Raw genomic sequence first — 115,343 nt, 5'->3', positions numbered from 1 at the left:
GTCGCTCGCCCGCGAGCTCGCCGAGGTGCGAGGGCGATTGCAGGTTCTCGAGGATCGCGAGGCGATCCACCGGCTCACGCGCGAGTACATGCAGGCGATGCACGACGCACGCTGGGACGATGCCGTCGCCTGCTTCGCCGAGGATGCCAGCTACGACCACGGCATCCTCGGGGAGCTGCGCTCGAAGGCGGACATCCGCCAGTTCTATCTCGAGTTCATGCCGGGCTTCGAAGAGGCCGGCGGCTGGGCCTTCGACATGCTCACGAACCCGACCGTCGAGCTCGACGGCGACCGTGCCTACGGTCGGTGGTTCCTGCTCACGCTGCTCATCGACCCGGACACGCAGAAGCCCGCCTGGAGCATCGCGACCCTCGACTACGAGTACGCACGCACGCCCGAAGGCTGGAAGTTCCGACGCAACCACTGCATCCATGAGCACCTGCTCTCGCCCTACGACAAGGGCTGGGGGGCCGAGGGCGGCTCGAAGGTCTCCGAACAGACCGACGCGGCGCCCCAGATCCATTTCGAGAAGATCCGGGCCCAGGGCGGCAAACAGCGGCCGGGGCGGCGCACGCGGTCGATCCGCGGCTGGACCGTTCCGACCCTCGATCCGGAGTGAACGCCGGCGTCCCGGGGCGCCGTACATCCGGCGTCCTGGGGCGCCGTACATGAGGAGGTGAGAAGAGAGATGGCAGGTCGAGTCGACGGAAAGCGGGCGATCGTGACTGGAGCCGCTTCGGGAATCGGTCGGGCGACGGCGGAGCTCCTCGCGAAGGAGGGCGCCGCCGTCCTGGTGGCCGATCTCGACGGCGAAGGCGCCGAACGGGTCGCGGAGGGCATTCGCGGGACGGGGGCCTCGGCCGTCGCGTGTCCGACGGACGTGTCCTCGGAGGACGACATGCGTCGGATGGTGGAGACGGCGGTCTCCGAGCTCGGCGGACTCGATGTGCTCCACAGCAATGCAGCGATGACCGCGCGCGCGGAGCACGCGAACGACGCCGACCTGCTCACGATGAGCGTCGACTACTGGGACCGGTCGTTCGCGGTGAATCTGCGCGGCGCGATGCTCGGGGCGAAGTACGCGATTCCGGTGATGATCGAAGGGGGCGGCGGAGCGATCGTGAATACGTCGAGCAACCAGTCCCTGGCCGGGGACCTCTCCCAGTTCGCCTACTCCGCTGCGAAGGCGGGCGTCAACGCGCTCACGCGATCGATCGCGACGACCTACGGCCGGCAGGGCATCCGCTGCAATACGGTCTCCCCGGGCTACATCGAGACGGCGTCCAGCCGTGCTTCGGTCACCCCCGAGATGGGCGCCGAGATCGTCTCCCACAACCTGGTACCGCGGGCCGGCCAGGCCGAGGACCTCGCCCACGCCGTTCTCTATCTGGTCTCGGAAGATGCCGCGTTCGTGACGGGGCAGCTGCTCTCGGTCGACGGCGGCCAGCTCGCGCACCTGCCGCACTACGCATACCTGAGCGCGAGCGGCGCCGTCACGACGGATCTGGCCTAGCCCGCTCGAGGTAGAGGAGAAATCCGACGATGCGCGCGATCTCGATCGAGGAGACGGGACCCCCGAACGTGATGGAGGTTCGGGAGGTCGAGGATCCGACGGCCGGCCCGGGCGAGGCGCTCGTACGCGTCGTCGCGGCCGGCGTGAACTTCGCCGACGTCGTGATGCGAAGCGGGCGGATCCCGAGTCCCGTTCCCTTCGTGCCGGGTGTGGAGGGGGCCGGCGTCGTGATGGCGGTCGGGGAGGGCGTGGACGACGTGCGCGTGGGTGATCGCGTTGCCTGGGCACCGGTCATGGGCGCCGGCGCCGTCGTGGGCTCGTACGCGGAGCTCGAGAGCGTGTCCGCCGACGGACTGGTGCCCGTTCCCGACGACGTGCCCCTCGAGACCGCGGCCGCCGTCATGCTCCAGGGACTCACCGCGCACTACCTCGTCCACGACAAGGTGAAGGTCGGTCCGGGGACGAACGTGCTCGTGCACGCGGCAGCGGGCGGGATGGGACTGCTCCTCTGCCGATGGCTGTCGCGTCTCGGCGCTCACGTGATGGGGACGACCTCGACCGAAGAGAAGGCCGAACACGCTCGTGCCGCCGGGGCCGACGATGTCATCCTCTACGAAGACGAGGACTTCGACGCACGGGTGCTGGAGCTGACCGATGGTGCGGGGGCCGACTACGTGATCGACGGGGTGGGCAAGACGACCTTCCGCAAGAACCTCGCGTGTCTCGCCGTGCAGGGACACGTCTGTCTCTACGGCATGGCGAGCGGCCCGCCGGATCCGATCTCACCGCTCGAGCTGCTGCCGAAGGCGATCTGTGTGAGCGGGGGCATGATGACCAACTTTCTCCGCACGCGAGAGGAAGTGCTCCGCAAGGGCGCGGAGGTCTTCGACGGCGTTTGCGAGGGGTGGCTGCTTCCGCCGCGGATCACCTCGCTTCCGCTCGAGCAGGCCGCCGAGGCGTATGCGCAGCTCGAGGATCGGGGCTCGGCGGGCAAGCTCGTGCTCCGCGTGGCGAGCGAGTAGAGGCGGTCGATCCCAGCGCTCGCGACGGAGTCATGCGCTGCCAGGCGCGCTCCAGGACCCGAGGCGTCTCCGTCGCGGCCGTTGTCTCGCCAAGGGCCCGCCATCGCTCGTCTTCCGGCACCCTCGTCCCGCGCGAGGGCTACTCGTGCCCCGGCTCGTTTCGGCCTGGATGGAGCGGGTAGACGACCTTGCTCAGGGTGTCGATCATCGGCGGTTCGCCGTCCGGGCGCTCCGCTGCAGCCGATCCGTGCCGCTCGAGGATCGCGTCGAGTCCGGGCTGGAGCCGGCGGGCCTCTTCGAAGTGGCGTCCTGCCGCCGCGGCGTCGCCTTCGAGGGAGGCGATTCGGGCGGCGGTGAGCTGGGCCGGATAGAAGCTCGGGTCACAGCGGATCGCCTGGTCGAGCGCCTCCGAGGCTTCCTTGCGACGCCCGAGCTCGAGCTGGCTGTTCGCCAGCACGGTCGCCCAGGGCGCGATGCCCTTGTAGGCAGGGCTGAGCGCGAGGGCCTCATCGAGGCAGGCCACGCTCTCCTCGAAGCGACCGAGTCCGTTCAGGGCCGCGCCGAGGGCGGCCTTGGCCTGGGCGTTGCTCGGATTGTGGGAGACGGCGCGATCCAGGAGCGGCATCCCCTTCTCGAACTGCCGAAGGTCGCAGTAGGCACACCCGACGAACCCGAGCACTTCCGAGGAACGATCGTCGAGCTCGATCGCCTTCTGGCAGATGGCGAAGACCTTCTGCTTGAAGACCTCCGTCCGCTCGAAGAAGCCGAAGACCGCACCGAGGGCGTAGAGCAGGGCCATCAATCCGTAGGCTTCGGCGAAGTCGGGAGTGCGCGTGGTCGCCTTGTCGAGCAGCTCGATCGCACGCTCGTAGGTCGCCTTGTGGTGTCCTTCCGAAAACAGGAGACCCTGGGCCTGGAGCATGAGGTCGCGAGACTGCCGGCTGCGCGGGCGTGTGCGCGCGCGGCCGACCTCGGTCCGCATGATCTCGATTCCCAGATGGGCCGCGACGCGTTCGGCCAGACGGACCGAGAGGTCCGGCTCGTCGGACGCCGAGACCGAAAAGACGTCCGACCAGGCGACCCGCTGGGTCTCCGTGTCGATGAGACTCGCGGTGACGCGGAAGCCCTCGCCGGTGGCGCGGACCTCTCCCTCGACGACGTAGTCCACGGCGAGCGCCTGGCCCGCTTCCGAACTCGTTCCGCCCTCGACCGCGAAGGCCTGGGCGGCGGCGCTCGAGATGACCTCGCATCCATCTCCCCGCGCGAGCAGCGTCGTCAGCTCGCGCTGCAGGAGCTCGGATTCGGTCTGCGTCTCGGGGGCGCCGTCGGCGCTCGCGAAGGGGAAGACGGCGATGCGCGGCGGACCGTCCGCTTCGCTCCCGGTCCGCCGGGGCGCGCTCGGTCGTTCTCCTTCTCGCGCGCGAAGGCGTCGCATCGGCGCGAGCACGGCGGGCACGATCGCGACGATCGCGATCAGCGCCGCGAGACCCGAGAGCAGCGCCTCGTTCTCGGTCACCCAGGTCGTGATGCGCTCGATCGCTTCCAAGGGGCCTCCCTGCTGAGCCCGGACCGCCAGAGGATACCGGCGCGCCGGCGCGCTCGCCGGGTGCAGCCGGAAGGGGTCGCGTGCGCGACTTTCTACACGCCGTCGTGCCGGACCTGGAGCTCGAACTGCTGGCCGCCCAGGAGGAGGCCGACCGAGAGCAGGTCGGTATGGACGAAGGCCTGGGTCACTCGGTCGTCGACGGAGCCCGGCCCACCCGGCTCGTAGACGTCGGACAGCGTCAGCCGGTCGCGGATCGCAGCGTTGCCCGCGAGTCGTTCCATCGCGGCCTTCACCGCGTCGGTCGACGGATAGGCGAGTCCTACGTGAGTCATCGCCTGCGGCATGCGCGCGTACGCCGCGTGGTAGTCGGCCTGGAGCGCGCGAAGCGCCTCGTCGCCGGCCAGCCGCTCGCGGATCGCCGACTCGAGGGCCCACTGCTCGGGCCGCACCTCGGAGGCGTAGGCGATGTTGTCGATCAGGTCGTCGTCGCCCTCGGCGAGATAGACGATCAGGTAGGGACCGGCGGCGGGCCCGAGCTCGGGCGGTGTCGGGTCCGTCTGCGGATCGAGTACGCGAAGGCCGAGGGCCTCGAGGAAGGAGCGGACGAGGGCCCGATCCCCGGGCGCGTACACGAACTCGACGTGATTGAGCAGATGCGCGCCAGCGTGTTCCAGCGGACGCGTCGTCATGCGTCCGATTCTTCGGGGAAGAGCGGCGCGGGCGGCCCCGGGTCGGCGGCGCCGGAGGGGAGGCTGCCGTCGACGTCGGTGAAGCCGTACTCGTCGGCGAGGGCGCGGCTCGTGTAGACGCGGCCGTTCTTGGTCATGCGCTCCGGGTCGGTCAGGATCGCGGCGATCCCGCGACCGGCGAAGCGAGGCGATTCGGCGCCGTCGAAGTCGAGGTTCCACTCGACCGGGTCGAGGGCGAGGAGCCGCTCGGTCGTCACGAAGGAAGGCCAGACCGCGACGGTCATCACGCCGTGGGGCCCCAGCTCGTGCCCGCAGTCGCGAGCGGTCCGGTCGAGGGCGCTCTTGGCCGCGCCGTAGGCCGGGTGGAGCGTGTAGTAGCGCGCGCCTTCGGAGCTCACGAACGCGATCACGCCGCGCTTCTGGCGGAGCATGATCCTCGAGGCGTACCAGGTTCCGACGTAGGCCGAGCGGACCCCGACCTCGTGCATGTCGTCCCAGCAGTCGAGTCCCGTCTCCCAGAAGGGCAGCTGCGGGTCCATGTCGTCGGGAATGAGGAAGGCGTTGTTCACGAGCAGGTCGAGTCCGCCGCGCTCCTCGTCGACGCGGGCGAAGACTTCGCCGACCTGCTCGTCGTTGCGGTGATCGCAGACCCGCCCCTCGATCGTCCCGCCGAGGGCGCGGGCCTCCTCGATCGTCGACTCGAGGCTGCCGGGCCAGCGGCTGTCGCCTTCGCGTTCGGTCCGACCGGTGATCGTCACGTGGGCGCCTTGCGCCGCCAGCTCGACCGCGACCCCGCGCCCGACGCCTCGGGTGGCGCCGGTCACGATCGCCGTCATTCCGTCCAGGGATCCCATGCGTTCATGCTAGCCGACGCGGACGGGCAAACACGGAGGGAATGGGGCACAGATGCGACGCGTGCTCCGCCGATCGGCCGGTGTCGCCGACGAAGCTCGCGACGGACGGACCGTCGACGTCGCACCCGGTCGCGCGGGTCAGAGGTCCGCGTACTCGAAGGTCCGGATCGGATCCCGGCCATCCCAATTCGCCGCAGCGGCGATCCCGTCCGCGAAGATCGTGTGGAGCGCCGGGTAGGACTCGAGGAACTCGATCCAGACGTCGGGCATCGCCTTCGATTGGCAATAGGCGTATCGGAAGCCGGCCTTGTCGCGCATCGTGCAGGTCCGCTCGAAGCCCTGCTTCCGCGCGCGGGCGAGGGTCGCGTCGAAGTCGTCGGCGAAGAAGGCCGTGTGGTGGACGCCGAATCGACCCGCCTGCAGCGCGTCCTGGTAGGGCGTCACGGTCTCGACGGGGTCGAGGGACTGGACGAGCTGGATCTGGAGCTCGCCCATGTAGGCGAGGGCTTCGTGGATGTGGAGCGTGAAGCGCCGGCCATCGAACTCGGTGTCGAGCTCGATGTTGCGAAACCAGGTCCAGGGACCGAGCCCCGCCTGCGCGAGCCAGGTCGACATCGCCGCCTCGATGTCGTCCACGAGGTAGGCCATCTGGACGATCCGGCCGAAGCCCTCTCCGAGTGTGGTCATGTCGAAGCTCCCCTCCTTGCGATCCGTGCAAGATCCCGAGCGGAACGGGCGGCGTCAAGCGCGGTCGAGCCGCCGAACCGCTAGCCTTGCCCGAGCGGCGACGGAGCGTCGTCCACGGACACGAACCCTCGAACCGAGGTCTCGACCGGGACCGGCAATGGCGAAACGAGCGACCGACGACGAAGGACGTGAGGCCTGGGCCGGGTTCGCGATCAGCATCGCGGGCACGACCCACGTCGGCCGTGTGCGCAAGACGAACCAGGACGCCTTCGATCGTTTCGACGACGAGGTCCGCGACGAGATCCTGCTCGTGGTGGCCGACGGGATGGGCGGCCACCGCGGCGGTGAGGTCGCGAGTCGGATGGCGGTCGGAACCCTCGGCAAGCTGGTGCGCGATCTCGACGGCGAGCCGGCGGAGCGACTGGGCGCCGCGCTCGAACGCGCCAACCGCGAGATCCACCAGCTCGGTCAGAAGGACTCGATGCTCCGCGGGATGGGGACGACCGCCGTGGCGCTCCTGCTCCGACCCGAAGGTGCCGTGGTTCTCGGGCACGTCGGCGACAGCCGCATCTACCGCCTGCGGGACGGCTGCTTCGAAGCCTTGACCGAGGACCACTCGATGGTGGCGCGTTGGCTGAAGGAAGGGCTGATCGACGAGGAGGCGGCGCGTGATCATCCCCAGCGCAACCAGATCGACCGCGCGCTGGGGGCGGCCGAGACGGTCCAGCCCGACCTGATCGAGCGCGATCTCCTCCCGGGCGACCTCTACCTGCTCTGCAGCGACGGTTTGACCGGCATGCTCGCCGACGAGGAGCTGCGGCGACTGGCCATGCGCTCGCGGGATCCGCACGCGATCGTCGCCTGGATGATCGACGCGGCGAACCAGTCCGGCGGGAAGGACAACGTGACCGCGCTCGTCGCGCGGTTGGATCGGCCCTAGGGAAGCGCGGTCCGGAGCGCGCTCGGGACGTGCGCGCCATCCGGCCGCTTCAGGGCCTCGTCGGCGTGCCAGGGTCGCCGACGCCACGGAATCTTCACCGTGGTCTCGCGCCCGCCGCGCGGAGTCGCCGGTTCGGCAAGCGCCGCCGCGGGAACGCCACGCGGACCTCGCGGAACTTCATTCGAGGCCGAGGGAACGTCTTTCGAACCCGAAGGAACGTTCTCCATTCGCCATCTCGACGCCCAATCGACTCGCTTTGATCTCCCGCGAGGAGATCCACGATGAGACTGCTTCGAGATACTTCGCTCGTTCTTCGGGTCGCGCTGCCGGCGATCTTCGTGCTCGCCGTGCTGGACGCCGTGGTCGTCGGCCTGCTGGCCCACGTCGGCTGGGCAGATCCTTCGCGCTTCACGCTGCTCCTGCTGCGGGACGTGGCCTGGAACACGGGCGTACTCCTGTCGGTCGCCCTCGCGTTGGCCGCGGGCGGCGCCGTGTCGCTGCTCCTGCTGGCCCGAATCGGACTGGATGCGCACCGCGTCGCCCTCCTGATCGCGGCCGGACTGAGCGCTCTGCTGGGGCTCGTTTCTCTTCATCACGCCCTCGAGGCATCCCTCGCCGCGTCTTCGGTTCGGCTGTCCGCGTTCGCGGGCTACGGGCTGTGGACGCTCTGCGTGCTCGGCGTCGGTCTCTTCTCGGTGCCTTCGGGCCGGAGCGCGGCGCGCCCGGTCTGGACCGTCGTGCTCGTCGCAGCCGCACCACTCTTCCTGGGCGTCTGGGTGGACGCAGTTCGGGTCGACGGAGAAGGAGAGGAGGAACGCACGTTGCACGGTACGCGGGAAGCCGAAGGCCTTCCCATCGCCGACACGATCGTGCTGGTCACCCTCGACACCACGCGATTCGACGCCATCGGGTACTCGAACTCGGGTCGCACCCGGACGCCCGTGCTCGATCGGCTGGCCCGGGAAGGGGCGGCGTACACGCAGGCGACGACGCCGACGCCGCTTACGCTCCCCGCGCACACCTCGATGATGACGGGGCGCTCGCCCTGGGATCACGGCGTCGTGGTGAACGGCGCGCGCGTCCCGACCGAGGTCCCCGTTCTGGCCGAAATGCTGAGTGCCGCCGGCTGGCGGACGGGCGCGTTCGTCACCGCCCCGGTCGTGGAAGCGGAGACGGGTCTGGGACGCGGCTTCGAGGTCTTCGATGGGGTGATGTCGGGCAGCCGACTGCCGGCGAAGGCGATGGCGACGACGCGGATCATGCGTCGACTCGGGTTCTACCGGTATCCGCACGTCCGCCCCGGCCGCGTCGCGACCGACGCCGCACTCGCCTGGCTCGAGCGGGAGGATCCTCGCCCCGAGTTCCTCTGGCTCCACTTGTTCGACAGCCACGCGCCCTACGAGGCGAGCGTGCCTCCGGATTGCCCCCATCAGGCGGAGCTCGCCGCGCTCCCTCCCGGAAAGGCGGCCGAGTACGACCGTTCCCATCGCGCTCCCGATTGGTACGCGGAGCACATGCACGAGCTCTACGACCGTGAAGTCGAAGGGATGGATCGACAGCTCGGACGCCTCGTCGACACCCTCGACCGGAGCGGGAGACTCGAAGACAGCTTGATCGTCGTGATCGCGGACCACGGCGAGAGCTTCGAGGCGCCCAGGCGCTTCGACCACGCGGCGACGCTCACGAACGAGACCCTTCGGATCCCGCTCGTCGTCCGCTTCCCCGGCGTCGTCGATCCGGGCGTGCGATCGCGTGAGCTCGTCAGCGTCGAGGACGTGTACGCGACCGTCCTCGAAGCGGCAGGCTTCCTGGATGCGAACGCGTCCTCGTCGTCCATGAGCCTGCTGGTGCCATTCTTGCGGCCGATGGACGCGACACCCCGCTCCTTCACCCGACACGAGACCTTCCCCCATCCGATGGCCAGTGCCGGCGAACGCCTGATCGCCACGCGGACGGGTCGATCGATGCTGGTCTTCGCGCCGGAGAGCGACGCGCAGGCGTTCTTCCATCTCGACGACGCCGAGGTGCGCGATCGCATCGGCGACACCGAGCGGGGTGCCGAGCTCGCGAGCCTGATCGAGAAGCTCGAAAATGGGGAGACGGCGTCGAGCACGAAGCGCGTGGCCGATCTCGACCTGATCGACGACCACGAGACGATGGAGATGCTGCAGAGCCTCGGGTACGTGAACTAGCGGCGCAGGCGACGTGGACGCGAACGTGAACTAGCGGCGCAGTCGACGTGGACGGGGGCGTGAACTAGCGGCGCCGTCGACGTGGACGGGTGCGTGCGGGCTTCCCGCAGGGCGAAGGCCGCCGATCGTTCCGGCTTGCTCCGGTCGGCGATCGATGAGAGGATGATTTCCGTCGCGACGAATGCATTCCGCACGGGTCTGCGACGGGGAGACTTCGATGTCGAGAGCAACGGGCTCGTGGCTGGTGGGGCTCGCCCTGGCGGGCGCGGTCGTGGGCGCGGCGAACGCGCAGACGACGATCGTCGTCGACGGCGCGAACGACTTCGAGGCCGGCCAGTGCGCGCCGGGCGGCGACGTCAGCACATGGTGCTTCACGTCGGATGCGTCGAACCTCTACGTGGGCCTCGAGCATCCCGATGTCGCCACGGGGGGCAACCAGCACATCGTGACCCTCTACCTGGACACGGACCCCCAGGCCGATCCGTTGTCCGGCGCCGGCACTGCGTCGGGCGTGCTCTACAACACGCAGCAGCCCGGTCTTCCGTTCAATGCCGACGTCCACCTCCAGTGGCGCGCCGACGATTCGTTCGAGGGCGTGGTCGCCTGGGACGGCTCGGCCTGGTCGCCGTCGGCGAACTCGGTCGTCATCCAGGAGAGCAACACCAACGCCTTCGTCGAGATCGCGATCCCCAGGGCCGACATCGGATCCCCGGATGCCGTCAACCTGGTGGGCAGCATCGTCTTCGAAGGCTCGCTCACCGAATCCACCTTCGCCTTCGTGCCGGCCACGAATCCGGCGGGCTACGATCCGGATGCCGTCGACTTCCTGAGCCTGGCGCTCTTCGCGGCGGCCCCGGTCCCGTCCGTCGGTGCGTCCGGTGCGCTGGGGCTGGCGACGGCGCTCTGCGGGTTCGGGTTGCGATCGCTGCGCCGACGACGGCGCATGGGCTGACCCTGGCTGCGGCACCGCCGCCGTCCGACCGCGCGGAGGCGATCGGAGTCGCTTCGTCGGCGTCCGGCGCATTCCGTCCCGATCTGCTCGCAGCCGGTCAGGCCCAAGCGACGGCGGCCTGCGCCGGGGTCGGTCAGCCGAAGAGATTGGCCGCCGCGAAGAAGCGAAGCTTCTGGTTCGTCCGACGGATGCGCTCGCCGAGCCCGGCGATCGCGTTCCGGGCGAGCCGGTAGCCGAGCTCGGGATCGCGCTCGGTCAGCTCGAGGAGGGCGGCGCGTGAGAGGGTCGCGAGCTCGCAGGCCGTGTGGGCGACCGCGTTGGCGCTTCGCGCCGCCGGCGCGTCGCTCAGGAGGTCGACCTCGCCGAAGGAATCCCCCGGCTCGCAGATCGCCAGGGCTTCCTCGCCCGCACCCGAGGTGGCGATCGAGATCCGGACGTGGCCTTCGCACACGACGAAGACCAGGTCCGAGGCGTCGCCTTCGGAAAAGATCGCCTCCCCTTCGCGGTACTCGGCGAGCTCGCAGAGGCCGTAGACCGCCGCGCGCTGTTCGAGAGACAGGCCCTGGAAGAGGGGGCAGTCTCCGAGGTAGGCGAACTCCGACATGGCGGCTCCGTGGTTGGGATCCCTCTTCGGATCGACGCCCGAGGCAGCTCGCTGAACGGTGGATCGTCGCGTCTTTCGACTCGGAGCCCTGGGGCCTGCGCGGGTGCCGACGCGCTGCGGGGGAGTTGCCGGGTTCGGCGACGACCCCGTCGGCTCCGTCCTCTCGTTCGCCCTCGCGCGCGGACCTGCCGTTTCTGCTACCGACCAGACGACCCGTTGGAGACCCGCCGTCCGTGTCGTCGCATCCGTCCCGTGCCCGCTCTCCCCGCCGCCTCGTCGAGGATGCGATCGCCGCCATCGGCCTCTGGAGCTGGCACCACCCCTTCGTCGCCGTCGGTCTGACGCTGGTCGGCGTCGGGGCGCTCGCGGCGTCGCTCCCGCAGCTCGTCTTCGAGAGCGACGTCGATCGCTACCTCCCGCCGGACGATCCGATCCGGGTGGACTACGACGCGCTCCGGGATCAGTTCGGGCGAGACGATCTGCTCTATCTCGCGATCACGCCGCCCGAGATCTTCGATCCCGGGTTCCTGGCGCGCCTGCGCGAGATCCACGAACGCCTCGAGGACGAGCTCCCCTTCGTCGAGGAGGTGCAGAGCCTCGTCAATGCCCGCCAGACGCGCGGGGAGGGGGACACGCTGCTCGTCGACGAGCTGCTCGAGGAGTGGCCCGGGTCTGCAGAGGAGATCGCGGCGATCGCCGCCCGCGCCCGCGCCAATCCCTTCTACCGGAATCTCTATCTCTCCGAAGACGGCCTCACGACCGGGATCGTGATCGAGCCGATGACCTTCCAGCCCGTGGAGGACGACGACCTCTCTGGCTTCGAAGACGACGCGCCGGAGACGGAGGCGACCGAAGAAGACGATCCGCTCTACCTGACGGGCTTCCAGACGGCGGAACTCGTGAACGCGTCGCACGCCTTCGTGGCCTCCCTCGACCTCGGGGACGACACCGAGGTCCACCTGATGGGCTCGCCCATCACGAATCAGGAGATCCAGGAGCAGACCGCCCGAGACATGGTCGTCTTCTCCGCGCTCTCGATCGCCGTGATCGCGTTGCTCCTGGGGGTCGTCTTCCGGCGGGTGCTCGCGATCCTGATGCCGCTCTCACTGGTCGTCCTGGCGGTGGTCGCGACGGTGGGGGCACTTGCCGTCGTCGGCCGGCCGCTCACCTTCGTCAGTCAGATCATCCCGTCGTTCATTCTCGCGGTCGGGGTCGGCTTCTCCGTCCATGTCCTCGCGATCTATTTCCAGGCGATCGATCACCGCCAGGCGCGGCTGGACGCGATCGAGTACGCGCTTCGCCACTCGGGGCCGGCGATCGTGATGAGCAGCCTGACGACCGCCGGCGGAATGGCCTCCTTCATGTCGTCGGGCCTCGCCCCGATCCGGGACATCGGGATCTTCGTTCCGCTCGGCGTCCTGATCGCCGCCTTCCTGTCGATCGGCCTCGTGCCGGCGTGCCTCGCGATCGCGCCGCTCCGGCTTCGCGCGCGACACGAGGAGGGCGAGCTTCCGCCGATCGAGCGGGCCCTGATCGCCTGCGGCCTCTTCGGCACGCGCCACCGAATCGCCGTCCCGGTCGTCGCCCTGGTCGCCCTCGTGGTCGCCGGCGCCGGAATCACGCGCATCAGTCAGAGCTACAACCCGCTCGAGTGGCTGCCCGAGGACAACCGCGCGCGGGTGGCGAGCGAGTACCTGAACATCCACCTGGGTGGTTCCGCCGGAATGGAGCTCGTCTACGACGGCGGCGAGGAGAACGCGCTCCATGACCCCGAGGTGCTGGCTCGGCTCGATGCGATGCAGCGCTACGTCGAGACCCATCCCGGCGAGAACTTCGCCTTCCGGAAGACGGTCTCCGTGGCGGACATCGCGAAGGAGATCCATCAGGCGCTCCACGGGGGCGAGGCCGACGAGTATCGGATCGCGGACGATCGCCTGCTCGTGGCGCAGGAGCTCCTCCTCTTCGAGAATTCGGGCAGTGACGATCTCGAGGACGTGGTCGATTCGTCTTTCCGGCTGGCCCGCATCTCGCTTCGCGGGGAACACACGGAGGCGACGAACTATCTCCGCTACCTGCGAGAGCACTCGCCGAATCTCCGCGAGATCGGAGGCGACGCCGACCTCACGATCACCGGCTTCTACGCGATCGCGTCCCACGTCGCCCAGCTGACCGTCGACACCTCGATCCGCTCCTACATCATCGCCTTCCTCACGATCACGCCCCTGATGATGCTCTTCATCGGCAGTCTACGGACCGGGATCGTGAGCATGGCGCCGAACCTCATGCCGATCGCCATGGTCATGGGCATCATGGGTTGGTCCGGCGCGCCGCTCGACATCTTCACCGTCCTGATCGGCGGCATCGCCCTGGGTCTCGTCGTCGACGACACGATCCACATCCTGCATGGCTTCCGCCGGAACTTCGAGGAGACGGGGAGCATCGAGCAGGCGACGGCGGAGACGATGCGCACGACCGGACGGGCGCTGCTGTTCACGACGGTCGTCCTGACCTGCGCCTTCTCGATCTACGGCTTCGCCTCGGCGGGGACGGTCGTGAACTTCGGCCTGCTGAGCGCGCTCGCCGTCTTCCTCGCCTTCGTCTTCGATATCTTCCTGTCCCCGGCGCTGCTCGCGCTGGTGTATCAGGGGCGAGAGCGAGACGAGGCGTAGCGGGGCGTCGGATCGTCCCCCGGAGTCGTTCCACGTCCTGTCGCGTCCGTGCGCCGCACGATAGACTGCGGTCGTGTCGGGACTCGTTCGACTCTTCGTCGTCCTCGCCACGGGGTCGCCCCGGCGCTCCGAGGAGGTCGACTGGTTCGCCGAGCTCGAGGCGATCGGACGAGAGGATCTCGCGGCGCTCGCGCGGGTTCGCCGTCTCGTCACGGTCCAGCTGATCCGCCTGGGGGCGTACGAACAGCACGACGCCTGGGACGACCTCGCTCAGGAGGTCGTGATCCGGTCCTGGCGCGCCCATCGCGACGGGAAGATCAAGGAGGCCGCCCGGTTTCCCGGTTTCGTTCGCAGCGCGACCCGGAACGCCTACGTCGACTGGCTCCGCAGCCGGCGCCGCGTGGCGGACGTGCCGGACGAGTCGATGGATCGGATCGGCGAGCCCGAGAGCGACGGCCGAGCGCTCGATCCCGGGACGCAGCTCGTCCTGCGCAACGCGCTCGAGCGGCTGCCGGAGCGTCTCCGCGTGGTCGTGGAGGCGATCTACGTCGAAGGCTTGAGCTACGACGAGGCCGCGGAGCGACTGGGGCGACCGCGTGGGACGATCAATCGTCAACAACGCGAGGCGATGTCCCACTTGCGCAAGTCGGTCCTCGCGGCGGGCGGAGGGAGCGCAGAATGAGCGCGATCCGTGGACGCCAAGCGATATCCGAAGGGGCGTTCGACCGTCTCTCGAAGCAGGGCGAGCGCGCCACCGGTCAGGGGTCACGTGGCGGACGGCCTGTGTCGGCTCGATCCGGGGGCGCCGGGGAAGCCGGGGAATCCGGGGAAATGGAGCGATGAGCGAATCCGATGCGCGCAGACTCGAGCGCCTCTGGCGGGCGCTGGAAGGCAGCGACCTCCCGTCGCCGGACCTCGTCGCGCGCTACGTCGACGATCCGAACGGTCTCTCTCCGGAGGAGCGCGACGCGATCGACCGCGCCCTCGCGCATTCGGCGGCGGTGATCGACGAGGCCGACACCCTCCGCGGCTTCGACTTCTCGGCCCTCGAGGCCGATCGTCGCGCGGCCGAGGTCGGCGCCGGCCGCGCCGGATGGGCGCTCCGCTGGCGCCCGTGGGCGTGGGCCGCCGCCGCGGCCGCCGTAGCGCTCTTCGTGAGCGTCGCCCTGCTCGACGACGTGGGGGAGACGGGACCGACTGCCCCCCCGACACCTCCGACGCTCGCGGACCGCGGATCGGCGCCCGCGCCTTCGCGCCCCGAGGCGTCGGAGGAGGACGAATCGGGCACGCCGCCGGTGCCGCGGCTGGCGGAGGCGGTCGCGCCCGATCTGATCGAGCCGGAGCCCGACCTCGCGCCCGTCGAGCCCGCGGTCGAGGCGCCCGAAGCCCTCGCGCTCGCGCCCGACCCCGCGCCACCCGCACCGACGTCCGTCGGCCCGTCGCCGGCGCCGAGTGCCCCTCCCGAAGAAGCGCCGGTCCGGCCGGCCGAGCGCCCACGCGAGATGCTGCTCGCGATGGCGACACCGGCCTACCAGCCCGCCTTCGGTCTCGACGTGCCCGGCGGCCCCGGCTGGACACTGCGGAGCGTTTCGGACGAGGACCTCTCGATCGCGGTCGTTTCCCCGGACCACGTGACACGCGTGAGTGTCGAGCGTCCCGTGTTGCATTGGGCGATCGATGGACTCCCCGCGGACGGCGGGTTCTACCTGAGCGTGCTCGACGGCGAGGGTGAGCCGGTGATCGAGGACCAGCACCTGCCGTCGCCGGTCGCCGTCGGCTTGCAGCGAACGCCGCTCGCCTCACTGCCCCTCGTCGACGGTCGGACGCTCCCGGAGGGCGAGACGCTTCGTTGGTCGATCGAGTGGCGGGAAGGTCTCGAGGCCCCGACCGGCGCCGTCGATTTCGGTTGGCTGCGTCTCTCGCCGCTCGAACTGGATGCAGTGGCTGCGCTCGCATCTACGGCAGACGCGAATCGTTCCGCCTTCTTCGCGGGGGAGGGCTGCTTCCACGAATCCCTGGAGGCGGCGCTCGCGCTCCGCGACGCCCATCCAGACGCGGCGTTCGTCGACGCATCGATCCGAACGCTGCTCGAGCGAACCCGGGACGCCGCGCGCGCGGTCCTCGCGATCGAGCGCGATCCCGGTCGCTGAGCCGCTGCGCCGCGCATTCCGCGATCCCGCTCGCTGAGCCGCTGCGCGGCGCATTCCGCGCCCTCGAACCGTGCGGCGCTTCACAGAGCGCCTGACCCCCGGTTGCACGGATCCCCGTCGGCCCAGCGATACGCGATGCGTGCGAACGCCGTCGAAGGGCATTCACGGAGTCGGACGCCCGATCGGAGCGGATCGCGTCCCTCGACTCGACGACGCCGGGTGCCCGCGGCCGGTGTGCGTCCAGGAGACTCGAGATGCAATGCAGCGACACGCTTCTCTTCCAGGCGGTCTTTCCCTCGCACGAGGAGAGACGGACGGCAGGCAGGCAGGGGAGGCGCAGCAGCCGCTCGCCGGCCCTCGCTTTCGCCTTCGCGATGATCGTCTGGCTGCTGCCGGAGCTCGCGTTCGCCCAGGCCTCGACCCACGCCTCGTTCGACATGACCCAGCGCGAACGCGTCGGTGGCGTCGAGGTCGCACCGATCGTCGATTCGAACCCGGGACAGGACGACGGCGCCTCGATCCTCGTGACGGGACAGACGGTCGGGGTCTGGGGCTCCCAGAACGTGACGGTCGAGGCGCGCGTCACGGCGACGGCGGACGGCCTGCCTCGACTGTCCGCCGAGGGTGAGCACGTCTTCGACCTGACCGGCGTCAGCCTGGCGAGCGATGTGTGGCTCGAGGGCGACAGCAACATGCTGGCGCGGGCCACGCTCTCCGACGAGCTGACCCTCTCGGGCGTGGCGGGGAACTCGGCGACCCTCGAGCTCTACTTCCAGATTCGGGGGATGTCCGACGCGTTGATCGACATCGATGAGTTCGGGGACCTCAGCTACACGATGGCGACCCAGATCGACCTCTCGGCGACGATGTCCTCGCCGCAGTCCGGGAGCGACCAGCACGACACCTCGCTCGTCTTTCAGGGCGGCTACCTGCCGCGTGATCTCGACGAGCAGCGATTCGTCGACGACTACGTCGTGCTGACCCTCGACGTCGACCCGAGCGAGGTCGTGCCGATCGAGCTGACCCTCGAGATCGATCCGAACACGAACCTCCGCAACTTCGTCGAGATCGGCACGCTGAACGCGACCGGGCTGCATCGGCCGTCTCTCTGGGACATGGGCGCCGAGCTTCTCGGCGTCGTGGTCCGCGACGACGTAGGCGCGATCGTGCCGACGGCGACGATCGTCTCCGACGAAGGCTATGAATTTCCCGTAGAGGACGAGCCGCCGGCGCCGATCCCGCCGACGAGCGTGATCGTCTCGCCGGTGGCCGTCGTGGACAGCAGCTTCACGGAGTACAACGCGACCGTGCCCTTCACGCAGATGCACGATCAGAGCGGTCTCTACGTGAACTTCACGAGCGGACAGACGGGATGGGACGTCTACTTCTCGGATCCCGACGCCGATCGCTCGAGCGGCAGCTATACCGGCAACTGGCAGAGCGAGCTCGTGACGACCCTGCCCGCGACGGGCTCGATCGACTTCGACCTGGGCTCGGAGATGACGATCGACACACTCGCGCTCTGGAACCTCACGATGGAGGACATCCGGGTCTCCGTCGCGACCGACGCGGCGGGTCCGTGGACGGAGGTCGGGCAGTACACGCTCCCCGATCGCTTCGGCTGGTTCAGCTACGACGCCGAGATCCTCGACCTCGGAGGGGCGCACGTCGCGCGCTATCTGCGGATCGACGTCGACTCGGCGCACCTCACCGGTTCGAGCTCGACCTACGTCGTCGTCGGCGAAGCGGCGGTCCGCGCGATCCCGGTGCCGGAGCCGGCGATGGTGGGCTCCCTCGTCGCGGGCGGGCTCGCGCTGGCCGCGCTCCGCATGCGGCACCGTCGCGTTCGCCTCGCGGGTGCCGCCCCGTCGGCCAGTGCCCGCGCGCGTTGAGGCGCGAGCGCGCGTCGAAGTGGCGGGCGCACGCGATCGCGACGCGGTCCGAGCCCGCGAGGAGCGCCCCCGTTGCTCAGGCAGCGGGGGCGCTCTCGTTGGCGGCGGTCGTCAGTCGCCCATGAGTCGCGGGTCGAGATCGATCACGATCCCCAGGTGAAGCCCGTCCCCCTGGAGGCCCCGGGGCTGGGGGACGTTCGTCAGGCGGGACGCCCAGGCGAGCTCCGCCCGGACGAAGGGCTTCGGCGCGAAGCGGACGGCGAGGCCGGCGCCGACCAGGGTCTTCTCGCGGTTCGTGAAGCGGCGTCGGTCGAGCGCGACGCCGACGTCGACGAAGGGCGCGAGCTGGAGGATCGGGCGACCGCCGATCCGTTCGCTGAAGACCGGGATGCGCAGCTCGGCGGAGGCGGAGCCGCCCTGGTCCCGGATCAGCTGGTTCTCCCGGTAGCCGCGGACCGTCGAGCGGCCGCCGGACGAATAGCGTTCGAGGCTCAGCAAGGGATCGCTCGCGAGCTGGAGCTCGGCGCGAACGAGGAGCTCGAGACGCAGGGGCGAGAAGCGCTCGAGCCACTGGGTCTGGAGCAGCCAGGCGACGAACTCGCCGTCCGGGATGCTCGCCTGGGAGGAACGCGTCGCGCCGAGGGCATCGAGGCCGAAGCTGACCGTCGAGCGACCGGCGACGATCCGGTCCCGTCCGCGATAGAGGAGGTCCTGGTAGAACCGGAGCGCGAAGACCCGCGTGCGTCCGCCGACCTCGTCGAAGGGCTCGCCGGCCAGCTCCGTATCGGATTGGCGCAGCGACCCGATCAGACCCGTGGCGAAATCGAAATCGGGGCGGGCGACGAGCGGCTGACGGAGATCGAGGTCGGTGCTCCAGAACTCGCCCTCGATCTCGAGCTCCTCGCCGAGGCGGTCGAGGAGGTCGCTTTTCGACCAGCGGCCGGAGAGGGCGACTTCCGTTCCGAAGCGGGAAACGGGAACGCGGTAGCTCGCTTCGATCTCGCCGCCGCCCTCGTAGACCCCGCCGAGCATGCGCAGCATGTCGCCGTAGCCGCTCACGTTGAGATGCTCCGCGCTCACGCGGCCGCGCACGTGTCCGAGGCTCGGTGCAAGATAGTTGTTCGCTTCGAGGGTGCTCCGGAAGGGCGTGCGCTCCGCGATCGCGAGGCGCAGGTGGGCCTCCCCCCGCGTGTTCGTCGGGAGGAGCTGGGCGTCCACGCGCGCGATCCGCGGGTCGCGCTGGAGTCGTCGGAGCCGGGCCTCGAGTCGCGGCACGTGGAGCGGCCCATCGAGAGCGAGCCCGAGCCGGCGCCGCAGGAACGTCTCGCGCAATCGCTCGCGTCCGCTCGTCTCGAAGCGCGTGATCCGGCTCTCGACGACCTCGATCAGGACCGTGCCGTCGTCGCTCTCCAGCTCGGGCAGGATCGCGCCGGAGGTGAGATAGCCGCGCTCGACGTAGACGAGCGTGACCGCGTCGCGTGCCGCGACGAGTCCCTCGCCGTCGAGGGGGCGGTTCGTGAAGGGCGCGAGCGCGCGGGCGAGGTCGGCGTCGCCCACGACGGAGTTGCCTCGGAAGACGAAGCGGCGGACGACGACGCGCGCGCCGGCGTCTCCCGCCGGCGGGGGCGGGCGCGACGAGTCGGGAAGAGGCGGCGGGATGTCCGGGAGCAGGCGCGGGCCGGGCTCGTCCGACGGGAAGTCGGGGAGTGGGAGAGGGACGGTGGAGGGGCGGCCCGGTTCGGCGGCGTGGGCCTGCTCGCCGACGACCGCGGCGACGGTGACGGCGATGAGGACGGCGAGCACCAGGCGGAACGCGCTTCGCGCGGCCGGGCACCTGCGGATCCTCGGACCGTGCCGGGCGTCCAGCACGCTCGATCGCTCCGACCCGTCTCGTCGAAGGGTCACGACGCCTCGGAAGTCGAGCGCACGGGGAGGCAGTCGTGGTCGCCGAGAATCGTCCGAGCGCCGCCCCACGAAGCGACCCCCTCGGCGGTGGTTCCCGAGGCGTCCGCTTCGATCGGGATCGGCGCCGCGACCGCGTCGACGGGGGAGGGCGGGAGGCCTTGCCGCTCCGTCACGACGAAGCTCGAGACGCGCTCGCCGGACTGGCGCGCGGCGCAGGGTGCGCGCAGCAACCGAACCGCATCCGGGATCACGGCCGGCAGGCTCTCGAGATCGGCGCGCAGGGCCTGGCCGGAGGACGTGAGCGTGATCGTTCCATCGAGCCCGACACCCGAGGATGCGTCGAAGACGCTGTCGGCGTCCACGATGAGCTCGTTCGCGACGATCACGATGTTTCCGCCGGCCCCCTCGCGCGCGGTCGCCGTGATCCGGCTGTCCTGCATGACGTAGAATCGAGGGTCGATCACGACGTCGCCGCCGGACCCTTCGCCGCCGTTCGCGTCGGTGACGATCCGGCTGTTCTGGAGCGCGATTCGCTCGCCGCTCGGGACCCCGGCGGGCTTCCGAACGGTCAGGTCGGGATCGAGCGGCCCCGCGTTCAGGTAGACGTCTCCGGCTTCGCCCAGGATCGCCGTCGAGCTGATCTCGCTGGCCGAGAGCTCGATCACGTCGGCACGCACGTCGATCAGGCCGCCGTCGCCGCGGCCGACCGCCGCCGTGGACAACCCAGCCCCGTCCGAGAGCGAGAGCTCCGGCGTCGTGATCAGGATCGTGCCGGCGGCGCCGGCCTCGTCGCCCCCCGCTTCGTCGAGCGAGAACGTCGTCACGCTCGAAAAGAAGAAGTCGTCCTGTCGCCCGGAGAGTCGGACCGCCTGCGTCGCATCGATCGTGATCTCGCCGCCGTCGCCGGCGCCGCGAGTCGTCGTGTCGATCCGGCCGCTGCCCTCGATCTCGAGGGTCTCGACCTCGATCGTGACGTCGCCGCCGCGGCCGTCGCCGTCGCGGACCTCGCCGAAGATCCCGGCGCGATCATTGATCGCGAGGAGGCGGGCGTTCACCGCGATCGCGCCGGAGTCGCCGCCAAGCAGGGCGTTGGCGAAGAGGCCACCCGGCTCGCCATCGGCGCGGCGGCCGTCGAGGCGGACGGTGTCGCGCGCGTCGACGTCGATCAGGCCGCCGTCGCCCCCGAAGAAGGCGGTGCTAGAGAGCTTCGCGCCGTCTTCGAGGGTGACGTTCTCGGCGACGATGCGGATTCCTCCACCCGTGCCCGTGCCTTCATGGGAGATACTGACGATCTCGCCGTCCGCGTCGAGTGCCGTCACGATCGTCGTTCTCGGCGAGAACACGGCATTGCGGATCCGGGCAGCGACGGGCGTCGACGGATCCTGCACCTGGAACACGAAGCCGCTGCCCGAGACGAGCCCAGCAGGCCGGGTCATGCCGACGGTCGAGGCGAAGAAGTCGCCGGTGAGGGCCACGTCAATGTCTCCGGCCGCGTCGCTGGTCGTAGTCACGCTGCGGATCCTCGCGTCCTCGAGCGTGAGGTTGCGGGCACGGATGCGCACGTCGCCCGAGCCACGCGCGATCGCGGTCGCCAGCGAAGTGCCGGGCGGAGGGCCGCCGGTGACGAGCTCCGTACCGCCGTCGAGTTGCACGTCGCCGAACGCGACGGGCGCGCCCCCGACCGGCTCGACTTCGAGGTCTTCGTCGCCGGCGGTCTCGATGATCCGGACCCGGCCCGGGCCGTCGAGGGCGACCACGTCGAGGCGGGCGCCGCCCGTGTAGACGAACGCGCGCTGTGCCGGGTCGCTGCCCGAGCCGATCGAGATGTCTCCGCCGAGGATCGACACGGAGGCGCCCCTGAACTCGCGGGAGCCGTCCACGGGATTCATTGGCCGCAACTCGCCCGAGAGCAGCTGCGCTCCGCGGATTTCGATCGCGGCGGGCTCGCTGCCGAGGAATCCCCAGGCGGCGATCGGCGCCATGCTGAGCGGCGTATCGAGCGCGGGATTGCTCGCGTGGAACTCGCCGCCGTCCGCGAACTCGAGCACGTCCGCCGTCGAGACGTGGAAGCCGCCCTGGATGTCGAGCTCGGCGTTCTCGCCGATCACGATGCCGGCGGGGTTCACGAGATAGAGACTCGCGCCGTCGATGTCGGAGCGCAGCAGCCCGTCGATCGACGAGATGTCGCCGCCGGTCACGCGGCTCACGATCCGTTCGACGGACGCAGGCCCCTCGAACGTCGCGGACTCCGCGGCCGTGAGGCCGAAGCGCTCGAAGCTGAAGAAGAGGTTCGCTCCGCTGAGCGCGCCCCGGGTCGGATCGATCCGATAGTCGGGTCCGGCGAGCTCCTCGCGCGCGACCCCGGGCAGGGTGTCGTCGACGATGATCGAGCTCTGGGCCCCGACCGGCACAGGCCATGTCCCCGCGAGGAGGAGCGCGAGGGCGCCTGCGGCGGGAAATCCCTTGCCCGGCAGTCCGGGCACGAATCGTCGTCCGGGTCCCGATATCATTCGACCGTTCCTGCCGTCTGGTTGCACTGTCTCGAATGCAAGAGGAGGCCCCGCTCGCCCTGGGGACTGCTAGGTCGCACCCTGCTGGTGTAGCGCAGCCCGCGCAGGCGGAGGGGGCACGTTTCTTGACCCCGGGTGGGGAAGCACGCGTAGAATGGGGAGACCCTGGAGGATCAGCGCTTGAAGTCCGAAGCGATCGGAACGAGAGGCGACACGGGCGAAGCACGCCGAGACGTTGCGGGACGCGGTCTACGCAAGCGCCCCGAACCGCTGCGCCGCGCGCTCGCTCTCGTCGCCGCACTCCTCGCGCTCCTCGCGACGACTGCCGCCCGCGCCGACGATCCCGAGCTCGCGATCGTCTGGACGGCGACGGACGGCGAGGGCCTCCCCGGCAGTCCGCACGTCGAGGCCGCGGCCGGCGACCGATTGACGGCGACCCTCTATCTGACGGCGCCGTCGACCGGGATCCAGCGCTACCACGTCTCGGTCGCCTTCGACGAAGCCCTGGACGACGAGCTCGACCTCGTGAGCGCGACCGGCTTCCTGCCCGTCGGCTTCGACACGCCCGGGTCGCCGAACCCGGCGGCGACGGTCGAGAGCTCGCTCGGCGTCGCCGGTCAGGTGATCGGCTTCGAGGCCGAGGCGAGTGGCTTCGTCGGTCCGACCGCCGCCCGCTTCGCGATCGGCGAGATCGTCTTCGACGTGAACACGCCGACGAAGGATGGGCTCGACGTGCGCCCGGACCTCTCCGTCTCCGGCAGTATCGTGCGTTCGAACGTCTGGCAGGACCACTCGGCGACGACCGGGCTTCGCGGCGCCGAGGTGAACGCCTTCCTCGACCCCATCCCGCTCCAGATCCCGACGATCGAGATCGGCGACCCGGGCAACGTCGCCGACAACAACGGCGTCGGCAGCGTCGCCTACGTCTATCGAATCGCCACGTTCGAGACGACCAATCGCCAGTACGTCGCGTTCCTCAATGCGGTCGACGCGAATGGCACGAACCCGAACAACATCTACGACGACGACATGTCGACGTCGCTCCGCGGCGGGGTTCTCTTCGACGAATTCGCGCCCACGGGCGAGAAATACGCGACGAAGCCGGGCTTCGCGGATCGTCCGGTCGTCTTCGTCTCCTACGTGAGCGCGGCCCGCTTCGTGAACTGGCTGGAGAACGGCGCGCCGGAAGACGGGAGCGGGACCGAGGACGGCGCCTTCACGATGGGCCCCGGCTTCTTCCCGAACATCGTCCCCGGCTCGCGCTACTCGCTGCCGACCGAGGACGAGTGGATGAAGGCGGCGTACTTCGATCCCGGCGCGACGGACTCGCTTCCCTACGACGCCTATCCGACGGGGGGGCAATACGATCCGGACGACGACCCGCCGAACCAGGTGACCGGGATCCCGACCCGCGCGATCTGCGACTCGGTCGCGCCCGCGCCGATCGGGGCCGTCACGAACGGCGAGACCGACCAGGAGGTCGTCAACTACTTCGACGACTGCGAGTGGGGCGGTGTGCCCGTCGGCGAGGGCAATCTGTCCCGGGTCGGTGACGCGAGCGCGCGGACCCGCTACGGCGTCGCCGACATGGGCGGCAACGTCAACGAGTGGACGAGCCTCGAGATCGGGAGCACCTACCGGATTCGTGGCGGCGCCTGGGACGACGGGACCCTGCCGCTCCGGCGTGTCCAGTCCAATCCCGAGGAGCTCTCCCCCGCGAGCGAGCGGGATGATCTCGGCTTCCGGATCGTGATTCGCGACCTCACCGATCGCGACGGCGACGGCATCCTCGACTTCGGCTCCGGCGCGATCGCGCGCGCCTGTCGCGACGGCGAGACGACGGGCTGCAACGACAACTGCCCCTTCGTCGCGAATCCCGGCCAGGAGAACTACGACGGCGACGACGAGGGCGACGCCTGCGACAACTGCCCCTACCACCAGAACACCGACGAAGAGAGCCCCTTCCGGCGGTTCACCGAGAACCCGAGCTACGCGGACTCGCGGCCGGTCCGGGACCAGAGCGACCTCGACGGCGACGGACGCGGGGACGCGTGTGATCTCGATCTCGACGGGGACGGGCTGGCGAACGACGTCGATCCCGACAGCGACGACGACGGAATCCCGAACGACGGCGCGGCGGGCGACGTGCCGTGCACGGCGAACTCGGGCATGAACTGCGACGACAACTGCCCCTACGTGGTCAACTGGAACCCGATCGTGCCCGAGGGCCAGCTCGACTGCGATCTCGACGGGATCGGTGATCTCTGCGACTGCAGCGCCGGGCTGGTCGACGCCTCGGACTTCGACGACGACGGCCTCGGCGATACCTGCGACAACTGCGTGTACCACGCGAACCCGGACCAGTCCGACCTCGACCAGGACGGGTTCGGCGACGCCTGCGACCTCTGTCCGCGGGTGAACGAGACCTTCTCCCTCGACTTCGACGGCGACGGGATCGGCGATCCCTGCGACGTATGCCCGCTCGACGCGGATCCGGACCAGGTCGACTCGGACGGGGACGGGGTCGGCGACGTCTGCGACCTCGGCCTGGATACGGACGGCGACGGGGTGAACGACGACATCGACAACTGCCCCGTCGCGGCGAACGCCGGTCAGGAAGACGCGAACGGCAACGGCTTCGGCGACGTGTGCGATCCGAAGGTGGCTTCGGTCGACTACACCTATGACTCGTCCGGCGATCCGGAGCCGCTTCCGATCCGGACCTGCGACGCGAGTCGGACCGGCGAGCCGGGCAAGACGACCGAGTTCGATACCCTCGACTTCCAGTGGATCGAGGACGGCGACGAGGTCAACCTCGGGCAGTGCTTCTGGGACGCCGTCGAGGGCGAGACGAGCACCGACAGCCAGACTCTCGACTGGAGCTACAACCCGCTGATCCCGGACGTCGCCGACTGCTGCGTCTACCGCGCCGCGATCGACGCGAACGACCCGGATCCGCTGATCGGGATGGTGATCATCGAGATCGGGGCCGCCACGATCGACCCGACCGACACCGATGGGGACTTCTTCCTCGATCAGTGCGACACCTGCCCGGACGACTTCAACCTGGACCAGCTCGACAGCGACGGGGACGAGGTCGGCGACGTCTGCGACAACTGTCCGGGGATCGCGAATCCGAGCCAGTCCGACGAAGACGGGGACGGAATCGGCGACGCCTGCGACAGCATCCCCGCTCCGGAGCCGGGTTTCGCCCCGGGCGTCGGGATCGCGTTCGGTGCGGCGCTGGGCGCGCTCGCGCGGCGTGGCCGACGGCTTCCGGTCAGAGCCAGTCGTTGATCAGCAGGAAGGGCGACCAGTAGAGCGGATGGCGAAGCTGCCGATCCGCGATCAGCGTTCGCTGGGCGTCGCGTAGGGCCTCGGCCCGGGTCGTCCCCGGCTCCTGGAGGCGGCCGTAGAAGCGCTCGAGCAGGACGCGGGTGGCGGCGTCGTTCACGGGCCAGAGCGATCCGAGGGCGCTGCGCGCGCCCGCCTTGACCGCGAGGCCCGAGAGGCCGAGCGCGGCCCGCTCGTCTCCGGCGGCGGTCTCGCAGGCGGAGAGCACGAGCAGGTCGAGGGGACGCTCGCGGAAGCGGAAGCGGCCGACGTAGCCGGCGAGATCGTCCATCGAGATCCGGCCGTCGTGGGTCAGGATGAAGGTGTCGCGGGAATCCGGATCGAAGGCGGCGTGGCTCGCGAGATGGACGATGTTGAAGGGGCGTTCGGCGAGCGCCGCCTCGATCGTGTCGCGTCGGAAGCCGGTGTCGAGCTGGACCTCGCTCTCGAAGTACGTGGCGATCGCGGCGAGCTCTTCCCCGACGTGCGGAAGCGCCGGAAAGCCCTGGACGCTCTCCGTCACGCCGCCCAGAAAGGCGCGCGCGCCCTCGCGCGTGATCGCCGTGGGCTGGGAGAGCTCGAGGCCCGGCGTGAGGGCGACCGCATAGCGCTCGATCAGGAAGCGCTCGCCGTCGTGGAGCGCCGCCATCGGGATCGTGCGCAGGGCCCCGTCCGGCACGAACACGAGGACCGAGGGCGCACGCTCGGCGAGGTCCGCCTCGATCGGCGCGATGAGCCATTCGTGGAGCGCCTTCGCCGGACGCCGGTAGCGGCGGGTCGTGCCCTGCTGGAGGAGCGCCCGGAAGCGTGCGACTTCCGCGTTCACCCGCTCCCGCGCGACGGGCGCGCTCCGGCGGAATCGCTCGCCGCCCTGCGAGACGAGGATCTCGATCCGATCGTCGAAGAGGATCGGATAGATGATGGCGGCATCGAGGGCGACCTCGCTCACGTCGACCTTCGCCTCCAGGGCGTCGTCGACGCACTCGTCCCGGAAGTAGTCGCGTAGCTCGGCGGCCTTCAGGCGTTCGATCGTCCGCTGCGCGCGGGCGAGGTCTTCCGGCGGGTCCCCGTTCGCCGCGGCGCGTGCGAGCAGCAGGTCGACGTACTCGAAGTAGACGCCGCTGGCCGAGGCGCGGAACGTCGTGCGGGCGCGACCGTACTGGTGGGGCAGGGCGAAGCGGACGGAGTCGAGCGCCTCGACCGCCTCCGCATAGTCCTCGAGGGCGGCCTCCGCGTCGCCCCGTGCGCGATGGAGCCGGGCGGAATCCGTCGCCCATCGCACGAGCAGATCGGGGGCCTCCACCCGTTCGGCGCGCATGCGGGCGCGAGCGAGGAGCTCCGCCGCTTCTTCCCGTCGCCCTCGCTCCGAATACGTTCGCGCCAGCTCGCCCCAGGCTTCCGAGACCAGGCGTTCGTCCTTCGCTGCGTGGGCCACCGTGGCCGCGCGGGTCAGCGCCCGCGCCCGCTCCGCGACGACGGTCGCGTCGCCGAACGGGGCGGTGGGCTCGGGCCAGCGTCCCAGCGTCTCGGCATAGTGGACCCCGAGCGCGGCGACGTCTCGTCCAGGCGGTAGACCGGCGAGTCGGTCGCGCACGCCCTCGAGCGCAGTCAGGACCTCGGGCGAGGGCCCGATCGTGAGCAGCGCGCGCGAAGCGCCCGCGGCGGCGCGGGCGCCGAGCAGCGGGGCGCCGACCTCGTCGGCGATCCGCTCGGCATCGCGGTATGCGGCGAGGGCCGACGCGGGATCGTCGCTCGCCATCAGCGCGTCGCCGAGATTGTGGGCGATCGCCGCCTCGGTTCGGAAGGCTCCCGCGGTCCGGGCGAGTGCGCGTGCGGCGCGAAGCTCCGCGAGGGCGGGCTCCGGCCCCGCCGCCGCGAGCAGATGTGTCCCCCGCGCGCCTCGCAGCGAGGCTTCGATCGCAGCGGGGAGCGGCGACGTCCTCTCCTCTGTCTCCGTTCGGAAGAGTTCGCGCTCGATGTGCTCGACGGCGGCGCCATAGTTGCCGCGTGCGGCACTCGCCTGCGCCGCCTCGATCGCCCGGCCGGCCCGTCTCGCGAGCTCCGGCGTTTCGACCGGAGCGCCGGAGTTCGAAGGCTCGGCATCGACCCGCGTCGGCGTCGCGGCGAGGAAGAGCGCGAGGAGGAAGAGGCGGGTTCGCGTCCCGCGCGAGGGATGGGCGCGTCCGGTCGCCCAGCGCCGAATGCGGCCCCGCTTGCGTCGTTGCCGAATGGGGGCCTCGCTCATGCGGGGAGTGTGAGCGGGAGGGCTCCGTGGCGCAAGCGGGCGCGGCCCGTGATCGATCAGGCGCTCGCGTGGACGACCACGTCGCGGGGGTGTCGGTCGCGTCGGGCGATCCGAGAGAGGATCGCGAACAGGAGGTCGGTCGGGCGGGGGCGCCGGAGTCGGTACTGGGCCATCGGAAGAAGGATCGAGCGGGTCATGGTGGCTTCTCCATCGTGTTCGCCGAGGGTGCGATCGGATCGCGGTGACTCGGTGGATGTCTGGGAGAAGGACGGCGGAGTCCGCGACCAGATATCGCGGGAATCCGGGCGGAGCGGATCTTCCGGGCGACCGGCGGTCCGTGTGTGAAGCAGTTCACTCGTGGCGCGGCGAGGGGCGGATCGTCGCGTGAAGCGCCTCACATAACATCACTTTTTCGCGAATCGACCGATCCGATCGAGCCGGTTCCTCCGTCTCTCCTTCGAATGCGACGCAGGGCCAGGCGCCCACCCGTCGCCCGAACGAAGAGGAACCGACGATGTACCACGAGATCGACGATGCGAACTACGACGAAGACCTGTTCGACCTGTTCGAAGACGAGGCCCTCGAGGCGGCTCGCGAGGCGCGCGTCGTGATGGAGGCGGTGCGATGTCTCTCTCCTCGGGCGCACGCGGCGCTCGTGACCGAGGGCGTCGGGGCGTAGCGGCGCGGACGCCGTCGTGTCGGGACGCCGGCCTCGACGACGGTCTCGTCGAAGGCGGCGTGCGCGCGATCGCGCCTGCGTGGGAGACGCGGCCCTGGCGGTTCCCGTCGGCCGGGGTGGGGTGTCTCGGCGTGCGAGGGCCTCGGCCTGGCCGTCGTTCGGCGATCGCACGAACGGAGCGTGCTAAACCACTGCTCGGCTCGGCTTCGGAAGAAGGACCGCCGATCGGGCCGCAGTACGGAACGCCTGGCGGAGGCGTTCGTGCCGGTCCCCACGCCTCTCGATCCGCCCGGAGTCTCCGATGATCCAGCCCGATGAGATTCGTGACGGCCTCGTGCTTCGGCTCGATCCGGACGAGCTCGAATCCCGTGGCGCGCGGTGTGCGAGCGATGCAGCCTATCGCGTGATGGGCCCGCACTTCTTCCTGTGCGTGGCGGCGGACCAGGCCGCTGGCAACTGGGTTCCGCTCTTCCCCGATCCGGGGCCGCGTCGCGACATCGTCTCGAGCGATCACAAGTCGGGCCCGCCCGGCTGGCGAGCGAGCGAGACCTTCTTCCACACGGAGCAGGTCTGGCAGGCGCCCCACGACGCGGTCGTGAAGGCGGCGATCGTGGGTGGGGACCTCAGCAAGGCGGGCGAGCGCAACTTCGTGACGGACGTGGGCATCGATCTCGTCTACGCGACGGTGTTCGGCGAGTAGACCCCGCGGCACCAGGACGCTCGGACCCAGGCCCTCCCTCCGGGCTCGGACGCGCGTCCATCCCGTCGGGGCCGATTCCAGCGCTTCCCGGCGGGGTGCCCCACCCGGATGAACCGGATTCGCGCCCGGTCTCCGCGATCGCTCCCGAAAAGCCCCATACTGAAGAGGAGAGGAAGAGCGCGTCCCATGCCTGGCTCGGATCCACAGACTGGCGAGATCACGCCCGCGCGCGTCCTGTTCGCTGCGGCCTTGATGGTCGCGCTCGGCACCGGCTGTCTCGAGTCCGGAGGAGGGGGCGGCGCCCCTGATCCGATCGTGGTCGACAGCACGGGAGACGGCTCGGCCGCCGCGGCCGTCGGAACGACCCTGCGCGAGGCCCTCGAGATGGCGGTTTCGAACCAGCCGATCGAGTTCGACTCGAGCCTCGATGGCGCGACGATCGCGCTCACGGAGCTCGGCGAGGCGCACACGATCCTCAAGGGCGAGGTCATGGGGATCGACGACACGCCGAGCGGTCCGGTGTCCTACCTGGTCGGCTACTTCGATCGCGACTACGGACGCTCGGCCCTCTACGCCCGGAAGAACGTCGTGATCGACGCGTCGGCCCTGCCGTCCGGACTGACGATCGCATGGACGGGAGGGCGGACGGATCCCGCGCGGGTGCTCGCGGTCCTGGGCGACCTCACCCTGCGCAACGTTCGGATCACCGGCGGTGTGAACCTCGCCGAGGACATCTCGACGCCGGATCCCGACGACCAGCCCTGGACCCTCGCCCGTGGCGGCGGGATCGCCGTCTGGGGGCTGGCGCGACTCGAGGACTGCGAGATCTTCGACAATCACGTCGAGGGCGACTTCGATCCGTCCCGCGACCGCGGCGCGTTCGGCGGGGGCGTCTACGCGAATCTCGTCTGGATGGAGCGCTGCGTCGTCGCGGGCAACTCCGTGCTGGGCGGCGGAGCGGCGGGGGGCGGCGTCTTCTCCGTCGGCGGTGCGATCGACACGCTCACGACCTCGACGATCGAGGACTCGTCGGTCTCCGGCAATCGGATCCAGGGACTCTTCACCTACGGCGGCGGCGTCTACAGCGACGGTGGCGGGATCGGAAACCGAAAACGTCTCGTCGTCCGCAACAGCACCGTCGCCACGAACCTCGTCGAGCCCGCGCCCGGACTGCCGCCCTTCGTGTTGGCGACGGGCTACTGGCGTGGCGGCGGCCTCTACCTCTCGAACGGCTACGTCCAGCTCGAGTCGGTGACGATCGTCGAGAACGAGGTCCACGGTGTGCCGCGGACCGACGATCTCGACAAGCCGAACCTCGCCGGCGGGGTCGCCGCGACGATCGGCAACGCCCACGCGGTCGAGGACATGGTGATCGGCCACTCGATCATCGCTGGAAACACCGTCCACGAGATCGGCGGTACGACCTACGACCACGACGTCTTCACCGGATCGAGCTTCTACTTCCGCAGCCTCGGCTACAACCGGCTCGGCGTCCTCGACTTCAGCCAGATCCTCGTGCCCATCGGGCAACCCACCTGGCGCTCCCTCTCCCGCCGGCACTTCCCGCAGACGGGCGACCTCGAGGCCCTGACCATCGACGAGGTCGTCGAGCGCACGAGCGGCATCACACGATCGAGCCACATCCAATCGATCGGGAGCGACGCCGGACAGCTCGCGGTCCTGCACTACGAGCCCTGGGACCGCGCGCTCGACCAGATCCCGGATGCCGTCTATCCCGTCCTCGAGCTGATGGGCGAGTACGCCGTGGGAGCAGGCGGGGTCGACGACTTCCTGGCGATCGTGCTCGATCGAATCGAGAGCCACTACGCCCTGCCGGCCTTCGCCGCGACCTTCACCGCGGACTTCGAGGCCTTCCTGGCGGGCGTCGATCTCGACGACACGACGCCGGGGAACCAGCCCTACACGGATCTGCTGGGTGCACCGATCCTCACGCTCGAGGACACGCTCTGGTTCGGTCCGGCGGTGACCTGGCCGCGTGAGCTGTCCAACCATCCCTACATCCATTTCTGGCACCGCCTCGACGCGGCGCTCCACGCAGAGGGGATCCCCGGCATGGGATCCGAGTCCCTCGGCGATGCCGCCTGGGCGGCGCTCTTTTCCTCCGGGCCGCTCGCGGAGAACCCGGACATCGTGACGAGCCTCTGGACCCGGCACGCCTACGACGTCGGACTCGCCGACACCGACCAGCTCGGTCGACCCCGCCCGGTCGCCGCGATGGGGGACGTCGGCGCGATCGAGCGACCCTGAGCCGCGGCGGGCTGGTCGGGGCCACTCGTCGGGGCGCGGTCGACCTGTCGCTAGCGCCGCAGCGGGCGCCGAGATCGTGTCGAGCCGGCGGCGAGGCCGAGCAGACCGAGTCCCATCAGGATCGCGGTCGACGGTTCGGGGATGACGGCGACGAACGCGTAGCCCTCCGAGGTTCGGCCCAGGACGCGGGTGCCATCGGCGGAGACGTCGATCGCGGATTGCAGTCTCGCGCCGCGCAGGTCCACGCCGAGTTCTTCGAGGATCTCGGCGAGACGGCGCGCGCCTTTGCCGCTTTCCCAGAGAATCGCTTCGGTCGGCGTGACGAACGAACCCTCCGCTCTCCCGAAGAGGGAGGCGTCGCCGACGGCGACGCGACCGTCCTGGCTCGAAGCCAGGAGCGAGCCGGTGAGCGCATCCGGGAGGAGGTTCCCGAGGTCGAGGAAGCCGTGCTTCGAATCGACGACGAACGCGCGGGGAAATTCCGGCGAGTCGAGGCGATAGGTGCCGAAGGCGACGCCGCCGTCTCCCGAGAGAGCCGTGGTCCGGCTGGTCGACGCCAGAAGCGCCGCGGGCACGAGCTCGATCGGTCCGGCTTCCTCGGTCCAGCGGATCGCGGTCGAACGCACGCGGTCACCGAGGACTTCCTGTCGGATTCCGGCGAGGGTCAGGCCGTCGTCCGAGATGTGCTCGAAGAACGACACGACGCCTTCGGGTTCCGAGGGGGCCTCGACGAGATCCCCACTCGCGTCCCAAAAAACGCCTTCCGTGGGGTCCCCGAAGCGCAAGCCGGGGCCGAACGAGCCGATCACGAGGTCGCCGTTGCCCGACGTGCCCAGGGTGGAGTAGGGGTTGAACCGGAGTGGGTCGGTCTCAGTGGTCTCGAGTTGTTCGAATCCGGACCCCTTCCGCCAGCGGAAGGGTCCCCCGATCTCGCCTCCCGGGGCCCTGGAACCCGCTGTACCGACGATCGTCGTGCCGTCGGTCGAGAGATCCGCCCAAGCCGTTCCGAAGCCGAACTCCCCCGCATCGATGCGTTCATAGGAGCGTTCGTCGAGATCCCAGAGTCCCGCAACCTGGTTGCGGAACAGGGACGGCGTCGCCGTCGGATCGGTGTAGACCCCCGCGAGCAGGACCTGGCGCCCGCTACCCGAGAGCGCGACCGGGGTCGCTTCGAAGAATTCGATCGAGGCGCCGGTCGCGCCGGCCACGGAGGCCGCCAGGGTCGAGAGAATCAGGCCAGCCCAGGAGGAAGCCGGGAACCGCATGCGAACCTCGTAGCACCGCCGGCGCGGGCTCATCCCGGCGCGTTCGCGGTCTCGAGTTGCGTGTCGGTTGCGTGCGGGTTGCGTTGAATAGAAGGAACACCCCATTCACGAGGGGCGGACGCAGAATTTTCCGATCGTCCGCGCCGGGCGCGGGATCCCGGTCGAGCGCGCCGAGGTGCGACGGGCGAGGAGCTAGAAGCAGGCGATCGGGTTGATCGGGGATCCCGTGCCGCCGTCGATCACGAGGGGCGCCGCGCTGAACAGGAACTCCCAGCGCTGGTGGCGCTCGCAGGCGTCCGCGAGGCGGCGGAAGTCCGCGTTGTCGAGGAGGGGCATGCCCATGTGGGGAATCGTGACGCAGTGGAGGTGGACGGGGGTGTCGATGTCGATCGGATTCGGCAGGCCCTGGTCCGCCGTCGGTGCGTCGAGCATGTCCCAACACAGAAGGGCGGCGTCGGTCTCGTACAGGAACTCGCACACGGAAGCGTGCACGCCGGCCGGAACGCTCCAGCCGTCCGCATCGGGGTGCGCTGCGGCCCATTCGTCGCGACCGGACCGGATGCACACGACGTCCCCGGCGCGAGGGGTGATGCCCTGGGCGCGCGCGGCGTCGTCGAGCTCCCAGGCCTGCACCGGTTCGTTCGCCTCCACGAAGCCGGTTCCGCGAAGGCGAGGGATGTCGTAGAGCACGCCGCGCGAAACGATTCCGTCGGCCATCCGCTGGATGCCGAGGGTCGCGCCCTGAGGCATCGCCATGCCGGGGAGCTGCACGCCGACCGGCGGGCCGTTGTAGAAGTGCCCCTCGGCGTCCGGAATATGGGAGAGCGCATCGATGTGCGTGTGCGCGAACCCGTGGAAGAAGAGGCCGATGTAGTCCGCGAGGCCGGTCGAGGTCCCGACGCTCGCGACGTGATGGGCGGGGAAGGGGTTGCCGGGGCCGGGCTGGGTGTCGATCGGGCGCGCGAGGGAGACGGTCTCGCCCGAGACCACCAGCGTCGCCGCGTGACGGCGCGCGTCGGCGTCGATGTGATTGAGCGTGCCGAGCTCGTCGTCGTCGCCCCATCGCCCGCGGTTCGAGAAACGCTCCGGATAGCGCGCGTACTCCTCGGGCGTCGGGGGGGTGCGGTCGTTGCGTCCCATACGTGCCTGCCCTCCTTCGCGTCGCCGCGGACGCCGACGAATATAGGGAGCGGCGCGGTCCGTCGGAAGCGCCCCCTCCCGCCGCCGGGCGATCCGCTCCCCGATCGGCTGTCGCCGCGGCGGCGGTTCTGCGAGTCTCCACAGTGAGGTCATCGAGGGAGTCGGCGATGGAGATCGGATTGATGTGCACGGGCGGGGCGCCCCAGCTCGTGGAGCGAACCGTGCAGACGGCGGAGGCGGCCGGGTTCGCTGCGCTCTGGGCGCCGGAGCACGTCGTCTTCTTCGAGGAGTACGCGCCGACCTATCCCTACGCGACGACCGGGCGGCCTCCGATGTCCACGGAGACCGGGATGATGGAGCCGCTCAATCTGCTCACCTTCGTCGCGGCGAAGACGACGAAGATCCGACTCGGCACCGGCGTCTTCCTTCTCCCCCAGCGGAATCCCGTCTACGCGGCGAAGGAGGCTTCGACCCTGGACGTGCTCTCGGGGGGGCGGCTCGACCTCGGGATCGGCGTCGGCTGGCTGCGTGAGGAGATGGAGGCGGTCGACGCCCGGTTCGAGGAGCGCGGCGCGCGCTGCGACGAGTACATCGAGATCCTGCGGCGGCTCTGGACGGATCGCGTCGCAACGTTCTCCGGCCGCTACTACGAACTCCCGCCCTGTGTTCAGGAACCGCACCCCGTACAGAAGCCCCATCCGCCGATTCTGGTCGGTGGCGTCTCGAAGCCGGCGATTCGACGGGCGGCCCGGTTGGGAGACGGTTGGGTGGCGATCAACCTCACGCCGGAAGAGGCGGCCGAGCATCTGCGGCAGCTGCGCGCCCTGCGCGCGGAGGCGGGGCTCGACATGGAGGGCTTCCGGTCGATCCTGATGGCCGTGAACTTCGCGCTCGATCCGGACGATCTCGCCCGTTACCGGGATGCCGGGATCGATCAGGTCGTCCTGCCGCCCATGAGGGACGGCGTCGTGCTGACGACCGAGGAGGATCTCTACGGCCTCGTCGCCGACCTCGGCGAGGAATTCGTGACCGCGGCGGAGTCGCTTTGAGGCCGATCGACGGGGCCCGGCTCTGGACTCCCGTCGAGCTCGGGTAGGGTGGTCGACCTTCCTCTCGCCCGCGGGTCTCATAACATCGGGCCGTTTCCCGACGACCGGGGGCTACGGAGCCAGCACGTGCAGGCAGGAATGTGGATCTTGAAGCGTCGGCGGATCGCGCTCGGGGATCGGCCGCAGGCGGGGACGGAGCTCGACGAGAGCCGGCCGGGCGTGTCGCGATCGTGAGCTACCGCGATCTCTACGGCCCCTGGGCGCTCGTCGTGGGTGCGACCGCAACGGTCGGCGAGCAGTTCGCTCGGCAGCTCGGCGAGAAGGGCATGAACGTCGCGTTGGTCGCTCGAGGGAAGGAGCGCCTCGACGCCCTCGCGGCCGAGATCAGCGAGACGTCCGGTGTCGAGACGCGGACGATCGCGGTCGATCTGGGGGAAGAGACGGGGATCGACCGGCTGCGCGACGCGACGGCCGACCTCGAGGTCGGGTTCCTGGTCCTCAACGCGAATCTCCATCGCGTCGGGCACTTCGACCTCATGTCGTTGCCGGACAAGAGCGCCATGGTCGACATGAACCTCGGGATGCCGGTGAAGCTCACGCACTTCTACGGGGCCCCGATGGTCGAGCGACGGCGTGGCGCGATCGTGATGCTGAACGAGGTGAACTGCTTCTCGCCGCTGGAGTTCGACGCGGTCTTCCAGGCGACCAAGGCGGGTCTGCGGATCTTCTGCGAGAGCCTGTGGCTCGAGTATCGCGAATCGGACGTTCGGGTCGCTTCCGTCCACGTGAGCGGGATCCAGGGCTCGGAGAGCTACGACGCCAAGATCACGGCGGCTCGCCGTCGGTTCATCAAGCTGCTCGGCGCGTCGATGGATCCGGCGGCGATCGTTTCGCAGGCCCTCCGGCAGCTCGACCGCGGGAAGCTCATCCTGGTGCCCGACACCTGGTTCTTCATCAACATCTATGCGCTGAAGTCCATGGATCTGATCCGGCTGGTCGGCGGCCGGCTCTCCGTGATCATGCCCTCGCGCTTCTTCGGCTGGTTCATGAACGGGGAGGGCGCGCGCGCGGGGCAGAAGAAGCGGCTGCGTTAGCGAGCCGTTCCACGGCGCATTCGGGCGCACGGTCACGCGTCCGCGGAGCCGGATCTCCCGTACCGACGCCGGCCGCGGCCGCGCGAGGAGGCTTGACTTCTCTGCGCTGAATTGGCATACAAGTGCCAGTTGGCGCCTCGCTGCCAGCGGTACTTTCGACTCGGCGATACGTGATGGGCGATCGGCGCTCGACCGCAGGCCCCATGGGGATTTCGGTCCTCGCGTCCGCCCGTTCCGGGCCGGAGCATCGAGATGGCCGAGCCGCTCGACGGTCGCGCCGATTCGCGGCCCGGGCCGTGGGGCGGGTCGACCGCAAGGCCCGAGTCTCGAGAATGCCGATCCCCGCCAGACGACCGGCCGGAGAGAGCCCAGCGCCGGAGCAAGGAGATCCTGATGGACCGCTACCTCGTCGTTTCGTCCGACGGCCACGCCGGACTGCACGCAGCCGACTATCGGCCCTACGTCGATCCCAAGTACCGCGAGGCCTTCGACGCAGCGCTGCCCGTCCAGATCGAGGCGACCCAGCGCATGAGCGACTACTTCCTGATCACCGAGATCAACGAGGACTGGCGTCGCGGCAACGAGGAAGAGCTCCAGGGCGCCTGGGATCCCGAGGCCCGCGACAAGATGCTCGACAACGACGGCATCGTCGCCGAGGTGCTCTTCCCGGACGGCGTCACGGAGATGAACGCGCCGCCCTTCGGTGCGGGCTTCACGATGCGCCCCGACGGATCGAACGGCGAACTCATGTGGGCCGGCTGCGATGCGCACAACCGGTTCCTGAGCGAGTTCTGCCAGACCGCGCCCGAGCGCCGGATCGGACTCGCCTGCATCCCCGTCTACTGGGACATCGATCTCGCCATCGCGAAGACCCGGGAGGCGAAGAAGAACGGCCTCCAGGGCGTATTGCTCCCGCCGATGGTCGATCCCTTTCCCGCCTACCACTTCCCGATCTACGACCCGTTCTGGGCGGTCTGCGAAGAGCTCGAGATGCCGGTGCATTTCCACTCGGGCCCGGCACCGATGGAACAGTTCTTCGGGCAGCTTCCGCCGGCCGAAGGGCAGCAGATTCCGGACGGGGCCGTCGGGGCCTACCTGATGGAGGTGCATTTCTGGATGACGCGGCCGCTCAGCTGGATGCTCTGGGGCGGCGTCTTCACGCGCTTCCCCCGGCTCAAGGTCGCGATCACCGAGGGCACGTCCGCATGGGTTCCCGACTACCTCGACCGCCTGGAATTCCACTACCGTGAATCGCGGGAGTCCCAGAAGCTGGGCGACTTTCGTGGTCACCTGGCCGAATCGCCCGTCGAGACGTTCAAGAAGAACATCATGATCGGGGCTTCGTGCATGTCCCGCCGCGAAGCGGAGATGCGCCACGCGATCGGCGTCCGCAACATGATGTGGGGGAGCGACTATCCGCATCCGGAAGGAAGCTGGCCGGTGACGCGCGAGCATCAGCTGGAGGCCCTTCACGGCATCCCCGAGGAGGAGCTCTCGGACATGCTCGGCATGAACGCCGTTCGGTTCTACGGTCTCGACGAAGAGAAGCTCGCGCCGCTCGCGGCGCGGATCGGACCCGACAAGAACATTTTCAAGGAGCCTGTGAAATGAAGGTCAGTGTCGACCAGTACTGCATCAACGTCAGCGATCTCGCCAAGAGCGTCGACTTCTACGAGAACGCGATCGGCCTGAAGGTCACCCATCGCGTCGAGGAGAAGGACTTCCGCGAGGTGATCCTCCAGGGCGAGAGCGGCAACCGCATCCAGCTGGCCTGGCAGCGAAACCAGCAGGGACCGATCGAGCACGGCAACGCCTTCTGGAAGCTCTATCTGCAGACCGACGACTGCAAGGGCCTCTACCAGCGCTGCATCGACTGGGGTGCCGAGTCGCACACGGAGCCGGTGCAGCTCGAGGAGTGGCCGGTGATCGCCGCCTTCGTGCTGGACCCCGACGGCTACCTGGTCGAGATCCTCGAGACCTTCGGCGAAGCCGCCGAGGTGAGCGGCTCGATGGCGCCCAAGGAGTGACCGGAGCGCGCCGGATTCCCCGGCGCGCCCGGCGCCCGGGGCGTCCCAAGAGGAGCTATTCGTCCTTCACGCGATCCAGCACCTGCTTGAAGAACGTCACGTGCCCGTCTGCGTGGGTCACCGTCGCGAGGCATACCTGCTTCTCGAAGCCCTTCATCACCTGGCAGAACTTGTTCTCGTAGGAGCCGTCCGGCGCCCACAGCCTCGCTTCGTAGGACCCGTTCGGTAGCCGGATCATCGCGCCACGAAGTCCCGCCGTGTCGCCCGAGCCCGGCAGGTCGCGGACGACACCGTCGGCGATGCTGCTCGATCCGAAGCTGTGTCGGCGACCGTCGGGGCCGGTGGCGGTGTACTCGAACTCGAGGACGTCGTCGGCGCGCAGCACTTCGACGACGTAGGGACGGAACGTCGCGCCCTGGGGCGGGATCGACTCCTCGAGATTGAGTCGCCACTTGCCGAGTCGCGGATGAGGGGCGGGGGGCTCGGGTTCTTCGGCGGGGCCCAGTCGCGCGCACGCGACGATCGCCAGAAAGGCGAAGGGGACGATGAGCGTCGGTGCGCCGCGGGTCGATCCTCGAAGAAAAGGCATGGCTTCTCCTTGTCCGTGGTGTGGGTCCGTGGTGTGGGTCCGTGGTCTGGGTGCGTGGCCTCGTCGACGAGCCTCGCGCTCACGCTCGGGAAATTCAAGCTGCCGGGTTCGACCCTGTCGGTCGGCGCGGGGCGCTCCGCACGTGAGCGGATTCTCTCCTGCCTCCACGGCCGAGGGATTCAGGCGATGGGGCGCCGGGGTGCACGCGTCTCCGAGCGGGGCGAAGCACGAGCGCGCTCAGTCGGTCGGGCTCGAGGCCAGTCGCGCCTGCTCGAGGATCCAGGCCTGGACGACGCGAACCTGGTCGGAGTCGAGCTGATCGGGGAAGGCCGGCATGCCGCCCCGTTGGAGGAGCCCACCGAGGACGATGTCCTCGAAGAGGGCGTGCTTGGATTCCGGGAGGTGGCGGAGGTCGGGGACCGATCCCCCGGCGACGGCCATCGGGCCATGGCAGACGGAGCAGTAGAAGTGGAAGAGCTCTTTGCCTTCCGCCCGTTCGGCCTCCGTCGATTCGACCCGGAAGGTGGGAGGCGGCACGGGGCCGAGCGGGGGCTTGCCCGTCGGAACGACGCCCGTGGCGCCCAGCTTGAAGGTCAGGACCCGGCCGCCGCCCCGCACCCCGGCGGCCAGTGCGAGCTGCCCGCCCGACCACGCGAATGAAGCGCCCCAGCCGGCGGTCACGGCGACGTACTGCTCGCCATCGACTTCGTAGGTCACGGGGCCCGCGATCACGCCCGTGCTCGCCGGGGATTCCCAGAGCTTCTCTCCGTCGGTCGCACGATACGCGACGAAGCGACCGTCCGAGCTGCCCTGGAAGACGAGCCCCCCCGCAGTGGCGAGGGTGCCACCGTTGAACCCGGTGACGTGGGGGACGCTCCAGACCTCCTTCTGCGCGACGGGATCCCACGCGATCAGCGAGGCGGTCATCGGGCCTCCATCGCTCTCGCTGAAGGAGTCGAGGGAAGCCGTGTCGAAGCCCATGTTCCAGGTCTTCGGCTTGTAGGCCCACTCGGTCACGCCCGCGAAGATCGAACCCATGTCGCGCTTGGGGAAGTAGACCAGCCCCGTCCCCGGGTGGTAGCTCCAGGGCTGCCAGCTGTGCCCACCGTAGGGGGAGGGTCGGATGAACTGCGGTCGCCCACGAAAGTCCTTCGCGGGGTTCTCGATCGGACGCCCCTTTTCGTCGTAGCCGAGCGCCCAGGTCACCGTGGTGAAGGGTGTGGCCGAGATGAAGCTGCCGTCGGTGCGGTCGAGCACGAAGAAGAAGCCGTTCTTCGGTGCGTGGAGCAGCGTCTTGCGGAGTCGGCCCTCGATCTCGAGGTCGACCAACATGATCGGCGCGGTCGCGGTGTAGTCCCAGCTCTCGGCGGGCGTCTCCTGGTAGTACCAGACCTGTTCGCCGGTGTCGGGATCGAGCGCGAGAATCGACGAGAGGTAGAGGTTGTCGCCGCCTTCCGGGCTCCTGAGCCAGCGGACGTAGGGGGAGCCGTTGCCGGTCCCCACGTAGAGCAGGCGGAGCTCCGGGTCGTAGGCCATTCCGTCCCAGGGCGTGCCCCCGCCGCCCGCGATCCACCACTCGCCCGTCCAGGTCGCCGCCGCGCGCGCCATCGCCTCCGACTCGAAGCCGTCCGCGGGGTTTCCCGGAACCGTGTAGGTTCGCCAGGCGAGCGCACCGGTCTCGGCCTCGTAGGCCGAGACGTAGCCTCGGACGCCGAAGTCGGCGCCGGAGTTGCCGATCACGACCTTGCCCTCGACGACGCGCGGGGCCCCCGTGATCGAATACGGCTTGCCGTCCTCGATCGTGTTCACGTCCCAGACCGATTCCCCCGTCTCCCGGTCGATGGCGATCAGGCGTCCGTCGAGCGTTCCGACGTAGACCTTGTCGCCGTAGAGGGCGACGCCGCGATTGACGAAGCCACAGCACACGTTCCGGACCCACTCCCTGTCCATCTCAGGGTCGAAGGTCCAGCGCTTCTCGCCCGTGACCGCGTCGAGGGCATGGACGAGGCTGAACGGGGCGCTCACGTACATCACCCCGTCGTCGACGAGCGGGGTCGCTTCGACGCCTCGATCGGTCTGGAGGTCGAAGGTCCACGCGAGACCGAGCGCTTCGACGTTCGTCGTGTCGATCTGGTCGAGCTGGCTGAAGCGCTGTTCGGCGTAGTCTCCGCCGTGGGTGATCCAGTTCTGCGGCTCGGCGTCGGCGCTCACGAGCCGCTCGAGGGTCACGGCACGCGCGGGTCGTGCTGCCTCCTCGCCGCCTCGCAGCGTGTCCTCGTCGCTCGAGCAGGCGAGGCCCGAGAGGGTGAACAGGGCGAGCGCGAAGGCGTGACGGATCGGCATGTCTTCGGAAATCTCCTCGAGGGCCGTCGGGGTTCAGCGAGGCCGATCGCCCGCGATCGTCACGCGATGCATGATTCGGCGGTCGGTGAAGTCCGGGACGCCGCAGTGTTGGGTACAGCGGTTGTCCCACATGAGGATCGTGTCCGATGTCCACCGCATGCGGCACTGGAAGGCCGGATCCCGGACATGGTCGAGCAGGAAGGGGACGAGCAGGTCGTTCTCCCGATCCGAGAGTCCGACGATCCGGCTGCCGGTCACCTTGTTGAGGAAGAGCGCCTTGCGTCCCGTCACGGGGTGGGTGCGCACGACCGGATGCTCCATCGGCGGCCATTTCCGCGTGAGCTCCTCGAATCCGTCCGGGCTGATGCCGCGATCGACGGAGATCCGGAGCTGCCCGCTCAGGTCGTGCACCGCGTTCCTCCCATCGAGCATCTCCCGCATCGGCTCGGAGAGCGCCTCGAAGGCTTCGTACATGTTCGCAAAGCAGGTGTCGCCCCCGCCGCCCGCCGGCAGCAGGACGGGACGCAGGACCGAAGCCATCGGGGGCTCGGGCATGAAGGTCGCGTCGTAGTGCCAGTTGTCAGCCCCCGCGCCCTTGGGCGTGGTCGTGTCGAGCAACATGATTTCGGGATGCTCGGGCGGAAACGCGGACATCGGCGGGCAATAGACCTCGCCGAAGTGACGGCCGAAGTCGAGGTGCTGATCGGGCGTGATGTCCTGTCCCTTGAACGCGAGGACCAGGTGGTCGACCAGGGCCTTCTCGACCTGGTCGAGGATCTTCTTCGAGAGATCGCCGCCCAGGTCGACGCCGTGGATCTCGGCACCGATCACGGGTCCCATCGGTCGGATTTCGATGTCGCTCATGTCTTCTCCTTCTCCGACGACGATCAGCCGTCGAGGCGGTAGTGGATCGGCATCGACTTGACCCCGCCCGTGCTGCTCGAGCGCAGCCGCTCGACCGGGCCGGCCGGCCGGAGCTCACGGAATCGGGACGCGAGCTGTCGGAGCATCACGCGGAGCTCGAGACGCGCGAGGTTCGCCCCCATGCAGTAGTGCTCACCCACGCCCAGCGCGAGGTGCGGATTGGGGTGACGGTCGATGTCGAAGCGATAGGGATCCTCGAAGACCGTCTCGTCGCGGTTTCCGGATCCGTAGAACATCGCGATCGTCTCGCCCGCGCGGATCTTCTGGCCGCCGATTTCGACGTCGCGAATCGGGGTTCGTGCCATCTGGACGACGGGGGTGGACCAACGAAGGATCTCTTCCGTTGCGCGTTGGGCCTTCGACGGGTCGTCGACCAGCTTCTGCCATTCGTCGGGATGCTCGAAGAAGCCGTGCATGCCGCCGCTCAGCGCGTTGCGCGTCGTCTCCGTTCCTCCGGCGATCAGGAAGAGGCAGTAGGAGACGAGCTGGTGGGGCGTGAGCGGCTGGCCGTCGATCTCCGAGCGGCTGAGGAGGCTCACCAGGTCGGTCCCGTTCCGCTTGGCGCGGTCCTCGATCAGCGCGTGGAAGTAGCCGTAGATGTCGGCGCTCGCGCGCATGCGCGTTTCGTGGGCCGTCTCGCCGGGCCTCTGGTAGTCGGGGTCGGTCGCGCCGACCACGGCGTTCGACCAGTGGTAGAGATCCATCCAGTCCGCGCGGGGCAGGTCGATCAGCCAGGCGATCGCCGCCAGCGGGAGCGGCGCTGCGATCTTCTCGACGAAGTCGCATTCGCCCTCGAGACCGGTTTCGGCGACGCCATCGACGATCTCCGCCGCGAGTTCGGACATCTGGTGCTCGATCTTCCGCATCTCGCGAGGCGTGAACCGGCGGGCCAACAGGTCGCGGAACTGCCGGTGCTGCGGCGGGTCCATGTGGACCATCGTCTCGGGTTCGCGCTCGTCGTCGCTTCCGTAGTCGGCGCCGATCATGATCTGGAAGCGGGGCTGGTTCGAGAAGATCTCGGGCTGGCGGGAGGTCTCGACGATGTCCTGGTGGCGGGTGAGCGCCCAGAACGGGTAGTCGGGTCCCTCGTAGCGGAGGACCGGCGCTTCGCGGCGCAGCCGGTCCCAGGTGTCGAAGGGGTAACCGTCGCGCGCGTAGCGATCGGGGTCGATCAGCTCCTCGCCCGCCAGAGGCGTTCCCGAATCGAAGCTCATCGCGACGCCTCCCGATCGTCCGGCGCATGTGCGGAGACCGCGCCGAAGAGGCAGCGCGATACGTCCGCGGCGAGCGCGTCCCCGATCGCCATGCCCGTGTGGAGCTGGCGATTGACGTAGACGAAGTTGATCTCGGTGAGGAGATCGGACATGTGCTCGACGTCGACGTCCGAGCGCACTTCGCCGCGGGCGACGCCGCGCCGGAGGATCTGCGTGATCAGGTCGCGCAAGGCATCGCAGGCCCGATCCCAGACGTCGCTCTGGGTCGACAGCAGGAGCTGCGAATCGCGCGCCAGCAGATGATTGAGGAGCGGGCGCGCCTGCGCGTATTCGAGGACGCCGATGAAGAGGGCGCGGAGCGCCTCCGACGTGCTCCCGGAGATGCGCGCCACACGCGCCGTCATCGCCTCGTGCCAGTCGTCGAACACCTGCTCGATCACTGCCTCGAAGACGTCCTGCTTGTTCTCGAACTGGCGATAGAAGAGGGGCTTCGAGACGTGGGCCGCCGCAGCGATCTCCTGCACCGTCGACTTGCTGAAGCCGTAGGTCCCGAAGACCTGGATCGCGGCGGCGAGGATACGGCGGCGCGCCGAGCCGTTCGCTGCGCTCGAGCGGGTCGCCCCCTTGGCATCGCGCCGGCGCGTGGGCTCGATCGATCGGGTGGGCACGGGTGGGTCTCCTCGATGGGTCGTTACGATTCTAACAGTAAACGTTCCATTGGTTCCAACTTCGATTCCCGGGAGCGCAGAGCGGGCGTACGGATAGCCCCGGGGGGGATTCAACGGCCGCCGCATCCGCAGCAAGGGAGGGCGCTTCTACGTCCGCGCTCTTCGGAAGGTCGCGAGCACGTGTCGCGTGCGCCGCAGGGCGTCGGAGTCGTCCGGCACACCGAAGGGGATCGCATTGAAGTCGGTCACCCCGAGCGCCGCGAGGTTCTCCAGGCGTCGGACGACGGCATCCTCGTCTCCGATCAGGGCGGCCTCGGCGGCGGCCCCGCGTCCTTCGCGTTCGAGCACGCGTCGATAGGCCGGCAACCGCGCGCTCGGACCGACGTAGCGCTCCGCGGCGTCGCGGGCGGAAGGGGAGGTCGAGACGCAGACCGGGAGGCCGACCACGATCCGCGGACGAGCGCGTCCGGCGGCGGCTGCGCCTGCGTCGATCCGTGCCAGGGCGAAGTCGCGCAGGAACCGCTCTCCGCCCAGCCAGAGGGCGACACCATCGGCTCGCTCACCGGCGAGCTCGAGCATTCGGGGGCCGAGCGCGGCGCAGAGGATCGGCGGTGCCTCGGCTTCCTGGATGTCCAGTCGCGCGCGGATCCGGAGCGCCTCGCCCTCGAAGCGCGCTTCCTCCCCCGACAGCAACGACGGCAGGACCGCGAGCACCTCGCGCATGTGCCGCGCCGGTCGCTGCGCATCGAGCCCGAAGCGCTTCTCGATCACCGCCGAATGACTGACGCCGATTCCCAGGGCGAGGCGGCCTTGGGCCGCCTGCTGGGTCGTGAGCGCCTGCTGGGCGAGGGCGAAGGGATGGCGCGGCGGCGTCGGGACGACCCAGCTGCCGAGCTCGATCCGTCGGGTCGAGCGACCGGCGAGCGAGAGGATCGTGAGCGCGTCCCAGTCGAAGGTGTGGCCGGCCCAGGCCGTGTCGAAACCTTCGTCCTCGGCGCGAACGAAGTGCTCGAGCAGTCGATCGAGCGACACCCCGCCTCGGCTCGCGATGAAGAGGCCGACGCGCATCGCGTTCAGTCGAGGACGCGATCGGCGAAGCGCCGAACGGCTTCCACGGCCTCGCGCGACCGGGACCAGGGGCGCACGTAGAGGCGGGTCACGCCCGCATCCTCCCAGCGCGCGAGGTCTTCCCGAGAGTCGATCGCACCCCCCACCGTGATCTCGAAGGGACGTTCCGCCGTGCCCGCCTCGCGACGGAAGCGCTTCAAGCGTTCGATCGGCTCCGAGACCGAGGAGGGGTCGTGGTGCAGCCCGAGCCAGCCGTCGCCGAGGACGGCCGCACGGCGCAGCGCGGCGTCGGATTCGCCGCCCACGTGGAGCGGCGGATGGGGGCGCTGGATCGGCTTCGGCTCGAACTTCACCGGATCGAAGTCGTAGAAGCGCCCGCGGTGTTCGATCGTCTCCTCCGTCCACAACCGGCGGCAGATCGTGATCGCCTCGTCCAGGCGCGCACCCCGCGTGCGCGGGTCGAGTCCGGTCGCTGTGAACTCGCTCCGAAGCCAGCCGGCCCCGACCCCGACTTCGGCGCGGCCTCCCGAGAGGTGGTCGAGGGTCTGGATCGCCCGCGCCGCGACGAAGGGATGTCGGAGCGCCAGGAGGAAGACGTTGGTCCCGAGTCGGATCGAGGACGTCTTCGCCGCGAGATAGCAGAGCATGCCGAAGGGATCGTAGAGCGGCGTCTCGGGCGGAATCGGCGGATGGTCGGCGCCCGGGTAGGGGGAGCCCGCCATCTCCATCGGGAAGACCAGATGCTCCGGGAACCAGAGCGATTCGAATCCCAGACGATCCGCCTCGACGGCGACGGGCTCGAAGGCCGCCGGATGGAGGAGGCCGAGGGTGATGCCGATCTTCATGCCGATCCCTTTTCGTCGTGCGGCCTCGTCACGCGACGCGGCGCGCCGTCCCTGATCACGAGGTCTGCACGCTCCATCCTCCGTCCACGACGAGGATCTGCCCCGTGACGAAGGCGCTCGCGTCGCTGGCGAGGTAGACGACGGCGCCCTTCGCGTCGTCGTCCTCGCCGACGCGCGCGAGGGGCATGCGTTCGAGGAAGTCCGCGTGACGCCCGGGGTCGCTCTTGATGTAGGCGAGCATGTCCGTGTCGAAGGCACCGGGCGCGAGCGCGTTCACGCGAATCCCGTGCGGCGCGAGCTTGATCGCCATGTCCCGGGTGAGCGTGTGGAGCGCTCCCTTGCTCGCCGTGTAGGCGATCGAGGGCTCGAGTTCGTCGGAGGCACCGCGAAGCGCAGCGATCGAGCTCACGTGGATGATGTTCCCGCCTCCCGCTTCGATCATGTGTCGGGCTACGCCCTGAGACAGGAAGAAGAGGCCGCGCAGATTCAGGTCGAACACGCGATCCCAGTCTTCCGGCCGGTGCTCGAGGAGCGGCGCACCCCAGGCGAAGGCGGCGTTGTTCACCAGGATGTCGACCCGACCGCTGCAGTCGATCGCCTCGGCCACGAGAGACTCGATCTCTTCGTGCTTCGAGAGGTCGCTCGGGATCGCCCATGCGCGGCGCCCCATCGCCGTGATCGTCTCGACGACGGACTCGCAGGCGGCGCGCTTTCGGGAGGCGACGATCACGTCTGCGCCGGCCTCGGCGAGACCGGTCGCGATCGCCTTCCCGATCCCCCGGCCGCCCCCGGTCACGAGGGCCGTTCGTCCGGTCAAGTCGAAGAGCTCTCTCGCGTTCACGGGCTACCTCGATTCCTGCGCGTCCCGGCCGCGACCGTAGACGTGCCCTGCGATCTCGACGCCCTCCCGCGAGAGCCGCGCCTGCGCGAGTTCGCGGAGGGCGTCGGAGCGGATCTTCGCGGTGCCGGTCGTCGGCGCGTCGGATTCCGAGACCACGAGCACGTGGCGCGGCACCTTGTAGGCGGAGAGCCGACTCCGCAGCGTCGCCCGGATCGCCTCGGCGTCGATCTCGCTCCCGCCGGTCGGGATCGCACAGAGCACGATCGCCTCGCCGAGCGTCGGGTGGGGGACACCGACGGCGATCGCTGCCCGCACGCCGGGCAGGTCGGCAGCGACCTTCTCGACTTCGAGGGGCGAGACGTTCGCGCCCCCCGTCTTGATGATGCCCGAGAGCCGGCCCGTCCAATGGAGTCGCCCCTGGTCGTCCAGCCGGCCGGCGTCCCCGGTGTGGAAGAACCCGTCGACGTCGAGCACGTGTTCGAGGGGCACCTTCCAGTACCCTTTCATGAGGGTCACGCCGCGAACCGCGATCTCGCCCGACTCGCCGACCGGAAGAGGGTGACCGCCCTCGACGTCGACGATCCGGATCTCCATACCGGGCAACGCCACGCCGGAGTTTCGGGCGCGCTCCTCGGCCGTCGACCAACTCGGGAGCATCGCGGAGAGCGTGAACGTCTCCGTCAGTCCATACGACGCGTGCAGGCCCCAGACGTCCTTCTCGAGACCGATGACCGGCGCGAGGGGTGAGTCGAACTCGATCCGGTGGAGCGCGCCGTAGTCGCGCCCGGCGGCGGTCGGATGTTCCGCCATCGCCTTCTCCTGGTGGACCCACGCGTGGAGGGTCGTCGCGCGCTCGCGCTCCAGGCAATCGAGGGCGGCCTCGGCGTCGAAGGTCTCCTGGAGCAGAAGCTTGGCGCCAGCCGCCAGCGTCGCGCCGAGCGACATCGAGATCCCGGCGCTCCAGAAGAAGGGCTGCGCGGTCAGGACGATGTCGTCCTCCGTCAGGCCCAGGTATTCGCCGAAGCGCCAGTTCTGGATCGTCGGCGACCGCTGGGCGTGCAGGACGCCCTTCGGCTTGTCCGTCGTGCCGGAGGTGTAGATGAGCACGCCGTCGTCGTCTGGATGCTGCGCGTCGATTCGAGACGCGACCTGCGCCCGCGCCGCGGGCGTTTCGCGCGCCAGGAAGGCGTCCCAGTCCTGGATCGCGGGCGGGTCGATTTCGCCGGCCGCCGCAGCGCCGACGCAGACGATCGTCCGCAGGGCGGGGAGTCCCTCGAGCTGGAGCGGGTCCGACGCCGCGCCGTCGAGTCGAGGATGCGCCTCGACGAGCTCGCGAACGAAGTCGCGTCCCGCGAGGTGCCGCTGCATCAGGAGCGTACGCGCGTCGCTGTGGCGCAGGATGTAGTCGCGCTCATCGGGCGTCGCGAACGTGTTGACCGGAACCGCGATCGAGCCCGCTTCGGCCGCGCCGAAGAGCGCGAAGACGAACTCGGGCCGGTTGGAGATCAGGATCGCGACCCGGTCGCCCACGCCGACGCCTGCATCGACGAGGGCCGCGGCGACCTGGCGCGAAGCGACGGCCACCTCGCGGTAGGTCCAGTCGCGGTCTTCGAAACGGAGCGCGATCCGATCGCCGTAGCGGCGCGTGACCTCCGCGAGGAAGCGGGGAAGGGTCAGGCCGGACGGGTCCGACGGCGCGAGGGTGAGCGCGAGGTCGACGGGTTCCCGCGCGGCCGGTTCGACGGAATCGCTCCCGACGTCCGCACGGTCGTCCGCTTGCTCCGCGCCGTCCGCCGGGTCGATCACGCGATCAGTCCGGCTTCGGCAGACGGATCTCGGCGTCGCCGCTCGCCATGATCTCTTCGCGCTGGTTCGTCATCGTGACGCTGACCACCGCGATCGGGTCGCCCGTGTCGGGATCGAAGCCCGTCGAGCGCACGTGCCCGTCGAGGTAGGTCAGGTCCCCGACGAGGGCGGGCGATCGATACGACATCCTGCTGTGGATGATCTCGCTCCACTCGCCGCCCCAGTTGCCCAGGTAGTCGAGGATCCAGGCGCCCATCGTCGCGCCGTAGCCGTAGCCGCGCGGCATGCCGATCAGCTGGGCGTATCGCTTCTGGACGTGACCGCGGGACGGACCGTGGTAGAGACCGTCGTTGATCGACGGGTCGATCTTCGCGGCCTCGGGATCCCGATCCATCTCCGGGATCCAGCCGGCGTTGTGGAGCGAAGTCGGCCCCTCGCGCTTGAGACTCCCCCAGATCGACTGGATGAAGCCGCGCCATTCGGTCGTGAAGCTCGCGATCGTGTGGGGACCGATCGGCTTCCTCGCGAGGGTGTCGCCTTCCTTGACGAAGAGCCGCTTCTCATGACCGAGGTCCATGATCGTCGCGAAGTACTCGAACTTCTCCTTCTCGATCTGCTCGAGCTCGGGGTCGGTCCACTCCTTCTCGGGGATGTCCATGAACTCGCCGCGCTTGACCGCCTCCTCGGCGACGTAGCGGATCGAGGTCGACCGCTGCTTGCAGATCATCTCGCCGTTCTGATTGCGGTAGTTCGTGTCGCCGCGCGAGAACATCGTCGGCCCGGCGAACTTCGTCTGGGTGACCTTGTAGTCGAAGAGCATCCGGTCCTGCTTGATGTGGTCGTGGGGTCGGATGCGCGGACCGTAGAACCACCACTCGTCGCCCCCGAAGAGCATGTGCTGGCCCGGGATATTGCCCTGGATCGCCGGTGCGGCGCCGTGGCTGTCGTCCGTGCAGACGGCGAACGACTGGGGCGCGACGAGCTCGCCGAATCGGCTCTCTGCGGCGTAGTCCGCGTCGAAGTGGAGCGGATTGGTGTTCTGGCAGCCCTGCACCCATCGCCGGATGTCGTTCGCCCCGACCGGATCGCGCATCGAGCCGCCGCCGAGCGGCACGCCGACCCAGCGATCGACGTCGGTCGTGTCGAGCGTCTCGAGGGGCGCTTCGGAGGTCTTCGGTGCTTCGCTCATCTCTGCGTCTCCGTTTCGTCGTGCGGGAGCGTGCGGTACCCGGCGCGTCTTCGGTCTACTCGACCTGCTCGGGTGCTGCCCCTTCCAGCATCCGGACGAGGGCCGCCTTGTCGATCTTTCCGCTGTCGGTGAAGGGGAGGTCCTCGTGGTCGTAGAAGTGGATCTCGCGTGGAACCTTGTAGGCCGATAGCTGTGGCTTGATCTCCGCTCGAAGCGAGTCCGCGCTCGCGTCCCCGTTCGCCTGGAGGACGACTGCCGCGGCGACGCGCTGGCCCCGCGCGTCGTCGGCGACGCCGACGACGTAGGCCTCGCGGACCGGTACGCAGGCTTCGAGGACCGCCTCGACCTCGCGCGGCGTGACGTTCGCTCCGGCGGTCTTGATGAGATCGCCGAGACGCGACTCGAAGAAGAGCACGCCGTCCGCATCGAAGCGGCCGCCGTCCCCCGTGTGGTAGTAGCCTTCCGCGTCGAAGGTCCCCTCACGCTCGACCTTGTAGAGCCCCTGCATCAGGCTGTAGCCGCGAACGCAGATCTCGCCGAATTCGTCGGCGCCCAGGGTCACCCCCGTCGCCGGGTCCACGACTTTGTGGTGTACGCCGGGAACGGAGTGTCCGAAGGAGCTGCGCAGCGACTCCGGCAGCTCGATGTCCATGCGGTCGAAGGTATGCGGTCCGCAGGTCTCGGTCATGCCGAGAGAGTTCGAGCGCAGCTCGGGGTCCTTCGGCCGGAGGTCGTCGGGCAGCACCTCGTAGAGGTTGCCGCCCCGCACCGAGGAGAGATCCCGGTCGGCGAAGCTCGGGTGCTCGAGCATCGCCTTCGCGTAGTGCGGCCAGCCCGCGACCTGCGTCGCGCGTTCCTTCTCGAGGAAGTCGAGCGTCGCGCCGGGTTCGAAGAAGTCTTCCGTCAGGAGACAGGCACCGACGTGGAACGCCGAGAGCAGGGTGAAGGAGAGCCCGCCGACCCAGAAGAAGGGCATCGGCGAGTAGAGTCGGTCGTCCGGCAGGAGATCGCGAAACTGATTCAGGTTGTGTCCGTGGCGAACGAGAGCGCCATGGCTGTGGACGGCGCCCTTCGGGTCGCCGGTGCTGCCGGAGCTGTAGATGACGACCAGGGGATCGGCGGGCGCGACGGCGTCTTCGACCCGACGCAGGAAGGCGTCATCGATCCCTTCCTCGGCCGCCGCCGCCTCGAGAAGCTCATCCGGTCCCGGCATCGACCACGGCCGATCGTCTCCACCCCACACGTGGATCTCTCGGAGATAGGGGTGGCTCGGGAGCCGGAGCGTCGGCCGGGTCGCGTCGGCCAGGCCCGGGACGGCTTCTTCGAGCATCGCCTGGTGATCGTCCTTGAGGAATCGCGCGTGGGTGAGCACGACGTGGGCGTCGGCGTGCGCGAGGGCCCAGCCGAGCTCGCGGGGGCGGTAGAACGTATTGAGGGGAGCCACGAGCGCGCCGATTCGCGCCGCGGCGAACCACGCGATCAGCCAATCGGGCCCGTTCGGCATCCAGAGCGCGACGCGGGTGCCCTTGCCGACGCCTCGGGCCAGCAGTCCCTTGGCGAGGACGCCCGATTCGCGGTCGAGGTCCGCGTAGCTCAGTCGGCGGCCGCCTGCGTGGACGATCAACGTCGCGTCGCCGTGACGCTCGAGTGCGTTGCGTAACAGCTCGGGAATCGTCGGCGAGAAGCCGGGGAAGCTCGCCTCGGGTCGCGTCTCGCTGGGCATTCCATCGACCTCCGAGAGGGACGCGCGCGCCGCTTCGAGACCGGACACCGATCGATCCGAGTGATCGGAACCAGCGACCGGGAATCGATCAGGAATCGACCGGGAGACGCGACCGGAACGCGAAATTCGCGCTTGGCGACGCCCTCCTGCCTGATATAGCCTGATTCTCGCTCGCGCGTCAATTTCGATCGAACGCCGGCGAAGCGGGGAACTCGCATGGAATTCGACTGGTCCGACGAGGACCTTCGGCATCGGGACGAGGTTCGAGCTTTCCTCGACGAGTTCCTCCCCGACGACTGGGAGCGACTCTCCGAAGGCGGTCCAGGGAGCGACGTCCAGGCCGATTTCTCGCGCCGCTTCTGCCGCGAGCTCGCCCGTCGCGGCTGGCTCACCCAGCATTGGCCCGAGGCATACGGTGGGCGGGACGCTCCGCCGTGGCGCCACTCGATCATCGGCGAGGAGTGCTGGGCGAACGGTGAACCCCGTGGCCCGCAGTACATGAACGTCAACTGGATCGGCCCTGCGATCATGCGCTTCGGCTCGGACGAGCAGAAGCGCGAGCACCTGCCGCGGATCTCCGCCGGCGACGTTCTCTGGTGTCAGGGATTCTCGGAGCCCGAAGCGGGCTCGGATCTCGTCGCGCTCCGGACGGCCGCCGTTCGCGCCGGTGATGAATACGTGATCGACGGCAGCAAGATCTGGACGTCCTACGCGAACCACGCCGACTTCATCATCCTGCTCGTCCGAACGGATCCGGACTCCGATCGTCATCGCGGGATTTCCGTGCTCCTGGTCCCGATGGACACGCCCGGGATCGAGGTGCGGGAGATCCCATCGGTGGTCGGCGATCGCTACTTCCACGAGGTCTTCTTCACGGGAGTTCGCGTCCCGACGAGCGTGCGGCTCGGACCCGAGGACGAAGGGTGGGGCGTGGTCACCTATGCGCTCCAGTACGAACGGGTCGGCGCGGCGCGCTATGCGAGAGCGGCGCTCACCCTCGATCGCCTGGCGGAGCACGCCCGGGCACGCGGTCTGCTCGACGACCCGCTCGTGGTCGACCGGCTCGCCGACGCGCGCACGCTCTGCGAGGCGGCGCGGATGCTGACCTATCGCGTGATCGACCAGCGCGCGCACGACCTTCCCCCGTCGACCGATACCCAGCTCGCGCGGGTCGCGAACACGAACGCGGACTATCGGGTCGGCGAGCTCGCGGTCGAGATCCTCGGGCCCGACGCGCTCGAATACGGGTCCTTCGCCGACGCGAACTTCCGTCTCGCCATGACCGCGGGCGTGGCGGTCGGCGCGACGGAGGTCCAGCTCAACCTGATCGCCGCGCGGCACCTGGGCCTGCCCCGTGCCTAGGCGAACGGCGACGCGCCCGCGCGCGAACGCGGCCGGAGAGAGTCGCTGAACTTCGAACTCGACGACGACCAGCGGGAGATCGTCGGCGCGGTCGAGCAGATGCTCGAACGTCACGCCGGCGTCGCGCGCGCGACTGAGCTCGATCGCGCGGGGCTGCACGACGGTGAACTCGATCGCGCGTTGACGGAGGCCGGCTTCGACGAGATCCTGGACCCCGAGTCCCAGAAGGGTGCGCTCGAGGCCACGCTCCTCATCGAAACGATCGCCCGTGCCGCGGGCGTCGTCCCCTTCGCGGCGCGCGCGCTGATCGGGCCGGCGGTCGCGGGAGAAAGGCTCGAAGGGACGGTCGCGCTCGGCGACGCAGACCGGTCGCATCCCGTCCGCTACGGCGCACAGGCGGCATGGCTGCTCTGGGCGGCGGACGATGAAGCGTTGCTCGCCCCGCTCGACGCTCGGCAGGTCGAGCCGGTCGCGTCCAACTTCGGCTACCCACTCGGCCGCGTCCCTGCCGACGCGGTCGGTGCCGAGCGGTCGCTCGGTCCCGGAAGCGCGGATCGCCTGCGCGCGTGGTGGCGGCTCGCCGTGGCCGCCGAGGCCGTCGGCACGATGGCGTCTGCGCTCGACTGCACCGTCTCCTATCTCACGGAGCGCAAGCAGTTCGGTGTCGCGATCGGTTCGTTCCAGGCCGTACAACACCGGCTCGCCGAATGTGCCGTGCGCGTCGAGGCGAGCCGCTGGCTCGTCTACGAAGCGGCCCATCATCGTGCGCAGGACGAAGCGACGGCCTGCGCAGCGGCCTACGCCCTCGAGTCCGCCCGTCAGGTCTTTCGCGAGACCCACCAGCTCTCCGGCGCGATCGGATTCACCCGCGACCACCCGCTGCACGTCTGGTCGATGCGTCTCCACGCGCTCGGCAGCGAGCTCGAAGGCGCCCGCGGCCATCGTCGCGCGCTCGCCCGGGCGCGTTGGGGGGTCGCGTGAGCCTCGGCGCGGATCCCGAGTCCATCCAACCCCCGAGCCTCGATCTGGGGCTCGACGATGCACAGGCCGCGATCGCCTCGGCGCTCGGCGAGTTCTGCCGCGATCGACTCGATGCAGGTGCGGCAGCGATCGGAGGGGATGGGTTCCCGGATGCGCTCTGGCGCGAGCTCGCGGCGCTCGGTGCGCTCGGGGTCGCGACCCCGGAAGGCGACGGCGGCGCGCGCGAGGTCGTCGCCGCGATGGAGACCCTCGGGCGAGAGGGCTTCCCCGGGCCGCTCGCGGCGACCTTTCTCGCGACCCAGCTCGTCTCGCCGTCGGAACGCGTGGCGCTCGCTTCGGGCGACCTGCGAGCGGCGGTCGGGCGCGGTCCGCTCTTTGCCGATGCGAGGGGAGCCGACATCCTCCTCGAGATCGACGGCGAATGCGTCCATCGCCGACGGTCGACGTCTGAAGATCGCGCCGTTCCGGTCATGGGCGGCGTCCGTTGGCGCCACGTCGAAGGCGAGCGGGTCGAGACCTGGGCCGACCCGGCCCGGGGACTCGCGCTGATCCGAATCGCGCTCGCTGCCCAGCTCTTCGGTCTCGCGGAGGGACTCGTCGCCGCCGCCGCGGAACATGCCAACGTCCGACGCCAGTTCGGCCAATCGATCGGCGACTTCCAGGCCGTCGCCCATCCCCTCGCCGACGTGCACGTCCATCTCGAGGCGGCGCGGCTGCTCGCGCGATCCGCTGCGGATCGTTTCGACAGGGACCCGAGCACGGCCTCGAGCGAAGCGTCCGCCGCCCACGCCTCGGCCCGACGGAGCGCGGTCGAGGCGGTCCACGTCTGCCATCAGGTCTTCGGCGCGGTCGGGATCACGATCGAGGGGCCGGCCTGGTCGACGTCGAGCCGGATCATGGCGCTGGCCGCCTGCCCGCCGACGTCGGAGAGCACGAACGCATTGCTCTACGGAAGCATCGCGCGGAGCCCCGCGGAGAGGAGGAGCGAATGACGCGGATGGCCGACTACGCCTCGATCGACCTGGACGCGCCGCTCGAAGGCGTGGTCTTCGGCGTCGCCGACGGCGTCGCGACCATCACCCTCGCGCGTCCCGAGCGGGGCAACGCGCTCACGCCCTCGATGCAGCCGATCCTGCGACGAATCTGGTGCGAGGTTCGCGACGAGCCCTCCATCCACGTCGCGGTCCTCCGCGCCGAGGGAGAGCGCCATTTCTGCACCGGCTTCGACGTCGCCGAGGCGGAGTCCGACGATGCGGACGACGTCTTCGTCGATCTTCCGCTCGCCGAGTCCGTGTTCTGGTCGCCGCTCCAGAATCGGGTGACGAAGCCGGTCATCTGCGCCGTGAACGGGCTCTGCGTCGGTGGCGGCCTCCATTTCGTGGTCGATGCGGACATCGTCCTCGCCTCGCAGAACGCGGCCTTCATGGACTCGCACGTGAACGTCGGCATGGTCGGTGCGCTCGAGAACATCGGTCTCGCGAAGCGACTCCCGCTCGGGAGTGCGCTTCGCATGACGCTCCAGGGTCGGCACTACCGGATGCCGGCGGCGCGCGCCTACCAGCTCGGCCTCGTCGACGAGCTCGCCGATTCGCCGGCTTCGCTCCACGATGCCGCGGACGCGATGGCGCGACAGATCCTCGAGAACTCGCCGCAGGCGATGGCGCGCTCGAAGCAGGCGGTCTGGGGCGCGCTCGAGTTCGGCTACGAAGAAGCGCTCGAACGCGGCTGGGAGCTGCTCAAGGGACACTGGGTCCACCCCGACTTCCGCGAGGGGCCCCGTGCTTTTGCGGAAGGGCGCGCGCCGCGCTGGAACCCCGATCCCGAGGCGCGCGATCCAGAGGCGGACGCGCCGACCCGTGATGCGTCTTCGAAGGAACGCGAATCGTGAGGAGTCCGTTCCATGCATCCGGGGAGCGCGCGCCGTGAATTTCCGCTTCAACGAATCGGAGGAGGCTTTTCGCGCTGAAGTCCGTCGCTTCCTCGTGCCCTACGCGGACCTCCACGGCTTCGTTCAGCAGGGGCACAAGTGGCCCGAGGTGAAGGCCCTCTTCCAAGCGATGGCCGAACTCGGCTGGCTGTCGCTCTCCTGGCCGGCTCGGGAAGGCGGGGCAGGGCGGCCCATCACCTGGGAATACATTCTCTGGGACGAGTTCGGGTACGCGCGCGCGGCCCGCAATCCACTCTCCGCCGGGATCGTCGCGAAGACCTTGATTCGTCACGGAGACGACGGCCAGAAAGCGAGGTGGCTCCCTCCGATCCGGGAGGGCCACCTCCACTTCTCGCTCGCCTACTCCGAGCCGGAGGCGGGCTCGGACCTCGCGGCCGTCCGGACGCGCGCGGTCCGCGACGGCGACGACTACGTCGTTTCCGGCGAGAAGTGCTGGCAGTCCTACGCCCAGGACGCCGACTGCTTCTGGCTGCTCGCGCGAACGGGCGAACCCGAAAGCCGCGCCCGTGGCCTCTCGCTGTTCATCGTCGAGCGCGACTCGCCGGGCCTCGCTGTCGAGCCGCTCCCGACCCTGGATGGCGACCAGCTGAACGCGGTCGTGTTCGACGACGTCCGTGTGCCTGCTGAGCAGCGAGTCGGCGCCGAGAACGAGGCCTGGCGGATCATGGCGGAAGCCCTGGCCGACGAGCGGCACGTCCAGTTCCCGGCTGGCCGCGTACGTCGGGATCTCGAGGACGTCCTCGCCTGGGCCGAGGCGGAGGGACTGAGCGAATCCAGCGAAGTGCGAACGCGCCTCGCCTCCCTCGCCGTCGACGTGCGCGAGGCCGAGATGCACTGCCTGAACGTGCTCGACGCGATGCTGCATGGCCGAGATGCGAGCGTCGCCGCGGCCGCCAACAAGATCGCGCACACCGTCGCCGTTCAGAACATCGCGCGTGCCGCGATGGAGTTCGGCGGCGACCTCGCCCTCGTCGAGGGAGCCGGGCCGGAGCTGCTGTGGCGGCTCGGTCTGTGGGAGACGATCGGCGGCGGCACGACCGAGGTCATGCGGGGGATCGTCGCCCGGCAGGGCCTCGGTCTGGGAGCGAAGCGATGAACCCGGAGAGCGCGCGCTGGCACGAGGAGCACGGGCTCCGGGTCTCGGCCGAACGTCCGGCCCTTCCCGGCGGTGGCATCCAGACGATCGCGGACCTGCTCAACCCATGGGTCCGCGAGACACCCGACGCGCCGGCGCTCGTCGGGCGACACGGTCGCTTCAGCTACCGCGAGCTCGATACGGCGGTCGAGGCCGCCGCCGCCGCGCTCCACGCCCTCGGGCTTCGTGCCCCCGATCGGATCGCCGCATGCCTGCCGAACGACGTCGACATCGTGATCGCCTTCCTGGCCAGTCAACGACTCGGGCTCGTCTGGGTCGGCATCAATCGCCCCCTCGCGCCCGTGGAGAAGGTCTACCTCCTGCGAGACAGCGGGGCGCGCGCCTACCTCGTTGCTCGCGAGCTCGCCGACGAGCTCGGGGACCACCGCTCCGATCTCCCGACGCTCGAGCACGTCCTTCTCGTCGATCCGAGTGGACCCGACTGCGCGTGGCGTTCGCTGCTCGAACGAACGAAGGGCCAGACGCGCCCGGACGTCGAGATCGATCCGTTCGGCGCGAGCGCGATCGCGTACACGAGCGGTACGACGGGCCACCCCAAGGGCGCCGTTCACAGTCAGCACAACCTGCTGATGCCGGGGGCCGTCGCGGCGATCGTCGGGAATCGGCCGAGACCTCCCTTTCATGGCGTCGTGCTCCCGCTCACGATCCTGAACCTGGTCGTGCTCGGGCCGCTCTGCGTGCTCCACGAAGGACGTTGCGTCGTCGCGATGGATCGGATCGACGCGCTCGGGGTCGCGGAGTGGGTGCGGGAGGAGAAGATCGGCGCCTTCGACGGGGTCCCGACGATCATCCACGACCTGCTCACCCATCCGGAGGTCACCCGCGAAGACCTGCGTACGCTCGAGGCCCCGGGCATGGGCGGGGCCGATTGTCCGCCGGCGATCGTCGAGCTCTATCGCGAACGCTTCGGCGCCGACGTCATCATCGGATACGGCATGACCGAAGCGCCGACGGCGGTGACCTGGACGGACGACTCCGTCCCGCCGAGTCCCGGACTCTGCGGTCGCCCGATCGCGCACGTCGAACTCGAGATCCTGGATGAGCTCGGCGAGGTCCTGCCCGCCGGCGAGGTCGGCGAGATCTGCGTGCGCCCGGCGAGGACCGGCAACTTCGCGGGCGCGTACACGCCGATGCTCGGGTACTGGGATCGCCCGGAGGCGAGTCGGGAGGCGCTCGCCGGCGGCCGGTACCACACGGGGGACCTCGGCCTGCTCGACGAGGCCGGGCGACTCTACGTGCGCGGCCGACGCAACGAACTCATTCTGCGGGGCGGGGCGAACGTGTATCCGGCCGAGGTCGAGCGCGTCCTCGGCTCGCATCCGGCCGTCGAGGCCGCGGCGGTGCTCGGGATTCCGGACGACCGCCTGGGTGAGCGCGTCGTCGCGGTCGTCCAGCGAACGCCCGGGACCGAGGTCGACGAAGAAGCGCTGATCGTCTTCGTTCGCGAGTCGCTCGCGCGCTACAAGGCGCCGGAACGGGTGCGCTTCGTGGACGTGATGCCCCGGAACGCGATGAACAAGATCGTGAAGCCGAAGCTGCAGGGGCTCTTCGGGACCGAGGGGTGATCGGCGAGCGACCGCCTCGTATGGCGGGGGGGCGTCGTCGTCGCGCGATCGGCCGCCCAATGGGAGCTCGAATTCGTGGGAGCAGACTTCGAGTGCGGCATCGAACGGTCGCCGCGGGTTCGATCTGGAGTCCGCGGGCGGTGACCGCACCGCGGGCGTACGGGCTTCTTCCGCGCGAACATGATCGCCGCGCGCAGCCGAGCGGACCACAGGCGAAGCCCACGGTCGTATCGACCGCTGCCGAATGGCCGTCTCGGAGTCACGAACCAGATCATGCAGGAGAATTCCAATGCTGAAGGACCAGCGAATCCTCGTCACCGGCGTGACCGGCGCCATCGCGCTGCCGGTGGCCCGTTTCCTCGCGAAAGAGAACCACGTCTTCGGGGCGGCCCGCCTCGAAGATCCTGCGCGCCGCGCCGCGGTGGAGGCGGCGGGGGTCACGCCGTGTCCGATCGATCTCGGTGGCAGCGACCTCTCGGCGCTGCCCGAGCGGATCGACTACGTCCTGCACTACGCCTACGCCCGAAGGAACTCCGGTGAGTTCGACGAAGCGATCGAGGTCAACGGCGTCGGCACGGGTCGCGTGCTCGCGCATTGCCGCGACGCGAAGGCGGCGCTCGTCATGTCGTCGGGCACCGTCTACTCGACCCGGCCCGGAGATCCGCACCATGCGTTCCGCGAGACCGACGACATCGGTCAGGCTTCGGCGCCCTGGGCGCCTTCGGCTCCGACGTCGAAGGTGGCGATGGAAGCCGTGGCGCGCTTCTGCGCCGAACACTTCGACCTGCCGACCGTGATCGTGAGACCGAGCTCGCCCTACGGAACCGGTCCAGACGTCCCGGGCATGGCGCTCCAGGCGGCCCTCGCCGGCGCCTCCTACCCCGTCTTCCACGACCCCCAGCCCTACTCGACGATCCACATCGACGACATGTGTCGCGAGGTCGAGGCGTTGCTCGGCGCCGCGTCGGTGCCCGCGAACGTCGTGAACTGGGCGTCCGACGAGGTCGTGACGATGCAGGAGATGGCCGAGATGATCCACGAGTTCACCGGAAAGACGCTGCAGCTCGATCCGGTCGACGTGCCTGGGGCGGGGCACGGCTACGTGCTCGACGCTTCCCGGTGTCGAGCGATCACCGGTCCCCCGACTCGAGACTTTCGTGCCGCGTTCGAGGCGATCTGCCGCGCGGCAGTCGAAGGAGACTGAACATCTCGTCGGCCCCATCTCACCTCTGAGCTCGCCCGGGGTTTCACCCGAGACCGACCGCCACGACGCGAAGTTCGGATGAGAGACGGAGTCGCAAGCCGAGGGGCATCCCCATCACGCGGCCCTCCACGTTCGCGGTCCGAACCTTTTCCGGGCGGGACAGGGGGCCGTCGTACGCTTTCTCGTGTCGGTATGGAACCGAAACCTGGAGTTCGGCGTACAAAGAGACGCGCGCCAGGATCGGACCGGGGGGTTCCATGAAGATCGACGTCAACGAGCCGGTGGGAGCGAACGACGACTTCCACGCCTTCGCCCACACTCAACTGGCCTTCGCCACGTTCCATCCTCACTATCGATTCGAGGACTGCCACGTCGAGCTCTACCTGCACGGGCCGGGGCGCGCCGGCTGTCGCCTCTCGGTCGGTTCGGAGGCGCTGGGCACGGTCGAGGTGAACGCCCTGGCGGACGACGTCTACGACGTCGTCGAACGCGCCGCGGAACTGCTCGGAGAGGCGGTCGACCGGCGCATCGAGCGCGCCGATCGAGCCAGCGGTCCGGTCCCGCACCTGCCGCTGCACTCGCTCGCGCCGGCGCCGCGACCGGCCTCCACGAGCTGGGCCGACATTGGCTAGGCGGAGCGGCTAGTCGGATCGTTCGCCTCGATGCCGTGCTCGATTCTATTCGCTCGGCTCTCCAGGATGTCGCCGCGCCCACGATCGAGCTGATGAAAATCGACGGGTTGCGGGCAGGAGTTGCCTCTTTCCTTCCGCAGCGTCGGCGTCGCCCGCTCCAGGCAGGCCTTGCGTCGCGGGCATTGGGCGCTCGAGCGGCCCGGTGCCTGTGGGGAGATCGAGCATGACATCCGACCCGTGCAGTCTCGAACGGACTCCGATTCCGGCTTCACCTTCAGATCGAAGTCGCATAACATTGAGCATGAACGTGCACATCCCGAGAAGCGATGAGTCACGAGGCTCCGAACAGTCGCACCCGGTTCTCGCGCGCCTTCGCACTCTGGCTCCTCGCCGCGAGTTCGTTGACGCTCTCGCTCGCCGTACTGGGCGTGATCGGCGAGCTGGTCTTGCGCATGCAGGTCGAGGGCGGCGTTCACTACGAGCTCTACCGCATCGCCAGGTTCGATCGGGAGCTGGGCTGGTCATTGATCCCAGGGGACTATGAGTTCTTCCATCCGGCTGCGTTCACACACTCCACGATCTCGATCGACGAGATCGGTCTTCGCGGCCGAGACATCCGCCTGAAGCCGCCTTCGCGCACCGAACGAGTGACCGTCGTCGGTGACTCGTTCGTCTTCGCCGCCGCTCTGTCGGAACAGACGCGGCTGACCGGGCGAATGGCGTCGCAGCTCGCGGGCACCGAGGTCGTAGACGTATCCGTGCCGGGATTCGGAACTGGCCAGCAGAAGCTCCTCGTCGAACGACTGGTCGCCCAGGGATACGATCCGGGTAGAACGATCGTGCACCTCTTCTTCCTCAACGACATCCTCGACAACGCGGGGCGGAAGTACGGCCGCGAAGTCGATGACCCCACGCGACCTGCCTGGGCGATCACGCCGGAAGGCGTGAGGCGCGTTCGCGAGCCGATCGACCCGACCGATGGCCGGCCGCGGGCGTTCTACACACCGAGTCTGCTGGAGCGCTCTCTCTTCGTCGGCGTGCTCAAGAAACGCGCCTACGTCGCGGCTTCGAATCTCGCGGGCCTCGCGGGCTTCGCGACGAAACTCGGTATTCGGGTTCCGCTGCCGCGAACGCCAGGGATCATCAACGGCTGGTATCGCGACGGCTGGACCGAGATGTGGCAAACCACGGAGGCCTTGCTCGCCGATTTCAAGGAGACGGCGCATGCGGCCGGCGCAGAGCGCTTCGTCGTCGTATTCCTTCCGTCCCCGTTCCAGGTCGAGCCTGTCCTCACCGAAGTCATTCGAGGTCACGAGGACGACGAGGCCTTCGCGGATTTTCTCGAGGACATGAACAGGCCGCAACGAGTGTTCTTCGAGTCCTGTGAGCGGCATGGAATCGAATGCCACGATCTCACGCCGAAGCTTCTCCGCGACGTCGTGGGCGAGCCGGCCTATTTCCTTCGCGAGGGTCACCTCAACGAACACGGTTCCCTGATCGTCGGGCAGGAGCTCGCGAGGTTGATCGAGGCCCGGTGACTCGGCGTGGGGATCGGCGGAGGGAGATGAGTCCGCCGCAGGCCTCATCGAATCGACCTGGATCCGCCGAGTCGAGAGCCCGGCGTGGTTCGTTCAGTCGCGAGCGTCGAAGCGCCGGGTGACCATGGCGAGATAGGCGGCGGCACCGAGGCCTCCAGAGCCGAAGACCATGCACATCACCATGATCTGGTAGCGGACGGCCACCAGGGGCGCGATGCCCGACAGGATCTGGCCCGTCATCATGCCCGGTAGCGAGACGAGGCCGACGGCCAGCAGGGCGTTGATCTGGGGAATCAGCGCGGCCTCGAGCGCGACGCGGCGCGCCTCGAGCACGCTTTCCTGATGACGCCGCTCGGAGGCGAAGCGCTCCGCCGCCAGGCTCACGGTGTTCATCGTGTTGGCGAAGATCATGCCCGCGAGCGGAACCGTGAAGCGAGGCTCGAACCAGCGTGGCAGATCGAGGACGAGCTGGGTCACCAGGACCAGCATCCCGAAGCCGCTCGACGCGATCGCGGCGAGCACGATCGCATAGACCCGCGCGCCCCGATCCGGAATCGGCCGCATCGCGATCCTGGCCGCGACACCCACCATCAGGGCGAAGACCGCCAGCACCACCCACGGTGTCTCGGCCTCGAAGACGTACGCGAGCGCGTAGCCGACCAGCAGCAGCTGCCCGAGCATCCTCGCGTTCGCGTAGAGGGCCTCTCCGGTCGAGAGTCGCCAGCGCTTCATCACGCCGATCAGGAAGAGACTCGGCAGGAAGGCGAGGCAGAGGCTGGAGAACGGAATGGTCGGAAGCGCTTCGCTCATGGGTTGCCTCGCAGAGACGGAGGAATCGTGTCCACGATCCTCTCACAACGTCAGGGCGATGTCGCAGAGCAGGCGACGAAGCGGGCCGACGTGGTTCGGCCGTAGTCGGCGTAGTTGGCGTAGTCGGCGTAGTGTCCCGTCCGCAAGGAGGCGCACGGACCCCGGCAGGATCCAGGGGGCGAGCCTACGCGGGCGACCCTGCTCTGCGCCGGAAAGCGCACAGGCCTCCCAGACCCAGGCCGAGCAGGATCGCCGTGCCGGGCTCGGGAATCGTCACGAGGTAGAGCGCGTTGGTTCCGCCGATGAAGTCCACGCCCAGCGCGAGCTCGTCGCCGTGCAGCCCGTCCGAGTAGAAGTTCGCGAAGTCGACCTCGGCGCCGTCGAGCAGGGATCCGAACGCGAGGAGCGTGTGCACTTCCCCTGCGACGTCGACGTAGATCCCTTCTTCCCCGCTGAGTGTTCGTGCCCGGAAGACCGTCTTGTCGCCGAAGTGAGCGACGTCTCCTGTGAACCAGAGGAAGGAATCGCCTCCGCCAGGAACGAGATCGCCTCGGGACGCGATACGACGCAGGCCCGCGGCCTCGTCGACGTAGACCGCGCCGAAGCTCCCGCCGCTGTGCGCTGCGCGGAACGCGACGTCGTCGCCTCCGATCGCGCTCCCGAAGTCGAATCCCGAAAGCGTCGTTCCGTTCACGGGATCGAGGACCACGTCTTCGAGGGCGACGCTCTCGAGTGCGCCCGTGCGGTCGCTGAAGAGCCCTTCCTGGAGCGGGGAGACGCCGCCGAGGAAGGCGATGTTGCCCTCGGTGCCGACGTGGACCGTCGAGAAGCTCCGGAAGGGCACGCCTTGTCCGGGAACCGTCGTGTTCCGGTCCGCGACGACCTCGAGCAACCCGTTCTCGTACCGGTAGATGCCGGCCAGCTGGCCGGTATCGACCTGGGCCTTGAATGCGATCGTGCCCGAGCCCGCGGACGCGTCGGTGATCGCGGTGAAAGGCTGCCCGTATCCCGGGGCGATCGTAGTCGTGTTCGCGATGACCTCGATCGGACCGCCGCCGAGCGGAACGCGATAGAGACCGGTTGCTCCGGGCACGCTCGGGTTGCCGCCGGTGAAGATCAGATGTCCGCCATCGATGTCGCTCGCGCCGAAGGAGTCGAAGAGCGCGGCGCCACCGGGGACGAGGGTCGATTCGTCGACGAGCGTCGTCACGTTGCCGGTCGTCGAATCGACGGCGTAGAAGCCTCTCTCGCCGACGTTGGAAGTGAAAACGAGCTGGCTGTCTTCGACGACGGGAAAGCGCACGCTGGCGAAGGTGTTCGCGGAGCCCGGGATCAGCGTCGTGTCGTCGAGCAGCCGATCGAAGACCGGGTCGATGGCGATCGCGGGTGAGGCGAGAATGAGCGTCGCGAGCAGCGTCGTGAGAGCGAGCGGTAGGAAGAAGCGCCTTCGCATCGGACCTCCAGGTTATGCGTCGATTGTCCCATGGGCGGCTCGATCGCGTCAACGGAAAGCAAGGGATCCGTGATCCTGCGGGGTTCGATCGGACGGACGGAAATGCGATCGATCAATGGGCGAGCGCGGGCCTGCAGGGCCTCCGAATCGGGACGAGCGATCCGTGGCGGGGCGGGTCCAGACGGTCGACCGATGATTCGCCGGAGGGGCTCGCGCTTCTTCGCGCACCAGGGACCTGGTGCAGGAGGGCTACGTGGGGCGACTTCCGAGGCCGGTCGGGCCGAGGTGCGGATCGGCTACGCTCCGCGCGTACCCCACGAAATCCGCCGCCCGGAGAAGCGACCGACGGTCGCGTCGGCGCGGCGGGGCAGGATGCGCCACGTGCTCCGAGATTGCCTTTCTCCCCGACGCCTTGCGCTCTGCGGCTTGATCGCGCTCGTGGGCGTCGGCCTGACGCTCCCTTCTTCACGGGTCGCGATCGCGACGGAACCCTCCACCACGGCCCTGCGCCTCGCCTCCGATCGATGGCCTCCCTTCACGGACGAGGAAGGCTCCGCTCGCGTGGCGATCAAGCTCGTGGAGCTGGCGCTCGGCCGAACCGGCCAGCTCCCGGCGTCGACGATTCTCGAGGGCGACTTCGCCAACGTCATGGAACGCATCGAGCAGGGCGACTTCGACGGGAGCGCCGCTCTCTGGAAGACGCCCGAGCGAGAAGCCTTCCTTCGTTTTTCCGTACCCTACCTCGAGAATCGTCTCGTTCTGGTGGGGCGCGAGGGAAGCGCCGTGGACGCGCGGAGCATCTCCGAGCTGGCCGGCAAGCGGGTCGCCACGGTGGGCGCCTACGCCTACGGCGGAATCCTCGAGTCTGCTGTCGGGCCCGAGCTGGTGCCGGGGGAAAGCGACGCCGCGAACCTCCAGAAGCTGCTCGACGGGAAAGTCGACTACGTCCTCGTCGACGAGCTCCTGGTCCATCATCTCTTTCGCGGACAGGAAGCCGAGGCCGAGGCCGCCCTCGCGGTCGGCGGGTATCCGCTCGTGAGCCGAACGCTCCACTTCGCGCTGCGCAAGGACGTCGACGGTGCCGAAGGAATCGTAGAAGCGTTCGACCGGGAGATTCGTGCCATGATGGCGGATGGCACGTACCACCAGACGCTGGACGTCGACTGGCTGTGGGCGGACATCGATGGCGATGGCGATACCGAACTCGTTCTCGGCGGAGTCCAGGCCGGCGCGAGCGAGCCGATTCAAGGCTATGACGTCGTGGCCGGGGAGCGGGGCGCGTCGGGTGAGAAGAGGGCGTCGCGCTACGCCGTCGAAGGCGTGATCTACGAGAGCTGGGAACACATCCCCGATCGCTACAAGGTGGAGATCGATCGCACGCGGGAGCCGCTGGAGTCGGGTGTGACGGTGATCCGGTTCTAGGAGCGAGAGGCGTCGGCCTCCTCCGCGCCAGCGATGACGGGCCGGAGACGACGGGCCGGCCCGCGCTCACCTGAGCCGTGCGGGCATGCTCTGGATCTCACGCAGGAAGGCGTTGGACGGGTCCCAGACCATCTCGGCAGGATCGACGCTCGCTCCGACCGGCAGGTGGTCGAGGAAGAAGCCGAGGAGCTCTTCGAGCTGGAGCTTCGCCAGGTGCGAGCCCATGCAGAACCCGCGCCCGTGGCCGAACGCGAGCGTGCCGCGCAGCTCCCGGGTGATGTCGAAACGTTCGGGTGATTCGTAGACGCTGGGATCCCAGCCGGCGCCGAGGATCGAGATCAAGACGCTCGTGTCGGCGGGGATCGTCTGGCCCTTCCACGTCACGTCCTCGAGGGTCGATCGCGCGAGAAATTTCGTCGCGCCCTCGAAACGCATCAGCTCCATGATCGCGTTGGGCAGGAGGTCTCGATTCGCTCGAAGCTTCTCCATCTCCTCGGGATGGTCGAGCAGGGTCTTCACGGCGAGCGACGTCGTGAGCCGGGTCGTGTCCGTTCCGGCGGCCAGCAGAACGACGAGCGTCGGGATCACCTCGTCCGGGTCCATCCCTTCCGTCTCGTCGACGACCTCGATCACGTTGGAGATCAGATCGTCGCGCGGCTGCACGCGCCGCGACTCGACCTCCTCGGCGAGCACCTGGATCATCGCCAGGGCCGCCGCCTCCGCCCGGTCCTTCGCCGCGTCGGAGACGAGCGGACCGATGCCACGGAAGAAGTCGGGGCCCGCCGTCAGGAAGGTCTCCGCGTTCGGGCCGGACTCGGAGATGCCCAGCAGCTGCGTGATGATGCTCAGCGGGACGCTCTGGACGAGCTTCACGACGTCGACCTTCTCCTCCGATTGGATCGGCGCGAGATGCTTGGCGACGACGTCTCGGACCGTCGCGGCCATCTTGCGGATCGTGCCCGGTCGGAAATCGGGGGCGAGGACTTTCCGAAGCACGAGCTGATCGTTGTACTCCTCGTCCTGCGGTGCCGATCCGCCGGTCATCCTCGCCTCGAGGATCGGCCAGCGCGCAAGGCGCGCCTCCGCCTCCTCTTCGGACACGTGTTCGACGCTCGGCCGCCTCGACATCTGGGGGTGGTCGCAGAAGGCGCGGACGGATTCGTAGTCGTGGGCGAACCACGCGCCGAACGCTTCGTGCTCGAAGAGTCGACCGTCGGCGTGGAAGTGCGCGAAATAGGGCTTCGGGTTCGCGGTGTACTCGAGCGAGAAGGGATGGAAGGGCGGAAGCGTCATGGCGTACTGTTTCCTGGTGATCGGCGAGCAGGGAAACGAAGCGTATCGAACGAGGGGAGGCCGATGAAGCACTCGTCCCGCGTTCGGGGCCGCTCCGGGCGGCGGTCACGAAGCGCCGCCTCGCGCACTCGATCCCGAGATCGTGGGACGGGACGTCGCACACAGAGACAGGAGGTCCGATGAACGAATCCACTCCCCACGTCGTGACCGGTGCCGCCCGTGGTATCGGTCTGTGTTGCGCTGACCGGCTCCGCGCCTCGGGCCCCCTCCTCATGACGGATCTGGATGCCGGCTCGCTCGAGTCGAGCGCGAAGGCACTCGAAGCTCAGGGGGCCGAGGTCGAAACGCTCGCGGGGAATCTCACCGACCCGGGCGTGCGAAAGGCGCTCGTCGATCGCATCGCCGAGCGCGGTGGTTTTCGTTCGCTGGTCCATGCTGCCGGCGTGGCGGGAAGCCAGGCGGGCGCGGACCTGATCCTGGACCTGAATCTGATCACCGCGGCCGAGCTGCTCCGCGATCTGCTTCCGCACGCGCATGCCGGGAGCGTCGTCGTGATTCTCGCCTCTCAAGCCGGGCACGTCTTCAAGTCCCACGTGACCCCCGAGATCACCGCGCTCGTCGCGGACCCGTTGGTCCCGGATTTCCAGTCGAAGGCGAAGGCGCTCCTACCCGCGGCCTGGGACGTGCCTTCGCTCGCCTACTCCCTGTCCAAGTACGGCGTGCATCAGCTGGTCGCCGCGCAAGCCCGCGGCTTCGGCGAGCGTGGCGCGCGGATCGTCTCCGTTTCTCCGGCCTTGATCGAAACACCCATGGGCGAGGCGGAGAGAGCGGAGCAGCCCGCGATCGACGACCTCCTGAAGATCGCGGCCCTCGGACGATCCGGTCAGCCGGAGGAGATCGCCTCGGTCGTGAACTTCCTCTGTTCGGACGAGGCGAGCTTCGTGACCGGCGTCGACTGGCTCGTCGACGGCGGCGGAACGCGTCCGATGCTCGACGCGATCGAATCGGGCGGCTTCCCCAGCTAGTCCCGAGTGGAGTACGTCGGCCCGGATCAGGGGCACGTCCGCGAGAAGATCGTGGCGGATGCCAGGCCGGCGCCGCTCGGCACGAGGACGAGGGGCACGACCATCGATGGAATGAGCCTGCGATCTCGCCGTGATCGGCCCTCCCTTGACTTCTGCGATCGGTCCTTCGAGACTTCCCCGATCCCTCTCCGTCGGAGCCCATGCGCAAGCGAATCTCGCTCAAGACCCGACGCCCCGGACTCTCGCCCTCGGCGTTCCGCGACCACTACGAGAACCGACACGTCCCGCTCGGTCTCGAGTACGTGGATCGCTTCCAATGGCGGCGCTACGTCCGTAACTACGTGGTCGGCTCGATCGGGACGCCGGTCGGCTTCGATGGCTACACGGAGTTCTGGGTGGACGATGACGCAGACGACGACGCGCTCGCCCGATTCGTCGCCTCGCCCGAGTTCGCAGCGCTCCACGAAGACGACGCCCGCTTCCTCGACGTCGACGCCCGCTTCTCCGGCGAGGTCGTGGCCGTGCCCTTCGTAGACATGGCGTGCGGATCGCAAGGCCCCGGTTCTGCGCCGCCGGATGCGGTGGAGAAGGTGGCTTTGCTCTGGACCTCGGGTGAGACGCCGCCGGCCGACGCGGCCGCGCGCGCGTCGCGCATCGTGGCGCCGCTCGCCGAGCGCGTGGCCGACGCGACGCTCGAGCGCGTGCTCGGTCCGCCGCCAGGAGCGCCTTTCGACACGCTCATGACGATCTTTCTCGTCGACGCCCGGGCGGCCGACGTGCCACTCGACGCGATGCCCGCGTCGCCCTGGTCGCTGCTCACCCTCGACCCGATCGAGACACCCGCCCACCGACTCTTCGGCGGAGCCCGGGCTTCGGGCTCCCGCGTGGGAGAGCACGAGGCCGAAATCGAGAGGACCTCCTGATGAATCCCCTGAACCGTGAAGGCGAAGACCTCGAAGCCAAGGTCGAACGGCTGCTCGACATCGAAGAGATCAAGCGCCTCAAGTACAAGTACTTCCGCTGCTTCGACACGGCGGACGTCGAGGGGATTCGGGACGTCTTCCATCCCGACGTGACGCTCTCCGTCGTGGGGGGCGTGTACAAATTCAAGCTCGAGGGACGGGACGCCTATCTCGACATGGTCCGCGACGGCGCGCACGCCGAGATGATCACGCAGCACCAGGGACATCACCCCGAGATCGACATCCTCTCGCCCACCGAAGCGCGCGGCACCTGGTACCTCCAGGACAGCGTCTGGGAGTTCCGCCGCAAGATGCACATCACGGGCGCGGCGTTCTACCACGAGCGCTACGAGAAGGTCGACGGCCGCTGGGTCATCCGGGAGATCGAGTTCCAGCGAATCCACGAGATCGTCGACCCGATCGACGCTCCGCCGAACGTGACCGTGAACTACCTCGAAGAGCACGGACGCCGACTGCCCCCGGGCGATCTGCCTCCGTTCCAGAAGGACGAAGATTGAGACTCGGGCTCGATCTCGAAGAGCGGGTCTTCGTCGTCGCCGGCGCCGGCGGAGGCGGGATCGGCAGCGCGACGGCGCGGTCTCTGGCCGCTGCGGGCGCGCACGTGGCTGGAATCGACCGCAGCGCCGAGGCCTTCGGTGCGGTCCGCGACGACCTCGAGCGAATGGGCTTGCCCCACCACCTCGTCGAGTGCGACCTCGCCGCCGAGGGCGCCGCGGAGTCGGCGCTGGAGGCGATCGAGCGAGCGCTCGGCCCCGTGGACGGCGTCGTCAACGTGGTGGGCGGGTTCGAGTCCCAGGACCAGATGGGGCCGCTGCTCGGCGCCGGCGCCGAGGAGAATTTCGGCCGGCTCCTCGAGTTCAACCTGCGTCCGACCCTGGCGACGTCGATCGCGGTCGCTCGACGGCTCCGCGATCGATCGAGCGCCGGCTCCATCGTGCAGATCACGTCTTCGACGGGCCTCGTCTCGATGCCCTTCGGTGCGGGCTACGCCGCGGCGAAGGCGGCGCTCGTGAACCTCACGCGAACGATGGCGGTCGAGTGGGGAAGCGCGAGGATCCGCGTGAACGCGATCGCGTGCGGGACGATCCAGACCGCCGAGGCCCGGCGCTGGGCGGAAGGCGTCGAGGAAGCGGCCCGGCGCGTCGTGCCGCTCGGACGGACCGGGGAGCCCGAGGAGATCGCCGGCGCTGCGCTCTTCCTGCTCAGCGATCTCTCGAGCTACGTGAGCGGCACCGTGCTCGGCGTCGACGGCGGCGCACTGGCCCGCGCGCCCTACAACGACGAGCACGATCTGCCCGTATTCATCACGGACGACACGATCCGCGATCGGTTGCTGAAGGACTGAGCTCGAGAGCGACCCGAGCACGCGGGGGCGCCCCGCGGTCGTTCGGCTCGTGGAGAGAGGACATGATCGACTTCGAGAGACTCGACGAGCGCGGCGTCCTGATCACGGGCGGAGCCAGCGGAATCGGTCTCGCGCTCGCGCGGACCTTCCAGGAGCGGGGCGCGCGGGTCTGCCTCGCCGATCGCGATCCGGCGCGTCTGGCGGAGAGCGCGGCGACCCTCGGCGTCGGGAGCGTGGTCTGCGACGTGACCGACCCGGACGCCGTGGAGGCCGCTCTCGCGCAGGCCTGGGACACGTGTGGCCCGATCGACGTCCTCTGCGCGAACGCGGGCGTCGTTCGCTCGGCGCCGTTGATCGAGGTGAGCCGAGACGAGGCCGAATGGCAGTTCGCGGTGAACGTGTGGGGGGTGCTCGACTGCTGCCAGGCGTTCGTGCGGCGGCTGCGTCGCGAAGGCCGCCCCGGGCATCTGCTCCTCACCGGCTCCGAGGCCAGCCTCTCCCATCCCGACTTCGTCCGACCGATGCAGGTCGGCATCTACCACATGACGAAGCACTCGGTGCTCTCGATGGGCGACGCGCTGCGGGGCGAGCTCGCGCCCGACGGAATCGGCGTGAGTGTCCTCTGTCCTGGACCGACGCCCACGGACCTCGCCGTGACCTCGGAGGCTGCGCGCGTGGCTCATCTCGGCGGCGCGGCGGAGCTGCGTGGGCCCGAGGCCGACGACGACGAAGCGGTGGACGAGCGCTCGCGAGACACGCGCGACGTAGCGGAGGCCGCGCTGGCGGGACTGCGGCGCGGACTCTTCGTGATCCCCACCCACCCCCACATCCGCGAGGACGTCCAGCTTCGCTACCGCGAGATCGAACGGTCCTTCGAGGGGCTGTCGTGACGCGGATTTCGGCAGGGTGTCGTGTGACGGCGGCTTCGCCTCGGGGTGGTAGGCTCTCGTCATGAGCGAGAAGAGCCAGTCCGCACGGGTCCGCGAGGCCGTCGACCACCCGATCATCGACGCCGACGGGCACTTCGTCGAGATCTGGCCGCTGGCCCACGAGGAGATCACCGCGTACGTCGAGCAGGAGGGGGGCGCCGCGCTGCGCGATCGATTCCTCGCCGGCCACGCCGCGCCCTTCGACACGACCTCGTCCGTCGCGACGATCGGCGGCGATCCGGATCGCGGGCAGGCGATGCCCTCGTGGTGGGGCTGGCCGACCGAGCACACCCTCGATCGGGCGACGGCCTACCTGCCCGAGCTCCTCTACCAGCGGCTCGACGACTTCGGGATCGACGTGACGATCCTCTATGCGTCGATGAGCCTCTCCTTTCTCGACCTGGAGGACGCGGAGCTCGCGGGCGCTGCGTGCCGGGCGATGAACCGCATGCACGCCCGGATCTTCGCGCCCTACCGCGACCGGATCGTCGTCGGCGCCCTCATCCCGATGAACACGCCCGATGTCGCGATCGAGACCCTCGACCACGCGGTCGATCTGGGCCTGCACACGGGCGCCATCTCGGGCTACGTGCGCCGATCGATCCCGGCCCTGGAACGCGCCCACGGGAAGCTCGATCCGCCGGTGCACGTCTACGACCAGTACGGGATGGACTCCGCCTACGACTACGATCCGTTCTGGCAGCGCTGCCTCGATCGGCGCTTCTCGCCGATCTCGCACAGCTCGGATCAGTATCACAACGTGGCCCGGTCGACGTCGAGCTACGTCTTCAACCACGTCGGTGGACTCGCGCGCGGCCACGAGAGTCTCTGCAAGGCGCTCTTCCTCGGCGGCGTCACCCGACGCTTTCCGGATCTGCGGATCGGATTCCTGGAGGGGGGTGTCGCCTGGGGGTGCAGCCTCTATGCGGACCTGATCGGTCACTACGAGAAGCGGGGTGGCCACGCGATCGGATCCCTCGATCCCGAGCGCCTCGACGTCGGCGGCTTGATGGCGCTCTTCGACGCGCATGGGGGCGACGAGGTGAAGGCGGCGCGAGACCGCGTCGAGCGACACTTCGCGCAGCCCGGCGCCCGGCCTGCTCGGATCGACGAGTTCGAAGCCGTCGCGCTGGAGGCGCCGTCCCAGATCCGCGACCGGTTCGAGCCGAACTTCTACTTCGGTTGCGAAGCCGACGATCCGCTCGTGCCCTGGGCCTTCGCCGAGCGCGTGAACCCCTTCGGCGCGCGGCTCCGGGCGATGTTCGGGTCCGACATCTCCCACTGGGACGTCTCCGATATGACCGAGCCGGTGCACGAGGCCTTCGAGGCGGTCGAGGACGGGCGACTCTCGGACCGGGACTTCCGCGACTTCGCCTTCACGAACGCCGTGCGTCTCCATGCGGGGATGAATCCGGCGTTCTTCGAGGACACGATCGTCGCCGAGGCCGCCGCCGAGGCGCTCGTGAAAGCGTCGAGCGCTTGAGCTTCGCGCCGCGTCGCCGGCTCGAGCGCCCGGCGGTCCCGCCGCTGCGAAGCGTGCTCTTTGCGCCGGGCTCGAACGAAGCCGCGGTCTCGCGGGCGATGGCCTCGGGGGCCGATGCGGTCGTGCTCGACCTCGAGGAGCCGGAGACGCCGATGACCGAGGCGGTCCGCGAACGGGCACATTCGGTCTGCGGAGAGGTCTTGCGGGAGCGGGCCGGGCGGGCCGGGAGCGAAGGGCCGCTGATCTTCGCGCGCGTTCGGACCGCGTACTCCGGCGGCGCCTTCACGGATCTTCGCGCGCTCGTGGGACCGGCCCTGGCTGGAGTGCTCGTCCCGAAGATCGAGGGACCCGAGGACGTCGTCGCGATGGATGCGCTCCTGCTCGCGGCGGAGGTCGAAGCCGAACGACCGCGCGGCTCGATCGGGCTCTATCCGATTCTCGAGACGGCGGAGGGGCTCCGGCTCGCCTACGAGATCGCAAAGGCGTCGCCGCGGGTCGTGTACATGGGCGGAGCCATCTCACGTTTCGGCGACATCCACCAGGCGCTCGGCTATCGCTGGACCGCCGAGGGCCGCGAGACGCTCTTCGTTCGGTCGAAGGTCCTGATGGACGTGAAGGCGGCGGGCATCCGCTACCCGGTGAGCGGGATGTGGGGCGGGGCGTCCGACGATCTCGATGGCCTCCGCATGTTCGCCGACGAGCTTCGGGCGCTCGGCTACTACGGAATGATGCTGGGCGATCCGGCGCACGTGCCCCTGGTTCACGAGGTGTTCACGCCGTCGGCGGAAGAGGTCGCCTACTGGTCCGACCTGGTGCGTCTCGGGGATGCCGCGGCGGAGAGCGGCGAAGGTCCGATCCTCTACGGGGACCCGAGTCAGGGCGAGGGCCACGAAGTCCATCTGGCCCACGTGGAGAGCGCGCGGCTGAACCTCGAGTGGGCGAGGGCGCTCGGCCTCGCCTGAGTGGCGACTTCGCGGAATCGTCACGCCGTGCCCGGTGCGAGCTCGATCCGCTCCCAGGCGCGCACCCAGAGCGAGGGCAGGCGCGTGAGCTTCGCCTCGTCGACGGGCAGGTCGGGCCAGCGTTCGAGGAGCGCTTCGAAGGCGATCCGCGCCTCGAGGCGCGCGAGGCCGGCACCGAGGCAGAAATGCGTCCCGTGGCCGAGGGCGAGATGGCGACGGATCGGTCTTTCGACGTCGAAGACGTCCGGGCGCTCGAACTCGCGGTCGTCGCGGTTCGCGGCGCCCCACTGGAGCCGGACCTCGCTTCCGGCGGGCAGGCGGACGCCGTGCAACGTCACGTCCCGGGTCAGGCGCCGAGCGAGGGATTGGACCGGCGACTCGAAGCGGAGCATCTCCTCGATCCCGTTCGGGATCCCGGACGGGTCCGCCGCGAGCCGCGCGCGGGCCTCGGGATGGCGCGCGAGCAGGACCACGCCGTTGCCGACGAGATTGGTCACCGTGTCGGTGCCGGCGAGCACGAGGTTGCTGCAGACACCGCGCAGCTCGTCTTCGTCCAGGGGCTCGTCCTTCGCCCCCGCTCTCGTCTCGCTCTGGAGCGCCTGGATCAAACCCGGCTTCGAGGGCGCTGGATCGCCTCGCACGACGCGCGTCGTGAGGTCGGAGAGCGCCTCCATGAGACGGCCGAGCTCGCCCGCGTCGCGAGCGGCGCCGATCCCGAGCGCGATCTGGCGCATCGGTTCGTCGAGCGCCTCCGGGACCCCCATCAGCCGGTGGATCACGAGACTCGGGAAGCGGGAAGTGAAGCCCTCGACGAGGTCGAAGGCCGGCTCCGCTTCGAGTGGGTCGAGGAGTGCGTCGACGACGCCGCGGATCTGCGGTTCGAGCTCGGCGATCCGACGGGGCGCGAAGTGGCGCGCGACGCTCGCGCGGAGCCGATCGTGGGCGGGCGGATCGGTCGAGGCCATGTGCTTGAGTCGGGCGACCGGGCTCTCGGAGGAGAAGCTCCGCCAATCCTCCGTCGCCCGCCAGACGTCCTCGAAGCGCGACAGGAAGAAGCTGCCGGAGGGCGCGTGCTCATGGACGGGGTCTTCCTCACGGAGCCACCGATAGTAGTCGGCGGGGTCGTCGAGGAACTGCGCGTCGTCCGGGCGCCAGGCGAGGCCCGTGATGGCCTCCGGATCCGTCACGCCCCCGTCTCGGGAGCGAATGCGGGCACGATCTCCTCGGCGAACCGATCGACCGACTCCAGGTACGCACCGACGTCGCTGCCTGCTCGAGCAGGCCACAGCGCGATGTGGTCGAGTCCCGCCTGGCGCAGCCGACCGATCTCCTCGAGGACGAAGTCGCGTGGTCCCATGAGCGGGGCGAAGCGCTCTTTCTCCGGGATCGGCGCCTCCGACAGCACGACCTGCGCGCGCATGGAGACGACGATCTCCGTGGGGTCGCGCCCCGCCTTCTCGCAGCGTGCACGCAGGTCGCGCACACCTCGATCGAGCGTCTCGACGGGAAGGTCGATCACGTGCCAGGCGTCGCCGAGCGTGACCGCGCGGCGCCTTGCGGGGGGGCTGTTGCCCCCGATCCAGATCGGGAGCGGGGACTGGACGGGCTTCGGCTCGAAGCCCAGGTTGTCGAAACGGTAGTGCTCGCCCTCGAAGCGGGGCGCGGTGTCGGAGAAGAGCGTCCGCAGGGCGGCGAGGTGCTCGTCGAGCACGCGGCCGCGCTCCGCGAACGGGATGCCCATGGTCTCGTACTCCTCGGGAATCCAGCCGGCGCCGACGCCGAGACGCACGCGCCCGCCGGAGAGGTGATCGAGGGAGGCGACGAGGCGGGCGGCGACGAGGGGATGGCGCAGGGCCGCCAGATAGACGCTGATGCCGAGTCCGATGGTTCGCGTTCGCGTGGCGAGACCGGCGAGGGCGATCATCGGGTCGATGATCGGATGCGTCGGATCGAGCCGGACCTTCGCGTCCCGCACGTAGGGGTAGGACGTGTCCGACTCGATCGGGAGGACGACGTGGTCCGCGGTCCAGAGGTCCGCGAAGCCGCGCGCCTCGGCCCGCTCGGCGATCGCGATCATCGACTCGGCCGTGGCGAGCGGGCCGAGATTGGGCAGGACGAGACCGATCCCCAGCGGCTTCTTCATGGTCTCTCCCGATCGTGGATCACGCGCGCGCGCCGGCCCCACCCGTCCGCAGCAATCGTCCCGGCGCCTCTGGCCCCGCGTTCGGCACGTCCTCGCCGTTCCGCCGGATCGCCTGCCCGGCGACGAAGACGTGCTCGACGCCCGTGCTCCGGGCGACGAGGCGATCGGCACCGGTCGGAAAGTCGCGGACGCGCTCGGTCGGACGGGACCCCACGCGGTCGGGGTCGAATACCGTGACGTCGGCGATGGCGCCGGGCACGAGGTGCCCGCGATCGCTGAGACCGAGGAATTCGGCGGGCTGGCCGGTGAGGCGCCAGACCGCGCGCTCGAGGGAAATCGCTTGCTCCTCCCGCCACCAGTGCTGAAGCAGATAGGTCGCGAAGTCCGCGTCGCAGAGCTGCGAAGTGTGCGCGCCGGCATCCGACAGGCCCAGCAGCAGATGGTCGTTCGCGAGCATCTCGGCGACCTGCGCTTCGTTGTCGTTGGTCATGGGGACGTGGAAGCGCGTCTTCAGCTCTTCCTCGAGGGCGAGGTCGATCATCAGGGCGAAGGACGAGACGCCGCGCTCCGCCGCGAGCCCGCCGAGGGGACCGGCTCCGACGAGGTCGGCATGGAGGGTGCTCTCGGAAACGGTCGCGCGGTCGACGATGTCGCCCCAGCTCTCGCGGATCTGGGCTTCAGCCCGGCCGCGCCACTCGGCGTCGCGGTACTTCGCGGGGCGTTCCGCGGGCGGGAGCGCGAGCACCTCGACGAAGCTGGGCACGTTTCCGAAGGGGCCGGGATCGGTCAGCATGATCTGGACGACGATCGGTCGGACCGCGATCTGCGGGCGCACGAAGCCACCCGCTGCCTCCGTTCGCTCGACCACTTCGGGCGCGTAGTCGGGATCGCGACGCGTCGCCATGATCGCGGCCCACGACACCGGGCGGTCGATGTCTCGCGCGAGGCGCGCGAACTCGTCGACGAAGAGGTCGGGGCCCCAGGTCGCCTCGATGACGCCGCGGTCGCGCCGACCGAGCTCGCCTGCCAAGGTCCAGATCTCGTCGAGGGTGGAGAGTCGGCTCGGGACGGGCTTGCCGTAGGCGCCGACGTGGGACGCGGCGTGGGAGGTCGAGAAGCCGATCGCGCCGGCGTCGATCGCCTCGCCGACGATCCGCCGCATCGCCTCCACCTCGTCGTCGGTCGCCTCGCGCTCGGTCGCGTCTTCGCCCATCACGTATTGCCGGACCGGCGTGTGCCCGACATAGGCCGCCGCGTTGAGTCTCAGCGGAAGCCGCTCGACCGCATCGAGGTATTCCGGGAAGGACTCGAAGCCCCACGGAATGCCCGCCTCGAGGGCCTCGAGGGTCATCCCTTCCACGTTCTCGAGAATGCGCGCGATCGTGCCGCGATCCGCCGGGCGCGTGGGGGCGATCCCGAAGCCGCAGTTGCCCATCACGACGGTGGTGACGCCGTGCCAGGAGGAGGGCGTGAAGTCCGGGTCCCAGAAGACCTGGGCGTCGTAGTGGGTGTGGACGTCGATGAAGCCGGGGGCCACGACGAGTCCGTCGCAGTCGATCGTCCGGGCGTCGCGGGCCGTCTCGGCGTCGACGGTCCCGACGGCGAAGAGTCGGTCGCCCTCGAGGAGCAGGTCGCCGCGGCGCGGCGGCGCGCCGGTTCCGTCGACGAGCGTCCCGCCTCGCAGCCAGGTCTTGAGTTCCTTGCCCATCGCCACCTAGCTCCGGTCCGGCTCGGCGAGCACCCGCGCCGCCTCGGTCTCGATCGTCGTCCCCGCGAAGCAGTCGGGGTCGAGCGAGCCGTAGAAGCGGACGGCGTTCTCGAAGGTGAAGGCACGGAACTGGTCGGCGTCGAGATGACCGTCGTCGACGAGCTCGTAGGCTTCGGCCAGCACGCCGTCCATCGCCGGCACGTCCCAGTGGCCGACGTCCGAGCTGAACATCGGCCGGAGGGTCGCGCCGCCCGGATTCACCCGGTCGGCGAAGGCCCAGGCGACCATCGGGTCGTCCGCCTCGCAACCGAAATAGAAGCGCGGCGCGAAGAGCGCCCGCAGCGCATCGACCGTCTCGGCCCCGACCGCGGCGAACTCGTCGAGGGGCTCGGGCTCGGGCTCGCCCTGCACGAGCCAGGGCAGCAACCGATCGAGGGCGTTCCGTGCCTTCGCGTCCCCGTACTCCTCGAAGAGCGCCCGCATCCGTTCGGCGTCGAGGTGCGCTGGATCGAGGCTCCGAATCGCGCGGCCGTTGCGCTTCTCCCAGTGGCCGACGAGATCGGCCCAGAGGTTCACCGCGTAGCCGACGCCGCCCTCGAGCAGCGCGAAATCGAGCTCGGGATGGCGCTTCGTGACGCCGCCCAGGAAGAGCGAGCGGCAGATCGCTTCGCCGGAGGCGGCGAAGGAGCCGATGTGGTTCGAGACGTAGCTGGTCGGTGAACGCCGGCTGCCCCAGCCCTGGCCGCTCGCGTGGAAGCAGGGGACGACGCGCTCTCGCACGAGCGCTTCCCAAAGCGGTTCGTAGTCGTGTTCGCTGTCCATGCCGAGCGTATCGAGCCGGGTCCCGCCGCTCTCGAGGGGGCGATGGACGACGCCGTTGATCATGGCCGCCTTCGCCCTGAGCTCCCTCGCGACGAACTCGAGCTCGGCGATCGCCTCCTCGGGCGTATGCGCCGGGATCACCGCGACGGGACGCAGGCGGTCCGCGAACTCGGCGTGGATCTCCTTCTGATACACGTTGAGCGCGCGGATCGCGAGCTGACGCAGCTCGGCCTCGGGGATCGAGACCATCGGCAGCGCCCGGGACGGAAAGAGCATCGCGAAGTCGACGCCGAAATCGTCGAGCCGCTCGTACATCAACCGGGGGAGATGGCCCGTCGCGCGGTCGAGGGTGTCAGCGGGCAGGGACCAGAAGGGCGGGCGGTTGATGCCCCGACCGCGGCGCTGCTCGGCGCTCAGCCCCTCGAAGCGGCCCTGGACGCGCCGGTCGTAGAAGAGGCCGTCCTTCTCGGCGAGGGCGACGGCCGCCTCGTGCCCGCCCTGGGCCCGCGCGAACTCGAAGAACCACTCCTCGAAGAGCGGTTGGACCTCGATCACGTGTCCGTCGGCGTCGAGGACGGGGTGGGGGAGGGAGGCGCGAAGGGTCTTCGAGGAGCGGTCATTGGGCACGGCGAGGGGACTCCCACGTTCGCGCCTCGGGTTCTGGGATCGAGGCGGCTCTCACGACGATAGGGCAGGGCGCCGGGGGGTGCCGTGCCCCTCTGGTCGGGGGACGACGCGTCGTCGATTTCGACACGCGCCACGGTCTTCGCGGACGGTGTGTGCTCAGGATCCGCTCGGGATCGACGGCGCCGAGACGTGCTCGATCTCGACCGTGACGATCATGCGCTTCTCGCCGGGTGGATCGTAGGGGTACTCGTCGGCGTCCATGTACTTCCTGGCGATCTCGTTCACGAAGCGCCGGTCGTCGTCGTCCGTGAGCTGGGCCGTGCCGCGGATTTCGACGTAGCGGGTGGGATCGTCCGGGTCGGGGATCGAGAGCGCGATCCGGGGGTCGGCCTGGAGGTTGCGGACCTTCTTCGTCCGTTCGCGGGTGCTGAAGCGGATCTTCTCGCCGTCCCATACGATACTCACCGGATTGCACGAGAGGCGACCGTCCGGTCGAAGGGTGGCCACGCTGGCGAAGCATCGCTTGTCGAGGATGTCGGCGTGCGTCGGCGGAATCTCGGTCGTGCTCATGTCGGTGTGACCTCCGGACGATCGTCGGCTTCGGGCACGAGCGATCGTTCGATCGGACGGCGACACACGGACGACGAGCTGGATCGAGCCACGGTACCCGGGGAGCGGGTGCCTGACCATTCGGACCACCGACGATCGTCCGGGCAGGGAGGGAAGAAGATGGGTGTGCACGATGCGCAGGACCGGGAGGCGCGCCTGCAGGCGCTGCTCGACCGTCAGGAGATCCACGATTGCCTCGTGCGCTACTGCAGGGGCGTGGATCGGCTCGACGCCGAGATGCTCGCTTCGGCCTACCACCCCGATGCCATCGACGATCACGGCATCTACGTGGGCCGGCCTCATCAGTTCGCCGACTACTTCCTGGCGTTCCACGAGAAGAACCAGACGGCCACCCAGCACATCATCACGAACCACTCCTGCGAGCTCGACGGCGACACGGCCCACTGCGAGACCTACTGGATGTTCGCGGGCATGAACCGGGAGGGTCCCGTTCTCTCGCTGGGCGGCGGGCGCTACATCGATCGAATGGAACGACGAGCGGGGCGCTGGGCGATCGCCGCCCGGAAGTGCCTCTACGACTGGCAAGGGCAGCCCGGCGACTACGCGCTGCCACCCGAGCAGCTTGCCATCCTGTTCGGGGCGGGGCCTGCGACTCGGGATCGGAATGACCCTTCCTACGAGCGACCGCTCACGATCGATCGCAAGCGGATCGAGCGCCCTCCGCAGGGAGCGGAGGCCCCCGGGTAGGGCCGCGCTCCTCCGGATCGTTCAGGAGCCGGCGCGTTCGGGCTACCCGCCCAGCGATTCTCGCGCTTCGCTCGCGGGTCGGTGGCGCGCATAGATCGCGTCCCGCCACGCGATCAGCCTTTCGTAGCGGCTGGCGAAGGCTTCGATGTGCATGCCGCTCTCGGGCAGGCCCTGGAGTCGGACGATGTAGCCGGGGGCGACGGGGCTCACCTGCTGGAGCGTGAGGGCCATCGCGATGTCGGCATGGCTGAACGTATCGCCGACGAGATAGCGCCGTCCTTCCAGTGCGCTCTCGAGCCTGTCCAGCTCGGCCGACAACAGATCATCGGGTGTGCCCTTCGATTCGGGAATGCGGTAGCGGGCCATGAAGCTCGCGAGTCGCTTTCGGCCGATGGGCAGGAAGAGTGGCTCGAGGATCCGCGGGATGCCGGGCGGCAGGGCGGCACGGACGAGCTCGGGCGTGTCGACCCAGCTGCGCATCAGAATCGCACGGCCGGCTGCGAGCGCGATCTCGCTTCGGCGATTCCATTCCTCGATCTCGGCCCGGGCCGTGCTCGGAAAGAGCGGGGCGCCGTGGCCGATCGATTCGGCGTGGCGGGCGATGTCGAAGGAGTCGGTCCACCAACGCTTCCCGTCCCGAAGGACGGGGACCGTGACGGGCCCCAGCGGTCGACGAAGTCGCCACCGAAGCGCGATCTCGCCGAGGATCGGGGTGTAGTCGACCTCGCGGTAGTCGATCCCGTGATGATCGAGCGCCCAACGGGCCTTTTCCGACCACGGGGAGAACGCGATCCCAGTCAAGACGTACATGGTCGTCGCTCGCTTTCGTGGATCGTTTCGCCGGCTATGGTCGCTCCGAGAGCGGGGAGATCCATCGATGAAGCAGATCACCGGAATGAATCACGTCGGACTGCGCGTGCGAGACCTCGACGTCACGCGCGCCTTCTACGAGAAGCTGGGCTTCGACTTCATCGCGGGCCCCATCGGCCCCGAGCCCGTCGCCGTCATGCTGCACCCGTCCGGGGTCAACATCAACTTCATCCTGAACGCGACCGCGGAAGCGTCTCCGATCAACCTGCTGATGGACGATCCGGCCAAACACACGGGCTTTACGCATGTCGCACTCGAGATCACCGACGCCGACGAGGTCCAGCGCCAGCTCGAGACGCACTCGATCCCGATCACGGAGTTCGTCGAGTTCGAGGGCGCGCGTTTCTTCTTCGTGCGCGACCCGGACGGCAACGTGATCGAGTTCCACGAGCCGGCGGCTTGAGTTCCGCCCGAGATTCCGTTCGACGACCTGGGACACATCACGGGCGGCGCATGCGAGCGCTGCGGACGATTGGCGACGCTCAGCGCCCCCGCAGTCGCGCGAAGAGGCCGCGGTTCGCGCGCTTGGACGTGCCCTGGATCAGGCACATCTCCTGCACCAGGGCGGGGCTGTCGGGGCTCAGCTCGAGGGCGCGTCGCAGGACCTTCGCCGCCTGCGCGGCTTCGCCGGACTCGCGGAAGATCCGCCCGAGGAAGAGCAGGGGCTTCTCGCGGTCGGGCGAGAGCTTGACGCCCTTGGCCACGTGCTCGAGCGCCTCGCGACGCAGGATCTCCTGGTCCGGGTTGTTGCGATACATCGCGTAGCCGAGGTGGGCGTGGTAGTCGCCCTGGCTCGGGTCGCAGTGGACCGCCATGCCGAACGCCTCGATCGCCTCGGCGTACGCCTCGTGCGCCAGGTGTCCCTCGCCGGTTCGAAACCAGCTCTCGGCCTCGCGCGCTCGCTCGGCGGCCGCGGCCTCGTCCTCCACGGGCTTGGGCTTCGAACGCGCGGAGGTCTCGCCTCTTCGGCGATTCAGGTCCGCGAAGGCCTGTCGCACGTCCGCGTCCTTGATCCGAGCGTAGGCCTGGTCGAGCTTCGGGAGCAGCTCGCGGGCGAGCGCACGCAGCTCGTCGAGCTCCGCCGGAATGTGGTCGGTGGCGAGACAGCCGCGGAGTCGATCGTAGGCCGCGCGCACTTCCGTGTTGCTGCTGTCGCCGTCGATCTCGAAGAGGGCGAAGTCGTCCCGCGCCGCCAGTCGTTTCTCGACGTGGCGGATCGTGGCCTCGGTCGTCCCGTCGTCCACGACGCGCTGTCGAGGAAGTCGACTCCGCGAGAGGTCGGGTCCCATCAGCTCGTCTTCGGGGTCGATCTCGAGCGGCTCCTCGGCGGGCAGCTCGGGCTTGAGCTCCTCGTCGAGCACGAGCATCGGGGCGTCGTCCAGATCGACGAGTCCCGTCGCGAGCAGCCGGTAGAGCGTGGGGCCGTCGAGACGGCTGCGGTCGAGCACCTCGCCGAGGGACTGCTCGCCGGTCAGGGCGAGAGCGTCGGCGCGCTGATCGGCGGTGAGGCCCAGGGGATCGAAGGCGTCGCTGCGATTCGTCGCGAGGCAGACGTAGAGATGTGCGCGGCGCGCGAGGAAGGGGTCGAGGATCTCGCGGTCGAGCCGCTTCGTGCCGGCGAGGACGATCGCTTCGGCCCTGCCCGAGATCTCGAGGGAGTTCGCCGCGTCCAACTTCGCGCCGGCCTCGAACGCGAACGTGCCGGAGCTCCAGCGGCACATCGCGAGGACGAGGCCGTGCGCCTGCTCGTGGGTCGCGGCCCGGAGCTCGGCCTCGCCGAGTGCCCCCATGCCGAGCAGGATCTCGCGAGGGCCCGCCAGCTTGGCCATCAGATGATCGAGCAGCATCTCGTACTGCTGCTCGTCGATGCGCCCGGTCTTCAGCAGGTACTTCGCGACCGATTCGGTTTCCTGCTCGAGCGAGACCTGGAGCGGTGCGCCGTTGCGCAGCTCGAGCGCGCCGGTGCGGCCGCCCGCGCGGATCGACAGCACGCCGGAGGCCGCCGCGCGATGGAGGCGGCCGAGCAGAGCCGGAAGCAGCTCGTCGTCGAGCGCTCCCGAGAAGGAGGACGCGGCGGCGGGGGCCGTCGTCGCGCGCGGCGCTTCCGCGTTCGCGTACTGCGCGCAGTCGAGCACCGCCTCGAGAATCTGGGCCCGCGTCGCAGGCTTGCACAGGAAGTCCTCGACGCCGAGCTCGAGGCCCCGTCCGTAGAGCTCCGGCGTCCGGTCGCCTCGGGTCAGCACGATCACGGGGAGCGGCCGAGGCGCGGCCTCCGCCATCAACCTCTCCACGAGGGCGTAGCCGTCGTGGCCCCGAAGCAGGACCTCGGCGAGCACGAGGGTGGGCGCAGCGTCGCGGACGTGTTGCATCGCCTCTTTCGGCGTGCGCGCGTGCGCGACCGCGAAGTCCGCCTGGCGCAGCATCGGCCCGATCTCGTCGATCAGGTGCTCGTCGTCGTCGATGTAGAGGATCGTCTGGGGCATGCGTCGTGTCGGCGCGCTCGACCGTCTGGAGAGTTCCTCGGAACGCGCCACCTGCCTGAAGGAGGGCTAGCGGTTCGCCGTCAGCTTCGCGTGGATCTTGGTGTCCCAGCCGCTGTCGGGAACCTCCCGCAGCACGCTTCGAAGGACTCGTTCTTCCTCTCTTGCGAGCGTTCGCAGCTCCAGCGAGAACGTTCCGCTGCCCGCCGTCAGGAGGCTCGAACGGTTCATGAAGTTGGGAATCGGCTCTGGCCCCGCTCCGGGCGTCGAGCTCATCAGGCGAACGGGACCGATCTGCGGACTCAGCTTGCTCGAGAGGCCTCGCTTCCAGTCGTCGATCCGATGATTGCCGAGGTAGGCGACTTCGCCTGCACGGACCTCTACGAGTCGCTCGGTGATCGCCTCCTTCGCTTCGGACATCTTCGGCGGGTAGAGGTAGAAGGCTTCGAATCCCGCGACCACGTGGTGGACGAAGTACTGACCGGGCTTCACGCCCTCCGCGAAGAAATCGCCGTTGGGGAAGAAGCGAGCGACGACCGGGCTCTTGAACGGGGGGACATAGACCTCACCGTACCTGTACACATGGATCCACTGGATCTTGTCACGCACCTCCTCCGGCAGATCGAGATGTCCGTAGATCATCGCCGTGGTCGGCGAAGCCGACCGGATCGCTCCGCCCGACGAAGCGCAGCCCGCCAGGACGAGGGCGAGCGCGACCGGGATCAGCCGACGCATCGCGTCGCGAACAAGATGGTGCACGAGCGTTCCTCCACCACCCGAACGAATCCGATGGCTCGCCAGGGTGAACTTCCCTACACATTCGACGCTTTCGCTCGAGACCTTGAGCGAGACCGGCAGCAGATCGGCGACCCGTGCGCAAGATCGGTGTTCGACGTCGGTGCTCCGCATTCCGCGATTCCGCATCAAGCGAGCTGCACGGCGAGCGTCCGGGGACCAGCTCGATGCCGAATTGGTTCCAGATGGGTGACTCTCTTTGGCGCACGCGCATTGCGTACTCGAGGCGGGCGGTCTCTGACGGTGCGGCCTGCCGAGCAGAGCGGAAGATCACCGCGGCCCCAGGCCGCGAAGACAAAGGATCGAACACATGGTTCATCGGAACGGATTCAACCGGACTCTCATTGGCACGGCGATCGCCGCGCTGCTGCTCACCCCGGCGCTCGGTGCCTCCGCGGATGGTCACGGCGGCAAGGGGCACGGCAAGGGCGGACGGGCCGTCGAAAACCGCGCCGAGCGCGCGAGCGAGCGCGGAAATGCGCAGTGGGATGACGCGTCGAAGCGTGGCAAGGCGCGCGCCGATGAGGTGCGCGACCGCGCCGAGGAGCAGGGCGAGGAGGCCAAGGAACGAGGCCGCGACGCGCGAGACAAGGCCGCGCGCAAAGCCGAGAAGGCGGAGCGCAAGGCGGCTGAGCAGAAGGGGAAGGCCGAGCGGAAAGCGCGCGACAAGCGGCGCGAGGCGCGCGAGGATGCGGACGACCTCGAGGATGCGGCGCGCAAGCGCCACGAGGACGCCGAGGAGAAGGCGCGCGAGATGCGCAAGGGCGCCAAGGAGAAGGAGGGCGAGACTCGCGAGGACGCCGAGGAGCGCGCGGCGAAGGCGCGCGAAGCGGCCGGAGAGAAGCGCGACGCCGCTGGCGACCGGGCGACCGAAGCTGCGGAGCGTGCCGACCGCGCCCGTGAAGCCGCGCGCACCCAGGCACAGCCGAACGAGAACGCGCGCGGTTTCTGGTCGCGGCTGTTCGGCGGCGACGACTGAATGGATGAGTCGAGGACGCGAGTTCGGTCTCCGGGATTCCGGGTCACGACCTTCCCCGAGATCAGGGGGACGATCGTGGAGAATCAACGGGTCGCGTTGGTCTCGACGGCGCTCGCTGTGAAGGTCGCCCTACGCCCGACGGCCGCTCAGAAATCGTCCCCGAGCGCAGCCTTGAACTCCGACAGCGCCTTGATCCGTGGCTCGATTCCGCTCCACCGTACGCCCTGTTCCCGAACCCCGGTCTCCTCGGGGCCGAGATCGGCCCACGGCGCCGTGACCCAATAGCGGGACGCGCCCAGCCCTTTCCAGATGTGCGCGTACTCGACGCACTCGTCGAGCGTCTCCGGTGGCTTCCGTCCCCCCGGCGGCATCTCGAAGCGCGGGTCCGCGAAGTAGATCGCCCCTTCGAGTCCGATCTCCGAGGGGTCGCGATCCACGGACTTCGCCGCATCGTGGATCGTGCTCAGGTGTTCGCGGACCAGGTCTTCGCTGAACCACGGGTAGTAGGGGAACCAGCCGTCCGCGAGTCGGCCGACGCGCTTCAATACCCGGGAGCTCTGACCGCCGAGCCAGACGGGGATCGGTCGCTGGATCGGCAGCGGGTTGATGCCGACCGCGTTGAGCGTGTGGAAGTCGCCGTGATAGGTCACCACCTCTTCGGTCCAGAGTCGCTTCAGCAGTTCGAGCTGCTCGTCCATGATCTTGCCGCGCTTCGAGAAGTCGACGCCCATGCCCTCGAACTCGACGTCGTTCCAGCCCACCGCCATCACGAAGCGCGTCCGTCCGCCCGAGAGCAGATCGACCTCGGCGGCCTGCTTCGCGAGCAGCGCCGTCTGGCGTTGCGGCCCGACCATGATGCCGGTGCAGAACTCGAGGCTCTTCGTGATCGCGGCGAGGTAGCCGAAGAGCACCATCGGCTCGTGCCAGGGCATGTGTCGGTCGTAGAGAGGCGGATGGCCGAGATAGGGTCGCCAATCCGGCCGCACCTCGAGGTCGGCGCCCAGCACGTGGTCGCCGATCGTGACGTAGCCGTAGCCCAACTCCTCGATCGCCTGGAGGAACTCGCGCAGGGCGCCCATGTCCTCGAGGATCAGATGTTCGGGGAGATTCGTTCCGAGCTTCACCGTCATGACCCGCACCTCGCGACCGGCCCGGATTCTCGGCGCCGTTCGCCAAGTCTACTGCGGCCGCGCAGACTCGCGACGGGCTTTCGGGGGCTTCGGTGGTGCTCGGTCCGTCGTGGCGTCCTGGGTCCCACGTCATCGCGCGCGAGGAGGTGCGAGAGGGGGCCGGCCGCTTCTCGTGAAGCGCGGTCGTTCGCCGCCAGGGTGTAGAATCGGGAGCGACTGGAATGGAGGGAGACATGAAGATCGCGATCCGGATCCTCGCCGTGACGGTGGTGGTGCTCTTCTCCGGCTACCAGTTCGTCTCCCGGCCCAAGCCGACGATCGAGCGCCTCCACAATCCGGACGCCATCAACAACCTTCATCTGATCGACGAGGACCGGGACACGGGCTTCGCGATCTACCGCTTGGGGGAGCCGGACGCCGACGACATCGAAGCGCTGTGCGACCTCGGCGTGGACGAGATCGCCGTGCTCGCGGGCACGGCCCTCGAGCACGAGATCGCTCATCGGGAACGATGCCCCCGCCTTCGCGTCGTCTACAACCACGAGGACGATCTCTCGCCCCTCGACCGGAGCTGGCTCGAGGCCTTCGACGCCTGGGTCGAGCGCGCCCGGGACCAGGGGGTGAAGATCGCGTTCCGGTGCAGCTGTGGCTGTCACCGGACGGGCCGACTGGCGGCCTACTATCAGATGAAGCACCGCGGCCTGTCGGCACGGGATGCCTGGGACCTCGCGCTCGCCCGGGGCTCCGTGATGCACGCGGTCGACTATTTCGGCTCGCTCCAGGAGCAGATCCTCGCCCTCGAAGAACACATCCGAGGTGTTCCGTGCACGCAGGGAGAGCATTGTGTGGTCTCCGAACGCAGGACGCCGGCCCGATGCGACGACCCGCTTCTCGGCTGTGGCTGGGAGTCGGTTGCCCCCGCGGCGAGCCGGGGGCGCAAAGCGGACGCCGGCGCGCGCGCGGATTCGGGTCGCCCTCCGACGTAGCGCTCCCGAGACTGGCGCGTGCTCTCGGTTCGACCTTTGAGGCCGACCGGTGGTGCGCCCCTGGCTTCCCTGCGCGGAGGCCTCCCTGGTTCTCCAAACATTCTGCGGGAATGAGTGGAGCCGACGATCCGACTCGAACGGACGACCTGCTCATTACGAGTGGGTGGGTTCCGTTGCGAGTCTGTTGCCGGCCACACCAACCCAACGAGTGGCGGCGTATGGAGAAACGTCCGTTCCGGAGAGCGACCGATTGGTAAATGAGCTTCTCACACCGGAGGCCGCTGAGTCCAGCAGAATCGGAGAGCGGAGCTCAACTATGCCTACCAGGCACGGGATGAACGGAGGGCGGGAGTCGATCGATGCGCATGTGCTGCGGCGCGGCGCCATGGCCTCGCACCCCCTCTAGGTGGCAAGGATCGATGCGCTCGCGGCAATCGCTGCATCGATCGCCTCGGAGGTTGGACTAAGGTAGAACCGCTCAACGACGGCGATGCTGGACCAACCCCCGAGGGCCACTACCGTGTGTGTTGGTGCGCCGCCCGCGATCAGGTGGGAGGCCCACGATCGCCGTAGATCGTGGAGCGGTTTGCATCCCGGCTCCCAGACGCCGGCGGCCCTCGCTTCGCGGGTTGCTCGCTTGCTGAACCCACTCTCGCTCCAGACACCTCCTGTTGTCGGAGAGGGAAACACCCAGCTTTCACCGCTCGACCTTGTCGAGTCCGCGTGGGCGCGGAGGCGATCCACGAGAACCTGCGGAATCGGCACCGAGCGCTCTGCGTGCGACTTCGGCCGCCAATCTGCTTTCGCCCGCACGTGGATCTGGTGGCGCGCGAGATCGACGTCCTGCCAGGAAAGCCACCGCATCTCGGCCGCTCGAAGCCCTGCGAGAGCGGCCGTGGCGAAGACCATGGAATACTCCCCGCCGTATCCGACGAGCTTCCGGATGTCGTTCTTGCTCAGCACTCGTGGGACGGGGCGCACGGTTCGCAGCATCTGGATCTTGGGCACACGTTCAATGAACCCGTCATCCTTCGCGAGCGTAAGGGCGGCCCGCAGGCACGCGAGGTCTCGGTTGACCGTGTTGTCCGAGACGCCCTCGCCCTTGCGGCTCTGGAGAAACTGGTCGATTTGCGACCTCGACAGATCACCCAGTGCGAGGCCTGCGAAGTGCCGCCCTAGGCGCCGAACGGCGCTCGTTGTCGCCGCCACGGTGCGGTCGCGACGCCGGAGTCGCGTCGACGCGAGGAACCGATCCAGAGCAGTCTGGACGAGAACGCTCTGTGATTCCGTCTCGGCGTAAGCGGCGGTCTGGATCGCCGCCTCTTCAGGCTGACTGAGGATCGCCGCCAAGAGGGCTTCGGCTTCGAGGCGGCTTGCCGCTGATCGACGAACGCGGTCTCCTCGAATCGTTACATCGACTTGCCACCGGTCCCCGCGACGGCGGACTACTCCCGGCCTGCTTGACGTTGAAGCTCGCGGCATACCTCAGCCCAGTCTCGTTTCGCGTCAATCTGGTCTCCTTGCGCGCTCGACGCGGGATCAACGTCTAGGTCAGTTCGCAGAGTGGCTTCTGCAAGCTCGGTAGTTAGGGCTCCTGTCCTCATGGGATGGGGCGAGCTGGCCGGTTGGCTCACAGGGGGACTCGACGCAGACCGGCAGAGCCTACGAGGCCTCTTCTGCGCTCAAGGCTGATCAGCAGGATCCGCAGTTCGACATCGCCCGATCGAGCTGATCTCGAAGTCGGCGCCCCAACCCCGGGTGGAACTGGGCGACGTGATGGATTGCCCCGGTTGCGGCATCGAAATCGAGATCGGAGCCGCCGCTGCGGGCTACTCGTCGCACACGTAGCTCGATGGAGCGTCGACTTTGGCGAGGCAGGATCAATCGGTGCTGGTCGACGCGCAGACCGCAGACGGTCGGCATCCTACGGCGCGGGAGGATCCGCGTCTTGCGCTCGTTGAGGCGGAGTTGGAGGGCCTGGAGGCCATGTCGGATGAATTCGATGGCCTCCGTGACATCGCACTGTTGGGCGCCGCTAATTGCCCAGTCGTCCGCGACGCGACTGACGGCCAGGCCGCGAGCGGCCGCGAACGTGGCGATACGACGGTCGAGTCCGAAAAACAGCAGCTCGAGGAAGATCGGGCTCGCTGGAGAGCCCTGGATCAGGTGCCCGCGGAGCGCCAAGACGTCCACCAGAACGTCCACCACGTCCGATTCGATCTCTAGTGATTCGAGGAGCCGGGAGACGGAGTCTCGGCTGACTGATGGGTGACAGTTGTGGATGTCGGTGGTGCCGACCCACTGCGAGCAGAGATGTCGGCGAGCCCCATGCCAGTACGGTCGGCCGTGTACTCCAAATGCGATGGGCGATGGGGTCCAGGGCTGCTGCAGAAGCTGTCTGGCCAGGCGCTGCAGCAGCTTCAGGTCGTCTCTCGGTGCTTCGATCGTTCGGTAGCCACCCGCAGGCTTCGCCCGCGGGTAGCTGCGAATCGGCGGCCCGAATCCCTCTAGCGACTCAAGTGCGACAGCGACCCCGCCAAGGCTTCCAAGGTGAGCGCCAAGCTGCCGGAATGCCGAGTACTCCAACGATGAGCGCAAGCGCTTGCGCATTTCGCCGGGCCAGGGGCTTTGAGTACCGCCTGGAAGATCCTTATCCGCACCAGCCATTGGGGTCGACACCGCCGAGGACGTATCGACCTCGGCGACTCGGTAGGCATCGCTGCCTGGGCCGCTGAACACGTCGGATGTGTTCGATCCATCGGAGGACTGGTGCGGAGGGCGCGACAGACCCTCAATAGGGGCACAACCAGACCCAGACTCCGTCACGGAGGCTAGAGCGGCATGCGACCCTACCTGGCTGGCGCGCGTTGCCGAACACGCCTCAACAGAAGGCGAGTCGGCAGTCTCTCCGCTTGCGGCACAGCCGTGTTCAGCGGGGGAGGGGCCCGAGCTAGATCCGAGTTGGGATCCGCCGAGATCTCCGCCGCAAGCGGGAGGGGTGTAGTGATCGAGGACGCTCTCGCAGATATGACGTAGGGCGAGGGAGCGATCGTTGGTTTCGATTCGCGTCTGTGCAAGTGCAAGCGCTTGCTCAATCGTCTCCCATTGATCGGGGTAAGCTGCGAGCCGAACTGCACGTCGATTGCCGGTCTTACTGGCCTTCTCGGCATACTTCGGCAGGCCGGAGGTGTACTCGATGCAGATCCACTCCAACGGGTGCGCCTGGAGGTCGACCTCCGCCAGCTCCTTGAATAGGTTGATCGCGCGGAACACGATGCTTCGTGAGCTGTTGTCGACCATGAAAGTCTTGCGCTCGGATTGCTTGAGTTCGTCGGCCGTCATCATTTTCTTCCCAGGTCAGGAATTCTTCTAAGGTTTGCGACCCGCTTCGCCGATATGTGGGCCGTATCGGCACGTGCGCCGGACGACTTCACAGCTGGGAGGGCTCCAGGAGCCGCCTCGCGAGAAAGTTGCTGTGGAGAGCCTGAGTTGACGCCTCGACGCCACTCCGCACGGAGCTAGGTCTGCGACGCCCGACGCCTTTGGCGGCGTGATCTCGCGTTGGAGAACTCAGTCGACGCGGAGATGTCTGCGCCTGCCTGGGAGTGAGTTGCGCCGGTCGCCGATCTGCGTGGTGGCCGTTGCCGCCGGCCCCCTGCGCGCCCCAGCAGCTAAATCGGTGTCGACGATTGGCAGGGGAGACCTTGACCGGGTGCGCAGGTCAACGGGCGAGGAGGCGAAACACTCGCGCCGTCGGCGCCAATCCGATTGACCTCCGGGGTATGGCGCTGCGCAGACCGAGCGGCCCCCTAGCCAGCGGAGCGGTACTCGCCGGTGTTGGGAGCTGGCTTCCGGCCAATCGCCGTTCGCGAGCGGCCCTCGGAGGACCGTCCGGCCGATGGTCGGGATTCTTCGTATTGGCAAGCGCTTGCCGATTCTCGCGGGCGGCTGGGTCTCTGGCTTGGCCTGGAAACCTTGGCCCGCGAGTCTGATCGGACGCTGGCGACCGCTGTCGGCTCCCCGGCCCCAAAGGCTCAGACGCGGATTAGACCGCCTAGAGTGAGTCGACTCCTCAAGGGAGGGCAGCCTGATCCGCGCGGGGGGGGGACGGAATTACGGCGACGTTCGGCCGATCCAGCGGAGTCCGCGACACGTGACCTGCGCAAGCGCTTGCATCGAACGCGCCGGGTACACAGCCAGTTAGGTGTCGGTGCGCTCCTGCAACTCGTGAGGACGCGAGAGCGCGGTGGCCCCCCGCCCTGGGGCGGCCCCGCGAACCTCGGACACGACGTGATCGGCGCACGGTCGATCTGGGGCGCTGATCTCGTGAGGTCGCTCGATCGCGAGGAGTTGCCCTGCAACCAGGCACGGCTGGACTCCTGCAGCGTCCAACCAACCACGCGGTCAATCAGGCCCTCGAGAACACGTCTGCCGACTCGCCGGGAGGTTGGGAGCGAATCTGAAGGGTGGTCCTTCGTTTGATCTAGGGGAGCTAACCAGCGATACGGCCCGAAGATGACTCGACGCTCGTTGCCCACGCGCCTCTACTGCACTACTGCACAGGAGCTGCGTAGTCCGACTAGAATCGGACCGAACCAGACAGAACCAGACAGAACGAAACAGAACCGAATAGCCCGAACCTTCATTAGGCGGTCATCTAGAGGGATTCTGCTCGAAGTGCTCTCGTTACCGAGGCGTGTCCGGACGTGATTCCAGAGGGCGGGAGCGACGTCGACTTCAAATTTCTGTAGAAAAGTGTGGCGCGCTGACCTGTAGCTGGATTAAAAGGGGAGCTAACGCTCCGCACGTAGCGGTAGGCTGTCATCGTTCGGGAATCCGCATGGAGGCGACTTTCCTGGGACCTGTCCCAGAGGTGTCGGCCGGCGGATGAGATGACAGGAGCCCACAACTACACGGCAGACGACTGTTCGAGTCGTCCGGGTGTCGTGGAGCTTCGGGCAAATCAGCGGCAGCTGCGGGCTCACACGGCGATCGGTACTCAGCTGGACTGCGCAAGCGCTTGCATCTCTTCCGTCTGCGAAAATGTGGATCGTCGAACAGCAGACGGAGAACTCGATATGTCGACAATTGAATCGGACACCGCGGGAATCGGAAGCCTCACTACGCGGCGTCGTGGATACTGGGGCGAGCTAAAGCAGCCGTCTCCATCGGATCGTCTCCCTAGCAATTCCGAGTTCGAGGAGCGATTCGCAGCGCACTTCAGTAGCACCGCGCATCTGGCGGAGTTCTCGCGTCCGAGCGAGACGCTCAGCTTCATTGCGTGGTCGTGGGTACAGCTCTGTTCGCTTGCCGGCTACGACTGGGAAGAAAACGGTCCCGAGCAGATCGGTAACGCGGACTACCTGCTTGAGGTCTGCGCGGGAATCCTTGGTTGTGACGGCTGGGGAATCGAGACCGAGGTGAAGGCCATGCAGATCATGCGCGCAGCGGTGGTGAACTGGGACGCGATTCTTTGCTGCTCCAAACGACGGGGAGTGCAATTCCCGGAGTGCGTTGCGGTCTTGCTCTCGCCGCCAACGCTGGACGCTGTTGCCGAGATGGTTCTCCACATCGAGCAGTTCGTTGCCCGTCGAGATCTAGTGCTGGACGCGACGCAATCGGTGTTTGCTCATCGAGCCGGTGGCTCCTCGGATTCATAGAACCGGTCCACCCAGGGCGGCAGAGTCGGGCTCGGGCACGTCAGACGCGCCCGAGCCTGCTGACCTGCCGCACCTGCGTCCCCCAGGAAAGGGGGTATGCAGCAGATTCAATGAAGCAAGACTCTGCCTGGATGACGGCGACCGATACCGGACCGCCTTCCCCGCCTCGCAGGCAGACCCCCTGCGTCGGTGCTCGGTAACATCTCCGTCACTGCCCGTGAGAATGTTCTCGCCCGCGATCCACGCTGGTCACAACGATCGATATCGTGCGTGCCTTCTCGGACCGAGGCCTGCGCGGTGGAGGCGACCTCAGCGACAGAGTGTTCGGAGCCCGGAGGCGGTAGCCCGCGGGACACGCAGAGAGTAGACGGCTAATCCGGACTTGCTGCGCCCGCACGATCTAGTCGGGCCGCACAGCCGGATGCCGTTCGGGATTCACCGCTCGCGTGCCGAAGGCAGCGGGTAGGCCCCGTCGTTTCTACCCGATAGCCCGACTGAGGCCTCGCTTATCCAATCGACGAGTAGTCCCTGGACCACTCCACCGCCAAGCCGGTTGAGGGTCTAGGCGCGCCTGAAAGTTCTCGATCCTATCTGGCGAGCCCCTACGCGCGAGAGGGGGTTCCTCGTCGCCGACGCCTCCTGGGGCTCGGTTGCGGCGCATCGGGGCGAGCGTCGTGACGACGCCTAGAAGCGGCGATGCGGATCTTCTGGGCCTGGTCGTAGGTGGCTGCCCCACAGGTTGAGTTCCTACCCAGATTCCTGCCGAAGCGGCCCATAGTCTTACGCACGCGGACCCCGACTCGACGGTGGGGGCGTTCGAGCAGCTCATCTCGGATGAGCTGCTTGGTCGACGGGTTGCGGCTGCCGAGGGGCGCCGTCAATGACATTCGCGGGCCCGTGCGGCTTTCCGACGCTCGCAGCATTAGGGCTTCTCGGGCGCGTCACCGGCCCACGGTCTTTGTGCAACAGCCTGTCGCTACGGCCCCGTCCGCGTCATGCTTCGCCGGTCCAATGCACACCCGTGATGGGGGACTCCCACGCCCGACCCTCGGGTTCGAAGCCTGAACGGGACCCGCGGGAGATCCAGAGAGTGACGCGATTCCGATCGGGAATACGCGGGAATGATCGGGAACACGGGCACAAGATGGTTACAGCAGACCAGCGCGATGTGACTGCGCGCCGCGACCATGCCTCTGCCCGGAAGCGCGGCTCGCCGCCCTTGAGCAGCTGCGCGGCGCGCTGCGATGAGAGGACGTGCTCCGCGAGGGTCGGCCTCCAGCGGGACGGCGCTTCGGTTGCCCATTCGAGCCTAACGTAGTAGCCGGATCCGGCGCGCGCCTCGCGCCGTTTTCCGACCGTCGCGGCTAGGTGTAACCCACGTTAGTGCTCAAGCGCCTGCCGTGTATCATAGATAAGGCTGCATCCCCGCGCGCATCAGGCGCCGCGGGACGTGAGGGGATGGCGAACATGGCGGTCGTTCGCGTCATCGCACACTTCATGCACGAGTCCGAGGCCGCATCGGCCCAGGATTTGCTCGAGGACGCCGAGTTCACGGAGGGCTATGCGCTCGGGTCGATCGACGCGTCGCAGTTGTCGCAGCTCCGGGACGCAGGTCTGATCGTCGGCGTGCTCGACGGCGGGACCGATCCGGGCGTGGACGTCGAGGGTCTTCCCCAACCCGCGGCGGCGGCGGCCGGACCCCAGGTCGCGGGCGCGCCGGAGCCCGGCTTCTTCGTCGTCCAGCTGGCCGGGCCCATCACCCCCGCCCGACGCGAGTCGCTGCAAGACCTCGACGTCCGTCTTCTCGAGTGCGTCGCGCCGAGTCGAAGCCTCTACAGCACCTATCTCACGCCGCAGCAGCTGGAGAACGTCCGGGGCTTGGGCTTCGTGGCGGCGGTTCGACCCTACGACCCGAACGACCAGGCGCCCGCCGCCGCATCCGCGCGAGCCCAGGCTCCCGCGATCGGCGTCGACCGCATGCTGACGCTCGACCTGCGCCTCCATCGCGCGGAAGACGCCGACACAGTGGAGTCTTGGCTCGCTTCCGAGGGCGTCTCGGTGGCCGGCGTTCGCGGGCGCAAGATCCGGATCTATCTCCTCGAGAGCTCGCCGCTCCTGACGCGTATTCGGGCCAGGCAGGAGGTCCAGGCCGTGGAGGAGTTCATCGCGCCTTCACTCCACAACGACCGCGCCCGCGCGTTGATGGGCATCGACCCCGAGCCGGGGGGTGAGCCGGTCCTGACCCAGACGGGGGATGGCGAGCTCGTGGCCGTCGCCGACACGGGCGTCGACCGCGCGCACCCCGACCTCGTGAGTCGCATCGAGCGGGTCGACGCGCTCGGGCGCACGGGCGACGCGAGCGACCCCGATGGTCACGGAACCCACGTGTGCGGTTCGGTCGCCGGCGACGGAAGCGCCTCGAACGGTGGGATCCGCGGGACCGCGCCCGGCGCGAAGCTGTACGTGCAGTCGATCATGGACGCCGATGGCGAGCTGGGCGGCCTGCCCTGGAACCTCGCCGACCTGTTCCAGCCCCCCTATGACGCGGGGGCGCGCATCCACAACAACAGCTGGGGCGCGGCGACCGCCTCCCGCTACACCTTCAACTCGATCGAGGCCGACGAGTTCGTTCACGAACACCGCGACATGCTGCTGGTGATCTCCGCGGGCAACGAGGGCGTCGATCGCGGCGGCCCGAATACCGGTTCGGGCTTCGTGGACTGGCTCTCGATCGGATCGCCGGCCTCCAGCAAGAATGCGCTCACGGTCGGCGCCAGCCGCAGCGACCGCTCGAGCGGGGGCTACTCGGGGCTGCGCAACAACGACGCCTGGCCCGCTGACTTCCCCCACGCGCCGGAGGGCGACGACCGCGTTTCCGGCGACCCGGAGGAGATCGCGGCATTCAGCAGTCGGGGACCCTGCGACGATCGTCGCATCAAGCCGGACCTCGTGGCCCCGGGGACGGACATCGTCTCGACCCGGTCCTCGACGGCCCCGAGCCGGAACTTCTGGGGCTCCTTCCCGGGTAGCAACCGGCGCTATGCATACAACGGCGGAACGAGCATGTCCGCGCCGCTGGTGGCCGGATGCGCCGCGCTCGTGCGGGAGTACTACCGTAAGCAGCGCGAGCACGAGAGCCCGAGCGCCGCTCTCGTGAAGGCGACCCTCGTCAACAGCACGCGCTGGCTCAGCGGCCGCAGCGCCACCGCCGAGTTCTCCGTGTCGCCCAACTTCCACCAGGGCTTCGGCTGCCTGCACATGCAGCACGCCATCCCGAACGACGCCGAGCCGTGGATGCGCCTGGCCTTCCTCGACCCCTGGGAAGACACCAACCTCCACTTCGCCACGCCGGGCCAGCGCATGCGCTTCGACATCGACGTCGCCGACGGCGGCGAGTTCCTGCGCCTGTGTCTCGCCTGGACCGACCTACCCGCACGCGCGCTGCAGAACAACCTGAACCTGTTCGTGGAGGAGGCCGCGACCGGGCGGAAGTGGGTCGGCAATCAGGACCTGCCGCTGAGCCTCGGCATCCCCGACCCCGAGAACAACGTCGAGGTCGTTCGCATCCCGAACCCGACGGCCGGCACGTACCGCGTCCAGGTCACGGCGACCAACCTGCTCGGCGAGTTCGCGCAGGACTTCGCGCTGGTCGCAACGGGCGCCCTCGACTCCGAGCTCGTTCCGGCCTGATCCGACGGACGTTCCGCCCAAGGAGGACCCCCCTGTGTTCAAGCTGCGCATCATCCAGGCCGATTTCGGCGATTGCTTCATCCTCGAGTACGGATCGGAGTCGAACCCGCGCTTCAGCCTCATCGACGGCGGGCCGGAGGACGTCTACCGCGACCACCTGCGGCGACAGATCCGCCACGTCCGCAACGCGGGCGGCAAGTTCGACGTGGTCAACGTCAGCCATGTCGACGGTGACCACATCGTGGGACTGCTCGACTTCTTCGCCGAGCTCGAGGAGGACCAGGCGGAGGGCGATTCGCCCCTCATCGAGGTGGACAACGTCTGGCACAACTCGTTCACCGAGGCGATCGATTCGGACGGCAGCATCCAGGCCCGGATGGCGGCAGCGCTGGGCGCGGCAGGGACCGCCAGCATGCCGATGGCGATGGCGGGCTTCCTCGGGCTCGGGCAGGGGAGCCGCTTCCGGCGGCTCGCCGTCCTGCTCGGACTACCCCTGAACGACCAGTTCCCCGACGGGCTGATCTGCGTCGACGACGCACCAAATCCCCTCGAGTTCGGGAACCTCAATCTCCACATCGTCGGGCCCACCCGCGCGAACCTAGACGCGCTGAAGACGGAGTGGGCGGAATGGCTCGACGTCCACGAGGATGACCTCATCAGCGGTGAGTCCCAGGTGATGGCCAACGCGGACCAGAGCGTCCCGAACCTGAGCAGCGTCATGATGATCGCCGAGGCTCACGACAAGACGATCCTGTTCACGGGCGACGGACGCAGCGACCACCTGCTCGACGGTCTCGGCGATGCCGGCCACCTCGACGACGACGGAAAGCTCCACGTCGACGTCATGAAGGTTCCGCACCACGGGAGCGACCGGAACGTCACCAAGACCTTCTTCAAGAAGGTCACTGCCGATACCTACGTGATCTCCGCCAACGGCCACCCGGACAACCCGGACCTGTCGACCTTGAGCTGGATCGTCGAGGCGGCGAAGGCCCAGGAGCGCGAGATCGACATCATCGCGACGAACCGGCGCAACACGCTGACGAAGCTGCAGCAGGAGTTCCCCGAGAACGAGTTCGGCTACGACCTCAAGATCATGCCCTCGAATCATCACTTCAAGACGTTGACACTCGCGTAGGAGCTCCGATGGCGATCATCCTGAAGCAGCGATTCGGGCTCGTCGTCCTTCGAATCGCCCTCGACTTGTCGGGATCGGAGACCTGGGTGCTCTTCGACCTGGAGGGGGGAGGCGAGGGACACGCGGAGCCCCTGATGCCGCAGCAGCGCGTCCCGATCGAGGAGATCGGCGTGCCCGAGCGGCTCGAGCGGCGAGCCACACTCCGCCAGGGCATCCCGTTTGAACTTCCCGACTCCGTCCTCGACGCGATCGGGGCCGCGCTGGAGCACGACCATGGGGCGGACGACCCGGTCTGGATCCACCTGGTGAAGCCCTGCGGATACCTCTCGATGGTGCCCTGGGAGCGTCTCCTCCGCGAGCGACTCCCGCATCCGCTGCTGCGGCTGCCGGACTTCCTCGTCGACTCGAGCCACGGTGCACCCGGCAGGCTCGAGGTGGCGATCTGCAGCAGCAGCCCCATCGCCAAGGAGGACTTCCACCTCGTGGAGACGCTCGAGAGCCTGGTCGACATCCTGACCGACGGGCACGTCCGGGAGCGGGTCCGCGTCCACGTCTTCGTGGAGCCGGTCTTCCTCGACGAGCTGCAACGCCGTCTCCAGGACCGCGTCGGTCCCGACGGACCGGTCCGCCTGCACGAGCCCTCCGGCGCCGGCGACTACGGCGCGCCCGAGCGGGACCTGACAATCCGCAGCGACGACAGGATCGTGAATCCCTGGCTCCTCTGGATGCAGGACGCTCTCTCCGGACGTTCGATCGACGTCGTGCACTTCCTCGCGCACGGGTACGCGGCACGCGGGCAGGGCGCACTCGCGCTATCCGAGTCGCCCCGCCAGAACGAAGACCTCCGCATGGCACGCTTCGTCGGCGCGCCGGAGCTCAACAGCTTCTGCGAACGGATCGGCGCCTGGGGGACGGTGTTCTCCTCCCCCGATCCGAGTCACTCGGAGATGGGGCTGCGCGCATTGGCGTACGAGCTCGCGGAGCTGCGACCGGGCCCGGTGCTCCACCACGAGCTCCGGCTCGACCCGAGCTGTCTCGCACTCCGCGAAGCCGAGCGATTCCTGTTCGGCTCCGCCGAGGGCCCAGCCCCGTCGCCGCCACCCCGATCGCCGGCCCTCTTCCTCTACTGCCACCCCGAGCTCCTGGGCCAGACGACCACGGAGGAGGAGCAGACCGCGCAGGCGATCCTCACGTCCGACTTCAAGAGCCTCCTCGAGGACATCCGCCTCACCGAGGAGAGTGTGCCCACCTGGCTCTCGGCGAGCGAACGCTACATGCAGAAGCAGTCGCTGGAGATCGGACGCCTCACGGAGCAGATTCGCAGCGGCAGCCTCCCGCGAGCCAGCTCGGACGTCGAGGAGCTGACGGACACCCTCGGCAAGATCCAGAGCATCGTGGCGGACTTCTCACGACGGGAGCGTTCCTGATGGGCGACCGGACGGTCATCAGTCTCCATGCGTCGTACCAGGACGCGGCGCTCTTCCGTCTCGACAAGGGTCAGGCCAACGGGCACGAGGCGATTCTGCAGCCGCTCGACTGCGACCCCCCGGACTGGTCGGTGCCGCAATCCGTTCGGCAACACGGACAGCGGCTCTGGGCCCAGCTTCGACAGGATCAGGCCGTCGCGGCGGCGCTCCAGAACGCGCTGGCCGCACCCCCGGGCGAGATCAGCCCGATCTTCTTCCGGATCGCGGGCGTCTCCGATTCCGAGCTGCTCTCGTGGGAGACCCTTTGCAGCGACGCTGGGAAGTTCGTTTCCCTTGAGCGGGTGTCGCCCATCGGCCGGATGGCGGACTCGACGCGACCGCTCTCGGCCAACACCGCGGAGTTCAGCCTGCCGCTACGGCTCGTCGCCGTGCTGGGCGTGCGGGAGGATTCCGGTCTGTCGGAATGGCTTGCGCTCAAGCAGACCGCGGTACGAGCCCACGACGCCGGCCTCGAGCTGGAGATGCAGCTCTTCGTCGCAAGCGAAGCGACGCTTGCGACGATTCGCGGCGAGATCGATGCCGACGGGCTCGAGGCGTGGATCCAGGCGGACGAGGTCCCCCCGAACCTGGCCGAGCTCGAGCGTGCGTTGGCCGACGCCAGGGCCAACATCCTCCACCTCTCGTGTCACGGCAGGACGAGTGCCGGAATGACGGAGCTGCACATCGCGACCCCGTTGGACATCGCGACGGGCGCGAGTGGCTCCTCCATCCAGCTGACCGGAAGCGACCTCGCCTCCATGCCCGGCCTGGATGGCGTCTGGCTCGTCACGCTGAGCTGCTGCAAGAGCGGCCAGGCCCCGGCGAACGGACACTCCCTCGCGCACCTCCTCGTCTCCGAGCGGGGCGTCCCGGCGGCGATCGGCATGTTGGAGCCCGTCAACGCGTCGGACGCCAGCAGCTTCGCTGCCGACTTCTACCAGGCATTGTTCGGCCTGCTCGACGACGGGCTGTCGGGCCTCGCCTTCGGGCAGTCCCTCGAGATCGAGTGGGCGGCGGCGCTCCACGCGCCCCGCCGCAGCCTGTGCCAGCGCTACCAGGGCGACGCCGAGAACAACCGCGAGTGGGCGCTGCCCCTGCTCTACGTGCGTCCCGATGCCTTCGTCTTGACCCTCGAGGACGCGTCTCACCGGATGGACCCGGAGACGTTCGCACTCATGCAACGGAAGGCGGACCTCGTCGCCGGGCAACTCCGGGTCATGCAGGTCGATGCGCCGGAAGACATGCGCGACGCGCTCCTGGATCTGCTCGATGGCTATCCGCCGGAGCTGGTGCCCGACCGGAACGGCAACTTCCCCCATGCCTCGGCTCCGGAGCTCCACCCGCCGACGCAACCCGAGCCCGCGACCGAGCACCGGGCCGGGGTGGGCTGATCCCCTTGACGCTTCCCGAGAGCCTCTCGATCAATGCGTGGACCGGTGACGAGGTCGCGAGCGCGGACGCGCTCGCCGAGGGGGGTAGGAACTGGGCCCTCCACGAACGTGGCCGCCAGCGCCTGATGCTCGCCGCCGAGTCCCCGCCCGACCTGCGCGACTTCCGAGACGAGCGGGTGGGATGGGGGCTCCTGCTTCCCGAGAACCCCGCGCTGACCCCAGCGGAGCAGGCCACGGCGGCGGACGCGCCGGAGCCGATCCAGAAGCTCCTGCTCTCCCGCCCGGGGTCGCCCGTTCTTCGCTACGCGCCCGACTTGGCTCCCGAGGCGCTGCGTCGCTACCGCGCCGACGGCGGACACGCCGACATTCCGCTGACCGGAACGAAGCGCGGTACCGGCCCGGGTCGGCTGCCGCTCTACCTGCTGATCTGCGCAGACCCGAGCGACGTCCCGTGGGCCATGCAGTACGTGCTGAACCAGGGCTTCTACGTTGGACGGCTACGGCCGTCGATGGAGGGACTCGATCGCTACGTGGATGCCCTGATCGATGGATGGGCGGGCGCGGAGTCGAGGCCGACGCACCCGGTCGTCTGGGCAACGGACCAGGACGCGATCTCGCACCTGATGCGCGTCTCGATCGCGGAGAAGACGGCGGAGCGCCTTCACCACGACTCCGACGTCCAGCAGACGACGACGCTCTTCGACCAGGCGGCGACGGGCCCGGCGCTCATCGAGGCACTCGCGCAGGAGCGCCCCGGGCTGGTCGTGACCACCAGCCACGGCATGACGGGCCCGACCCACGACCCGGACGCGATGCGCGCGCAGCTCGGCGTGCCCGTGGACGACGGCCACCACGTGCTGCAGGTCGATGCCCTGCTGGACGCGTGGCAGCCGGACGGCGCGATCTGGTACGCGCACGCGTGCTGCTCGGCGGGAGGCGATACGGGCACGATCTATCACGGCCTGCTGCCACAGGGTTCCGCCGCTCTCCGCGTGGTGGACGGGGTCGCGGCGCTGGGCGCCCAGGTGGCACCGCTCCCGGAGCGACTCCTGGGTGCAGAGAAGCCCCTGCGCTCCTTCGTCGGCCATGTCGAGCCGACGTTCGACTGGACGCTGCAGCAGCCCGAGTCCAAGCAGCTGATGACCGACGGCACCGTGCGCGCGCTCTACGAGGGCCTCTACCAGGCGCGACCCGAGACCATCGGCATGGCCTTCGACGTTTGCCATCGGGCGGCGGGCGACCTCTTCGGGCAGCTCGCCCAGCTCCGCGACCACTCGCCGCTCGGCGACCCGAACACGCGACCCCGCGCGCTGCGTCTCCAGCTGACGGCGCTCGACCGGCAGAGCCTGGTGATCCTGGGCGACCCGACCGTGGCACCTGTCTCGGTGGCCCCGTAGCCCCGCCCGCAACGCGCAACGGACTCGACACACGACACACGAGGAGGAAACTCATGGCAGGGACGCGAAAGGACATCGCGAGACTCGGCACCTGGTCCGACGAGCTCGTCTGGTACGCGCTGGCCGTCGGAGAGCTCCGCTCGAGGGCGCTGGCGACGCGGACGAGCTGGCTCTACCTCGCCGCGATCCACGGAATCAACGGCCAAGGCTGGCTCGACCAGGGGCTCATTTCGAGCACGACGCCGGCGCCGGGTCGCGTGGAGCGGGGCCGCCTGTTCAACCAATGCCAGCACGCCGGCTGGTTCTTCCTGCCGTGGCATCGCGGCTACCTGGCGGCCTTCGAGAGTATCCTCGCGGACTGGATCGCGAGCCAGGGCGGTCCGGCCGATTGGGCCCTGCCGTACTGGAACTACCTGGATGCGTCGAACTCCGCGGCTCGGGACATCCCTCAGGAGTTCCGGGACCCCACACTTCCGAGTCATCCCGCGACCACCGCGGGAGATCCGAACCCGCTCGCCGACGCGCTGCGCGGCCCCGCGGCGTCGCTTGGGCCGCAGACCTGGATCGCCAGCGACATCGACCTCGCAGCCCAGACCGAAGACACGTACACGTCGGACCCCGGATCCCTCGGATACGGAGGTCCGATCAGCGGCTTCGACCAGCAGGGCAACGCCTATGGGGCGATCGAGAGCAACCCCCACAACTTCGTGCACGTCATGGTCGGCGGCGGACGAACTACCGGGCCCGATGGCTGGATGTCCGATCCCTCGTTCGCTGCCCTCGACCCCATCTTCTGGGTCCACCACTGCAACATCGACCGCCTCTGGGCGGCCTGGATGGACGATCCACAGAACGACCAGGAGCGGAGTCAGCCCTGGCGAAACGGTCCCTTCCCACGCCAGTTCGAGATGCCCCGACCCGACGAGAGCCTTGAGGTGTTCGTCCCGGAGGATACGCTCCCGGGTGGCCGGCTCGAACCGACCTACGACTCTCTGACGAGCGGGACCGGCATCGCCCCGCCGGGCCCCGGAGTGGCGGCCGTGACACGACCGGGCTCGACTTCGACGTCTCTCATCGCAGCGAACGACGCTGCGGTCACGATCGAGCGTGGGCCGGTCCGGACCGAGGTCACATTCGCCGCGGCCCCGGGGCCGCGCGTCGCTGCGGCCGGCGAAGAGCGCGTCTTCCTCAATGTGGAAGGGGTGCGCGGAGAGGCCGCGAGCGGCGTCCTGAACGTCTCCATTGCGGCGCCCGGCACGGGTGAAACGGTGACCGAGACCCTGGTCTTCTTCGGACTCCGGGAAGCGTCGAATACCGACGGGGCGCACGCGGGAAACGGGCTCTCCGCGACGATCGACGTCACCGAGAAGGTGCAGGCACTGGAGAGCGCTGCAGGCGATTCGCCGGGAACGCTCTCGGTCGAGATCTCGCAGCCCGAGGAGGCTGCGATCCGGCCGATCACGGTGGACCGGGTCAGCCTCTACCGGCGTCGTCGAGGCTGAGCATGCGCAGGTTCCAGGCGTTCGCCCGGCAGCTCGGACGGGGGCCGATGCCCTGGCTGCTCGCTGCGAGCGGCGGGGCTTTCGTCGTCATGGCCGTCCTGCCCCACCACGGCGGGCTGGGGATGCTCTGCAACCGCGCGCGGGAGGCCGGGCTCCCCGGTGCCCTCGAGGCCTGGAGCCACCTGTGGGCACCAGCCCGGGTCGCTGCAGACTGGGCCGTGATGGTGGTCGCCATGATGACGCCGCTCGTCTCGATGCCGATCGCGTACGTGCGCAACGCGAGCCATCCGAGGGCGAGGGGCGCCGCGACCGCGGGCTTCCTGTGGGCCTACGGGGGGCTCTGGCTGCTGTCGGCGATCCTTTTCGTCCCGCTCGTCGTCGCCTGGTCGATCGTGCTGCCCGGCGTCGCAGGCGGCCTCTTCGCGCTCGCACTCGCGGCAACCTGGAGTGCCTCTCCCTGGGCGCAGCGCGCCCGGAACCGCTGCCATCGGACGGTGCGGATCGGTGGCCTTCCAGGAACCGCGTGGTCCGACGGCTTGCGCCAGGGACGCGCCACCGCGAGCGGCTGCATCATCGCATGCTGGCCATGGATGCTCGTCCCGATGGTCGTCGAGGCACCGCACGTCGCGTCGATGCTGGTCGCGACCGTCTACTTGTTCGCCGAGCGGATCGCACCGCTCTCTCCCCCTGCATGGCGCATCCCGCCGGGCCTCGAGTCGATCTTCGGCTCACCGAAGTTCGCTCGGTCCGCCGGCTGAACGGGGGGCCATCACCGGAAGCCACGGCCTTGCGCTCGTCCATCCTCGCTTCGCTCTTCGTTTCTTGTCTGTTCGCCGTGGGCTGCGCGGGGGGCCGTTTCGGACCAGTGGATCGGGATTCCTGGCTCCGTGTTCGGCACCAGGTCCGATAGCTCCCTGCGACGTCCACCACGGGCGTGGGGGGACAGGCCGCGTTCCTGGGCCCTGCTTCGCCCCGCTGATGCTCCGCCACGCACGGTCGTCCAAGCAGGAACACCGTGATCGTGGCAGGTACCTTCACTCCGTCAGGAAGCGCCACAAGCATTTTGGATCGACGCATCCTGTCACTCGACTTGATTCCGCTGCGTCTACGTCTGCCTCAAAGAGATGAGACCGTTGCCCCGTGTCGACGATCAGCGGACCATCCGTCGTGGGCCGAGCTCCCGTGGCACTTGCTGGGCTTTGCTCGAATATGAGCCAAACAATCCTGCCGCACGTGAAGTGGCACGTGTCGCTTGTGCGCCCCAAGAAGCTCATCTGGGATGAGCTGCTCGTCCTCCGCACTCTCGGGTGAATCTCGCCGATGGGTGAGCCGTGCCAGCGATCGTTGATCGGCGTGCCGAGATTCCGCCCCATCGTGCAGGCTGACGAGGACGTCCACCGCTACTGGCACGTGAGGCTCCCGCAGCCGCTCGTGGCTCGGGCTTCGCGACGAAATTTGGACCCCCGACCCTCAGGTTCGAAGCATTGAGCAAGGGCTCGAAGAAACAGGGGGTTACGTGAAAGTGCTTGGCATACGCCGGCATAGAGCGGAATAGGGCAGGCGGTTTGACGGCGCGGAATCGGATTGACGGCGATAGACGGCGCGTGTTTCCACCGTATACGCCGGCAAGAATCTCGCTGACGTTGGGCCCGCAGCTCGGACCATGGCGTCGACTCGCAGACCCAATCTCCTGGAGGACTGGCAGCGCGCCTGGTCCCAAATACGGGGGGCACGTCACTCCCAGTACTTCGTACGGGAGACCATCTCCCACGCGTCCTCGTAGGGAACGGTCTTTGTGTCAGCTGCCAATAGGGAGCTTTTCGCACGAGGGAATCACCGGGTCTGGGGCCGGCTCGTCGACCATGGACCAGCTCATGTCGCGGACTTCGTCGCTGAGCTTGGGAGCGATTCTCGGCGTCCGTAGAAGAGGAGGGGCCGTATCGCGAGCGCGGCCTCTCTTGTGGGTTCCCGAAGGGGTACGCGATATAGAATGGGAAGTTGCCTGTTTTCGGTGTACTTTCGCCAATGGACTCGAGGGGCGTCAGATGAACGAAAATGCACCGTTTGATGCTGTCTGGGCCCAAGGGCCGGCCGAGCTCTTGGCCCAGGCTTTGGATGTCTTGGCCGCTGGTCACACGGAGAGGAGCGCTCGAATCGCGTACCTGCTCGTCGACAATTGCGTCGAGCAGGCGCTGCGCACGTATCTCCTCTTGCCGGCAAGGATCTCCGGGCACCGAGCCTCAAGAAAGCGGCTGGCCGAGGCCGGCAGCAGCTTTCCTGCTCTGCTTGATGCGCTCGAGGAGATCGCACCCGAGGTTTGCGAGGACCTTGACCTTGGCGCGATTCAGTGGCTGCACCAGCTTCGCAACGAGCTCTACCACCAGGGTATAGGGATGACAGTTCGGAGGGCGAATCTTGAGCTTTATCTCGGCCATGCGGCCTTAGTACTCGAGCGATTGTTCGGAGTCCAAGTTCCGCCATCTCGGCTCGCTGACCTCGAAGTGATCGGTCGCGTAGCAACTTTGGCGAACCGGCTTGTGTCAGCACTCAGATATGCTGCGTCGGACCATGTGCTCGTTGCGCCTCGTCGGGTTGAGCACCTGTTGAGCTTTCTGCGTGACGTGCTCGGCGACGATGAAGTGCGGTTGGTTCGCACATTCTTGCGTGTTCGGCATAAGCTGCTCCACGCAGAGGACACCGTCGAGAGCTTGCTGTCGGGGACGGACCTAGACCGCATCGAAGCGCTCGTCATCGATTTCGAGCAGATTGGCGACCTCGGAGTCGGCCATGAGATTCGCCATGGCCTCTAGCGCATCGATCTCGGAGTACAGCGATGTCAACTCGTAGCCGCATTGAGTGGACTGAGCTGACGTGGAATCCGACAGTCGGCTGCACCAAGGTGTCTCCCGGGTGCAAGCACTGCTACGCGGAGACGATGGCGGGGCGGCTTAAGGCCATGGGCTCGCCGGCCTACAAGCAGGGATTTCGTCTCAATACCGTTCGCGAGAGGCTCTCCGAGCCGACGCGTAGGCGGAAGCCGACAGTCTATTTCGTCAATTCGATGAGTGACTTGTTTCACCAGGGCGTTTCCGACGCGTTTCTTGATGACGTGTTCGGCGTAATCGCCGACTGCGCGCACCATACTTTTCAGGTGCTGACGAAGCGTTCCGGACGGATGGAGCGCTATTTCCGGAGCCGCAAGGTGCCGCCGAACGCCTGGCTTGGGGTTTCTGTGGAGGACCAACGCTACGGCATCCCCAGAATCGGTCATCTTCGTGAGGTTTCAGCACGGTGCCGATTCCTGTCAGTGGAGCCCCTCCTCGAAGAACTTGGGGAGCTCGACCTTGCGGGGATTCACTGGGTGATCGTCGGGGGTGAATCGGGGCCCAGAGCGCGGCCGATGAAGCCCGAATGGGTGGATTCGGTCCGCAGCGAATGCGAGCGTCAATCGGTGCCGTTCTTCTTCAAGCAGTGGGGCGCGTTCGGTCCCGATGGTGTGCGCCGAAGCAAGAAGGCCAATGGTCGAGAGATCCGTGGGAAGGCCGCAGACGGTCTACCTGTCTGGGCATTCGACCCAGCGAGGGCAGGGCCCTAGAGATGCCGAGACGCCCGTATCAGTGGGAACAGGGTGGCAGACCGCCTCCTATCGAGGCGCACAGTAGAGCCAAGCACGCGATTCTCGATCGCTACGTTGAGCGATACATCGAGGTCTTGTGTGCGCTTCCGCAGCGTGAGTCGATTCACCTAACGCTTGTCGATGGTTTCGCTGGCGGCGGCCTCTACTGGAACAACGACGAGCAGGCTCTGCACCCAGGGTCTCCGCTGATCATGCTCGACGCTGTCGAGCGTGCCGAGCGTGTCGTCAACGAACGCCGAATGGCTCAGGGCCAGCGGACACTGCTTAGGGTGAAGGCGGAGTTTTTCTTCGTCGACATCAACAAGGGGAACGTCGAGTGTCTGAAGAAAGTACTCGCCGAGTCGCGTTTCGCTGACCGGGTCGGGGAGGACGTCCACGTTCTTGCGGGTGCGTTCGAATCTCATGCGGAACGTATCATCTCCCGAGCCGAAGGCTCGAGCCGAGCGGGTCGCTCGCTGTTTCTGCTGGACCAATACGGCTACAAGGATGTCCCTGTTCCGCTTCTTCAGAAGATTCTCGGTCGCTTGCCGAACGCTGAGCTTCTGGTCACGTTCGCCGTGGATTCGTTGACGCAGTACCTGAGCGAGAAGAATCTTGAGAGCCACAAACGTGTGTTCGATGAGGTTGGTCTATCGGGCCTAGTAGATCTAGAAGGCGCGCTTGAAGAGCGTTCGCAAGAACATGGATGGCGCTGGCTTATCCAGCACCAGCTGGCGGGAGCGCTTCGCAAGGGGTCGGGGGCGGCGTATATGACCCCATTTTTCAATGTCTCCGAGACTAGTCACCGAGCCTATTGGCTGGTGCATCTCTGCCAAAGCCAGCGGGCGAACATGGAGATGAAGGCGTTGCACTGGGAGTTCGCGAACCATTTCCGGCACTACGGGGCTGCAGGGCTCGATATGCTTGGATACGACCCGACTCGTGACGACGACCTCGTGGGGCAGATTCAGCTCGGATACGATTTCGATATTCCGGCTAGGAAGCGCAGCATTGGTCAGCTCGTGGCCGAATTGCCGAACCGCCTTACAAGCGAAGGCGTGGCATACACGTCCCTGTTTGAGTCGGTTACGAACGAGACTCCGGCGTCGGATGCGATGATCCGGGAAGTCCTAGACGCGCTGATGTCGGAGCGCCTTGTCGAGGCTCGAAGTTCCGATAGTGGCTTTCGCCGTTCCGCTGCAAGAATCAAGAGCACCGATGCGATTGCGCTTCCCTCACAGCGGGTATTCTCATTTCCTGGCGGTTCCCGCAAGAGCTGACCGCGCAGGGGCAAGTATTTGAGAGCCGAAACGATGGTGCCTTCGGCGGCATGCGCGCGGGAAAGGGATAGCTACTCGATGGCGATTCCGAGCGGGGCGAGGTCGAGCGCATCGTCGCCGCGGCAAGAGTAGGTGAGGCACCGCTTCGTGGACGCTCTGGAAGCGTAGCGAGGGACTAACGTCTACGTATCCGTTGTTGCGCTTGATCGGCCACTCGCGGCTCCCTGCTTCAATCGGGAGCTCGGAGAAAAGCGGCTACTGCGGCCCAGATCTAGCCGCCGGCGATGGCGGGACAACAATTCATGGTGTCGAGTTGAGCCGCTTGCAGATACGAGAATTGTGGTGGCGTCAAGTGCTGGTGATTGCTTGCGGAATCGATTCGTGGACTCGACCTGTCGAGGGACTGATGGCCAAGATGACCAAGAGAGGGGGGGCACGTCACGCACGTCAGGGTGCCGTAGCGACTTTTTGGTTCTAGGTTGTTTAGGAGGTTCGTCAACACAAGAACGCGGAGTGACGATATGCGATTCAAAAAAGGTGTCGCGGCGGCGGCTCTGGGACTCGGACTGGCAACACCGACGATTGCGGCATCCGAGTCGGTCTCATCGGGCGGCTGTCCAGCGTCGGAAGTCTGCTTGCTGCAGACGCGACTGAACCTCCGCGGCCATCAGCTCGTCGTGAATGGAATTGTTGGGCCGGACACGATCAAGGCGATGTCGCGCGCGCTTAGAGACGAGCCGTACGGACGGAACGTCACGCAGCGCTTGGACGAGATGGCGACCGAGATCCGGGCGCTCAAGGCTCAACAGCGGGCGCATGGACATCAACAGCCGAAGGAGCCGACCGAGGATTCGCTCTTTTCGACGGTCCGACTTCTAGATCTAGCTCTTGTGGCCATCGGCACCCTCGTCGCCGGCGGCGTGCTGCGTCTCCATTGGATGCAGAGCGCTCGCGATACGACGCTAAAGTGCCTTGATTCCTATCTTGCGGTCTTCAAGGACCGGGTGGCGGCTGAGAATGCGGCCGCGGATCCCGCAATGCGCAAGGCGCAGATGGAGTCGCACTTTCGTGGGTTGCTCGATCTCCATTGGGCCGAGATGTTTCTCTGGCAGCAAGGGGTCCTCAAGGATGAGCCTTACCGGCTCTGGCTCTGCCAGCGGCGCCGCGACTATTTCGCTGGTGTCGCGCACGACGTCGGTGACGGTAAGACCGTTTCCTACCAGGACGTGTGGGAGATGCTCTCCCGTACGAAGTACTGGGAGAAGGACGACACGTTCCACCTGCACATGGACGCCATTCACGGAGAGGCGGAAACCGGCATTGCGGCTGGAGAAACCTGGGCCGATGCGGACGATGAGGCTATCGACAAAGCGCTTGCGATCGCGATCGAACGCAGCACCGGGCGCTGGCGGCGGTTCTTCGGAATCGCCTGAGTGGGACGAGCCTAACTAGGCACGCCTCAGAATTCGGGCGAGGGTCTCGATGGCAAGCTCGACCGGAATCGCGCCGGGCTCTGCGCCGTCCTTCGGCCGGATTATCATCCCGCCGCTGGCAGCGATTCCGCAATCAATCATTAGGTTCTCGACGCACCCGAAGTTCTCGACTTCGTAGCCTTGGGCGTCCTCGACACTGCCCGACGGCCGCCGGCGGATCTTGCCGTCGATGCGCTCGATCCAGCGAAGAGAGCGCTCCGCATAGAGGGCGGTCGCTTCCGTATAGCCAACGACTGGCTTGCCGAGCGCGCGAGCGAAACCGACTTCGTACACGGTGCCCGGATCCGCACTTGGCCCCCGGAAGGGCGAGAGATTGGCGAGCACGCCATCGCAACGGCGGATAAGGTTCTCGTTCGCCTCGCTAATCCTCGCAGCGAAGAGCGAGAGATCGGGATCCGGCTCAACGCCTGCATCGAGAGGGAAGAGGCCCTCGAGGCCCTGATCCGCGCAGAGCCGCTTCAATCGCTCCGCGGCGGCTTGGGGATCGCGTTCAAAGACATCAGGTCCGGCTAGATAGACCTGCGGGTGTGCCATAGCTCGTTCCCCTGGGTTTCGATGGATAGCGCGAAAGGCGAAAGTGTAGCGAAAATTAGCCGTCTCGCCACGGATGACTGGCGCCGTGAGGCGGCACGTCGATGCACGGAGCCGATGATGGACTATCGAGGGGCTGCACGCTCTTGTGGTTCCGCAAGGGCACGGAAGGCCGCGATCACGGTCCGGCCCGGCCCCGGGGATGCGGCGACGAGGTACTCGCCCGTCTCGAAGCTGCCGAAGCTTCGTTTGAGCGCGTACTTGCCCTCGACTGGATTTGCGGTCTCTAGGGCTTCAACCACAGGGCCGTCACGGAATCGGTAGTGGCGTGGAAGGTAGGTACCGCGCGGGGCCATCGCCCAGACGACGCGGGGCGCGATCTTGTCTTCGCTTTGGGGCTTGCCCCGATACGCGACGCCCACAATGCCGTGCCACGGGAATCGCCCCGCCCGAATCGCTTGGTTCGCGACGGCGCTCGGGGTGACACCGAAATGGTCCGAGAGTCTCCAGCAGTCATTGGGGCCGAATTGCGGCGGGATCGCGCTCTTGGGGCAGAGAAGTTCTCCGGCGAACTCATCACAGAATCGCTCCTCAGCTCGACTTCGGGCGCGGACGCGCTTCGCACCGTGCGGCGTTCGCTTGAAGAAGAACGTGTGACCGAGCTCGTGTGCGATCGAGAAGCGGAGGCGGTGCATTCCGCCCTTGCCGAGAATCTGGCCGTAGCGGACTTGGAGCTGCGCGCCTTCGCTTTGGCTAGTGACGAGAAGCGTCGCCTCCTCGCGGAATTCGCCCCGGAGCGGCACGAGCCGGCAGCCAAGGTGCTCGGCGACTTCCGAGATCCGGATCCGCTCCGTCTCGGGCGCGCTCCCGCGCACAGCTTGGGCGAGGCGTCTTGCAATTGCCGGGTCGGGCTCGGGCGCGACGAAATCGTGGTACCAGGCGGTGGTGTCCACTAGAACATCGAACCCTGTCCCGGGTCGTCCTCATCATCCCCGTCGTCGGAGTCCGGTAGATCATCGTCTTGCTCGGACATCGGCGCGTGTTCCGACAACGCGTCGACCATCGATCTCTTGAGATCTTCGTGCGTCGCTACGTTGAGGTCTTCGCGATGCTGTGTGTCGATCATTCGCTGATGGTCTTCGAGCGTAAGGTCGTTCTCAAGAGCGGCGTCGCGCGCCGCCAGATGGATACGGTGCGAGCCGATCTCGGCGGCGGTCGGCCCGAACCACTCAATGTGCATGATATCGGCCACACTCGCCGCGACGATTTCGCGCTGATGGTCGGTCAGGTCGGGATGGGTGTAGAGCTGGATTGACCACAACTCGCGATGTGAGCGCAGGATCTCGGCCGCGTGGGCGCCATGGTGCGCGTCCCAGTTCTTGAGCGGGACCACACTGCCCTTCGCCTGTACGAGTACCCCGGCTGCTTTGAGGCGCATCGCCGGATCGGGAACCGAGAGGAGAACGTAGTGCGCCGGGATTTGGGCGTAGCGTGCGGCGGTGCGCTCGACCTCGGCCCGCGCCGCCGATGTGCGGTACCGGGCGAAGATCTGGTCCGCTCGAATCAGCTCCTCGACGCCAGAGGTCCGATACTTCGACTTGTAGAGCTTCCGTTCGCGAACGCCGCTTGCGAGCTCGGCGACCGCGGGAAACTTCGATGCCGAGAGATTGTCGAGAAGGGCGTCGTCACCGAGTTTTCGAAGCTGCTGCTCGACTGCTTCGGGGCTGGTCTCGTGGATCCAGATTGAAATCGCGCGTTCGAGCATGCAGTCGGCAGCGACCTTGGCGTGGTGGTTGAGCACACGCTCGCCGAGCTCGTAGCGGTAGCGCAGGTACTTGAGCACCTCAGTCGTGACGTCGGCCCTGTAGCGGTCATCCTTGTAGATGCGGAGCGCAACTCGCTTCGGGTAGTCGGGGTTGTCGCTCTGTGTGACCATGAACGACGAAAAGAGCCGGCGACCGAATCCGGCCGGCAAGCCGGTGTAGTAGTAGTCGCGCCACAGGTAGTCGATTAGGTCGGCGGAGATCGTGTTGCCGACCAGATCAGCGACGAATGGGTACTCGGACCCAAAGGGTTCCGCGCCCTCCGCCGTCTGTTCTTTGGAGAGCACGAGGTGGCGGAGCTCTCTCAATAGCGGCGGCTTGATAGCCGCGTGCACTTTGGGGCCCAGGCGCTCCCAGAGATCCTCGAAACGCGGTCCGTTCGCGTCGTGCCTGACAGCGAGTTCAGCGTCGTCTTCGATCGTGTGGCCGTAAGGCACGTGGCAGTAGTCGTGCAGCAGTGCGCCGAGCCTCGCCAGCACGAGCGAGCGCGCGATGTGATTCGCGGCGTAGGTGGGGCCCGCCTGTGCCCACTCGAAAAACAGATCGTCTCGAGCCTCCCTGGACCCGCGACTATCGAGCGCCTCTTCGTAGAGTTCCTGGACCACGTGGAGCGCGCCCAAGGAGTGCTGAAACCGGGTGTGGGTCGCACCGGGGTAGACGAGATGCGCGGTGCCCAATTGACGAAGACCGCGGAGCCGTTGGAATCCAGGGCTGTCGATGATCAGCTGTTCGAGGCCCGTGGTCGCGATGTCGCCGTGGATGGCGTCTGTGTTCGTCCGCGCCGGTTGGAGCAGTTGCGGCGGGATATCCCACGCGGGCGGGATAGGAGGGCCGGGCACGCCCGGAAGGTCAGGATTGATGAGTTTCCATGCCTGCATTCTAGCTCTCACCCTTAGAGGGTTCTTCGGTGTAGCAGCGCGAGTGGAGTATAGGACAATCGCTGGTCGGCCCCGTGGGGGGCGTGGCAGGAGTAGCCGACGACATTGGCGGCGAAGCGGCAATATCCATGGCCGGGGGCGTGAGTGCGCTCGACCCGTTGCTCAAGTCGACGTTTCGGTCCACGAGAGCACGTTCTCCGACGCCTGGCAGTAGAGATGCGCCGGGTCCGGATCCATGATGCATTGGGGCATCTCGACGTCGTACCACCCGTCCAGATACCACCAGTGGTAGGGGCTCGCCATGTAGTCCTCGAGCAGTGGCGCACCGCACGCGGACCTCGACGTCCGTCTATCGTTGTTGCGACGACGGCGACTACTTCGAGCGCGTCGTGGCCGCAATCGGGAAGTCCGCAGATTGGGCGACGAACCCAAGGAATCGCGGCTCTAGAAGTCGGGCCCTGTCTCGTGCTCTCCCGCCTGATCAGCCTCAGGCTCGCCTGGCGGGATCGTCGTGAAACCCATGTCGGGAATCTTCAGTGCGTGGCTGAATAGCACCTGGCCAAGAACGCTCTCAGGTGCGCGGAAGTCTCGGCGGAAGGCGTTTACCTCCCATCCCTGCGCGAGGGCTCGCTCGACCATGCGTTGAATCGCGCCAGGCACAACGTTCGCCGCATGTTTACGCGACTTCGCTTCTCGCAGATAGAACGCCGCCGCATCCTTGGCGGCCCTCCAGATGAAGCTGTAGACCTGCCCGACAGAGAAGCTTCGCAGCGCGGTCTGAATCACGTGCACGGTCCTGTCGCCCGGACTAAACGTGAAACCGTGGTCATCGAGTACGACTTCGAGGTACTGGAGGCACTCATGCAGTGCGACCAGACGCTGAAGTTCCGCGACTTCGAAAGAGTGAAGGTCTTGCCAATCTGGGTCGGCGATAGCGGACTCGAGCTGCTCAAGTACTTTCGCTACCGATGGACCGTCTTCGTCTCGGAGCAGTAGCCAATGCACGCGAAATGGGATGAAGCTCTTGAATGCCTCATCTTCAATCGTGACGGAATCTGCGGATGAGCCTGGATGAACGCTCAGAATGCGTCCCTCAAAGAGCTCGTCAAGAATCACACGCGCGAGGCGCCCCGTTGGCGCGAGGGTTCCTCCATGTCCGTCGTACGGGAACAGAAAGGAGAAGTCCTCCGATGCCAGCGACCGAAGCGCGCTAACGAGGAACACCGCTTCGCGAAACGTGACTCCGTCCCGATCGAGATGCCTGGGTTCGCGCCGGTACGCAGCGGCGTCAAGAATCTCGTACCGACGATCCGCCTCCCGCTCGGCCCTTTCCGCTGCTGCACTGCGCCGGTCGTTCGCGCAATCAGCACATACCCACTCGCGATGCCTACCGTCCCGCCGGATCTCGGTCAGGTTGGCGCGGCTGTTCACGACTCGACCGATTCCGCAATCGGCGCAGCCAAACTCGGTCGAGCGCGCAATCGACGCCGCTGTGACTGTCTTGAGCACTCGCGCAGACGGAACGCCGAACTGGCTCGCAAGGTCGGCAACCTTGTGGACGAACGCACCGGACTCGTCAGTCCGCCAATACTCTCTGCAGAGTGCGTGATGCTCCCCGCTCTCTGGCAGAAGCGAGAGTTCGAACGTGGGGCTCCGACCTTCTTCCATCGCTTCTCCAAGGCCAAGCTGCGGGGATTCTGTGCGCGTGCTGCAAGTGTGGAGCCCACCCGATCGCGGGGCCAACTATCGGGTCCGTCGCACCCCGCAGGGTGTCGCTCAGACCGGTTCGTCCGTACACCGGCAGTAGATGGTTAGCTTGTTCGAGTTTGAGCCGGCCTGAACCGCGTAGAGGGGCTCGGAGATCGCGTCGACACGCCGTCCCCAGTCCCACGTTACCCAAGGATGGTCTTCCTCGGACCACCGCACCTCGCTCTCTGCACCACAGCGCGGACATCGCTCTTGGCTGGTCCATCTCTCTCGTGCAGCCATGGATTTACTCCCTGATTCAGTCGTGGCGAGATGGGCGGATCGCACCGTTGGACGCGGCCCTTTGAGCAGCCTCTGAGGAGAATCGAGTGCAGATTCTCCTCATGCGAAATCCCTTCTCTCATCTCGACCTAAAACAGACCGAGCTCGCCGAGCGGCGCGCGCGAGAGGCCCACGCGATTCTGCGGTGGCTCGCCGAGCTGTACGTCTTCGTTCTCAACCCGCGACGCGCCATTCGAACGCGCCTTCGAATGCGAAGGATAGGGTACGACGGCCGACGCACGCGCAGGAAAATGCGAAAGGTCGAGGTCATCTCGAGAGCGCGAGGATCTGCGGCCAGCGCTGAATCTAGCCGCAAGTAGCTGAGCAGCTTCGCGCGCTCGGCTTTGCCGGGCTTATGAAACCCGGC

The 115,343-nt window shown here is 68.2% G+C and carries 92 protein-coding genes (1 of these 92 only partly in view); 51 read left to right on the top strand and 41 right to left on the bottom strand.

Annotated features, from left to right (window positions below; translation table 11 throughout):
• The 3 genes from NXI30_13085 to NXI30_13075 all read left to right on the top strand — a co-directional run.
• Positions 1-619: the 3' portion of a nuclear transport factor 2 family protein gene (locus NXI30_13085; GenBank protein ID MCR9095147.1), read on the top strand. Its footprint begins 20 nt before the window's first position; only the last 619 of its 639 coding nucleotides appear in the window; the start codon falls outside the window, past its left edge; its stop codon occupies positions 617-619.
• 69 nt (positions 620-688) lie between these two features.
• Positions 689-1,513, top strand: coding sequence for an SDR family oxidoreductase (locus tag NXI30_13080; protein MCR9095146.1), 825 nt, complete (start codon positions 689-691; stop codon positions 1,511-1,513).
• A gap of 29 nt (positions 1,514-1,542) precedes the next feature.
• The gene (locus tag NXI30_13075) at positions 1,543-2,535 is read left to right on the top strand and encodes a quinone oxidoreductase (GenBank protein ID MCR9095145.1); all 993 of its coding nucleotides are present in this window, start codon (positions 1,543-1,545) and stop codon (positions 2,533-2,535) included.
• A 139-nt stretch (positions 2,536-2,674) separates the two neighbouring features.
• Here the strand turns inward: NXI30_13075 and NXI30_13070 are convergent, their stop codons facing one another.
• The 4 genes from NXI30_13070 to NXI30_13055 form a co-directional block, all read right to left on the bottom strand.
• Positions 2,675-4,081 (bottom strand): hypothetical protein, encoded by a 1,407-nt coding sequence (locus NXI30_13070; GenBank protein MCR9095144.1) that lies wholly within the window; start codon positions 4,079-4,081, stop codon positions 2,675-2,677.
• Between the two features lie 92 nt (positions 4,082-4,173).
• Positions 4,174-4,770: a hypothetical protein gene (locus NXI30_13065; GenBank protein ID MCR9095143.1), complete on the bottom strand. Its 597-nt coding sequence runs from the start codon at positions 4,768-4,770 to the stop codon at positions 4,174-4,176.
• The gene (locus tag NXI30_13060) at positions 4,767-5,624 is read right to left on the bottom strand and encodes an SDR family NAD(P)-dependent oxidoreductase (protein ID MCR9095142.1); all 858 of its coding nucleotides are present in this window, start codon (positions 5,622-5,624) and stop codon (positions 4,767-4,769) included. The genes NXI30_13065 and NXI30_13060 overlap by 4 nt, the downstream gene beginning before the upstream one ends.
• Positions 5,625-5,762: 138 nt before the next feature.
• On the bottom strand, positions 5,763-6,311 hold the full coding sequence (locus NXI30_13055; protein ID MCR9095141.1) for a VOC family protein: 549 nt from the start codon (positions 6,309-6,311) through the stop codon (positions 5,763-5,765).
• 157 nt (positions 6,312-6,468) lie between these two features.
• Here NXI30_13055 and NXI30_13050 point away from each other — a divergent pair, with 157 nt between their 5' ends.
• The 3 genes from NXI30_13050 to NXI30_13040 all read left to right on the top strand — a co-directional run bounded on the left by NXI30_13050 (position 6,469) and on the right by NXI30_13040 (position 10,395).
• Positions 6,469-7,251 (top strand): Stp1/IreP family PP2C-type Ser/Thr phosphatase, encoded by a 783-nt coding sequence (locus NXI30_13050; protein ID MCR9095140.1) that lies wholly within the window; start codon positions 6,469-6,471, stop codon positions 7,249-7,251.
• Positions 7,252-7,532: 281 nt separating this feature from the next.
• Positions 7,533-9,443, top strand: a complete 1,911-nt coding sequence (locus NXI30_13045) for a sulfatase (protein MCR9095139.1) — start codon at positions 7,533-7,535, stop codon at positions 9,441-9,443.
• Between the two features lie 217 nt (positions 9,444-9,660).
• Positions 9,661-10,395 carry a hypothetical protein gene (locus NXI30_13040; GenBank protein MCR9095138.1) on the top strand — a complete coding sequence of 245 codons (735 nt, stop codon included), beginning with the start codon at positions 9,661-9,663 and terminating at the stop codon, positions 10,393-10,395.
• 133 nt (positions 10,396-10,528) lie between these two features.
• On the opposite strand, the gene NXI30_13035 is transcribed toward NXI30_13040, so the two are convergent.
• Entirely contained in the window at positions 10,529-10,999 is a 471-nt protein-coding gene (locus tag NXI30_13035; protein ID MCR9095137.1) for a cyclic nucleotide-binding domain-containing protein, read from the bottom strand.
• A gap of 233 nt (positions 11,000-11,232) precedes the next feature.
• Here NXI30_13035 and NXI30_13030 point away from each other — a divergent pair, with 233 nt between their 5' ends.
• From NXI30_13030 to NXI30_13015, 4 genes are all read left to right on the top strand, one after another.
• A complete protein-coding gene (locus NXI30_13030; protein ID MCR9095136.1) occupies positions 11,233-13,668 on the top strand; it encodes an efflux RND transporter permease subunit in 2,436 nt (811 codons plus the stop codon).
• A gap of 73 nt (positions 13,669-13,741) precedes the next feature.
• Positions 13,742-14,350, top strand: a complete 609-nt coding sequence (locus NXI30_13025) for a sigma-70 family RNA polymerase sigma factor (protein MCR9095135.1) — start codon at positions 13,742-13,744, stop codon at positions 14,348-14,350.
• Positions 14,351-14,507: 157 nt separating this feature from the next.
• Positions 14,508-15,818 carry a DUF928 domain-containing protein gene (locus tag NXI30_13020; protein MCR9095134.1) on the top strand — a complete coding sequence of 437 codons (1,311 nt, stop codon included), beginning with the start codon at positions 14,508-14,510 and terminating at the stop codon, positions 15,816-15,818.
• Between the two features lie 254 nt (positions 15,819-16,072).
• Entirely contained in the window at positions 16,073-17,710 is a 1,638-nt protein-coding gene (locus NXI30_13015) for a hypothetical protein (GenBank protein MCR9095133.1), read from the top strand.
• Between the two features lie 111 nt (positions 17,711-17,821).
• Here NXI30_13015 and NXI30_13010 read toward each other — a convergent pair whose 3' ends face one another.
• Complete coding sequence (locus tag NXI30_13010) at positions 17,822-19,513, bottom strand: BamA/TamA family outer membrane protein (GenBank protein ID MCR9095132.1); 1,692 nt, start codon at positions 19,511-19,513, stop codon at positions 17,822-17,824.
• A 98-nt stretch (positions 19,514-19,611) separates the two neighbouring features.
• Positions 19,612-22,125 (bottom strand): filamentous hemagglutinin N-terminal domain-containing protein, encoded by a 2,514-nt coding sequence (locus NXI30_13005; GenBank protein ID MCR9095131.1) that lies wholly within the window; start codon positions 22,123-22,125, stop codon positions 19,612-19,614.
• 180 nt (positions 22,126-22,305) lie between these two features.
• Here NXI30_13005 and NXI30_13000 point away from each other — a divergent pair, with 180 nt between their 5' ends.
• Positions 22,306-25,422, top strand: a complete 3,117-nt coding sequence (locus tag NXI30_13000; GenBank protein ID MCR9095130.1) for a thrombospondin type 3 repeat-containing protein — start codon at positions 22,306-22,308, stop codon at positions 25,420-25,422.
• Here NXI30_13000 and NXI30_12995 read toward each other — a convergent pair.
• Both NXI30_12995 and NXI30_12990 read right to left on the bottom strand, forming a co-directional pair.
• Positions 25,406-27,703, bottom strand: a complete 2,298-nt coding sequence (locus NXI30_12995) for a CHAT domain-containing protein (GenBank protein MCR9095129.1) — start codon at positions 27,701-27,703, stop codon at positions 25,406-25,408. The two genes, NXI30_13000 and NXI30_12995, sit on opposite strands and share 17 nt — an antisense overlap.
• A 56-nt stretch (positions 27,704-27,759) precedes the next feature.
• Positions 27,760-27,900: a hypothetical protein gene (locus tag NXI30_12990; GenBank protein ID MCR9095128.1), complete on the bottom strand. Its 141-nt coding sequence runs from the start codon at positions 27,898-27,900 to the stop codon at positions 27,760-27,762.
• 317 nt (positions 27,901-28,217) lie between these two features.
• On the opposite strand from NXI30_12990, the gene NXI30_12985 reads away from it, so the two are divergent.
• The 3 genes from NXI30_12985 (at position 28,218) to NXI30_12975 (ending at position 31,350) form a co-directional block, all read left to right on the top strand.
• On the top strand, positions 28,218-28,382 hold the full coding sequence (locus NXI30_12985) for a hypothetical protein (protein ID MCR9095127.1): 165 nt from the start codon (positions 28,218-28,220) through the stop codon (positions 28,380-28,382).
• A gap of 301 nt (positions 28,383-28,683) precedes the next feature.
• The gene (locus tag NXI30_12980) at positions 28,684-29,082 is read left to right on the top strand and encodes a hypothetical protein (protein MCR9095126.1); all 399 of its coding nucleotides are present in this window, start codon (positions 28,684-28,686) and stop codon (positions 29,080-29,082) included.
• 186 nt (positions 29,083-29,268) lie between these two features.
• Positions 29,269-31,350: a hypothetical protein gene (locus tag NXI30_12975; protein ID MCR9095125.1), complete on the top strand. Its 2,082-nt coding sequence runs from the start codon at positions 29,269-29,271 to the stop codon at positions 31,348-31,350.
• Positions 31,351-31,400: 50 nt separating this feature from the next.
• On the opposite strand, the gene NXI30_12970 is transcribed toward NXI30_12975, so the two are convergent.
• Both NXI30_12970 and NXI30_12965 read right to left on the bottom strand, forming a co-directional pair.
• Complete coding sequence (locus tag NXI30_12970) at positions 31,401-32,615, bottom strand: PEP-CTERM sorting domain-containing protein (GenBank protein MCR9095124.1); 1,215 nt, start codon at positions 32,613-32,615, stop codon at positions 31,401-31,403.
• A gap of 192 nt (positions 32,616-32,807) precedes the next feature.
• Positions 32,808-33,755 carry a cyclase family protein gene (locus NXI30_12965; GenBank protein ID MCR9095123.1) on the bottom strand — a complete coding sequence of 316 codons (948 nt, stop codon included), beginning with the start codon at positions 33,753-33,755 and terminating at the stop codon, positions 32,808-32,810.
• Positions 33,756-33,922: 167 nt separating this feature from the next.
• Here NXI30_12965 and NXI30_12960 point away from each other — a divergent pair, with 167 nt between their 5' ends.
• From NXI30_12960 to NXI30_12945, 4 genes are all read left to right on the top strand, one after another.
• Entirely contained in the window at positions 33,923-34,804 is an 882-nt protein-coding gene (locus NXI30_12960) for an LLM class F420-dependent oxidoreductase (GenBank protein MCR9095122.1), read from the top strand.
• A gap of 230 nt (positions 34,805-35,034) precedes the next feature.
• Positions 35,035-35,898, top strand: a complete 864-nt coding sequence (locus tag NXI30_12955) for an SDR family NAD(P)-dependent oxidoreductase (protein ID MCR9095121.1) — start codon at positions 35,035-35,037, stop codon at positions 35,896-35,898.
• 393 nt (positions 35,899-36,291) lie between these two features.
• Positions 36,292-37,509, top strand: coding sequence for an amidohydrolase (locus NXI30_12950; protein MCR9095120.1), 1,218 nt, complete (start codon positions 36,292-36,294; stop codon positions 37,507-37,509).
• Entirely contained in the window at positions 37,506-37,925 is a 420-nt protein-coding gene (locus tag NXI30_12945) for a VOC family protein (GenBank protein MCR9095119.1), read from the top strand. The genes NXI30_12950 and NXI30_12945 overlap by 4 nt, the downstream gene beginning before the upstream one ends.
• A gap of 55 nt (positions 37,926-37,980) precedes the next feature.
• On the opposite strand, the gene NXI30_12940 is transcribed toward NXI30_12945, so the two are convergent.
• From NXI30_12940 to NXI30_12890, 11 genes are all read right to left on the bottom strand, one after another.
• Positions 37,981-38,514 (bottom strand): hypothetical protein, encoded by a 534-nt coding sequence (locus NXI30_12940; protein MCR9095118.1) that lies wholly within the window; start codon positions 38,512-38,514, stop codon positions 37,981-37,983.
• Between the two features lie 237 nt (positions 38,515-38,751).
• Positions 38,752-40,857: a PQQ-dependent dehydrogenase, methanol/ethanol family gene (locus NXI30_12935; GenBank protein MCR9095117.1), complete on the bottom strand. Its 2,106-nt coding sequence runs from the start codon at positions 40,855-40,857 to the stop codon at positions 38,752-38,754.
• A gap of 33 nt (positions 40,858-40,890) precedes the next feature.
• On the bottom strand, positions 40,891-41,721 hold the full coding sequence (locus NXI30_12930) for a TauD/TfdA family dioxygenase (protein ID MCR9095116.1): 831 nt from the start codon (positions 41,719-41,721) through the stop codon (positions 40,891-40,893).
• Positions 41,722-41,744: 23 nt separating this feature from the next.
• The gene (locus tag NXI30_12925; protein ID MCR9095115.1) at positions 41,745-42,995 is read right to left on the bottom strand and encodes a cytochrome P450; all 1,251 of its coding nucleotides are present in this window, start codon (positions 42,993-42,995) and stop codon (positions 41,745-41,747) included.
• Entirely contained in the window at positions 42,992-43,663 is a 672-nt protein-coding gene (locus tag NXI30_12920; GenBank protein ID MCR9095114.1) for a TetR/AcrR family transcriptional regulator, read from the bottom strand. Before NXI30_12920 ends, NXI30_12925 begins: the two co-directional genes overlap by 4 nt.
• A gap of 147 nt (positions 43,664-43,810) precedes the next feature.
• Positions 43,811-44,731: a TIGR03564 family F420-dependent LLM class oxidoreductase gene (locus NXI30_12915; GenBank protein ID MCR9095113.1), complete on the bottom strand. Its 921-nt coding sequence runs from the start codon at positions 44,729-44,731 to the stop codon at positions 43,811-43,813.
• Between the two features lie 5 nt (positions 44,732-44,736).
• Positions 44,737-45,576 (bottom strand): LLM class F420-dependent oxidoreductase, encoded by an 840-nt coding sequence (locus NXI30_12910; protein MCR9095112.1) that lies wholly within the window; start codon positions 45,574-45,576, stop codon positions 44,737-44,739.
• A 55-nt stretch (positions 45,577-45,631) separates the two neighbouring features.
• Entirely contained in the window at positions 45,632-46,417 is a 786-nt protein-coding gene (locus tag NXI30_12905) for a glucose 1-dehydrogenase (GenBank protein ID MCR9095111.1), read from the bottom strand.
• A 3-nt stretch (positions 46,418-46,420) separates the two neighbouring features.
• Positions 46,421-48,223: an AMP-binding protein gene (locus NXI30_12900; protein ID MCR9095110.1), complete on the bottom strand. Its 1,803-nt coding sequence runs from the start codon at positions 48,221-48,223 to the stop codon at positions 46,421-46,423.
• Positions 48,224-48,227: 4 nt separating this feature from the next.
• A complete protein-coding gene (locus NXI30_12895) occupies positions 48,228-49,412 on the bottom strand; it encodes a MaoC family dehydratase N-terminal domain-containing protein (GenBank protein ID MCR9095109.1) in 1,185 nt (394 codons plus the stop codon).
• Positions 49,413-49,467: 55 nt separating this feature from the next.
• Positions 49,468-51,183 (bottom strand): acyl--CoA ligase, encoded by a 1,716-nt coding sequence (locus NXI30_12890; GenBank protein MCR9095108.1) that lies wholly within the window; start codon positions 51,181-51,183, stop codon positions 49,468-49,470.
• A gap of 168 nt (positions 51,184-51,351) precedes the next feature.
• Here NXI30_12890 and NXI30_12885 point away from each other — a divergent pair, with 168 nt between their 5' ends.
• The 9 genes from NXI30_12885 (at position 51,352) to NXI30_12845 (ending at position 61,521) form a co-directional block, all read left to right on the top strand.
• Entirely contained in the window at positions 51,352-52,497 is a 1,146-nt protein-coding gene (locus NXI30_12885; GenBank protein ID MCR9095107.1) for an acyl-CoA dehydrogenase family protein, read from the top strand.
• A 99-nt stretch (positions 52,498-52,596) separates the two neighbouring features.
• Entirely contained in the window at positions 52,597-53,478 is an 882-nt protein-coding gene (locus NXI30_12880) for an acyl-CoA dehydrogenase family protein (protein MCR9095106.1), read from the top strand.
• Positions 53,475-54,470: an acyl-CoA dehydrogenase family protein gene (locus NXI30_12875; protein ID MCR9095105.1), complete on the top strand. Its 996-nt coding sequence runs from the start codon at positions 53,475-53,477 to the stop codon at positions 54,468-54,470. The genes NXI30_12880 and NXI30_12875 overlap by 4 nt, the downstream gene beginning before the upstream one ends.
• Positions 54,467-55,366 carry an enoyl-CoA hydratase/isomerase family protein gene (locus NXI30_12870; protein MCR9095104.1) on the top strand — a complete coding sequence of 300 codons (900 nt, stop codon included), beginning with the start codon at positions 54,467-54,469 and terminating at the stop codon, positions 55,364-55,366. The genes NXI30_12875 and NXI30_12870 overlap by 4 nt, the downstream gene beginning before the upstream one ends.
• A gap of 34 nt (positions 55,367-55,400) precedes the next feature.
• The gene (locus tag NXI30_12865; GenBank protein MCR9095103.1) at positions 55,401-56,522 is read left to right on the top strand and encodes an acyl-CoA dehydrogenase family protein; all 1,122 of its coding nucleotides are present in this window, start codon (positions 55,401-55,403) and stop codon (positions 56,520-56,522) included.
• Positions 56,519-58,147: an AMP-binding protein gene (locus NXI30_12860; protein ID MCR9095102.1), complete on the top strand. Its 1,629-nt coding sequence runs from the start codon at positions 56,519-56,521 to the stop codon at positions 58,145-58,147. Before NXI30_12865 ends, NXI30_12860 begins: the two co-directional genes overlap by 4 nt.
• 289 nt (positions 58,148-58,436) lie before the next feature.
• Entirely contained in the window at positions 58,437-59,351 is a 915-nt protein-coding gene (locus NXI30_12855; protein ID MCR9095101.1) for an NAD(P)-dependent oxidoreductase, read from the top strand.
• 257 nt (positions 59,352-59,608) lie between these two features.
• A complete protein-coding gene (locus tag NXI30_12850) occupies positions 59,609-59,983 on the top strand; it encodes a hypothetical protein (GenBank protein MCR9095100.1) in 375 nt (124 codons plus the stop codon).
• 326 nt (positions 59,984-60,309) lie between these two features.
• Positions 60,310-61,521, top strand: coding sequence for a hypothetical protein (locus NXI30_12845; GenBank protein MCR9095099.1), 1,212 nt, complete (start codon positions 60,310-60,312; stop codon positions 61,519-61,521).
• A gap of 93 nt (positions 61,522-61,614) precedes the next feature.
• Here the strand turns inward: NXI30_12845 and NXI30_12840 are convergent, their stop codons facing one another.
• The gene (locus NXI30_12840; protein MCR9095098.1) at positions 61,615-62,331 is read right to left on the bottom strand and encodes an ABC transporter permease; all 717 of its coding nucleotides are present in this window, start codon (positions 62,329-62,331) and stop codon (positions 61,615-61,617) included.
• A 184-nt stretch (positions 62,332-62,515) separates the two neighbouring features.
• Positions 62,516-63,784, bottom strand: coding sequence for a PEP-CTERM sorting domain-containing protein (locus tag NXI30_12835; GenBank protein MCR9095097.1), 1,269 nt, complete (start codon positions 63,782-63,784; stop codon positions 62,516-62,518).
• 381 nt (positions 63,785-64,165) lie between these two features.
• Between NXI30_12835 and NXI30_12830 the strand changes: the two genes are divergently transcribed.
• On the top strand, positions 64,166-65,206 hold the full coding sequence (locus tag NXI30_12830; protein ID MCR9095096.1) for a transporter substrate-binding domain-containing protein: 1,041 nt from the start codon (positions 64,166-64,168) through the stop codon (positions 65,204-65,206).
• 66 nt (positions 65,207-65,272) lie between these two features.
• Here the strand turns inward: NXI30_12830 and NXI30_12825 are convergent, their stop codons facing one another.
• Positions 65,273-66,499: a cytochrome P450 gene (locus NXI30_12825; GenBank protein ID MCR9095095.1), complete on the bottom strand. Its 1,227-nt coding sequence runs from the start codon at positions 66,497-66,499 to the stop codon at positions 65,273-65,275.
• Between the two features lie 179 nt (positions 66,500-66,678).
• Here NXI30_12825 and NXI30_12820 point away from each other — a divergent pair, with 179 nt between their 5' ends.
• The 7 genes from NXI30_12820 (at position 66,679) to NXI30_12790 (ending at position 73,226) form a co-directional block, all read left to right on the top strand.
• Positions 66,679-67,524 carry an SDR family oxidoreductase gene (locus NXI30_12820; GenBank protein MCR9095094.1) on the top strand — a complete coding sequence of 282 codons (846 nt, stop codon included), beginning with the start codon at positions 66,679-66,681 and terminating at the stop codon, positions 67,522-67,524.
• 200 nt (positions 67,525-67,724) lie between these two features.
• Positions 67,725-68,447, top strand: a complete 723-nt coding sequence (locus tag NXI30_12815) for an EthD domain-containing protein (protein MCR9095093.1) — start codon at positions 67,725-67,727, stop codon at positions 68,445-68,447.
• The gene (locus tag NXI30_12810; protein ID MCR9095092.1) at positions 68,447-69,004 is read left to right on the top strand and encodes a nuclear transport factor 2 family protein; all 558 of its coding nucleotides are present in this window, start codon (positions 68,447-68,449) and stop codon (positions 69,002-69,004) included. The genes NXI30_12815 and NXI30_12810 overlap by 1 nt, the downstream gene beginning before the upstream one ends.
• Positions 69,001-69,852, top strand: coding sequence for an SDR family oxidoreductase (locus NXI30_12805; protein MCR9095091.1), 852 nt, complete (start codon positions 69,001-69,003; stop codon positions 69,850-69,852). The genes NXI30_12810 and NXI30_12805 overlap by 4 nt, the downstream gene beginning before the upstream one ends.
• A gap of 62 nt (positions 69,853-69,914) precedes the next feature.
• The gene (locus NXI30_12800) at positions 69,915-70,742 is read left to right on the top strand and encodes an SDR family oxidoreductase (GenBank protein ID MCR9095090.1); all 828 of its coding nucleotides are present in this window, start codon (positions 69,915-69,917) and stop codon (positions 70,740-70,742) included.
• A 61-nt stretch (positions 70,743-70,803) separates the two neighbouring features.
• Positions 70,804-72,264 carry an amidohydrolase family protein gene (locus NXI30_12795; protein MCR9095089.1) on the top strand — a complete coding sequence of 487 codons (1,461 nt, stop codon included), beginning with the start codon at positions 70,804-70,806 and terminating at the stop codon, positions 72,262-72,264.
• Positions 72,261-73,226, top strand: coding sequence for an aldolase/citrate lyase family protein (locus NXI30_12790; protein MCR9095088.1), 966 nt, complete (start codon positions 72,261-72,263; stop codon positions 73,224-73,226). The genes NXI30_12795 and NXI30_12790 overlap by 4 nt, the downstream gene beginning before the upstream one ends.
• Before the next feature lie 20 nt (positions 73,227-73,246).
• Here the strand turns inward: NXI30_12790 and NXI30_12785 are convergent, their stop codons facing one another.
• The 5 genes from NXI30_12785 to NXI30_12765 all read right to left on the bottom strand — a co-directional run bounded on the left by NXI30_12785 (position 73,247) and on the right by NXI30_12765 (position 79,096).
• Positions 73,247-74,413, bottom strand: a complete 1,167-nt coding sequence (locus tag NXI30_12785) for a cytochrome P450 (GenBank protein ID MCR9095087.1) — start codon at positions 74,411-74,413, stop codon at positions 73,247-73,249.
• A complete protein-coding gene (locus NXI30_12780) occupies positions 74,410-75,369 on the bottom strand; it encodes an LLM class F420-dependent oxidoreductase (protein ID MCR9095086.1) in 960 nt (319 codons plus the stop codon). The genes NXI30_12785 and NXI30_12780 overlap by 4 nt, the downstream gene beginning before the upstream one ends.
• A gap of 19 nt (positions 75,370-75,388) precedes the next feature.
• The gene (locus NXI30_12775) at positions 75,389-77,077 is read right to left on the bottom strand and encodes an amidohydrolase family protein (GenBank protein MCR9095085.1); all 1,689 of its coding nucleotides are present in this window, start codon (positions 77,075-77,077) and stop codon (positions 75,389-75,391) included.
• A gap of 6 nt (positions 77,078-77,083) precedes the next feature.
• Entirely contained in the window at positions 77,084-78,526 is a 1,443-nt protein-coding gene (locus tag NXI30_12770; protein ID MCR9095084.1) for an amidohydrolase family protein, read from the bottom strand.
• A 156-nt stretch (positions 78,527-78,682) separates the two neighbouring features.
• A complete protein-coding gene (locus NXI30_12765; protein ID MCR9095083.1) occupies positions 78,683-79,096 on the bottom strand; it encodes a PPOX class F420-dependent oxidoreductase in 414 nt (137 codons plus the stop codon).
• Positions 79,097-79,255: 159 nt separating this feature from the next.
• Between NXI30_12765 and NXI30_12760 the strand changes: the two genes are divergently transcribed.
• Positions 79,256-79,843, top strand: coding sequence for a nuclear transport factor 2 family protein (locus NXI30_12760; protein ID MCR9095082.1), 588 nt, complete (start codon positions 79,256-79,258; stop codon positions 79,841-79,843).
• A gap of 42 nt (positions 79,844-79,885) precedes the next feature.
• Here the strand turns inward: NXI30_12760 and NXI30_12755 are convergent, their stop codons facing one another.
• A complete protein-coding gene (locus tag NXI30_12755; GenBank protein ID MCR9095081.1) occupies positions 79,886-80,653 on the bottom strand; it encodes a glutathione S-transferase family protein in 768 nt (255 codons plus the stop codon).
• A 67-nt stretch (positions 80,654-80,720) separates the two neighbouring features.
• On the opposite strand from NXI30_12755, the gene NXI30_12750 reads away from it, so the two are divergent.
• Positions 80,721-81,116: a VOC family protein gene (locus NXI30_12750; GenBank protein ID MCR9095080.1), complete on the top strand. Its 396-nt coding sequence runs from the start codon at positions 80,721-80,723 to the stop codon at positions 81,114-81,116.
• A gap of 79 nt (positions 81,117-81,195) precedes the next feature.
• Here NXI30_12750 and NXI30_12745 read toward each other — a convergent pair whose 3' ends face one another.
• Both NXI30_12745 and NXI30_12740 read right to left on the bottom strand, forming a co-directional pair.
• Positions 81,196-83,196, bottom strand: a complete 2,001-nt coding sequence (locus NXI30_12745) for a response regulator (protein MCR9095079.1) — start codon at positions 83,194-83,196, stop codon at positions 81,196-81,198.
• Positions 83,197-83,262: 66 nt separating this feature from the next.
• On the bottom strand, positions 83,263-83,952 hold the full coding sequence (locus NXI30_12740; protein ID MCR9095078.1) for a hypothetical protein: 690 nt from the start codon (positions 83,950-83,952) through the stop codon (positions 83,263-83,265).
• Positions 83,953-84,298: 346 nt separating this feature from the next.
• On the opposite strand from NXI30_12740, the gene NXI30_12735 reads away from it, so the two are divergent.
• Positions 84,299-84,967, top strand: coding sequence for a hypothetical protein (locus tag NXI30_12735; GenBank protein MCR9095077.1), 669 nt, complete (start codon positions 84,299-84,301; stop codon positions 84,965-84,967).
• 146 nt (positions 84,968-85,113) lie between these two features.
• Here NXI30_12735 and NXI30_12730 read toward each other — a convergent pair whose 3' ends face one another.
• Complete coding sequence (locus tag NXI30_12730) at positions 85,114-86,097, bottom strand: LLM class F420-dependent oxidoreductase (GenBank protein ID MCR9095076.1); 984 nt, start codon at positions 86,095-86,097, stop codon at positions 85,114-85,116.
• Between the two features lie 233 nt (positions 86,098-86,330).
• Here NXI30_12730 and NXI30_12725 point away from each other — a divergent pair, with 233 nt between their 5' ends.
• On the top strand, positions 86,331-87,083 hold the full coding sequence (locus tag NXI30_12725) for a hypothetical protein (GenBank protein ID MCR9095075.1): 753 nt from the start codon (positions 86,331-86,333) through the stop codon (positions 87,081-87,083).
• A 402-nt stretch (positions 87,084-87,485) separates the two neighbouring features.
• Here NXI30_12725 and NXI30_12720 read toward each other — a convergent pair whose 3' ends face one another.
• Together NXI30_12720 and NXI30_12715 are read right to left on the bottom strand one after the other, a co-directional pair.
• On the bottom strand, positions 87,486-88,433 hold the full coding sequence (locus tag NXI30_12720; GenBank protein MCR9095074.1) for a tyrosine-type recombinase/integrase: 948 nt from the start codon (positions 88,431-88,433) through the stop codon (positions 87,486-87,488).
• A 342-nt stretch (positions 88,434-88,775) separates the two neighbouring features.
• Positions 88,776-90,425 (bottom strand): reverse transcriptase domain-containing protein, encoded by a 1,650-nt coding sequence (locus tag NXI30_12715; GenBank protein MCR9095073.1) that lies wholly within the window; start codon positions 90,423-90,425, stop codon positions 88,776-88,778.
• A gap of 1,736 nt (positions 90,426-92,161) precedes the next feature.
• Between NXI30_12715 and NXI30_12710 the strand changes: the two genes are divergently transcribed.
• The 12 genes from NXI30_12710 to NXI30_12655 all read left to right on the top strand — a co-directional run bounded on the left by NXI30_12710 (position 92,162) and on the right by NXI30_12655 (position 109,656).
• Positions 92,162-92,743, top strand: a complete 582-nt coding sequence (locus NXI30_12710; GenBank protein ID MCR9095072.1) for a hypothetical protein — start codon at positions 92,162-92,164, stop codon at positions 92,741-92,743.
• Between the two features lie 1,467 nt (positions 92,744-94,210).
• Positions 94,211-96,433: a S8 family serine peptidase gene (locus tag NXI30_12705; protein MCR9095071.1), complete on the top strand. Its 2,223-nt coding sequence runs from the start codon at positions 94,211-94,213 to the stop codon at positions 96,431-96,433.
• A 34-nt stretch (positions 96,434-96,467) separates the two neighbouring features.
• The gene (locus tag NXI30_12700; protein MCR9095070.1) at positions 96,468-97,571 is read left to right on the top strand and encodes a hypothetical protein; all 1,104 of its coding nucleotides are present in this window, start codon (positions 96,468-96,470) and stop codon (positions 97,569-97,571) included.
• 8 nt (positions 97,572-97,579) lie between these two features.
• A complete protein-coding gene (locus NXI30_12695) occupies positions 97,580-98,998 on the top strand; it encodes a hypothetical protein (GenBank protein MCR9095069.1) in 1,419 nt (472 codons plus the stop codon).
• Positions 98,998-100,428 carry a CHAT domain-containing protein gene (locus NXI30_12690; GenBank protein ID MCR9095068.1) on the top strand — a complete coding sequence of 477 codons (1,431 nt, stop codon included), beginning with the start codon at positions 98,998-99,000 and terminating at the stop codon, positions 100,426-100,428. Before NXI30_12695 ends, NXI30_12690 begins: the two co-directional genes overlap by 1 nt.
• 5 nt (positions 100,429-100,433) lie before the next feature.
• Positions 100,434-101,825 (top strand): hypothetical protein, encoded by a 1,392-nt coding sequence (locus NXI30_12685; protein ID MCR9095067.1) that lies wholly within the window; start codon positions 100,434-100,436, stop codon positions 101,823-101,825.
• 53 nt (positions 101,826-101,878) lie between these two features.
• Complete coding sequence (locus tag NXI30_12680) at positions 101,879-103,327, top strand: tyrosinase family protein (protein ID MCR9095066.1); 1,449 nt, start codon at positions 101,879-101,881, stop codon at positions 103,325-103,327.
• A gap of 2 nt (positions 103,328-103,329) precedes the next feature.
• On the top strand, positions 103,330-104,085 hold the full coding sequence (locus tag NXI30_12675; protein ID MCR9095065.1) for a DUF2182 domain-containing protein: 756 nt from the start codon (positions 103,330-103,332) through the stop codon (positions 104,083-104,085).
• A gap of 1,287 nt (positions 104,086-105,372) precedes the next feature.
• A complete protein-coding gene (locus tag NXI30_12670; GenBank protein MCR9095064.1) occupies positions 105,373-106,137 on the top strand; it encodes a hypothetical protein in 765 nt (254 codons plus the stop codon).
• 23 nt (positions 106,138-106,160) lie between these two features.
• On the top strand, positions 106,161-106,922 hold the full coding sequence (locus NXI30_12665) for a phage Gp37/Gp68 family protein (protein ID MCR9095063.1): 762 nt from the start codon (positions 106,161-106,163) through the stop codon (positions 106,920-106,922).
• Positions 106,923-106,924: 2 nt separating this feature from the next.
• Positions 106,925-108,223 carry a three-Cys-motif partner protein TcmP gene (locus NXI30_12660; protein MCR9095062.1) on the top strand — a complete coding sequence of 433 codons (1,299 nt, stop codon included), beginning with the start codon at positions 106,925-106,927 and terminating at the stop codon, positions 108,221-108,223.
• A gap of 635 nt (positions 108,224-108,858) precedes the next feature.
• A complete protein-coding gene (locus NXI30_12655; protein MCR9095061.1) occupies positions 108,859-109,656 on the top strand; it encodes a hypothetical protein in 798 nt (265 codons plus the stop codon).
• A 15-nt stretch (positions 109,657-109,671) separates the two neighbouring features.
• On the opposite strand, the gene NXI30_12650 is transcribed toward NXI30_12655, so the two are convergent.
• The 5 genes from NXI30_12650 to NXI30_12630 all read right to left on the bottom strand — a co-directional run bounded on the left by NXI30_12650 (position 109,672) and on the right by NXI30_12630 (position 114,616).
• Positions 109,672-110,250: a nucleoside 2-deoxyribosyltransferase gene (locus NXI30_12650; GenBank protein MCR9095060.1), complete on the bottom strand. Its 579-nt coding sequence runs from the start codon at positions 110,248-110,250 to the stop codon at positions 109,672-109,674.
• Positions 110,251-110,372: 122 nt separating this feature from the next.
• The gene (locus NXI30_12645; GenBank protein ID MCR9095059.1) at positions 110,373-111,200 is read right to left on the bottom strand and encodes an ImmA/IrrE family metallo-endopeptidase; all 828 of its coding nucleotides are present in this window, start codon (positions 111,198-111,200) and stop codon (positions 110,373-110,375) included.
• The gene (locus NXI30_12640; GenBank protein ID MCR9095058.1) at positions 111,200-112,948 is read right to left on the bottom strand and encodes a hypothetical protein; all 1,749 of its coding nucleotides are present in this window, start codon (positions 112,946-112,948) and stop codon (positions 111,200-111,202) included. Before NXI30_12640 ends, NXI30_12645 begins: the two co-directional genes overlap by 1 nt.
• Positions 112,949-113,110: 162 nt before the next feature.
• Positions 113,111-113,251 (bottom strand): hypothetical protein, encoded by a 141-nt coding sequence (locus NXI30_12635; protein ID MCR9095057.1) that lies wholly within the window; start codon positions 113,249-113,251, stop codon positions 113,111-113,113.
• Positions 113,252-113,392: 141 nt separating this feature from the next.
• On the bottom strand, positions 113,393-114,616 hold the full coding sequence (locus NXI30_12630; protein ID MCR9095056.1) for a hypothetical protein: 1,224 nt from the start codon (positions 114,614-114,616) through the stop codon (positions 113,393-113,395).
• Positions 114,617-115,343: the final 727 nt, after the last annotated feature.

It is taken from the genome of bacterium, from assembly GCA_024742285.1.
In the GTDB taxonomy this organism is placed as follows: Bacteria; Myxococcota_A; UBA9160; order UBA9160; family UBA4427; genus UBA4427.
The sequence above is the reverse complement of the archived record's forward strand: the minus strand, read 5'-3'. Positions and strand labels throughout refer to the sequence as shown.

What these genes read in the sequence shown, in the direction of transcription:
- NXI30_13080 (MCR9095146.1), top strand. Translation starts at nt 689, where the DNA reads ATGGCAGGTCGAGTCGACGGAAAGCGGGCGATCGTGACTGGAGCCGCT.
- NXI30_13075 (MCR9095145.1), top strand. Translation starts at nt 1,543, where the DNA reads ATGCGCGCGATCTCGATCGAGGAGACGGGACCCCCGAACGTGATGGAG.
- NXI30_13065 (MCR9095143.1), bottom strand. Translation starts at nt 4,770, where the DNA reads ATGACGACGCGTCCGCTGGAACACGCTGGCGCGCATCTGCTCAATCAC.
- NXI30_13060 (MCR9095142.1), bottom strand. Translation starts at nt 5,624, where the DNA reads ATGGGATCCCTGGACGGAATGACGGCGATCGTGACCGGCGCCACCCGA.
- NXI30_13055 (MCR9095141.1), bottom strand. Translation starts at nt 6,311, where the DNA reads ATGACCACACTCGGAGAGGGCTTCGGCCGGATCGTCCAGATGGCCTAC.
- NXI30_13050 (MCR9095140.1), top strand. Translation starts at nt 6,469, where the DNA reads ATGGCGAAACGAGCGACCGACGACGAAGGACGTGAGGCCTGGGCCGGG.
- NXI30_13045 (MCR9095139.1), top strand. Translation starts at nt 7,533, where the DNA reads ATGAGACTGCTTCGAGATACTTCGCTCGTTCTTCGGGTCGCGCTGCCG.
- NXI30_13040 (MCR9095138.1), top strand. Translation starts at nt 9,661, where the DNA reads ATGTCGAGAGCAACGGGCTCGTGGCTGGTGGGGCTCGCCCTGGCGGGC.
- NXI30_13035 (MCR9095137.1), bottom strand. Translation starts at nt 10,999, where the DNA reads ATGTCGGAGTTCGCCTACCTCGGAGACTGCCCCCTCTTCCAGGGCCTG.
- NXI30_13020 (MCR9095134.1), top strand. Translation starts at nt 14,508, where the DNA reads ATGAGCGAATCCGATGCGCGCAGACTCGAGCGCCTCTGGCGGGCGCTG.
- NXI30_13015 (MCR9095133.1), top strand. Translation starts at nt 16,073, where the DNA reads ATGCAATGCAGCGACACGCTTCTCTTCCAGGCGGTCTTTCCCTCGCAC.
- NXI30_13005 (MCR9095131.1), bottom strand. Translation starts at nt 22,125, where the DNA reads ATGATATCGGGACCCGGACGACGATTCGTGCCCGGACTGCCGGGCAAG.
- NXI30_12995 (MCR9095129.1), bottom strand. Translation starts at nt 27,703, where the DNA reads ATGAGCGAGGCCCCCATTCGGCAACGACGCAAGCGGGGCCGCATTCGG.
- NXI30_12990 (MCR9095128.1), bottom strand. Translation starts at nt 27,900, where the DNA reads ATGACCCGCTCGATCCTTCTTCCGATGGCCCAGTACCGACTCCGGCGC.
- NXI30_12985 (MCR9095127.1), top strand. Translation starts at nt 28,218, where the DNA reads ATGTACCACGAGATCGACGATGCGAACTACGACGAAGACCTGTTCGAC.
- NXI30_12980 (MCR9095126.1), top strand. Translation starts at nt 28,684, where the DNA reads ATGATCCAGCCCGATGAGATTCGTGACGGCCTCGTGCTTCGGCTCGAT.
- NXI30_12975 (MCR9095125.1), top strand. Translation starts at nt 29,269, where the DNA reads ATGCCTGGCTCGGATCCACAGACTGGCGAGATCACGCCCGCGCGCGTC.
- NXI30_12970 (MCR9095124.1), bottom strand. Translation starts at nt 32,615, where the DNA reads ATGCGGTTCCCGGCTTCCTCCTGGGCTGGCCTGATTCTCTCGACCCTG.
- NXI30_12965 (MCR9095123.1), bottom strand. Translation starts at nt 33,755, where the DNA reads ATGGGACGCAACGACCGCACCCCCCCGACGCCCGAGGAGTACGCGCGC.
- NXI30_12960 (MCR9095122.1), top strand. Translation starts at nt 33,923, where the DNA reads ATGGAGATCGGATTGATGTGCACGGGCGGGGCGCCCCAGCTCGTGGAG.
- NXI30_12950 (MCR9095120.1), top strand. Translation starts at nt 36,292, where the DNA reads ATGGACCGCTACCTCGTCGTTTCGTCCGACGGCCACGCCGGACTGCAC.
- NXI30_12945 (MCR9095119.1), top strand. Translation starts at nt 37,506, where the DNA reads ATGAAGGTCAGTGTCGACCAGTACTGCATCAACGTCAGCGATCTCGCC.
- NXI30_12940 (MCR9095118.1), bottom strand. Translation starts at nt 38,514, where the DNA reads ATGCCTTTTCTTCGAGGATCGACCCGCGGCGCACCGACGCTCATCGTC.
- NXI30_12935 (MCR9095117.1), bottom strand. Translation starts at nt 40,857, where the DNA reads ATGCCGATCCGTCACGCCTTCGCGCTCGCCCTGTTCACCCTCTCGGGC.
- NXI30_12930 (MCR9095116.1), bottom strand. Translation starts at nt 41,721, where the DNA reads ATGAGCGACATCGAAATCCGACCGATGGGACCCGTGATCGGTGCCGAG.
- NXI30_12925 (MCR9095115.1), bottom strand. Translation starts at nt 42,995, where the DNA reads ATGAGCTTCGATTCGGGAACGCCTCTGGCGGGCGAGGAGCTGATCGAC.
- NXI30_12915 (MCR9095113.1), bottom strand. Translation starts at nt 44,731, where the DNA reads ATGCGCGTCGGCCTCTTCATCGCGAGCCGAGGCGGGGTGTCGCTCGAT.
- NXI30_12910 (MCR9095112.1), bottom strand. Translation starts at nt 45,576, where the DNA reads ATGAAGATCGGCATCACCCTCGGCCTCCTCCATCCGGCGGCCTTCGAG.
- NXI30_12895 (MCR9095109.1), bottom strand. Translation starts at nt 49,412, where the DNA reads ATGAGCGAAGCACCGAAGACCTCCGAAGCGCCCCTCGAGACGCTCGAC.
- NXI30_12885 (MCR9095107.1), top strand. Translation starts at nt 51,352, where the DNA reads ATGGAATTCGACTGGTCCGACGAGGACCTTCGGCATCGGGACGAGGTT.
- NXI30_12880 (MCR9095106.1), top strand. Translation starts at nt 52,597, where the DNA reads ATGCTCGAACGTCACGCCGGCGTCGCGCGCGCGACTGAGCTCGATCGC.
- NXI30_12870 (MCR9095104.1), top strand. Translation starts at nt 54,467, where the DNA reads ATGACGCGGATGGCCGACTACGCCTCGATCGACCTGGACGCGCCGCTC.
- NXI30_12860 (MCR9095102.1), top strand. Translation starts at nt 56,519, where the DNA reads ATGAACCCGGAGAGCGCGCGCTGGCACGAGGAGCACGGGCTCCGGGTC.
- NXI30_12855 (MCR9095101.1), top strand. Translation starts at nt 58,437, where the DNA reads ATGCTGAAGGACCAGCGAATCCTCGTCACCGGCGTGACCGGCGCCATC.
- NXI30_12850 (MCR9095100.1), top strand. Translation starts at nt 59,609, where the DNA reads ATGAAGATCGACGTCAACGAGCCGGTGGGAGCGAACGACGACTTCCAC.
- NXI30_12845 (MCR9095099.1), top strand. Translation starts at nt 60,310, where the DNA reads ATGAGTCACGAGGCTCCGAACAGTCGCACCCGGTTCTCGCGCGCCTTC.
- NXI30_12840 (MCR9095098.1), bottom strand. Translation starts at nt 62,331, where the DNA reads ATGAGCGAAGCGCTTCCGACCATTCCGTTCTCCAGCCTCTGCCTCGCC.
- NXI30_12835 (MCR9095097.1), bottom strand. Translation starts at nt 63,784, where the DNA reads ATGCGAAGGCGCTTCTTCCTACCGCTCGCTCTCACGACGCTGCTCGCG.
- NXI30_12825 (MCR9095095.1), bottom strand. Translation starts at nt 66,499, where the DNA reads ATGACGCTTCCGCCCTTCCATCCCTTCTCGCTCGAGTACACCGCGAAC.
- NXI30_12820 (MCR9095094.1), top strand. Translation starts at nt 66,679, where the DNA reads ATGAACGAATCCACTCCCCACGTCGTGACCGGTGCCGCCCGTGGTATC.
- NXI30_12815 (MCR9095093.1), top strand. Translation starts at nt 67,725, where the DNA reads ATGCGCAAGCGAATCTCGCTCAAGACCCGACGCCCCGGACTCTCGCCC.
- NXI30_12810 (MCR9095092.1), top strand. Translation starts at nt 68,447, where the DNA reads ATGAATCCCCTGAACCGTGAAGGCGAAGACCTCGAAGCCAAGGTCGAA.
- NXI30_12800 (MCR9095090.1), top strand. Translation starts at nt 69,915, where the DNA reads ATGATCGACTTCGAGAGACTCGACGAGCGCGGCGTCCTGATCACGGGC.
- NXI30_12795 (MCR9095089.1), top strand. Translation starts at nt 70,804, where the DNA reads ATGAGCGAGAAGAGCCAGTCCGCACGGGTCCGCGAGGCCGTCGACCAC.
- NXI30_12780 (MCR9095086.1), bottom strand. Translation starts at nt 75,369, where the DNA reads ATGAAGAAGCCGCTGGGGATCGGTCTCGTCCTGCCCAATCTCGGCCCG.
- NXI30_12775 (MCR9095085.1), bottom strand. Translation starts at nt 77,077, where the DNA reads ATGGGCAAGGAACTCAAGACCTGGCTGCGAGGCGGGACGCTCGTCGAC.
- NXI30_12765 (MCR9095083.1), bottom strand. Translation starts at nt 79,096, where the DNA reads ATGAGCACGACCGAGATTCCGCCGACGCACGCCGACATCCTCGACAAG.
- NXI30_12760 (MCR9095082.1), top strand. Translation starts at nt 79,256, where the DNA reads ATGGGTGTGCACGATGCGCAGGACCGGGAGGCGCGCCTGCAGGCGCTG.
- NXI30_12755 (MCR9095081.1), bottom strand. Translation starts at nt 80,653, where the DNA reads ATGTACGTCTTGACTGGGATCGCGTTCTCCCCGTGGTCGGAAAAGGCC.
- NXI30_12750 (MCR9095080.1), top strand. Translation starts at nt 80,721, where the DNA reads ATGAAGCAGATCACCGGAATGAATCACGTCGGACTGCGCGTGCGAGAC.
- NXI30_12745 (MCR9095079.1), bottom strand. Translation starts at nt 83,196, where the DNA reads ATGCCCCAGACGATCCTCTACATCGACGACGACGAGCACCTGATCGAC.
- NXI30_12735 (MCR9095077.1), top strand. Translation starts at nt 84,299, where the DNA reads ATGGTTCATCGGAACGGATTCAACCGGACTCTCATTGGCACGGCGATC.
- NXI30_12730 (MCR9095076.1), bottom strand. Translation starts at nt 86,097, where the DNA reads ATGACGGTGAAGCTCGGAACGAATCTCCCCGAACATCTGATCCTCGAG.
- NXI30_12725 (MCR9095075.1), top strand. Translation starts at nt 86,331, where the DNA reads ATGAAGATCGCGATCCGGATCCTCGCCGTGACGGTGGTGGTGCTCTTC.
- NXI30_12715 (MCR9095073.1), bottom strand. Translation starts at nt 90,425, where the DNA reads ATGACGGCCGACGAACTCAAGCAATCCGAGCGCAAGACTTTCATGGTC.
- NXI30_12710 (MCR9095072.1), top strand. Translation starts at nt 92,162, where the DNA reads ATGTCGACAATTGAATCGGACACCGCGGGAATCGGAAGCCTCACTACG.
- NXI30_12705 (MCR9095071.1), top strand. Translation starts at nt 94,211, where the DNA reads ATGGCGGTCGTTCGCGTCATCGCACACTTCATGCACGAGTCCGAGGCC.
- NXI30_12695 (MCR9095069.1), top strand. Translation starts at nt 97,580, where the DNA reads ATGGCGATCATCCTGAAGCAGCGATTCGGGCTCGTCGTCCTTCGAATC.
- NXI30_12690 (MCR9095068.1), top strand. Translation starts at nt 98,998, where the DNA reads ATGGGCGACCGGACGGTCATCAGTCTCCATGCGTCGTACCAGGACGCG.
- NXI30_12680 (MCR9095066.1), top strand. Translation starts at nt 101,879, where the DNA reads ATGGCAGGGACGCGAAAGGACATCGCGAGACTCGGCACCTGGTCCGAC.
- NXI30_12675 (MCR9095065.1), top strand. Translation starts at nt 103,330, where the DNA reads ATGCGCAGGTTCCAGGCGTTCGCCCGGCAGCTCGGACGGGGGCCGATG.
- NXI30_12670 (MCR9095064.1), top strand. Translation starts at nt 105,373, where the DNA reads ATGAACGAAAATGCACCGTTTGATGCTGTCTGGGCCCAAGGGCCGGCC.
- NXI30_12665 (MCR9095063.1), top strand. Translation starts at nt 106,161, where the DNA reads ATGTCAACTCGTAGCCGCATTGAGTGGACTGAGCTGACGTGGAATCCG.
- NXI30_12660 (MCR9095062.1), top strand. Translation starts at nt 106,925, where the DNA reads ATGCCGAGACGCCCGTATCAGTGGGAACAGGGTGGCAGACCGCCTCCT.
- NXI30_12650 (MCR9095060.1), bottom strand. Translation starts at nt 110,250, where the DNA reads ATGGCACACCCGCAGGTCTATCTAGCCGGACCTGATGTCTTTGAACGC.
- NXI30_12640 (MCR9095058.1), bottom strand. Translation starts at nt 112,948, where the DNA reads ATGCAGGCATGGAAACTCATCAATCCTGACCTTCCGGGCGTGCCCGGC.
- NXI30_12635 (MCR9095057.1), bottom strand. Translation starts at nt 113,251, where the DNA reads ATGGCGAGCCCCTACCACTGGTGGTATCTGGACGGGTGGTACGACGTC.
- NXI30_12630 (MCR9095056.1), bottom strand. Translation starts at nt 114,616, where the DNA reads ATGGAAGAAGGTCGGAGCCCCACGTTCGAACTCTCGCTTCTGCCAGAG.